The sequence below is a fragment of the Streptomyces sp. Pv4-95 genome (genome assembly GCF_045782725.1).
Classification (GTDB): domain Bacteria; phylum Actinomycetota; class Actinomycetes; order Streptomycetales; family Streptomycetaceae; genus Streptomyces.
Map to the genome: position 1 here is coordinate 6,241,444 of NZ_CP127172.1, position 115,343 is coordinate 6,356,786.

The window sequence follows — 115,343 nt, forward strand, 5'->3', positions numbered from 1 at the left end:
AAGAAGGTCACCACGCCGATGACGACGCGGACGGTGACGTGCCAGCGGGACAGCGGGAGACGTTCGAACCGGGCGGCGATGTCGGCGCGGGTGACGTCGGCGTCGCGCTCCGGGGAGGCGTCGAGGCTCATCCGGGATTCCTCCAGACCCGCGCGGACGGCGGGTGAGGGACAAGGGGGGAGAGGGGGCGAGGGGCGAGGGGGCGAGAGAGGGCCGGGCGGGGCGCGGGCAGTGCGGGGATCTCACTCGGTGGCGCACCGTCCGTAAGCGCAAAGTTTCTAAGGGCTTAAGTTCTACCGACCTGGGGGGTGTGTGCGTCAAGGGTTTGACCAACCGAACTTTTTCCCGGCTCGGGTCTTGTCAGGAAATAGTTAAGTGCTTAGATTTCTAGCGCTGAAGCAAAGCGGCGGGTCCCGACCCTCGGTCGAGAGCCCCCGTGCCAGCCACCCCACCTCGCCCAAGTCGCCCTCAGGAGGCCGCGGATGACCGTCGAAGAGCCGACGGAGCACCTGGTGCCCGCACCGGAGCGCACCCCGGACGAAGTCCTGATCGCGGGGGAGTGGCGGCCCGGCGGCGGCGCACCCGTCGACACCGTCGACCCCGCCACCGGACGCACCCTCGCCGTGCTGCGCGGCGCCGACGCGGCCGATGTCGACGAGGCCGCCCGCCGCGCCGCGCGGGCCGCCGCCGACCCCGCCTGGCGACGCCTGCCGGCCCACCGCCGGGCCCGGCTGCTGCACCGCATCGCCGATCTCGTCGAGGCGGCGGCCGCGCGCCTGGCGGATCTCCAGACCGCCGACACCGGAAAGTGCCGAGGTGAGACGCTCGCCCTGGTCCACAGCGCGGCGGCCACCTTCCGCTACACCGCCGCCGCCCTGGAGACCGCGGAGGACGCCCTCACGCCCGCCCGCGGCGACTACGTCACCCTGAGCCTGCACGAGCCGATCGGTGTCATCGGCGCCATTACCCCCTGGAACTCACCGATCGCCAGTGACGCCCAGAAGCTCGCGCCCGCGCTCGCCGCCGGCAACGCCGTACTCCTCAAGCCCGCGGAATGGACCCCGCTGGTGGCCCTCGCGCTCGGCCGGATCGTGCGACAGGCGCTGGTCGAGGCGCGGCTGCCCACCGGGCTGCTGTCCGTCCTGCCCGGGCCCGGCGCGGTCACCGGCGACGCGATCGTGCGGCATCCCGCCGTCGGCAAGATCACCTTCACCGGCGGCACCCGCACCGGACGCGCCATCGCGCACACCGCGGCCGACAAGCTCATGCCGGTCTCCCTGGAACTCGGCGGCAAGTCCCCGACCGTCGTCCTGGAGGACGCCGACCTCGAACAGGCCCTGGCGGGAGTGATGTTCGGCATCTTCTCCTCCAGCGGGCAGAGCTGCATCGCCGGCTCCCGGCTGTTCGTCGCCCGCTCCCGCTACGACGCCTTCCTCGGCGAACTCGTCGCCCGCACACAGGAGTTGCGCGTCGGCCCCGGGACCGACCCGGCCGCCCAGGTCGCCCCCCTCGTCCACCACCGTCACCGCGACGGCGTCGCCGCCTACGTCGACCGGGCCCGCGCCGACGGCGCCCGCGTGCTCTGCGGCGGCGCACCGCCCGAGGGCGAGCGCTACCGCGACGGCGCCTACTATCTGCCCACCGTCCTGGACGGCCTGCCGCATTCCGCCCCTGCCTGCCAGGAGGAGATCTTCGGCCCGGTCCTGGTCGCGCTGCCCTTCGACGACGAGGACGACCTCGTCGCCCAGGCCAACGACACCGTCTACGGCCTGGCCTGCGGACTGTGGACCCGCAACGCAGCCACCGCCTGGCGGCTCGCCCGCCGTATCGACGCCGGAACGGTCTGGGTCAACACCTACAAGCAGTTCAGCAGCTCCACCCCCTTCGGCGGCATGAAGGACAGCGGCCTCGGCCGCGAGAAGGGCTGCGACGGCCTCCGCGCCTACCAGCGCCAGAAGAGCCTCTATTGGGGCACCGCCTCCGACCCGTTGCCGTGGGCCCTGGGCTGACCCGGCCGGCCCGTACCACCACCCACCCGAAGGAGACCGGAACCGATGCCGCACGAGCCCCTCGCCAGGCTCCGCGCGCTGCGCGCCGTCGAACTGCTCACCCCCGCCCTCACCGAGGCCACCGACTTCTACCGCGAGGTCTGGGGCCTGGAGGTCGTCGCCACCGAACCCGGCACGGCCGGCTGGCTGCGCGGCACCGGCGCCGAGCACCACGTCCTCGGCCTCACCCGCGCCGAGCGCACCGGCCTCGGCAAGATCAGCTTCGCCGTCGCCACCCCCGCCGAGATCGACGAGGCCGCCCGCCGCCTGCTCGCCCGCGGCATCACCCCGCTGCACGGCCCCGGCCCGCTCGACCAGATCGGCGGCGGCTACGGGCTGCGCTTCACCGACCCCGAGGGCCGGCTGCTGGAGCTCAGCGCGCAGGTGGAAGCCGTCGCCCCACGCGGGCGGGACGCGGCGGTGCCCGTCGGCGTCACCCACACCGTCCTCAACACCACCGACATCGACGCCGCCGTCGCCTTCTACACCGACGTCCTCGGCCTGCGCGTCTCCGACTGGTCCGAGCACCAGATGGCCTTCCTGCGCTGCAACGCCGACCACCACTGCATCGCCTTCAACCAGGCCGGATGGACCTCGCTCAACCACGTCGCGTACGAGATGACCTCCGTCGACCACTTCATGCGCGGACTGGGCCGGCTGCGCCACCACGGCGTCGTCCCGCAGTGGGGCCCGGGGCGGCACGGCCCCGGGGACAACACCTTCGCCTACTTCACCGACCCCTCCGGGCTGGTCTGCGAATACACCTCCGAGGTCGCCCAGATCGTCGAGGACGCCTGGATCGCCCGGGTCTGGCGGCGCACCCCCGAACTCTCCGACCTCTGGGGCACCGCGGGACCGCCGTCCGCCGAGATCCGCCGGCACATGGCGGGCACCCCCGACCCCGGACCGCTCACCACCGCCCCCGAGGTGACCGCATGACCGCCCCCTCCTCTCCCGCCGCCCCTGCCCCCGCCCGGCCGGCCGGGCCGCTGTCCGCCGCCCCGGCCCGTGCCGTCCGCCGCGTCGGACTCGTCGGCTGGGGCGCCATCGGCCGGGTCGTCGGCCACTCCCTCGCCGAAGGCGACCTGCCGGGCGCGGAGTTGACCCGCATCGTCGACAACCGGCCGCTGGGTGACGTGCCCGCGCCGCAGTGCGGTGTCGAGGACGCCCTGGACTCCTGCGACCTCATCGTCGAGGCGGCCGGCCAGGCCGTCATCCGCGAATGGGGCACCCGGGTCCTCGCCTCGGGCGCCGACCTGCTGATCACCTCCACCGGCGCGCTCACCGACCCCGACCTCACCCGCCGCCTTCTGGACGCAGGGCCCGGCCGGGTCTACTTCACCGGCGGCGCCGTCGGCGGCCTCGACCTCCTGCAGGCCGTCCGCGCCCTCGGCCCCCTCGACGAGGTGCGCCTGACCACCACCAAGCTCCCCGGAACTCTCGAACAGCCCTGGATGGACGCGGAGTTGCTGCGTCGCATGCGCACCGCGACCGGGCCCGTCGAGGTCATGCGGGGCACCGCGCGCGAGGTGCCGGCGAAGTTCCCCCGCTCGACGAACGTCGCCGCGTCCGTGGCGCTCGCCGTCGGCGACCCGGACCGGGTGGCGGTCAGCGTCGTCGCCGATCCGGCGGCCACCCTCACCCGGCATGTCATCGAGGCCCGCGGCGCCATGGGCGACTACCGCTTCGACGTACGCCACCGCCCCGACCCGGGCAACCCCGCCACCAGCCAGGTCGTGCCCCATGCCGTGCTGCGCAGCCTGGCCGCGCTCACCGGACGTACGGGGCAGATCCTGTGAGCGCCGGGCACCCAACCCGCGCGGGATCCGGAGCCGTGACCGAGCCCGGGGGCACGGAAGCACCCGCGGCCGCCACGGCCCACCCGGCCGACCCCGGCCTCGAGGGGCTGCACGTCGAGCAGGCCGGCGACCACGGCCCCCTGCTGCTCTGCCTGCACGGCATCGGCTCCTCGTCCGCCGCCTTCGCCCCCCAACTCGACGCCCTGTCCGCCCATATGAGGGTCATGGCCTGGGACGCACCCGGCTACGGCCGCTCCGCTGACCCGGCGCGACCCCCCGGCCTGGACGGCTACGCGGACACCGCCGCCGCCCTCATCCGGCGCCACGGCGGACCCGCCCACGTCCTCGGCGTCTCCTGGGGCGGCGTCATCGCCCTGCGCCTCGCCGCCCGCCATCCCGACCTCGTCGCCGGCCTCATCGTCGCCGACAGCAGCGCGGGCTCCGGCACCGACCCGGACAAGGCCGCCGCGATGCGCCGGCGCGCCGCCGACCTCGCGAGCCGGGGCCCCGACGCCTTCGCCCGCGCCCGCGCCCCCCGGCTCGTGTCCGACCGGGCACCACAGGACCTCGTCCACCGGGTCACCGCGACCATGGCCGACGCCGTACGGCTGCCCGGCTACGCCTGGGCCGCGGAGTCGATGGCCGCCACCGACCTGCGCCCGCAACTGCCCACCGTCACCGCGCCGACGCTGGTGCTCTGCGGCGACCGGGACCACGTCACCGGCGTCGAGGCGAGCCAGCTGATCGCCGGCGCCCTGCCCACCGCCGTGTTCGTCATCGTGGCCGGCGCCGGCCACCTCGCCAACCAGGAGCGGCCCGCGGCCTTCAACGCCTGGGTCCACTCCCACCTGCGGATCACCGCCCGCATCCCCGAATAGCCCCCGTATCCCCGCACGACCCGTACACCCGTCAAGGAGACGACCATGCCCCTCACCACCACCGAGTACGACAACGGCGGCGACCTCGCCCGCTACACCGACTCCCTCATCGCCACCAAGGACTCCCGCGAGCCCGACTGGAACACCCTCGCCTTCCAGGCCAAGGCCGGCGACCAGTACCGCAGGGCCCAGATCCGCTACGTCGGCTCCGGCGCCACCGGCAACCACGAGGGCGACAACCACATCCTGCCCTCCGGCGGCTTCACGTTCTCCAACATGCTGCTGCCGCCCGGCGCCGAGGGCCCCGAGCACACCCACCACGACGTCGAGGAAGCCTTCTTCGTCCTGGAGGGCGAGGTCCGGGTCGGCATCCACCGCGGCGAGGGCGAAGCGGAGTACCGCACGCTCGGCTACCGCGACATGATCGTGGTGCCGGCCGGCGTCGCCCGCAGCCTCAAGAACGAGGGCGACACCGACGCCCTGTTCTGCGTCGTCATCGGCACCCGCAAGCCGCAGGTCCCCACCTACCCCGAGCACTCGCCGATGCACGGCGTCACCCGCGACTGATGGCCGCCGCACCGTCCCGCACCGTCGTCGTCACCGGCGCCGGCCGCGGACTGGGACTGGCCACCGCCCGCCGGGTCGCGGCCGACGGACACCGAGTGGTGATCGCCGAACTCGACCCGGAGCGCGGCCGGAGCGCCGCCGAAGGGCTGCGCGCCGAGGGCCTCGACGCGCACGCCGTCCCCGTCGACGTCGCCGACCCCGCGTCCGTCGACCGGCTCGCCCGGGAGGTCGCCGCACTCGGCCCGCTGCACGGCCTGGTCAACAACGCGGGGCTGGCCGACGCGGTCGGCGGGAAGCCCTTCCACGAGATCGACGTCGACGAGTGGGACCGCATCATGGCGGTCAACGCCCGCGGCCCCTGGCTCGTCTCGCGCGCCCTGCTGCCCCAGCTCACCGCCACCGGCAGCGGACGCATTGTGCACCTCGCATCGGACGCCGCCCTGTACGGCTCCCCGCGCCTCGCGCACTACATCGCCTCCAAGGGAGCGGTCATCGCCCTCACCCGGGCGATGGCCCGGGAGACCGGCGACCTGGGCGTCACCGTCAACGCGGTCGCCCCCGGCCTCACCGAGAGCGAGTCGACGGTCCGCATCCCCGCCGACCGGCACGACCTCTACCGCCTCAACCGCGCCATCAGCCGCCCCCAGACCCCGGACGACCTGGTCGGCGTCATCGCCTTCCTGCTCGGCCCGGAGTCCGGCTACCTCACCGGCCAACTCATCGCCGTCAACGGCGGATTCACCATGCACTGACCCGCCGCTCACCACCCACCACCGCACCACCGTCCGGAGGACACCCCATGGACCTCGGCCTGGCCGAACGCACCGTACTCGTCACCGGCGGCAGCTCGGGCGTCGGCCTGGCCACGGTCCGCGCCCTGCTCGCGGAGGGCGCCCGCGTCGCCACCTGCGCCCGCAACCCCGAGATCCTCGCCGCGGCCGCCGCGGAACTCGGCGCCAAGAGCGGCCAACTGCTCACCGGCTCCTGCGACGTCCGCGACGCCGACGCCACCGCCGCCTTCGTCCGACGCGCCGCCGACCACTTCGGCGGCCTGGACGGCCTCGTCAACAACGCCGGGCAGTCCCGGATGAAGCCGTTCGCCGAGACCACCGCGGAGGACTGGCGCGACGAACTGGAGCTGAAGTTCGCCGGTGTGCTCCACCCGCTGCACGCCGCGCTGCCCGCGCTCCGCGCCTCCTCGGCCCCCGCCGTCGTCAACATCAACGCGGTCCTCGCCAAACAGCCCGAACCGCGCCTGATCACCACCAGCGCCGCCCGCGCCGGCATCCTCAACCTCTCCAAGTCCCTCTCCCGCGAACTCGCCGCCGACGGCATCCGCGTCAACTCCGTCTGCCTCGGCCTGATCGACACCGGCCAGTGGACCCGCCGGCACGCCGCCTCCGGCACCACCGAGCCCTACGACCGGTGGCAGGCCCGCCTCGCCGCCGACCGCGGCGTCGCCCTGGGCCGGCTGGGCCGCGCCGACGAGGTCGCCTACGCCGTGCTGACCCTGCTGGCCCCCCGCGCCTCGTACATCACCGGCACCACGATCGACGTCTGCGGCGGCGTCGGCCGTTCCGTCGCCTGACCCCGCCCTCCGCCCTCCCACCTCCTTCAGGAGCCCGCTTCCATGCCCCAGCCCAACGGCGGCGATCTGCTCGTCGCCCTCCTGCGCGACCTCGGCGTCGACACCGTCTTCGGCGTCGTCAGCGTGCACAACCTGCCGCTCGTCGAAGCCGTCGACCGCGACCTGCGGTTCGTGCCCGTACGCCACGAGGCCACCGCCGTGAACGCCGCGGACGGCCACGGCCGGGCCCGCGACGGCCTCGGCTGCGCGCTGACCAGCACGGGCACCGGCGCCGGCAACGCCGCCGGTTCGCTGATCGAATCCCTCAGCACCGGCAGCCGCGTGCTGCACATCACCGGACAGATCGACAGCGCACACCTGGGCGCCGGCCGCGGCTTCATCCACGAGACCCGCGACCAGCTCGGCATGCTGCGGGCGGTCAGCTCCCACGCCGCCACCGTCCCCGACGCGGCGAGCGCCGGCGCCGTCCTGCGGGCGGCCGCCGCCCACGCCCTGGGGCCGGCCGGCGGGCCCGCCAGCGTCGAATGGCCCATCGACCTCCAGTACGCGGCCCAGGACCCGGCCGAACTGCCCGCGGCACCCGCGCCCGCGGCGCCGCCGCTGCCCGCACCGGCCGCCCTGGACGAGGCCGCGCGGCTGCTCGCCGCCGCCCGCCGCCCGCTGCTGTGGGCCGGCGGCGGCGCCACCACGGCAGGACCCGAACTCACCGCACTGCTCGCGGAGTTGAACGCGGGTCTGGTCACCAGCAACTCCGGCCGCGGCGCCGTCCCCGAGGACCACGACCGGTGCGTCGGCAACTTCGCCACCACACCCGCGGGCCGCGAACTCCTCGCGGAGGCCGATCTGTTGCTCAGCATCGGCACCCACTTCCGTTCCAACGAGACCGCCGACTGGAGCCTGCGGCTGCCCGCCGCGCACCTCCAGATCGACCACGACCCGGCCGCCCTCGGCCGCAGCTACCCCGCCGCACTCACCCTGCACGGCGACGCCGCCGCCACCCTCACCGCGCTGCGGCAGCGCCTCGCCGACGCACCGCCCACGGGCGGGCGGGCCGCCGACGGCGCCTGGACCGCCCGCGTCCGCGACGTCCGCGAGGCGGTCCGCGCCGCCCTGCGCGACCAGATCGGCCCGCAGGCCGCGATCTGCGACGCGATCCGCGCCGCGCTGCCCCGCACCGCCGTCATCGCCCGCGATGTCACGGTCCCCGCCAGCAGCTGGGGCAACCGCCTCCTGGAGATCTACCACCCGCACACCAACGTCTTCCCGCGCGGCGGCGGCATCGGCCAGGGCCTGGGCATGGGCATCGGCGCCGCCCTCGCCCACCCCGACACCCCCACCCTCGTCATGGCGGGCGACGGCGGCCTCGCCGTCCACCTCGGCGAACTCCTCACCCTCGCCCAGGAACGCCCCCGGCTGACCCTCGTTGTCTTCAACGACGGCGGCTACGGCGTCCTGCGCAACATGCAGGACCGCTACTTCGACCGCCGCTCCGGAGTCGACCTGGCCACCCCCGACTTCGTCGCCCTCGCCCACGCCACCGGCCTGCCCTACGCCCGGATCGCCGCCCCGGACGACGCCGCCCCGGTCCTCGCCGCCGCCACCGCGAGCGAAGGACCGACGCTCGTCGAGGTCGACCTCACCGCCCTCGGCCCGATGAAGACCCCCTTCACCCCGCCCGTCGCACTGCCCGCCGCCCGGTAAGGAGGACGACCGTGCCCGAACCCGCCCTCGACCTGCTCGTCCACCGCATGACCTGGGAAGCCGACGACGTCCTGGCCATCGAGCTCATCCACCCCGACGGCACGCCGCTGCCCGACTGGGAGCCCGGCGCCCACATCGACGTCCAAGCCGGCGGACACCTCCGCCAGTACTCCCTGTGCGGAGACCCCCGGGACACCGGCCGCTACCGCATCGCCGTCCTGCACACCACCACCTCACGCGGCGGCTCCGCCCATATCCACACCACCCTGCGCCCCGGCGCCACCCTGCGGATCCAGGGCCCCCGCAACCACTTCGCCCTCGAACCCGCCGCCCGCTACCTCTTCCTCGCCGGCGGCATCGGCGTCACCCCGCTCCTCGCCATGGCCCGCGCCGCCCACCGCGCCGGCGTCCCCTGGCGGATGATCCACGGCGGCCGCCGCCGCACCAGCCTCGCCTTCACCGCCGAACTGACCGCGCTGGCCGACACCGTGACCGGCGGCGACTACCGGCTCCACCCCCAGGACGAACACGGCCACATCGACCTCGACGCCGCCCTCGACGCCCTCCCCGACGACACCCTCGTCTACTGCTGCGGCCCCGAACCGCTGCTGACCGCCGTCGAGGAACGCTGCGCCGCCCTCGGCCTCGCGCACCGGCTGCGCACCGAACGGTTCGCCGCGCCCCGGCCCCTCCAGGCACCCGACGCCGGTGACGACCGGGCCTTCGACGTCGAATGCCGCCGCACCGGCCGCACCGTACGCGTCGAGGAGGGCACCAGCATCCTCGACGCCGTCGAAGCCGCCGGCGTCCCCGTGCAGAGCTCCTGCCGCGACGGGATCTGCGGCACCTGCGAGACCCGCGTCCTGGACGGCACCCCCGACCACCGCGACTTCCTGCTCAGCGACACCGAACGCGCCGCGAACACCTCCCTGATGATCTGCGTCTCCCGCAGCGCCGGCGACCGCCTCGTCCTCGACCTGTGACCCGCGCGCACCCCGCCCACCCGCCAGGAGCCCCCATGACCCCGTACCTGGAAATCCACCAGTCCCGCCACCGCGAGCCCACCGCCTACGAGTTCAAGCTCGCCCACACCCTCGAAGAGATCTTCACCCATGTCGGCCACGAGCTCGCCGACGTCATCGAGGGCCTCAACGCCCGCCAGGTGCACGCCCCCGACGGCAAACCCTGGACCGAGCAGTCCTTCCGCGACGAGATGCACCGACTGGGAGCGTGACCCCATGACGACGAACCCCACCACCGGCCCCGGCGCGGCCACCACCTCAAGCGTCGCCGACCGCATCTACGCCACCGGACTGCGCAACCAGTGGCACCCCGTCGTCCCGTCCCACTTCGTCGCCCCCGGCGGCATGCGCCGGGTCACCGCACTCGGCGAACACTGGCTGCTCTTCCGCCGCGCCGACGGCACCCTGCACATGCTCGCCGACCGCTGCCCGCACCGCGGCGCCCGGCTCTCCCTCGGCCGGCACCTCGGCGACCGGATCTCCTGCTGGTACCACGGCGTGGAGGTCGACGGCACCGGCACCGTCACCTCCGTACCGGGCCTGCCCGGCTGCACCCTCGAAGGCAAACAGCTCGTCCCCAGCCCCCCGGTACGCGAGACCGGCGGCGCGATCCTCGCCTACTTCGGCGACGCGCAGCACCCCGAGCCCTGCGAACTGACCCTGCCCGAACCCCTCACCGACCCCGGCACCGACGCCTTCCTGTGCTACGCCGAGTGGAACGTGCCCTGGCGCTACGGCATGGAGAACCTCCTCGACCCCATGCACGGCCAGTTCCTGCACCACGAGTCGCACACCATGGGCGACGGCGACACCACCGCGAAGTTCCGTATCCGCGAGACCGGGCGCGGCTACTTCTTCGAGAAGACCGACCAGCGCGGCGTCAACTTCGACTGGGTCGAACTGTGCCGCACCGGCGTCGACTGGGTCGACCTGTCCATCCCGTACCCGCCGTCCGCGGGCCCCGGCGGCCCGTTCGGCATCGTGGGCATGGTCTGCCCCATCGACGCCGACCGCAGCGGCGTCTTCTTCTGGCGCTACCGCCGCGTCACCGGCTGGCAGCGCGACACCTGGCGCTTCCTCTACCGCACCCTCATCGAGGAACGCCACTGGCACGTCCTCGAACAGGACCGCACCATGCTCGAAGCCCTCCCGCACGACGCCGACCAGGCCGAGAACCTCTACCAGCACGACCTCGGCGTGGTCCGGCTGCGCCGCCTCTACCGCGCCGAGGCCGAACGCCAGGCCGCCGCACTCGCCACCTGATCCCCACCCCGCCGGCCGGCCCGCCCCCGCGCACCGGCCGGCCCGCGCCACCGGCTCAGCCGCCGTCCGGCTCCTCCCGGTCCGCCTCGGTGATCGACCGCTCCAGCTTCGACAGCAGCCGCGCCAACTGGCGGCACTCGGCGGGGGAGAGGCCGGCCAGCATCCGCCGCTCGTTCTCCAGATGCTCCGCGAACAACGCGTCGATCTTCGCCAGCCCCTCCTCCGTCAGCCGCGACCGCACCACCCGGCGGTCCTGCTCATCGCGCTCCCGCACGATCAGCCCGTCCTTCTCCAACCGGTCGATGCGCAGCGTCACCCCCGCCGACGAGATCAGCCCCGAATCCGCCAACTGCCCCGCCGTACGCCGGAACGGCCTGCCCGCCCGGCGCAGCGCCGTCAGCACGTCGAAGCCCGCCACCGACAGGCCGTGCGACTCCACCGCAGCGGTCAGCCGCGCGCTGTAGCGCAGATATGTACGGTGCAGCCGCGCCAGCACCTCCAGCGGCGAGGTGTCCAGCTCCGGCCGCTCCCGCCGCCAGTCCTCGATGATCGACGCCACCGCGTCCGACCGTGCCGTCGTCTTCCTCGTCATGTCCCACGCCCTCCCCGGGCTCCGCCACCGGGCCGCGAGCTCGTACCCGTTCACCACGAAACTTTAGTGCTGAGAAGCCAGGTACCTAACATTCCCCGGCCGCGCGGCACCCTCCGCCTCCCGGGCCGGGCCCCCTCCCCAAGCCACCGGCCGTACGGCAGCATGACCCCATGCCCGCACTGCAGCGCGACGAGGCGCAGACCCGAGCCCGACTCATCGACGTCCACCGCTACGAGGTCGCACTCGACCTCACCCAGGGCGAGGACCACTTCGGCTCCCGAACGGTCATCCACTTCACCGCGCGCGACGCCGGCGACACCTTCGTCGACATCCAGCCCGCCGAGCTGCACACCGCCACCCTCGACGGCCACCCCCTCGACCCCGCCGCCCTCGCCGGCAACCGCCTCCCGCTGACCGGCCTCACCCCCGGCGCCCACGAGCTGCGGCTGACCGCCACCATGCGCTACTCCCGCACCGGCGAAGGCATGCACCGCTTCACCGACCCGGCCGACGGCGAGTCCTACGTCTACACCCAGCTGTTCATGGAAGACGTCAAGCGCGTCTTCGCCGCCTTCGACCAGCCCGACCTCAAGGCCGTCTTCGCCCTCACCGTCACCGCACCCCCCGAGTGGCACGTCCTCGGCAACGGCATCGCCACCCAGGGCGACCCCGGCCACTGGACCCTCGCCCCCACCCCCCTCATCAGCACCTACCTCGTCGCCGTCGCCGCCGGCCCCTGGCACTCCGTACGCACCGAACACGCCGGACTGCCCTTCGGCATCCACTGCCGCAGCTCCCTGGCCCCCTACCTCGACGCCGACGCCGACGAGATCCTCGACCTCACCCGCCGCTGCTACGACCGCTTCCACCAGATCTTCGACGAGCCCTACCCCTTCGACTCCTACGACCAGGCGTTCGTCCCCGAGTTCAACGCCGGCGCCATGGAGAACCCCGGACTCGTCACCTTCCGCGACGAATTCATCTTCCGCTCCGCCGTCACCGACACCGAACGCCAGAGCCGCGGCGTGACCATCGCCCACGAAATGGCCCACATGTGGTTCGGCGACCTCGTCACCCTGCAGTGGTGGGACGACATCTGGCTCAACGAGTCCTTCGCCGAGTACATGGGCTACCAGGTCCTGTCCGAGGCCACTCGCCACACCGACACCTGGACGGACTTCGCCGTCGCCCGCAAGGGCTGGGGCTACGACGCCGACCAGCGCCCCTCCACCCACCCCGTCGCCCCCGCCCCCCAGGACGTCCCCGACACCGCCTCCGCCCTGCTGAACTTCGACGGCATCTCCTACGCCAAGGGCGCCTCCGCACTGCGCCAACTCGTCGCGTGGATGGGCGAGAAGGATTTCCTCGCCGGCATCAACGACCACTTCGCCCGGCACCGCTTCGCCAACGCCGCACTCTCCGACTTCCTCGACTCCCTCGCCCGCGCCACCGACCGCGACGTCCACGGTTGGGCCGAGCGCTGGCTGCGCACCACCGGTGCCGACACCCTCACCCCCGCCGTCTCCGTCGACGGCGACCGCTGGCGGCTGGACGTCCACCACACCGGCAGCCGCCCGCACCGGCTCGCCGTCGGCGTCTACGACCGCGACCTCGCCGGCGCCGGCCGCCTGACCCTGCGCGACCGCCACGAACTGGACATCTCCGAGGACGAAGGACACATCGCGCGGACCTTCCCCACGCCCGTCCCCGACCTCCTCGTCCTCAATGACGGCGACCTGACCTACGCCAAGGTCCGCTTCGACCCCCGCTCCTGGCAGACCGCCGCACAGTCCCTCTCCCAACTGCCCGACGCCCTCACCCGAGCCGTCGTGTGGAACGCCGCCCGCGACATGGTCCGCGACGGCGACCTCGCCCCCGCCGCCTACCTCCAGGCCGCCCGCGACCACCTCCCCTACGAAACCGACCTGGCCATCGTCAGAGGCGTCCTCGTCTTCGCCCGCGCCGAACTCGCCGACCACTTCCTCCCCGCCGACGAACGGCCCCAGGCCCTCGCGACCCTCACCGCCCTCGGCCGCGACATCCTGCGCCGCACCGAAGGCCCCGCACACGGCCCGCACGCGGGCCTGCGCCTGACCGCCGTCCGCGCCCTCATCGACAGCGCCACCACCCACGCCGCCATCCAGGAGTGGCTCGACGACGGCAGCGTCCCCGGCGGCCCCGCCCTCGACCCCGAACTGCGCTGGCGCATCCTCGGCAGGCTCGCCGTCCTCGGCGCCACCACCCCCGACGCCATCGACGCCGAACTCGCCCGCGACCCCAGCGCCACCGGCCGTGAGGGCGCGGCCCACTGCCGCGCCGCCCTGCCCGACCCGGCCGCCAAACAGGCCGCCTGGCAGGCGCTGTTCACCACCGACGAAGACGCCGCCCTGTCCAACTACCTCTTCACCGCCACCGCCACCGGCTTCTGGGCACCCGAACAGCACGACCTGCTCCGCCCCTACGTCGCCCGCTACTTCACCGACGCCCCCGCCCTCGCCCGCCACCGCGGCCCGGCCCTCGCCGCGGCCGCCGGCCGATACGCCTTCCCCGCCACCTTCGTCGAGGACGACACCCTCCACCTCGGCGAGACCTGCCTCGCCCAGAGCGACCCCACCCCGGCCCTGCGCCGCAAACTCATCGACCAACTCGACGACCTGCGCCGCGCGTTGAAGGTACGGGCCGTCGCCGCACACGACCTGCCCGGCGCCGGCTGACCACCACGGCGAGGCAGCACGGACGAGCGGAACACCGGGTGCCGCCGGGGCAGCGGCCGGCGGCACCCGAACACGTGCGGCAGTTCTGTACCACGTATGGGTGGTACCACCACGACCGGTGGATACGCACCGTGCCGGGAAAGTAACTTAGGGCGGCCTAAGGTCCGAGCGACCGCCACCCGAACTCCCCATACAGAAGAGCACTTTGATGCCCGTGCCCCCTGCCGGCACCGCCCTCGCAGGCGGCACCAACGGCCCCCGCGCGCTGCGCCCCCTCCTCGACACCGTCCTCGAAGCCCTCACCACCGGCGCCGAGGACCGCGCCGGGCCACTGCCCGCCGGCGGCCCCGACACCGTCGCCCGAGTCGTACGCGACGCCTGCAGCCCCGTGCTCCCCGACCACGGCACCGGGCCCCACGAGGCGCTCCGCACCCTCGTCCACACCCTCGCCGCAGGCGCCGCCGACCCCGCCGACCCGCACTGCGCCGCCCACCTGCACTGCCCGCCACTCGCCCTGGCAACCGCCGCAGACCTCGCAGCCAGCGCCCTCAACCCGTCCATGGACTCCTGGGACCAGGCACCCGCCGCCTCCGAACTGGAGGCCCTCACCTGCCGCGAACTCGCCACCCAGGTCTACCCGCAGGCCACGGACCCCGACGCCCTCGTCACCACCGGCGGAACCGAGTCCAACCAACTCGCCGTCCTCCTGGCCCGCGAGGCCACCCGCCACGGGACACCCGCACAACGAGCCGACCCCGCCGCCCCCCTCCAGATCGTCTGCGGCGCCAACGCCCACCACAGCATCCACCGCGCCGCCTGGCTCATGGGACTGCCCCAGCCGATCACCGTCCCCACCCCCGACGGCATCCTCACACCCGACGCCGTCCACACCACCCTCGCCCACCTCCCCGACCCCACCGGCCCCCTCCTGCTGACCGCCACCGCCGGCACCACCGACGCCGGCATCATCGACCCCCTGCCGGCCCTCGCCGACCTCGCCGACCACTACGGCGCCCGCTTCCACGTCGACGCCGCCTACGGCGGGCCACTGCTCTTCAGCGACACCCACCAAGCCGCCCTCACCGGCCTCGCCCGCGCCCACACCGTCACCCTCGACCTGCACAAACTCGGCTGGCAACCGGTCGCTGCCGGCCTCCTGGCCGTCCCCGACCCCACCACCCTCGCGCCCCTCGCCCACAGCGCCGCCTACCTCAACGCCGACGACGACACCGAAGCCGGCCTGCCCGACCTCCTCGGCCGCTCGCTGCGCACCACCCGCCGTCCCGACATCCTGAAGATCGCCGTCACCCTCAAGGCCCTGGGGCGCCACGGCCTCGGCGAACTCGTCGACCGCACCCTCGACGCCGCCCGCACCCTCGCCGATCTCATCGAGGCCCACCCCCGCTACGAACTCCACTCCCGCCCCACCCTCAGCACCGTCCTCTTCCGCCCCACCGGAGCCGACGACGCCGCCCTCGCCACCATCCGCCGCACCCTCCTCGCCGACGGGCACGCCGTCCTCGGCCGCGCCGCCACCAGCGACGGCCTCCGGCTCAAGGTCACACTCCTCAACCCCCACACCCAGCCCGGAGACCTCACCACCCTCCTCAACCTCGTGGAAGGCCACATCCCCCGATGACCACCACCCCTCCCGCACACCCCGACACCGACCACGCCACCGGCCCCGAGACCCCCCTCGACCTCGCAGGCATCGGCATCGGCCCCTTCAACCTCTCCCTCGCCGCCCTCGCCCAGCCCCTCACCCACCTGCGCACCGCCTTCTACGACCAGCGCCCCGACTTCCACTGGCACCCCGGCCTCCTCATCGACGGCGCCACCCTCCAAGTCCCCTTCCTCGCCGACCTCGTCACCCTCGCCGACCCGGCCAGCCCCTGGTCCTTCCTCAACTACCTCAAGACCCGTGAACGCCTCTTCCCCTTCTACTTCGCCGAGCGCTTCCACATCCAGCGCGCCGAATACGACGCCTACTGCCGCTGGGTCAGCCAACACCTGACCGGCCTCCACTTCGGCCACCAGATCGACGCCGTCCGCTGGAACCCCGAACACGAACTCTTCGAAGTCGACTTCACTCAGCTCGACACCGAAGGCGAAGCCGAAGCCCTCGGCCGCACCTACGCCCGCAACCTCGTCCTCGGCATCGGCACCGCCCCGCACATCCCCGAACCCCTCCGCCCCCTCGCCGACGCCCCCACCGTCCCCGTCCTGCACTCCGCCGACTACCTCGACCACCGCGAACGCCTGCTCGCCGCCGACCACATCACCGTCATCGGCGCGGGCCAGTCCGGCGCCGAAATCTTCCTCGACCTGCTCCGCGCCCGCCCCGCCGGCCGCGAACAACTCCACTGGCTCGCCCGCACCCCCGCCTTCGCGCCCATGGAATACAGCAAACTCGGACTGGAGCAGTTCACCCCCGACTACACCCGCTACTTCCACGCCCTCCCCGAGAGCGTCCGCGATGCACTCGTCCCCGGCCAATGGCAGCTCTACAAGGGCATCGACCACGACACCCTCGCCGCCCTCCACGACGAGCTCTACCGCCGCACCCTGCACGGCGGCTGGCCCGACGCCACCCTCACACCGGGCGTCGCGGTACGCACCGCCGGACGCGTCGGCACCACCAAGATCGAACTCCACCTCGACCACACCCAGCAAGGCACCCGCTCCCGCCTCACCACCGACGCCGTCGTCCTCGCCACCGGCTACCGCGAACGCCGACTCGACACCCTCCTCGCCGCCCTCGACCCCTACCTCCGCCGTGACAACGCCGGACGCCCCCGCATCGACGCCCACCACCGCCTCACCCTCGACCCCGCCGTCACCGGCTCGGTCTACGTCCAGAACGCCGAACGCCACACCCACGGCGTCGGCGCCCCCGACCTCGGCCTCGCCGCCTGGCGCAGCGCCACCATCCTCAACACCCTCACCGACACCCCGGCCTACGCCCTCCCCAGCCGCACCGCCTTCACCACCTTCGGCCTCCCGCAGCCCTCGGCAGGCCCCACCGGCTCCGTACCCCGCCAGGGCTCCACACTGGTACCCCGCCACTGACCACAACGGGAGCGGGCCGCCACAACCCCGGCGACCCGCCCCACGCCACACCCCTCACCAACCGGTCAGAACACCGGCACCCCGTCCCGCGTCAACCGCCACTCCTCCGACGCGAAACGCGCAGGATCGATCTCCCCGCTCTCCTGCACCCACCCGATGATCAAATTCCGGATCTCGTCGGACGTCGACCACACCTGCTCCGCCGACGCCACATGCGGGAAATTGCCACCGCCACCGGCCCGGTAATTGTTCACCGCCAGCACGAACCGCGCCGCATCGTCCACCGGCGCACCCTCGAACGTCAGCTTCCCGATCCGCTGCCCCACCGGCTTGGCGACATCGATCTCGTACGCCACCCCGCTGACCGCGTCATAGTTGTAATCCGGCGTACCGTCCGCATTCGTCAACTTCGCCGGATCCACCGGACCACCCGCCGCCGTCCGCACGTAATACCGCGCCGAGAACTCCAAATACGCCCGCAGCTGCGCACCCGTCAACACCCGCGCCTCCAGAGTGTTGTCGAACGGATACAGCGCCGCCATCGCCCGGATCGTCACCTCCCCGGCCGGCACCTTCGCCGTCCGCGAGAAACACGACGCCTGCGACAACACCGGCAAAGCCGCGTGCGCGGAACCGGCGAGCGCCTTCCGCACCACTTCCGCCTGCACGAACGCGATGAAATCCAAAATCGCGGTGTCCCTCACCGGCGCCTCCGCCGCCGTCATCTCCGCCTTCGACCGCCCGATCACCTGGTTGACATACGCCACCACCTTCTTCTGCTCCGCCCGCAGCAGAGTGGTGATCCGGGAATCCTCCACGGCCGCATTCGCATTCAGCACCTTCGACGCCACGGACTCCACCTGCCACCGCCCCCGACGCCACTCCACCTCCACATCGAACACCGTCAACCGCTGCCCCCACTTCAGCGGCTCGGACAGCACCACCTCCCGGCCCGTCTCCTTGTTCACCACCCGACGCTCCGGAATCTCCACATGCGCGTGCCCCACCAAAATCGCGTCGATCCCCGGCACCTCCTCGGCAACCAGCACCGCCGCATTCTCCACATACGGCAGCTGATCCCCGTACGACGACGTCCCACTCGTCCCCGAATGCGCCGACACGATCACCACATCCGCGCCCATCGACCGCAGCTTCGGCACCCACTCCGCCGCCTGCTCCACCAGCCCCGGAAACGCCAGCTTCCCCTGCACATGCGCCTTGTCCCAGATCGCGATCCCCGGATTCGTCAACCCCAGCACCGCCACCCGCACATCACGCCCGCACGGCGTCCGCAACCGCTTGATCACATACGGCGGGAACGCCGGACGCAGCGTCTTGGCATCCACCGCGTTCGCGCCCAGCAGCGGAAAATCGCAACTCTCCTCGAACTTCCGCAGCACCGGAATTCCATAATTGAACTCATGATTTCCCAGCGCCGCCGCGTCATAGCCGATGGCGTTCATCGCCCGCGCCATCGGATGCACCGGCGCATCCGGCCCCGTGATCGGCTCGACCTTCGCGTAGTAATACGCCAGTTGCGTGCCCTGAATGGTGTCGCCGGCGTCGATCAGCAGCGTGTTGTGCCGGCCCTTCTCCCGCCGCACGCTCTCCACCAGCGTCGACACCTTCGCCAGACCGATGTCGTTGTGCGCCGCGTCATCGAACTCCGCGTCCGTGACGTAGTCCCAGTTGAAGACATTGCCGTGCAGGTCCGTCGTGCCCATGACGCTGAACGCGTGCCGACGACGCCCCCGCCCCGCACCTCGCCCGCCGGACTCCGCCGCCTCCGCCACCGGCGCACCGGCCCCCGCGAACGCCACCCCGGCCCCCGCCACCACAGAACGACCCACGAACTTCCTACGGTCGAGCGACATGCCAACTCCTCCTGGACGAACGGCGCCACGCACGTGGCAACGCGCGTAGATTCTGGCGCAGCCGCCCCCCGTGCAACACCCCTCGCGGGTTGCGATCCCATGACCGACTCACACTCCCGCACCCGGTATGCCACCCTTCAGCCCGCACACCCCATACACCCGCACACCCGTCCGACACCGGCCACCGACACACCCCAGGAGCCCCCCATGACCGACCCCACCGAGCACCCCACCGCCCACCTCACCGACAACGCCGCCGACCCCCACACCCCCCTGCCCTACGGCACCCCCGACACCCCGCGCCTCGCCGTCCGCGGCGAAGCCCGCCTCGAATTCGACCCCGAGATCGCCCGCATCGGCGTCACCGTCAGCGCCCGCGGCACCGACCGCAAAGCCGCCCTCACCGACCTCACCCGCCGCAACGAACAAGCCCTCACCCTCATCAAGAGCTACGGACAGGCCATCGAAAAGCTCGAAACCGGCACCTTCAGCCTCACCCCGCAACTCACCGACAAAGGCCGCCACGAACGCATCCGCGCCTACCACGGCCGCGTCAACCTCACCGCCACCCTCAACGACTTCACCGCCCTCGGCGAACTCACCACCCGCCTCGGCGACCTCGAACTCACCCGCGTCGACGGCCCCTGGTGGGCCCTGCGCCCCGACTCACCCGCCCACCGCGCCGCCCGCACCCACGCCGTCCGCGAAGCCGTCCAGCGCGCCCGCGAATACGCCGAAGCACTCGGCGCCGGCCTCGACGCCCTCGTCGAGCTCGCCGACCTCGGAGCCGAGAACGCCGCCCCCGCCGCGGCCCCCACCATGCGCGGCTTCGCCGGCTACGGAGGCCCCCCGTCCGACCCCGGAGCCGCCCCCGCCCTCGACCTCGAACCCCAGCGCCAAACCGTCTACGCCAACGTCAACGCCCGCTTCACGATGACCCGTCCCGCACTCTGAGACCCGGCCGCGCGAAGGCGGAAATCCGCTCATCGGAGCGCCTTCGCGCCCATTCCAATACTTGTCAACAGCCCTTCACCGAGCGGACGTTGAGCAGTCACTTCCCCACACTCCCCTACCGATGGGTAAGTCATAGGGTCGAAACATGCGCCGAGCAAAAATCGTCTGCACCCTGGGACCCGCCACCGACACGTACGAGCAGATCAAGGCACTCGTCGACGCCGGAATGGACGTGGCCCGCTTCAACCTCAGTCACGGCACCTACGCCGATCACGAGGCGCGATACGACCGGGTCCGCAAGGCATCCGAGGAAACCGGCCGCAGCGTCGGCGTCCTCGCCGACCTTCAAGGCCCGAAGATCCGCCTGGGCCGATTCCGGGAAGGGCCGGTACTTCTCGAACGCGACGACGAGTTCACCATCACCGTCGAACCCTCCGTCGAAGGCGACCGCCACCTCTGCGGCACCACCTACGACGGCCTCGCCTCCGACGTCACCACCGGTGAACGCATCCTCGTCGACGACGGCAAGGTCACCCTCGAAGTCACCGGCGTCGACGGACCACGCGTCCGCACCAAGGTCATCGAGGGCGGCATGGTCTCCGACCACAAGGGCCTCAACCTCCCCGGCGTCGCCGTCTCCGTCCCCGCCCTCTCCGAGAAGGACCGCGACGACCTCCGCTGGGCCCTGCGCACCGGCGCCGACGTCATCGCCCTCTCCTTCGTCCGCAGCGGCCGCGACATCGAGGACGTCCACCGCATCATGCGCGAGGAGGACCGCTTCCTCCCCGTCATCGCCAAGGTCGAAAAGCCCCAGGCCGTCGACAACATCGACGACATCGTCGCCGCCTTCGACGGCATCATGGTCGCCCGCGGCGACCTCGGCGTCGAAATGCCCCTGGAAACCGTCCCGATCGTCCAGAAGCGCGCCATCAAGCTGGCCAAACGCAACGCCAAGCCGGTCATCGTCGCCACCCAGATGCTCGACTCGATGATCGACAACTCCCGCCCCACCCGCGCCGAGGCCTCCGACGTCGCCAACGCCGTCATCGACGGCACCGACGCCGTGATGCTCTCCGGCGAGACCAGCGTCGGCAAATACCCCACCGAGACCGTGCGCACCATGAGTCGCATCGTCGAGGCCGCCGAGGAAGACATCCTCGCCAAGGGACTTCCGCCGCTCACCGAGCGCAGCAAGCCCCGCACCCAGGGCGGCGCCGTCGCCCGCGCGGCCGCCGAAATGGGCGACTTCCTCGGCGCCAAGTTCCTCGTCGCCTTCACCCAGTCCGGCGACACCGTCCGCCGCCTCTCGCGCTACCGCTCGCCCATCCCGCTCCTCGCCTTCACCCCCGACCCCGCCACCCGCTCCCAGCTCAACCTCACCTGGGGCGTCGAGACCTTCCTCGGCCCCACCGTCGACTCCACCGACGAGATGGTCGCCCAGGTCGACGAACAGCTCCTCAAGATCGGCCGCTGCCAGAAGGGCGACGTCGTCATCATCACGGCCGGCTCCCCGCCCGGCGTCCCCGGTTCCTCCAACCTCGTCCGCGTCCACCACATCGGCGAGGACGACCACCCGAAGTAGACCCAGCCCCACCGCGATCCCGCTGGGCCGAGGTCCTGACTGCCGTCCCCGTCAGTACTTCGGCCCGATGTGCCGGTCCATGAGGGCCACCGAAGCCTTCCGGGCCACGGAGATATTGAACGGATCGCTGCCGCGTCGGGTGACCCTCCACTCGACCCCGACCTTCGTCAGGGTGTCGGAGAACAGCTGACGGATGTCGTCGGACTTGTTGGTGAAGAAGTACCGCGGATACTCATAGCGCTTGCGCTCGCCGCCGACCGTGCGCGTCGTCCAGTTGGTGATCCGGCAGCCGTCGGAATGGACGAGCCCGCGGAGGAACTCCCAGGGATGGTCGTCGACGATCCGCTGCTGCCAGGCTTCGAGGACGATCGGCCGCTCATGCTTCCTGCCAGGGCCGTGCTGGGGGAACAGGCACCATAAGTGCTTGGAGTAGAGCTTCACGTTGTGGCAGCCCGTCCTGCTCACCCGGCACACGGAGTTGTCCGGGAAGACCGCCCGCATGGCCGCCTCGCAGGCATCCATCACGCCCGGCCAGGCGTTGTCACACGCGATCATGAGGCTCGGCACGCGGTGTGCCGAGTACTGAATGATGTGGCCGTCGCCCAGGTAGAGGGCCAACAGGTAGGAGTAGGCCGCCGCGTCGAGATCACGGCCGTGGCACCGGGGGCACTTCCGGTCGTTGGTGCCCGGGCACTCGCCGCGTCGGCTGCGATCCATATGCAGCCAATAGCCGACAGTGCCAGAGGGGACATTCAGGGCGCGGGCCACATCGGAGTTCTTGGCTCCGGCGCGGAGCCGAGCGAGTGCATCGTGTCGCACATCTGTGCCATGAGAGATCATGTCATCACTATGCGTGACGAATGGCGTGCGTGAGAACGCGAAGCGTGAGAATCACGAGAACGTGAAGTTCCGCATTTGAGGAGTGCCGGGTGCGGGACTCGAACCCGCAAGCCCTTTCGGGCAGATGTGTTTGAGACATCCGTGTATGCCATTCCACCAACCCGGCCGGTGGCTTCAGACACCATACCGTGTGCGCCCTGCCGACTGCCTCTAGGTAGGCTGCAAGGGCACCACCTGCCTGTAACGAGGAGTCCCGTGAGCGCCGCCGAGCCCGAGCCGCCCGTCGCCGATGACGATCAGTCGCACGTCCCGCCGCTGACCACGCGCGTCGTGATCGCCGAGGACGAGGCGCTCATCCGCCTCGACCTCAAAGAGATGCTGGAGGAAGAGGGCTACACCGTCGTCGGCGAGGCCGGGGACGGCCAGCACGCCGTCGAGCTGGCCCGCGAGCACCGCCCCGACCTGGTGATCCTGGACGTGAAGATGCCGATCCTTGACGGCATCTCCGCCGCCGAGGTGATCGCCGAGGAGAGCATCGCGCCGGTGCTGATGCTGACCGCGTTCTCGCAGCGTGAGCTGGTGGAGCGGGCGCGGGACGCGGGTGCGATGGCGTATCTCGTGAAGCCGTTCTCCAAGAGCGACGTGGTGCCGGCGATCGAGATGGCCGTCAGCCGGTTCACCGAGCTGCGGACGCTGGAGAAGGAGGTCGCCGACCTCACCCAGCGGCTGGAGACCCGCAAGCTGGTCGACCGGGCGAAGAGCATTCTGCAGACGCAGTACGGGCTGACCGAGCCGGCCGCGTTCCGCTGGATCCAGAAGACGTCGATGGACCGCAGGCTGTCGATGCAGCAGGTCGCCGAGGCGGTCATCGAGGACGCCGAGGAGAAGAAGCAGCAGTCGGACCAGTAGCGTCCCGCGCCGACGTGAGCGGCCCCGTACCGGTGATCATCGGTACGGGGCCGTCGGCGTTCTCGGGGCCGGGTCAGTCCTCGCCGAGGTAGGCCTTGCGGACGGATTCGTCGTGCAGGAGTTCCGGGCCGCTGCCGGAGAGGACGATGCGGCCGATCTCCATGACGTGTCCTTGATCGGCGAGGGAGAGCGCGGCCTGGGCGTTCTGTTCGACGAGCAGGATGGTGGTGCCCTGGGAGCGCAGCTCCCGGATGGTCTCCATGATCTTCTGCATCATGATCGGGGAGAGTCCCATGGAGGGCTCGTCGAGCATCAGCAGTTTGGGTCGGGACATCAGGGCCCGGCCCATGGCGAGCATTTGCTGTTCGCCGCCGGAGAGGGTGCCGGAGGCTTGTTTGCTGCGTTCGCCGAGGATGGGGAAGAGGTCGTAGACCCGTTGGATGTCCTTTTCTATGCCTGCGGTGTCCTTGCGGAGGAACGCTCCGAGCTTGAGGTTCTCGCCGATGGTCAGGCGCGGGAAGAGGCGCCGGCCTTCGGGGGAGTGGGCCAGGCCGCGTTCGACGATCTTGTGGGCCGGTACCCCGTTGAGGGGTTCGCCGTCGAATGTGATCTTGCCGGCGAGGGGCTTGAGCAGGCCGGAAAGGGTGCGCAGGGTGGTGGTTTTGCCTGCGCCGTTGGTGCCGATGAGGGTGACGGCCTGGCCGGCTTCGACGGAGAACGAGATGCCTTTGACGGCTTCGATCTTGCCGTAGGCGACCCGGAGATCCTCGACTTCGAGCAGTGCGGTCATGAGGTCTCTCCGGTCTCTCCTTCGGCCGGCTGGTCCGCCGGGGGTGTGGGTGCGGTGGTTCCCTTCGCCGGTCGGTCGGGGGGGCTCGCCGCGCCGGTGGGGTCGGTTGCCGGGTCTGTTGCGGCGGGGGGCGGCGGGTTCGCGGTGTCCGTCGTGTCCTTGGCGGTGCTCACGGTGGTGGTCGGGTTGGCCGTGGAGTGGGCCGTGTCGTCGACCGGGGTGCCGAGGTAGGCGGCGACGACGCGTTCGTCGGCCTGGACGACCTCGGCGGTGCCTTCGATGAGCTTCTGTCCTTGGACGAGGACGGCGACGCGGTCGCAGAGGTTGAAGATGAAGCGCATGTCGTGCTCGATGACGAGGACGGCGGTGCCTCTGTCGCGGATGGCCAGGACGAGGTCCTGGGTGGCGCGGGTCTCCTGCGGGTTCATGCCGGCGGTCGGTTCGTCCAGGAGGAGGAGGCCGGGTTCGCTGGCGAGTGCGCGGGCGATTTCCAGCTTGCGCTGTTCGCCGTAGGGGAGGTTGCGCGCGAGGTGGTCGCGTTTGTGGGCGAGGCCGGTGAATTCGAGGAGTTCCATGGCGCGTTCTTCCGAGGTGCGTTCGGCTTTTTTGAAGCCGGGGCCTCGGAGGAGGGCGGACCAGAGGCCCTCTTTGGTGCGGGTGTGGCGGCCGACGAGGGTGTTTTCCAGGACGGTCATGTTGGCGAAGAGCCGGATGTTCTGGAAGGTACGGGCGACGCCGGCCTGGGTGACGAGGTGGGGTTTGCGTGAGAGGCGGGTGCCTCGGTAGCTGACGGTGCCTTCGGTGGGCACGTACAGGCCGGTGAGGCAATTGAAGAAGGTGGTTTTGCCGGCGCCGTTGGGGCCGATGAGGCCGACGATTTCTCCGGCTCCGACGGTGAGGTCGACGCCGCGTACGGCGGTGAGTCCGCCGAAGCGCATGGTGACGCCGGAGGCTTCGAGGACGGTGCCGGTGTCGGCGCGGGGTGCGGTCCTGGTGGGTGTGGTCATGGTGTCGTCACGCCTTTGCCTTGGTGACGCCGATGGTCGCGTCTCCGTCGGGGAGGCGCTGATCGGGCACGTCGAGCTGGCCGGTCTCGTGGAATTCGAGCTGCTTCCTGCGATCGGGGATGAGTCCCTCGGGCCGGTAGCGCATCAGCAGCACCAGGGCGATGCCGAAGAGGAGCAGTTGGTAGTCCTGGAGGAAGTCGAGTTTGGCCGGGATGAGGAAGAGCAGTGCCGCGCCGACGAGGGGGCCGCTGAGGGTGCCCATGCCGCCGAGGATGACGGCGGCGAGGAGGAAGGCGGAGTTCGGGGGCTGGGGGCCGGCGAACTGGAACTGCTCGGGGGTGGCGGTGGTGACGACGTGGGCGTGGACGGTGCCGGCGAGTCCGGCGAGCGCGGCGCCGAGGGCGAAGGCGAGGAGCCGTAGCCGGAAGCTGTTGATGCCCATGGCGATGGCGGCGGTCTCGTCCTCGCGGATGGCGATCCAGGCGCGTCCGATGCGGGAGGCGGCGGCGCGGCGGAAGACGAGGACGACGAAGGCCGTCACGAGGATCATCAGCAGGTAGTAGTTGCCGTAGGTGGCGACGGGGAAGCCGAGGATGTCGTGGGATTCGCCGAAGTTGAAGCCGAAGATCTCCAGGTTGGGGATGTTCGGGATGCCCATGGCGCCGTTGGTGACGTCGGGTCCTGTGGTGCCGTTGAGGTTGAGCATGGCGATGCGGAAGATCTCACCGAAGCCGAGGGTGACGATGGCGAGGTAGTCGCCGCGCAGTCGCAGTGTGGGGGCGCCGATGAGGACGCCGAAGAGGAGGGAGGCCGCGGCGCCGGTGAGGAGGGCTGCCCAGAAGGGGAAGTGGAGTCCGAGGGCGGACTCGGGGGAGCCGGAGACGAGGGCGGCCGCGTAGGCGCCGACGCCGAGGAAGGCGACGTAGCCGAGGTCGAGGAGGCCGGCGAGGCCGACGACGACGTTGAGGCCCAGGGCGACGGTGGCGAAGATCAGGATGTTGGCCCCGATGATCGTGTACTGGTCGGTGTCCTGGGTGAAGGGGAAGCAGGCGGCGGCGATGAAGCCCGCGCCGAGTGCGGGGCCGCGGTGTTTGAGGGTGAGTGCGGTGAGGCGCGCGATGACTCCCGCCCGGTTGAGGGCGGGGACGGCCAGCACCATGAAGAGCAGGTAGCCGACGAAGGGGGCGCCGTCGTCGGTGTCGATGCCGTAGGTGAAGGCGACCAGTCCGGCCGCGAACGCTCCGGCGATGATCAGGATCTCGGCCCAGGCGGGGAGTTCGCGGGTGGCGCGCTTGACGGTGGTGGCGGCGAGGGTGCCGGTGAAGCGCTGCCAGGTGCCCGCGGGTGGCTGGTCGGGGGCGCGGTCGGCGGGCAGGCCGAGGGCGCCGAGGAGGGTGGCCAGGGCGGTGACGGCCGCGACGAAGCCGCCGGGTTCGAGGTTGACCAGGCCGCCGAGTTCGACGGCGATGGCGATGAGGGTGAACCAGGTGGCCGCGAAGGTGCCGAGTGCGGCGAGGAGGACGGAGGCGTTGCGGCCTGCGGGGGTGAGCCACTGCAGGCCGCGGAGGCCGAGTCCGGAGGCGGTGAGGAGGAGGGTGAGGATGCCGCCGGCGAGTGTGACGATCTGGAGGCCGGCGGGGGATCCGTAGTAGGTGAGTTCGCCGGGGAAGTCGTTGCTCCAGGTCCAGGCGAGGCCGGTGCTTGCGGCGGTGGCGAGGGCGCCGGCGGCGGTGGTGATGCGGGCGGTGCGCTCGGGGAGGGGGAGCACGCCGGGGTGGGTGCCGGGTGTGGTCTTGGTGATGTCTGTGGTCATCGCTATCACGCCCGATCCGCGACGCGTTCGCCCAGTAGGCCCTGTGGCCTCAGGAGGAGTACGAGGATGAGGAGGACGAAGGCCCAGACGTCCTTCCAGGCTCCGCCGCCGAATTGCTGCATGCCGGGTATTTCTTCGATGTAGGCGGTGGCGAGGGCTTCGGCGACACCGAGGACGACGCCGCCGAGCATGGCGCCGTAGATGTTGCCGATGCCGCCGAGGACGGCGGCGGTGAAGGCCTTGAGGCCCATGATGAAGCCCATGCGGAATTGCACCTCGCCGGTGCGCAGGCCGTAGGCGACGGCGGCGACGCCGGCGAATGCGGCGCCGATGGCGAAGGCGAGGACGATGATGCGGTCGGTGTTGATCCCCATCAGTTTGGCCGTGTCGGGGTCCTGGGCGGTGGCCTGCATGGCGCGGCCGCTGCGGGTCTTGGCGACGAAAAAGCCGAGGGCGACCATGCAGGCGGGGGCGGCGAGGAGGACGAAGATGTCGCCGCGCTGCACGGTGGCGCCGAGGATCTCGAAGGAGTCGCCCTTGAACTGGGGGAAGACACGCGCCTGTTTGCCGTCGGGGTACCACTTCCAGATGGCCTGCTGGAGGGCGATGGAGAGGCCGATGGCGGTGATGAGGGGGGCGAGTCGGGGTGCGCCGCGGAGGGGTCGGTAGGCGAAACGTTCCGCTGCGACGCCGACGAGGACGGATACCGCGATGCCGCCGATGAGCATGACCGGCAGGGCGAGGATGAGCGAGGTGTGGGCGGGGAGGGCGAGGTAGACGCTCAGTGCTCCGAAGCCGCCGACCATGAATATCTCGCCGTGGGCGAAGTTGATGAGCTGGACAATTCCGTAGACCATCGTGTAGCCGATCGCGATGAGTCCGTACATCGCGCCGAGGATGAGTCCGTTGGCCAGCTGTTGCGGCAGTTCGTTCACCGCAGGGCCTCCGTTGTGTGGGAGTGACGAGGTGCCGGGGGGTTCCGGTGTGCCGCGGGCCGCGCCAGGGTCGTTCGTGGCGTCCTGGCGCGGCCCGGGGTCGATCGGGTGTGTCGCTTCGGTCGGTCAGCTCTTGTCGATCTTCTTGAACTCCGCGCTGAAGCGGGAGACCCAGGCGCCCTTGTCGACCTGGTAGGCGGTGATCATGGTGTTGGTGGTGTCGCCGTACTTGTCGAAGGCGATGGGGCCGGTGACACCGTCGAAGGTGACCTTGTTCATGGCCTCGGTGACCTTCTTGCGGGCGTCCTCGGGGAGCTTGCCGTCGTTGTCCTCGACGACCTTCTTGACGGCCTGGATGACGGACCAGGTGGCGTCGTAGGTGGAGCCGCCGTAGGCCTCGTAGGCCTCCTTGAAGCCGGCTGCCTTGTAGTCGGCGATGAACTTCTTGGCGGAGGGGAGCTCCTCGACGGGCTTGCCGACGGAGGAGGCGTAGTCGCCCTGGGCCTTCTTGTTGAGCTTGATGTAGTCGCCGCTGTACATGCCGTCGCCGCCCATCAGCGGGACGGTCACGCCGCCGTCCTTGAGCTGCTGGCTGAGCGGGCCGGAGGCGGGGTACTCGCCGCCGTAGAAGACCAGGTCGGGCTTGGCGGACTTGACCTTGGAGACCACGGCCTTGAAGTCGCGGTCGTCGGGGCTGACGTGCTCGGTGCCCACGATCTTGCCGCCGAGCTTGGCGAACTGGTCCTTGAAGGAGGAGGCCAGGCCGACGCCGTAGGTCTTCTGGTCGTCGATGATGTAGGCCTTCTTGGCCTTCATCTTCTCCCACGCGTACTGGCCGTCGAAGGCGCCCTGCACCTCGTCGGTGGTCGCGGTGCGGAAGTAGGTGGGGAACTGGCGGACGCGCTTGTCCTGCTTCCAGTCCTTGCCCTGGGTGAGGTCGGGTGTGGTGTTCGCCGGGGAGATCAGCGTGAGGTCGTTCTGCTTGGAGACCTGCTGCATGGACTGGGCGACACCGGAGTTGAGCGGGCCGACGACGCCGAGGACGTCCTTGTCGCCGGCGAGCTTGGTGGCGTTCTGCTGGCCGACGTTGGGCAGGGCCTTGTCGTCGAGGGCTTCGAGCTTGAACGTGACGCCGTCGACTTCGCCGGCTTTGTTGGCGTTGTCGACGGCGAGCTGGGCGGAGTTGCGGATGCCCAGGCCGAGGGCGGAGAGCTCCCCGGTGGTGGGGGCGTCGAGGCCGATGACGACGGTCGTCTTGGAGCCGTCGCCGCTCTTGTTGTCGTCGCCTCGGGAGCCGCACGCGGAGAGCGTGAGGGCGCCTGCGGTGACCGCGGTGGTGAGGATGAGCAAGGAACGGTGACGCACGATCAGTCCTTTCCCTGGCGCGGCCATTGCTGTCGCATGGCCGTTCGCGCGCCGGGCTGTACGGGGCCACACGTGGTCCGTGCTCGCAGCGCGCCCGGCGGCGCGGTGACTGGCGGTGACTCTAGAGGGGTGCTCGGCGCCCTGGCAGTGGCGCTGACCAGGATGTGACGCTCTTGTTATGACATGCGATGAGCGTTTTGCCTCTATGGTCCTTACAGCCGGTGGGCGGACATCGTGCGGAGGACGAACTCGCACTTCCCTGGGGTGGCGCGCCGCGCTGTGACGGAATGGCGTCCGGATACCGGACGTGATGGGCGTGGTGGGGCCGGTGCCGGTGGGGGGCCCGGGATGCGCGCGCGGTGCGGCATCGCACGCCGGCTACGCAGGGTGAGGGAAATGCGTGCGGCCCCGCTCCCGGTGCCGGGATGCGGGGCCGTTCGGACGGCGTCGAGGCGCCGCCGGGGCGTCAGGTGCGGTACACGTCGGCGTCGACGTCGCGCAGCATGCAGGTGAGGCGGGCGGTGCAGACCCGCTTGTCCTGTTCGTCGCTGATCACGATTTCGTAGGTCGCGGTGGAGCGGCCGCGGTGGACGGGCGTGGCGACGCCGGTGACCAGGCCGGAGCGGACGCCGCGGTGGTGGGTGCAGTTGAGGTCGACGCCCACGGCGAGCTTGTGGGGGCCGCCGTGCAGCATCGAGCCGACCGAGCCGAGGGTCTCGGCGAGCACGGCGGAGGCCCCGCCGTGCAGCAGTCCGTAGGGCTGGGTGTTGCCCTCGACGGGCATCGTGCCGACGACGCGGTCGGGGGCGGCCTCGGTGACCCGCACGCTCATCCGTTCGCCGAGGTGCCCGGCGGAGAAGAGGGAGGGCAGGTCGAGGCCGAGGCCGGCCCACTGGTCGAGGATCTCCTGCGGAAACTTGGTCGTGCTCTGCTCGCCCACTGCTGCTCCGTTCGCTCACGCGTGATCGTCTTGGATCCGTGCCTGTTCCTATCAGGCCACCGGGCAGGGCCCGGCGCGCGGGTGGCCGTTTCCCGCGGCACGTGGCCCTGGGCGGTCAGTTCCCCTGGGGAGTCTCCATGCGGATCACCACGGACTTCGAGGCGGGGGTGTTGCTGGTGTCGGCGGTGTGGTCGAGGGGGATCAGGACGTTGGTCTCCGGGTAGTAGGCGGCCGCGCAGCCGCGGGCCGTGGGGTAGTGCACGACGCGGAACCCGGGGGCGCGCCGCTCGCTGCCGTCGGTCCACTCGCTGACGAGGTCGGTGTAGGCGCCGTCGGCGAGATCCAGCGCGCGGGCGTCCTCGGGGTGGACGAGCACCACGCGGCGGCCGTTCTTGATGCCGCGGTAACGGTCGCTGAGGCCGTAGATGGTGGTGTTGTACTGGTCGTGCGAGCGCAGGGTCTGCAGCAGCAGGCGTCCCTCGGGGACCGTCGGGTACTCCACGGGGGCCGCGGTGAAGTTGGCCTTACCGGTGGCGGTGGGGAAGGTGCGGCTGTCCCGGGGGGCGTGGGGGAGGGCGAAGCCCTCGGGGCGGGCGACCCTGTTGTTGAAGTCCTCGAAGCCGGGTATGACGTGCGCGATGCGGTCCCGGATCGCGGCGTAGTCCCGCTCGAAGTCCTCCCACGGCGTACGGCTCGCCTCGCCCAGGACGCGGCGGGCCAGCCGGGCGACGATGGCCGGTTCCGACAGCAGGTGCGGGCTGGCGGGCTCCAGCCGGCCGCGGGAGGCGTGCACCATGCCCATGGAGTCCTCGACGGTCACGAACTGCTCGGCGCTGCCGCCGTCCGGGGCGGTCTGCAGGTCGCGTTCGGTGCGTCCGAGGGTCGGCAGGATCAGGGCGCGCGCGCCGGTGACGACGTGCGAGCGGTTGAGTTTGGTGGAGACGTGCACGGTCAGGCGGGCGCGGCGGACGGCGGCTTCGGTGACGTCGGTGTCCGGGGTGGCGGAGACGAAGTTGCCGCCCATCGCGAAGAAGACCTTGGCCCGGCCGTCGCGCAGCGCGCGGATCGCGCGGACGACGTCGTAGCCGTGCTCACGGGGCGGCGCGAAGCCGAATTCCTTCTCCAGCGCGTCGAGGAAGGCCGGGGCGGGCCGCTCGAAGATGCCCATGGTGCGGTCGCCCTGGACGTTGCTGTGGCCGCGTACGGGGCAGACGCCGGCACCGGGGCGGCCGATGTTGCCGCGCAGCAGAAGGAAGTTCACGACTTCCTGGATGGTGGGCACGGAGTGCTTGTGCTGGGTCAGGCCCATCGCCCAGCACACGATCGTGCGGCGGGAGCCGAGGACCATGCGCAGGGCGCTCTCGATCTCCTCGCGGCTCAGGCCGGTGGCGCGGAGCGTCGCGTCCCAGTCGTCGTCGGCCCGTGCGGTGCGCGCGAACTCCTCGAAGCCGTGGGTGTGTTCGCGGATGAACTCCTCGTCGACCGCGCCGGGGTCGCGCTCCGCCGCTTCCAGGACGAGGCGGTTGAGCGCCCGGAAGAGCGCCTGGTCGCCGCCGAGGCGCACCTGGAGGAAGAGGTCGGTCAGGGGGGTGCCGCCGCCGGCGATGCCGCGCGGGGTCTGCGGGTTCTTGAAGCGCTCCAGGCCCGCCTCGGGCAGCGGATTGATCGAAATGATCTTTGTGCCGCCCGCTTTGGCCTTCTCCAGGGCGGTGAGCATCCGGGGGTGGTTCGTGCCCGGGTTCTGGCCGGCCACGATGATCAGGTCGGCCTGGTAGAGGTCCTCCAGCAGGACGCTTCCCTTGCCGATGCCGATGGTCTCGGTGAGCGCGGATCCCGACGACTCGTGGCACATGTTCGAGCAGTCGGGGAGGTTGTTGGTGCCGAATTCGCGGGCGAAGAGCTGGTAGAGGAAGGCGGCTTCGTTGCTGGTGCGCCCGGAGGTGTAGAAGACGGCCTCGTCGGGGGAGTCGAGGGCGGTCAGTTCGTCCCCGATGATGTCGAAGGCGCGCTCCCAGGGGACGGGTATGTAGTGCTCCGCCCCCTCCTCCAGATACATGGGCTGGGTGAGGCGGCCCTGCTGGCCGAGCCAGTAGCCGCTGCGTCCGGCGAGGTCGGCCACCGGGTGGGCGGCGAAGAAGTCCGGTGTGACGCGGCGGAGGGTGGCCTCCTCCGCGACGGCCTTGGCGCCGTTCTCGCAGAATTCGGCGGTGTGCCGCTTCTCGGGCTCGGGCCAGGCGCAGCCGGGGCAGTCGAAGCCGTCCTTCTGGTTGACCCGGAGCAGGGTGAGAGCGGTGCGGCGCACGCCCATCTGCTGCTGGGCGATGCGCAGGGCGTGGGTGATGGCGGGCAGTCCGACGGCGGAGTGCTGCGGTTCGCCGACCTCGGGCGCGTCCTGGACGGGGTCCGATGCGGGCGGCTTGCCTGCCATGGCGCTCTCCCTTGAGCCGTGCTGTGCCGTCTCCACCGGCACGCGGCGGATCGTTGCCGTACGCATCAGATCTTGTCATGCGTGGGGCGGGGTCGAGTAGGGAGCGGCGAGGGGTGGTCCGCGCGGGTCGGCACCGGCTGCGGACGCGGGCCGGCACCGGCTGCGGACGGTGACCGGGCGGGTACGCGCGTGGTGGTGGAGCGGCGGGGAGGGCGGATGCAGGCGCCGCCGTGGCGACCGCGGCGGGGATTGTCAGTGGGGCGTGGCAGGATCGGGGGCGTGGCAGCAAAGGCAGCGAAGAAGAGCGAAGCGACCGGCACCGAAGCGGCGGGGGGCGGCCGTCCGCGGCTGCTCCTGATGGACGGGCATTCCATGGCGTACCGGGCGTTCTTCGCCCTGCCCGTGGAGAACTTCACGACCGCCACGGGGCAACCGACCAACGCGATCTACGGCTTCGCGTCGATGCTCGCGAACACCCTGCGCGACGAGGCGCCCACGCATTTCGCGGTGGCGTTCGACGTCTCCCGCAAGACCTGGCGCTCCGAGGAGTTCGCGGACTACAAGGCGAACCGCTCCAAGACGCCCGACGAGTTCAAGGGCCAGGTCGAGCTGATCGGCGAGCTGCTCGACGCGATGCGGGTCAAGCGCTTCGCGGTCGAGGGCTACGAGGCCGACGACGTCATCGCCACCCTCACCGAGCAGGCCACCGCGCAGGGCTTCAAGGTCTCGATCGTCACCGGCGACCGCGACGCCTTCCAGCTGGTCTCCGAGGACGTCACGGTCCTCTATCCCACCAAGGGCGTCTCGGAGCTGACCCGTTTCACCCCGGAGAAGGTCGAGGAGAAGTACGGCCTCACTCCTTCCCAGTACCCGGACTTCGCGGCGCTGCGCGGCGACCCGTCCGACAACCTCCCCGGTATCCCGGGCGTCGGCGAGAAGACCGCGACGAAGTGGATCAACCAGTTCGGTTCGTTCGCGGAGCTGGTGGAGCGCGTCGAGGAGGTCAAGGGCAAGGCGGGGCAGAATCTCCGCGATCACCTGGAGGCCGTGAAGCTCAACCGCCGGCTGACCGAGATGGTGCGCGACGTCACCCTGACCTGCGGTCCCGACGCGTTGGTCCGCGAGGCCTATGACCGCGAGGCCCTCTCGGTGTTCCTCAACGGCCTGGAGATCCGCAACCAGGGCCTGCGCGACCGGCTGCACGCCGTCGACCCGGGCGCGGAACAGGCCGCCGAGGAGGCCGCGCCGGCCGCCGGCGCGGAGATCGACGGCACCGTGATCGCCACCGGCGAGCTCGCCCCGTGGCTGGCCGAGCACGGCGGGGGACCGCTGGGTGTGGCGACGGTCGACGTCTGGACGCTGGGCAGTGGCAGCGTCGCCGAGGTGGCGCTGGCCACCGGCGACGGCCCCGCCGCCTGGTTCGACCCCGCCCAGCTGGACGAGGCCGACGAGCGGGCCTTCGCCGCCTGGAGCGCCGACCCGGCCCGGCCCAAGGTGATGCACAACGCCAAGGGCCTGATGCGGGTCTTCGGCGAGCACGGCTGGAGCATCGACGGCGTCTCCATGGACACGGCGCTGGCCGCCTACCTGGTCAAGCCCGGCCGCCGCTCCTTCGCCCTGGACGCCCTCTCCATCGAGTACCTGGGCCGCGAGGTGGCCGCCCCCGCGGCGAGCAACGGACAGCTGGCCTTCGGTGCGGATGAGCAGGCCGAGGCGGAGGCCCTGATGGGCCAGGCGCGGACGGTCCTCGACCTGGGCGAGGCGTTCGAGACCAAGCTCGCGGAGGTCGGCGCGGGCGGCCTGCTGCGCGATGTGGAGCTGCCGACCAGCGTGCTGCTGGCCCGGATGGAGCGGTCCGGTATCGCCGCCGACCGGGGCTGGCTGGAGCGCATCGAGCAGCAGTTCGCGGCCGCGGTGCAGCAGGCCGTGCAGGAGGCGCACGCCGCCGCGGGCCACGAGTTCAACCTCGGTTCGCCCAAGCAGCTCCAGGAGGTCCTCTTCGGGGAGCTGGGCCTGCCCAAGACCAAGAAGACCAAGACCGGTTACACCACCGACGCCGACGCTCTCGCGTGGCTCGCGGCACAGACCGAGAACGAACTCCCCGTGATCATGCTCCGCCACCGTGAGCAGGCCAAGCTGCGCACGACCGTCGAGGGCCTGATCAAGACCATCGGTGCCGACGGCCGGATCCACACCACCTTCAACCAGACGGTGGCGGCCACCGGCCGGCTGTCCTCGACCGACCCGAACCTGCAGAACATCCCGGTGCGGACGGACGAGGGCCGGGCGATCCGCCGCGGGTTCGTCGTCGGCGAGGGCTTCGAGACCCTGCTGACCGCCGACTACAGCCAGATCGAGCTGCGCGTGATGGCCCACCTCTCCGAGGACGAGGGCCTGATCGAGGCGTTCACCACCGGCGAGGACCTGCACACCACCGTCGCCTCCCATGTCTTCTCGGTCGCCGCGAACGAGGTCGACCCGGAGATGCGCCGCAAGATCAAGGCGATGAGCTACGGCCTGGCCTACGGCCTGTCGGCGTTCGGCCTCTCCCAGCAGCTGGGCATCCAGCCCGATGAGGCCCGCAAGCTGATGGACAACTTCTTCGAGCGCTTCGGCGGGGTGCGCGACTACCTCCAGCGCGTCGTGGAGGAGGCTCGCGCCACGGGCTACACCGAGACGATCCTCGGCCGCCGCCGCTACCTCCCGGACCTCAACAGCGACAACCGCCAGCGTCGCGAAATGGCCGAGCGGATGGCGCTGAACGCCCCGATTCAGGGCACCGCCGCCGACATCGTCAAGATCGCGATGCTGAAGGTCGACGCGGCCCTGCGCGCGGCCGAGCTGAAGTCCCGGATGCTCCTCCAGGTGCACGACGAAATCGTCGTCGAGGTCGCCGGGGGCGAGCGCAAGCAGGTCGAGGAGCTGCTCCGCCGCGAGATGGCCGCCGCCGTCGAACTGCGGGCGCCCCTCGACGTCTCGGTCGGCTCCGGCCAGGACTGGGAGTCGGCGGCCCACTGACCGCGTGCGGCGGCTCACCGGCCGCCGCACCGGCCGTGGTCCGGGGCGGACGCCGCTCCGGACCACGGCCGGCGGAGAACGTGCAGCGCGCGGAGCGCAGGGGGGGCGGCGCGCAACGTCCGCGGCGGTGCGGCTCCGGAGGGCCGCCGCGCGGGCGGCGGCGCCCCCGTCACCGCCCGGCCACGGCGTCCGTAGCCGGAGCCGACTCCCTCGCCGCCCCGGTCCCGCTCTCCGCCGCCATGTCACTCTCCGCCCCGGCCTCCCTCTCCGGCGTCTCCGTCCGCCCCGGTGCGGGCCCGGTGGCCGGGCGCGCTCGGCGGTGCAGCAGACGCACGGCCACCGCGTAGACCGGCAGCCCCAGCGCAAGCCCCGCGCCCGCGCCGAAGAGCACGGTGGGGATGTAGTCGAACCAGGTCGCCGCGCTGCCGTAGACCGCGTGTGCACGTACGGTGCGGTGCACGGCGCTCCCGAGGAGACAAAGGGCGAGCAGGGCCGTCAGCAGCAGTTTCTGACGGAGCGTGAGCAAGGGCACGGCCTCGGGCGGAGTCCACCCCGCCGCCCGGGCGGCACCCCCTCCGGCCCCTGGCGCCGCCACCGAACTCCCGCCCGCGGTCGCAGATCCTGTACGCCCCGCTGGTCCCGCTTCTCCCGTACGCAGCGCCGACCACAGGAACCATCCGATCGCCACCATCGCGAGCGCGGACGTGCCGTACTGCAGATACGTGTAGACCGGCAGGCCGTTCACCGTTGCCTCAAGGCCCGGCACCAGCCGGGTGCCCCAGCGGCCAGGGTGGGTGAAGGCGTCCCAGAGAATATGCGTCACGGAACCGAGAATCGCCGAGAGGCAGAACCACGCGGCCAGGAGGGCGAGTTCACGGGTGCCGCGCGGGTGCCAGGCCCGCCCGCGGGCCAACGCGTACGCCCGGCCCTGCCACGGCCGGGGCAACAGTGCCAGCAGGGGCTCGCGTAGCAGCAGCCAGCCGCCGACCAGTGCCGCGGCGATCGGGACGTCCACGGTCAGCACGCCGATCGGGGAGTGCGTGAAGGTGCCGAACAGCATGGCACCGGGAACCAGGGTGTCGGCGAAGTAGGTCATGTCCGGTGCGAAGGAGCCGGCGACGAGGGCCGAGGCGACCAGCGGGCCGCGTGCCGCCCCCGTCCTGTGGAGGGCCGGGAGCACCGCAGCGGCATGGCTGAGCGTGAACGGCATTTTCCTCTCCTTGATCGATTCAGAGCATTATGTCGGTCGATGAGAGTGGTAGATGACTGGCCCGAGTTGTCGTAGTGTCGCCTGAGTTGGAGCGCTGGGGAGTGCGATACCGCGTGACGCACGCGGTGGGCAACGCGGAGGGGATGGCACGCATGGCAGCCACGTTCGGGCGACGACTCCGAAGGGGAGCGGCCTCGACGGCCGTGGCGGCGTTGGCGCTGGCCGCCCTGACCGCTTCCCAGGCCCCCGGTGCCGCGGACAGCACGGCCGGCAACGAACGGGACAAGGCGCCGCCTGCCGACACCCCCATCGACGGCGGCTCGACGTACTACACCGACCTGCCGCCCCTCAACAGTCCCGTGACGCCCGGTGGTTCGAAGGGCAGGGGCAACGGCCCCGTCGTCACTGGGCCCGCCGCGGCCGGGATTCCCGCCACCGTCCTGGCCGCGTACAAGAAGGCCGCCTCGCAGATCGAGGCGTCCGACCCGGGGTGCCGGCTGCCCTGGCAACTGCTGGCGGCCATCGGCAAGGTGGAGTCCGGTCAGGCACGCGGTGGGGCGGTCGATGCCGAGGGCACCACCCTCAAGCCGATTCTCGGCCCGCAGCTCAACGGCAACGGCTTCGCCCGGATCACCGACACCGACAACGGACGGTACGACGGCGACCTCACCCACGACCGCGCCGTCGGACCGATGCAGTTCATCCCCTCCACATGGTCCAAGGGCGGCCCCGGCGGCACCGGTTGGGGTGCCGACGGCAACGGTGACGGCAAGAAGGACCCCAACAACATCTTCGACGCGTCCCTCGCCGCCGGCCGCTACCTCTGCGCCGGCGGCCGCGATCTGACGGTGCAGGGCGACCTGGACCGGGCGATCCTGGGCTACAACAATTCCGAGGACTACCTGCGGACGGTGCTGTCCTGGTACGCGTACTACCGCAAGGGCACGCACGAGGTGCCGGACGGCAAGGGCGTGCTGCCCGCGCAGCGCGACGGCTCGGGGAGCGGAGCCGGCCGCGGCGACGGCGCGTCGCACCCGGGCAAGGGCGGTTCGACGGCCGCCGACAAGCCCGGCAGCGGCAAGCCGACCGGCCCCGGTGGCCAGGGCGACTCCCACGGCTCACCTGACGGCAACGGCACACCCACCCCCACTCCGACGCCCACTCCCACGCCGCCGTCCACCCCCCGCCCCACGCCGCCGGCCGAGCCCGCGCCGCTGACGGCCCTCGAACGGGTCGGCGACAAGGACCTGTCGGCCACCGCGGGCACCGAGTTCGACGCGTCGCCCCAGGTGCGGGCCGAGGACGCGAAGGGCAAGCCGGTGGCGAACGCCCCCGTCCGCTTCACCATCGTCGGCCGCACGGACGCCCGCTTCCCGGACGACGCGACCGGCGTGACCGTCACCACCGGCAAGGACGGTCTGGCCGCCGCTCCCACCCTGCGCGCGGGTGCCGCGGCAGGAAGCTTCACGATCCGCGCGACGGCGGTCGGCCGCGGCGTGCCGGCCGTCGACTTCGGCATGCGCGTCAAGGCCGAACCGGCGCCGCGCGCCGACGCCCTGGCCCGCACCTCCGACAAGGAGCTGACGGCGACGGCCGGCGGCGCCTTCGGGGACGACGCCGTCGAGGTCAAGGCGACGTACCAGGGCAAGATCGCGGCGGGTGTCCCGGTCACCGCGACCATGGTCACCGACGACCCCGACAAGCCCGTAGAGAACGACAAGGGGCCCTACTTCAAGGACCCCGAGGCCACCGGCGAGGACGCGGACAAGCCGGTGCGCACCCTCACCACCCTCACCACGGATGCCAGGGGCCTGCTGAAGCTCCCGAAGATCTACGCCGATGACCGGTCCGGGACGTTCCTGCTGCGGCTGACCACTGCCGACGGCGCCGTACTGACCGTGGAGCTCCACGTCACGGCACCGACCGGCGGGTAACCACCCGCCTGTACTGCCCCGTTGGGCCCTCGGCCCGGCACGCCGGCCACGCCGTCCACCGCCGCTCCGCCCATGACCGGGCAGGGCGGCGGTGCGACGTGTTCTCATCTGCGCCGCCCGTTGCTACGGTGCCCCGACCTGACGCTGCATCAGCTCATCGGGAGGCGGCCATGCGTGCCCTGACAGCAGCCGCGGTCGGACTGGCCGCTGCCCTCGCCCTCGTCCTCACCATCACGTCGATCGGCGCGCCCAGTGGCCAGACCTCACCCAAGCCGCTGCTGACCACCGTCCCCAGCCACCCCTGAGGGAGGGACGCCACGCCATGCGCCGCCTCGTGCCCACCCGGAACACACCCCCTGGACCGCCGGCCGCCGCCGGTCGCCGCCGAGAAGCCAAGGGCATGCGGCGGAAGGCCGGCCTGGTGCTGCTCGCCTTCGCCGTCTTCTTCACGGCCCTGGCGCCCCTGATGCGGTGGTACGCCTTCCCCCGGCTCGCCAAGATCCCGCCCAGCCAGTATCAGGACATGGTCCTGGAGGCGAAGCCCGCCACACTGATCAACTACGGCACGATGAAGGCCGAGCGGGTACCGAAGGTCACCATCGTGCAGACCCTCAAGGGCAACGTCGCCGAGTCCGAGCGCATCGAGAAGACCGCGGGCCGCGACGTCGTCGTCTGGGACACGCTCTCCTATGTGGCCGGACCCGACGGCGCCATGGTCTCCGAGATCCCCGAGCGCTACATCTTCGACGCGCACTCCCAGGAACCCGTACACGCCACCGGCGAGATGGTCGACGGCGACCGGGTCCGCCGGGAAGGCATCGAGTACAAGTGGCCCTTCCTCACCGAGAAGCGCGACTACACCTACTTCGACGCCCAGACACGCACCTCCGCGCCCATCCACTACAAGGGAACACGCACCTTCCGCGGCCTGGAGGTCTACTACTTCGAGCAGACCATTCCCTGGACCGAGGTCGCCCTCCCCAAGAAGATGCCGGTCAAGGGCATCACCCCGGAATCCGTCGAGAAGATGGGCACCACGCGCTGGTACACCACCAAGCGGATGTTCTGGGTGGACCCCGTCACCGGTGCGCCCGTCAACGGCGAGGAAATACACAAAGAGGAACTGCGCGGGGGCGACCTGCTGCCCGGCGGCGGCAAAGTCACCGCGTTCGCCGGCCACGTGAAGATGCGCGAGGACTACGTCGACTCCACCGTCGCCCTCGTGACCTCCCAGCGCACCCTCGTCCTGCTGCTCACCAGCTACCTCCCCTGGGGCTTCCTGGTCCTCGGCGCGGCGCTGCTCGCCCTGAGCCTGCACCTCGAAGCACGCGGCCGCCGCCCGGGCCGGGGCTCCGGCAGCGACGACCGGACCGTGGACACCGGACCGGACCCGAACCCCACGCCACGGCCGACGCCCGCGAGGTGACCGCACAGGGGCGCCACGCCAGGAGCCCGCCCCGCGGAGCCGTCACGGGATTGTCGGTGGCGGCCCGTAACGTGAACACATGACGTTAGCGAACTGCCCGGTCACCGACGAAGTGGTGGACCAGCTCCTGGAGTTGAGCCACTTCGCCGCCGACGCCGACACACCCGACGACGAAGCCTTCGACGCCTTCCTCAGCAGCCGCGGATGGCGCTACTCCGCGTTCGACGACTCCTACGAAACCGCCGCAGGCCAGGTCGTCTGGTCCGGCCACTACGAAGGCACCCCGGGCCCGTCCGGCCAGACGGCCTGGGCCACCTTCAGCGTCTACGACCCCGAGTACGACGGCGTGCCCGACGCCGACCACCTCGCCGCGGTCTGGGGCCGCGCCCGCGGCTGGACCCTCCACACCGACCGGGGCCGCGGCCAACTCGACGCCGACTGGCAGGCCGCGGCAGCCCTCCTCACCGCACGCTTCGGCCGCCCCTGCGCCGTGTCCGGCTGCTCCGATCCGGCCGGCTGCAGCCCCCGTTCGGAGCGCCACTACGCCCTCTGGCGCGGCGCCGACCGCCTGCTCTGCCTCGCCCAGGACCCCGACCCGTTCTGCTACGCCCACTTCCTGCGCAATGTGCTCGTGGTCGTTCCGGCCGCCACGAACAGCCCCGTGCCGGGCCCGGACACACTCACCGACTGGTACGCGCACAAGCTGCTGGGAGAAGGAGAAGGAGAAGGAGGACGCGAAGGTGAGGGAGCAGGTGTGGGTGACGGGGCGGGAAAGGCAACGCTGAAGGGAGCCTGAGGTCGCCTCCCGCACCGAGGTACGCCCCGGCCCGCCCACCACGGGTAGGCCGCGCGCTCAGCGCCGCTTGAGCCGCGCCGTCGTGTGCCGTGTCGGCTCGGCCGTCGAAGGGTCCTCCGGCCAGGGATGCTTGGGATAGCGCCCGCGCAACTCCGCCCGCACGGACCGGTATCCGCCGCTCCAGAAGGACGCCAGATCGGCGGTGACGGCCACCGGACGGCCCGCGGGGGAGAGCAGGTGCACCAGCACCGCCACCCTGCCGTCCGCCACCCTCGGCGACTCCTGCCGGCCGAACAGCTCCTGGAGCTTGACGGCCAGCACCGGCTGCTCGCTGCCGTAGTCCACCCGCACCCGCGAACCACTCGGCACCTCGATACGTTCCGGCGCGAGCTCGTCGAACCGTGCCGCGTCCCCCGTCGACCACGGCAGCAGCCGGGCCAGCGCCTGGCCCGCGTCGACCCGCTCCAGATCGGCACGCCGTCGCGCCCGCCCCAGTTCCACCCCCAGCCACTCCTCGACGTGCTCCAGCAGCGCCGCGTCCGACACATCGGGCCACGGCGCACCCAACTCCCGATGCAGGAACGCCATCCGCTGCCGCAACGACGCCGCGCCCGCCGACCAGCGCAGCAGACCGGGCCCTTCCTGCCGCAGGCCCGCCACCACCGCTTCCCGCAGCAAGGCGGGATCGGGCGCGGTCAGCGGCCGGGAGACCAGCTCGATGGCCCCCAGCCGGGTCATCCTCCTGGCCACCACGTCCCCGCCCGACCAGCGGACCTCCTCACCCGAGGAGTACAGCGCCCGCGCCGCGGCACAGGCCGTCTCCTCGTCGATCACCGCCGCCAGCCGCACCCGCGCCGACGCCGCTGCGACCGGCCGGTCCGCCACCGCCACCGCCAGCCACTCCGCGTCCCGCAGACTCGACCCGTCGCCGGCCCGCGCCCCCGGCCCCGCACCGGCCAGCTCGGCGCCCGTCCCGGACGCCATCAGATAGCTGCCCACGCCCCGCGCCCGCGCCACCCGCTCGGGGAACGCCAGCGCCGCGACAAGCCCTGCCACCGCGTCGTCACCCCGGTCCGCGCCACCGCCGCTTCCCCGGCCGACCCCTTCCGAGCCGACGGCCTGGCCGTTCCGTGCCCGACCGGCCGCACTCCCGGCCACCGACGCGGACGCCGCCCCGCTGCCGCCCGCTTCGCCCCCGGCGCCCCCGCCGCGCCCCGAGCCGGTCCCGCCGACCGCCGACGCCAGCCGCCGCGCCTCCTGCCGCCACCGCGCGGCATAGCCGTCGCCGCCCCGCCGGGCCGTGCGCCAGGCGGCCGCCAGATCGTCCCCGTACGCCCGCGGCGGTTCCTCGCTCAGCAGCGCCACCACCTCCGCGGCCCGCCGTACGCCGACCTCCTGCGCGCCGTCCAACAGCGCACGCGCCAGCCGCGGATGCAGGCCGAGCCGCGCCATCCGCCCGCCACGCTCCGTGGCACGGCCGTCGGCATCCACCGCGCCGATCGCCGAAAGCACCTCCCGGGCGGCGGCCAGCGCACCGGCCGGCGGCGCGTCCAGGAGGGCGAGCCCGGCGGCCTCGGGGTCGCCCCAGCAGGCCGCCTGCAACGCGAAAGCCGTCAGATCCGCGACCTTGATCTCCGGGTCGGGGAAGCGCGGCAGCCGCCCGTCCTCTCCCTCCGACCAGCAGCGGTAGACCACCCCGGGAGCCTCACGCCCGGCCCGTCCGGCCCGCTGCCGGGCAGCCGCCTGCGACGCACGAACCGTCGTGAGCGCGCTGAGACCGCGCGCGTGATCCGTCCGCGGAACCCGTGCCAGCCCGCTGTCCACGACCACGCGTACGCCCGGAACGGTCAGGCTGGACTCCGCCACCGATGTCGCCAGCACCACCCGCCGGACGCCGTCCCCGCCGCTCAGCACCGCGTCCTGCACCTCGGCCGGCGCCCGCCCGTGCACCTGCAGCACGTCGGCGTCCACCCCTGCCAACTGCCCGGCGACCCGCCCGATCTCCCCGACACCGGGGAGGAAACACAGCACATCCCCCGACTGCTCCCGCAGCGCCCGCCGCACGACCCCCGCGACATGCGTCAGCAGCGCCGGGTCGACCCGCATCCCGTGCGCCGGACGCACCGGCCGATCGGTGGGCGCCCACACCGCTGTCACGGGGTGCGACACACCTGCCGCCTCGACCACCGGTGCGGCCCCCGCGTCACCGCCCAGCAGCCGCGCCCACCCCTCCGCGTCCGTCGTCGCCGACGCCGCCACCAGCCGCAGCTCCGGGCGCAGCGTCTCGCGGACATCCAGCAGGAACGCGGCGGACGTATCGGCGTCGAGATGCCGCTCGTGGCACTCGTCGAGCATCACCACGTCGATCCCGGCCAGCTCCGGATCGCGCTGCAACCGCTGGAGCAGCACACCGGTCGTCACCACTTCCACCGCGGTACGCGGCCCCGCACGGCGCTCCCCGCGCACCGTGAAGCCGACCCGCTCACCGACCTTCTCGCCCAGCAGCCAGGCCATCCGGCGAGCCGCCGCGCGGGCCGCGATCCGCCGGGGCTCGGCGACGAGTACCCGGCGCGCCGGACCCTCGCCGGTCAGTCCCGCCAGCTCCAGGGGCACCAAGGTCGTCTTGCCGGTGCCGGGCGGCGCGCAGAGCACCGCGGTGCCGGGGCCGTCGAGAGCTTCGCGCAGCGCGGGCAGTGCGGTACGCACCGGGAGCTGGGCAAGGGCGTCGCCGGCCGCGCCACCGGCCGGAGGTGGGGGGAGGATCATGACCCCAGTCTGCCGCCCCAGTGGTGCCCGCCGTCCACGTGATCCGCCCGGAGCCGCGACGCCCGTCACCGGGCGGGCCGGCCCAGGGGAGCGGACCTATGAACCGGTGGGCGTCCGGGAGTCGGCCACGCACACGAAGATCGCCGTCCCCGGGATGAGGTGCCCGCGCAGCGGCGACCAGCCGCCCCACTCCTGGGTGTTCCAGTCCGGCCATTCCGGTTCGACGAGGTCCTCCAGCCGGAACCCGGCGGTGACCACGTCCCTGACCCGGTCGCCGAGCGTGCGGTGGTGTTCCACATAGACCGCCCGGCCGGTGTCGTCCTGCTCGACGTACGGCACCCGGTCGAAGTAGGAGGCGGCCACCGACAGGCCCTCGGGACCCGGCTCGTCGGGAAAGGCCCAGCGGATGGGGTGGGTGACGGAGAAGACGAACCGGCCACCGGGCCGCAGCACCCGGCGCACCTCCCGCAGCACCCGCACCGGATCGGCGACGAACGGGATCGCGCCATACGCGGAACAGGCCAGGTCGAAGGAGCCGTCCCGGAACGGCAGCGCCCCGGCATCCGCCTCGACCAGCTCGACGTCCCCTTCTTCAGGAGTACCGTCGGCGATCCGCAGCGCGTGCTGGAGCTGTCGGTGCGAGAGGTCGAGCGCGACGGGGCGGGCACCCTGGGCCGCCAGCCAGCGGGAGCACTGTGCCGCCCCGGCCCCGATCTCCAGGACCCGCTGCCCCTTCAGCTCCGCCGCCGGCCCCAGCAGGCCGGCCTCCGCCTCGTCCAGTCCCTCGGGTCCCCAGACGAAGCGGTCGTCCCCGAGGAACCCCCCGTGCTCGCTCTGGTACTCGTCGGCGTTGCGGTCCCACCAGCCGCGGTTGGCCCGGCTGCTCTCGGTGTCGGAGGCGTGACGTCGGGTCGCCTCCGGCTCGTGCTCTTGGTTCATCGCGCCCGTCGTCGTAGTCTTCGCTCTGCTTGTAGCAGCAGGGACTGTGAGGCCGTACGACCTCGCGGAACATCGCGTGTGCCGGTTATGGGGCGATTGTCCCGGGTGTGCGCCTTCGCGCATTGACCGTGTCCGGCTGCCCCCGTATGCTACAAGTTGCGCTGCGGGCTTGCGCGCCTCAGACGGAGCAGGCCGCGCTCGTATCTGTATGTATGTCCCCTCGGTTTTCGAGGCGTTTCGGGTTGCTCCGGTTATTCGCGGGGCTCCGGAGGGTGCGCCTCTGACGCTGTCCGGTCCCGTGCAGAGGCGATAACGGCTCTCGGCGTAGCAGTACCTACGACTTCAATGTCCGCACCGGAGCCTTTACCCACATGACGAGCAGCACCGAGACCACCGCCACCACCCCGCAGGTTGCGGTCAACGACATCGGTAACGAGGAAGCCTTCCTCGCCGCGATCGACGAGACGATCAAGTACTTCAACGACGGCGACATCGTCGACGGCGTCATCGTGAAGGTCGACCGGGACGAGGTCCTGCTCGACATCGGTTACAAGACCGAAGGCGTCATCCCCAGCCGCGAGCTTTCGATCAAGCACGACGTCGACCCCAATGAGGTCGTCGCCGTCGGTGACGAGATCGAGGCCCTGGTTCTCCAGAAGGAGGACAAGGAAGGCCGCCTCATCCTGTCCAAGAAGCGCGCTCAGTACGAGCGTGCCTGGGGCACGATCGAGAAGATCAAGGAAGAGGACGGGATCGTCACCGGTACCGTCATCGAGGTCGTCAAGGGTGGTCTCATCCTCGACATCGGCCTCCGTGGCTTCCTCCCGGCCTCCCTGGTCGAGATGCGCCGCGTCCGCGACCTCCAGCCCTACGTGGGCAAGGAGCTCGAGGCCAAGATCATCGAGCTGGACAAGAACCGCAACAACGTGGTCCTGTCCCGCCGTGCCTGGCTGGAGCAGACCCAGAGCGAGGTCCGCCAGACCTTCCTCACCACCCTCCAGAAGGGTCAGGTGCGCTCCGGCGTCGTCTCCTCCATCGTCAACTTCGGTGCCTTCGTGGACCTGGGTGGCGTGGACGGCCTGGTGCACGTCTCCGAGCTGTCCTGGAAGCACATCGACCACCCCTCCGAGGTCGTCGAGGTCGGCCAGGAGGTCACGGTCGAGGTCCTGGACGTCGACATGGACCGCGAGCGCGTGTCCCTGTCGCTCAAGGCGACCCAGGAAGACCCGTGGCAGCAGTTCGCCCGGACCCACCAGATCGGTCAGGTCGTCCCGGGTAAGGTCACCAAGCTCGTTCCGTTCGGTGCGTTCGTGCGCGTCGACGAGGGCATCGAGGGCCTGGTCCACATCTCCGAGCTGGCCGAGCGCCACGTCGAGATCCCGGAGCAGGTCGTCCAGGTCAACGACGAGATCTTCGTCAAGGTCATCGACATCGACCTCGAGCGCCGTCGCATCAGCCTCTCGCTGAAGCAGGCCAACGAGTCCTTCGGTGCCGACCCGTCGGCGGTCGAGTTCGACCCGACCCTGTACGGCATGGCCGCGTCCTACGACGACCAGGGCAACTACATCTACCCCGAGGGCTTCGACCCCGAGACCAACGACTGGCTCGAGGGCTACGAGACCCAGCGCGAGGCGTGGGAGAACCAGTACGCCGAGGCGCAGCAGCGCTTCGAGCAGCACCAGGCTCAGGTCATCAAGTCCCGCGAGGCCGACGAGCAGGCCGCGGCCGAGGGTGCTGCGGCACCGGCGGCCCCGGGCGCCGGCAGCACCGGTGGTGGCGGCAACGCCTCCGGCGGCGGCTCCTACTCCTCGGAGTCGGCGGACAACTCCGGCGCCCTGGCGTCGGACGAGGCCCTGGCCGCGCTCCGCGAGAAGCTGGCCGGCGGCCAGAGCTGAACGCTCACCGCTAGGCACTAGCCGATAGCGAAAGGCCCGTTCCCCTCCGGGGGAGCGGGCCTTTTGCGCGTCCACCACCTCTGCGTACCTCGTTCCCGCCCCTTCGCCGCCCGTCCGGTCAGCCCACCGGGACGCCGGGGTTGGCCACGCCGCGGCCGCCGGTGACGCTGTTGTCGCCCGCGATCGTGACCGGGCAGTCGGACGCGTCGTAGTTGGTGACGTTGAACCCGTAGCGCCCCGGACCGGAGGCGCCGCTCAGGTCGGATGTGTTGCCGCGGAAGACCGTCCCGCAGCCCCAGCCCGCCTGCTGGCTGTGGGTCTCGTACCCGTTGTTGGTCGTGTGGCGGCCCTTGTTGTTCTCGACAAGGACACCGTTGCCCTTCACGTCGACCCATGAGTCGTCGTAATTGGCCCCGGTCAACCCGCTGCCGTCGAAGGTGTTGCCGCTGATCTTCGCGCCCGTCGTGCCTTCTTTGATGTCGACGTTCTCGCCGCCCACGCCCGGCCCGATGGTGTTGCCGAGGATCTGGATGTTGTCGCTCTTGTCGCCGGTGCCGCCGGCGCTGCCCACATAGACGCCTTCGCCCATGCCGCTGCCGTCCTTGCCGGTGTCGCGGATCGTGGAGTTCTTGATGACGCCGTTCTTGCTGGACTTGCGGAAGTGCACGCCCTCCATGTCCAGGTCGTGGACGGAGACGGAGTCAAGGACCACCCCGTCCGTGGCGTCCACCATGATTCCCTTCTGGCCGCCGGTGACGGTGATGCCCTTGACCGTCCAGTAGGAGGCGCCGTTCAGGTGCAGTCCGTAGCCGCCGCCGGCGGTGAGGACGGCCTTCGAGGAGCCGGAGAGGGTGATGCGGGAGCCGGAGCTGCCGGCGGTGGAGGTCTTGAAGTTGCCGCTGTAGGTGCCGTCGGCAAGCTCGATGGTGTCGCCGCTCCGGGCGGCCGCGAGGGCGTCCTTGAGCTGGGCCGCTGTGGACACCTGGATCACCCTGGCGGGGCGCGGGGCGGTCGCGCCGACCGCCGTGGAGGCGACGCCGAGGGCGCTGCCCGCTGCCAGCATCGCGATGCCCGAGACCGCCAGGAGCGGGCTGGTCCGGACATGACGTCGCGTGCGAGTCCGTAAGGGACGCAGAGGCCAACTGCTCATCCAGCTCCAGGCAGGCATGCGCATGCAACTCCTTCTCCATATATGAACGTTGGGTGTGATGGTGAATGGCTTGAGCGCTCGTGAAGCTAAGGGGTGGCGGTTGCGCCGTCAAGATGTCGAGCGGGCGCTGAAGTTGAGCTGGCAGGTGGTCGATCGCTGCGGCCTATCCGTTCGTCATTCTGTAACTCCCCTATGAGTCAGGGGTGTTCGAGTCAGGGGTGTTCATGGGCGTGAATCCCGAGGGGGTGGGCGCGAGGGGGGGTGGGTTCCTCCTGGGTTCCTCCTCCAGCTTCCTGTGCGGGGAGCGTGGGCCCACGCCTTGGTCGGGCTGCTGGGTTGGCATGCGCGCGGCACCGGGTGGCGGGATTCCATCCGCCGGTCGGGGCACACGATGCCCATGCGGGGGAGGTGAGTGGGGCGGGGGCGAGGCGGACGGGCGGCAGAGGTCGAGGTGGCGGTCGAGGTGGAGGCGAGTGGAATAGCGCCGGGGCTTCAAAGGGCCTGTTCGGGAATGCGACACCGCTGTCGGACGTTGTCGCCCACGGACATGAGGAGGAGCGGTCACTGTGTTGGATCCCCAGAGGTTGTACGAATGGGAGCCGAGCGGGCTCGCGGCGGTCGAGGCGATCGCGGCGAGGGACTCCGCAGGATTGGTGCTGCTGTACCACTTCGACGGGTACATCGACGCCGGCGAGACCGGCGACCAGATCGTGGAGCGGCTGCTCGACGGGCTGCCCCACCGCGTCGTCGCCCGCTTCGACCACGACCGCCTGATCGACTACCGGGCCCGCCGCCCGCTGCTCACCTTCGAGAACAACCGTTGGACCGCCTACGAGACGCCCAGCATCGAGCTGCGCCTGGTCGAGGACGCGACGGGCGCTCCCTTCCTGTTGCTCTCCGGCCCCGAGCCGGATGTGGAGTGGGAACGCTTCTCGGCCGCCGTGCGGCAGATGGTGGAGCGCCTGGGCGTACGACTTGCGGTGAACTTCCACGGCATCCCCATGGGCGTTCCGCACACCCGCCCCGTGGGCATCACCCCGCACGGCAACCGCACCGACCTGATGCCGGGGCACGCCACCTTCTTCAACGAGGCACAGGTCCCCGGTAGCGCGGAGGCGCTGATCGAGTTCCGGCTTGCCGAGGCGGGGCACGACGTTCTCGGTGTGGCGGCCCATGTACCCCACTACATCGCCAGGTCCGCCTACCCGGATGCCGCGCTCACCGTCCTGGAGGCCGTGACGGCCGCGACTGGTCTGGTGCTGCCGAGCGCCGCCCACTCGCTGCGCACCGAAGCTCTTCGCACCCAGGAGGAGATCGAACGGCAGATCTCGGAGGGCGACGAGGAGCTGGTCGCGCTGGTGAGCGGACTGGAGCATCAGTACGACGCGGTGGCCGGAGCCGAGAGTCGCGGAAACCTGGTCGCCGAGCCGGTCGAGTTGCCTTCGGCGGACGAGATCGGCAGGGAATTCGAGCGCTTCCTGGCCGACCGGGAGAGCGACGGCGGAACCGGCGCCTGACCAGGGGGCGCGGCGGGTGCCGGAGGGCGGGCGCGGGCGGAGGCCGCCCTCGCCCGGGCGTCGCTCGAACTGCCGTGTGTGAACCGTCGTATCTGAACTGCGGTATCTGAACTGCCGTATCGGAACCGCGGTCCCTTCGGGCTGCCGATTCCAGGAGCGTATAGCGTGGGCCCATGGTGAAGGTGGGGCTGACCGGCGGAATCGGCGCGGGAAAGAGCGAGGTCTCGCGATTGCTGGCGTCGTACGGCGCGGTGATCGTGGACGCGGACAGGATCGCCCGGGAGGTCGTCGAGCCGGGCACGCCCGGACTGGCGGCGGTGGCGGAGGAGTTCGGCGACGGTGTCCTCACCCCGGAGGGCACCTTGGACCGGCCGAAACTGGGCGGGATCGTCTTCGCCGATCCGGAGAAGCTGAAGGCCCTCAACGCGATCGTGCATCCGCTGGTGGGCTCCCGGTCGGCGGAACTCGAGGCGGCAGCGGGGTCGGAGGCCGTGGTGGTTCACGACGTTCCGCTGCTGACGGAGAACGGCTTGGCGCCGCTCTACGACCTGGTAGTCGTGGTCGACGCCGCACCGGAGACCCAGCTGGACCGGCTGGTCCGGCTGCGCGGCATGTCGGAGGACGAGGCCAAGTCCCGCATGGCGGCTCAGGCGACCCGCGAGCAGCGACTGGCCGTCGCGGATCATGTCATCGACAACGATGGACCCCTGGAAGCCCTGGAGCCGCAGGTCCGCGCGGTGTGGGAGCGCCTGCAGAGCGCTTGAGGCCGGGCTGTAGCCTCGCCGCCATGAGTGCTTCCGATGCCACGCAGACGACCGCTGCCGAGACCGCTACTGATCTTGGCACCCACGCCCAGGACGACGGAGCCCGCCCCGGTGCAGGGGCCGGCACCGCCGCCTCCTCCGTCTCGCCCGAGGCCGCTCCCGCGTCGTTCGTCGTCAACATTCCCGGCTTCGCGGACGCCGATCTGGAGCCGGAACCGCTGGACCCCGAACAGATCGTCCGCGGGGAGCCGCTGGTGACGGGCAAGGTGCTGTGGGAGTCGCCGGACGGCCGTCAGATCCGGGGCATCTGGCAGATAACGCCGGGTGTCGTGACGGACACGGAGGCCAACGAGCTCTTCGTCGTCGTCAGCGGACGCGCCACCATCGAGGTCGAGGGCGGGTCTGTGCTGAACGTGGGACCAGGTGACGCCTGCGTCCTGCGCGAGGGCGACCGTACGCAGTGGACCGTGCACGAGACGTTGCGCAAGGCGTATCACATCAGCCTCTAGCCGGGCCCCGATGCCGAGTGCGTCTGCGAGGGGAAGGCGGGGGTGGCGGGGCACTGGGGGCGTGGCCTGGCGGAGGCCCGCTGGTGACGGCCGCCGGCGACGATCGATGAAGTCGGCGCCCACGACGGTCAAGCCGGCGCGGACGCGGTGAATGGGGGAGCGGGGGGGGAGAGCAGCGGGAGACGGCGAACGGGGAATGTGGCGGGGGACGGGCTTGTTCTTGCGCACGTAGCTCTGGGGCCGGCAGGTCATGCCTGCCCTGAGCGCCATCGGAGAGGAGGCGGCCGTGCCCGAGCACAGCCCTGAGACCCATGTCATCGACTTCCGCGCCGCGGAGCAGCTGTTGGCGGCCCGCGACCCTCGCGGAGCGATTCGGCTGCTGGATTCGGTCATTGCCGCACACCCCGAGAACACCGCCGCTCGCCTGCTGCGTGCACGTGCCTTCTTTCTCGCCGCACAACTGCGGCCCGCAGAGCTCGAATTCCAGATCGTGCTGGAGCGCGAGCCGGACAACGCGTTCGCGCACTTCGCGTTGGGCCGGACCTTGGAGCGTGCCAACAGGTCGGAGGAGTCGTTGCGGCACTTCCGCCTGGCAGCGGCCCTGGAACCGCGCCCCGAGTTCATCGAAGCGGCCCGCTTCGCCCACGACGGCGCCAACGGCTATGGCGACGACAACGGGCATGGCGGCGACGACGGGCAAGCCCGCGACGACAACGGTCACAACGGACCGGGCCAAGGCCCCAGGTAGGGCCAGGGGCAACAGGCCGTTGCGCGCGGCCTACTTGGGTAGAGGCGCGGCTGTTCGCTCAGGCGGCCAGGCGGCCACGCGGCCAGTGCGCGGCATTGAGGGGCTCCTTCGGTCTGGGCTGTGATCTGGGTCGGTAGGCCCATTTGTTGAGTCGGTCGGGGAACGACTCAAGGGGCAGGCGCTAGGTGCCCGTACCAGTGCCGAATGTTGGGCTGGTGTGCGGCGCCTCCCGAAGGCAACCTCCGGCAGTGGCGCGCGAGCGACGGGGGCTTCCCTGAGCCCGGGGCCTCGGGGCCCCGGGGCCGGTCCTCCGGTCCACGCCGTTGCCACGCCAGGCGAGTACGAGGGCCTGCTGCCTGCCGCCTCGATCCTTACGGCCTGCGGTTCCCTCCCCTGCCGCGGGTGTTCCGTCTGCCGAAGACGCCGTTCGTGCCTCGGTCCGCCTCGTAGGGGGGTATCTCCCGGCCCGGCTGGAAGTGCGGGCCCTGGCGGATGTGCCGTATCACCATGACCAGATCCGTCGCGGCCACCGCCGCCAGTGCGGCACACGCCGCTGCCCATTCCGGCCGCTCGGCCGCGGCGAATGCCACTGCCCCCGCGAGGGCCCACAGCAGGCCCCACAACGCCAGTCCGCAGCGTATTCTCAGCGGGCTGCGTGCCTGTACCGGCTCATTTCCTGTACGCATCGGCACCCATCTCCCTATTCCAGGATCCTGCACATCGACGGCTCCGTCACCACTCCCCGTGACGAATTTCGGTAGCCGTTCATGCGGCCCCTTCCCGCGCTCCCGCTGCTGTCCGGGCGGGGTGCGGATGCGCCGGTGTGGACACCGTGGAGGCTTGGTGGTGGGCCTCTGAGCTGCTGTCTCTCGGCTCTCGGCCACTGCTCAGCCCTGGCGGGCTCTGGCTTGTGGGGCGTGGGTCACCCGCGGGGTGCGAGTGGATCCATGAGACGCCGCCGAGGTCGAGCCGTGCGCGGGCCCGTGTCACCGCGACGTACGCCAGGCGCGCCTCGTCGGCGTCGATGGGCCCCGGTACCGGGGCGCCGTCTTCGTCGGTCTCGGCCAGATCGTCAGGGGCGGTGAAGTCATCCGCGATACGCACGGTCGACCACTCCCGGCCCTTCGCGCGATGAGCTGTGGATACGGTGACCTCGGCTGATGCCTCGGGTGTGAGGCGGTCCAGCGCGTGCAGCACGGCCTGTGTGCCGTGCTCGTCGACGAGTTCCACCAGTGGCAGCAGATCCCGCCCGGCGGGGTCGAACTCCGCGTACTCCCGTAACTCTCCCCAGGACTCGAAGAGCATCAGCTCCGGGTGCGCCGTACGTCGTCCCGCTTCGAGGTCGTGAGCGGCACCGGCCAGTGCTCCCAGCGCCTCGCCGCCACCCGCCAGCGCAACCCGGCGGCCCGCCGCCAGCTGCCGTATCACCTCCGCCATCGCCCCGACATTGGAGCGGCAAAGGATCGCTGCCGGATCGCGGAGCCGGCTCACCTCGGTCTTGAGCCAGGGGGAGCCCGTGAGCCGGATCGGTGCGTCGACGATGGCGAGCCAGCGGTTAGCCTCCTCCGCCAACGCCGGGCCGAAGCGGAAGGAGCGGGAGAGGGCGAGCCGGGTGCCGTCGAATCCCGTCATGACATCCCGCGCTCCACGCCAGCCGTAGATCGCTTGCGCGGAGTCTCCTACCAGTACCAGCTGCGCGTGGGCCCGCTGGGCGGTGAAGACCTGATCGACGACGGGGTTGGTGTCCTGCGCTTCGTCCAGGAGGAGGAAGTCCCCGGGAATCACGGGCTCTTGCAGGGCCCACATCTTGAGGTAGTGATCGTGCTCGAAGCGGACGACGCCGTGCTCAGGATGCTGGAGATCGGCCCAAGCCCTGCGGGCGAAGGGCAGGACGAGGTCGGCGAGTTGGTCGTGCAAGGGCTTCTGTTCGGCTCCCCGGAGAGGCGGCACGTGGTGGGGAGCGATTTCCTTGTCCGCCGACTGGCAGAACCGGGTGACCGTGCGCAGGGCGCTGTAGGAGAGCGCCTTGTTGGTGACCCTCCGCGCCCCGAGGCGGACGGACAGGCCGTCGTCGATGCCCAGAGCCGCGCCTGTCCGCCACCCCGCAAGCCGTGGGGAGTTCATTCGGCCCCGATATCGCCTCCCGACGGCGGTGTAGGCGAGGGCATGGGCCGTTCCGCAGGACACCCCGGCGGGAAACGTACGGCCGGCATGGCGCGCGATGGCTCGGTTGAAGGCGATGTAGCGACCGGTCCGGCCTCGGCGCCGCGCCGCGTGAGCGAGCATCGCGAGGGTCGTTGTCTTGCCCGTGCCGGCGCCCGCCTGAATGACGAGGTGCGAGCCGGCATCGAAGGCGTCGGTGGCGGCGGCCTGTTCCTGGGTCGGCATACGCATGGTGACTCCTCACGGTGAAACGGTTACTGAGAGTCGCTTCGTCACTCACTGTAGCCGTTTCCGTGATGGGGGTGAAGTGCGTTTTGCGGGCTGTGGACAACTCGTCCGCAGCGGCTCCGGGGAACGCTTTTGGTGCAGGTCAGAGGCATTGTGGCGAGGAGGCTCGACGCGTCGGCAGGTGGCGTTGTCAGTGCTGTCTGATTCCATCGGTCTCAACGCACGATGCGGCGACGGACCGTAACCGGTCGAAGACCTGACAGGGGGAGTGGATCGTATGGGTTTCGCTTCGGCAGGGGGCATCTGCCGGCACGACGGCGACGGCGGCCTTAACAACGCGCCGCATTCCTGCACTCGCCCACTCGTCACTCGTCCACTGGTCACTTATCCACTCGCGACCCACACGCTTGTCACGACGATGGGCCGGCGGACCGGTGCCGCCGCGGCGGCAGGAGAGGGAGGTCGGCGCGGCAACGGATCGATGCGCTGGTCGACGGTTCGCCGTCGGGCCGTGCTGTCTGGGCGGGCACGATCGTCCGGCGTGCTGCAGGAGGGCGCGACGCGGGAGGGGCAGTGCGCACGACCGTAGACTCGCAGGTTGGGGCAGTAGACGTGGGCCAAGACGTGGGCCAGTCGCGACGAGCCCGGCAGGTGCCGCTAGCGGTGCGACGGACCCGGGACCCCGAAGATCAAGCACGAGAGGGCGGTATGGCAAGGCAGTGGGAGGCGGCAGCGGAAGCGTCCCGGTCGGCGGGTGCCTCGCTGACGGCCGCGCACGCAGCCCCAGCCGCCCGTGCCGGAGCAGGCGAAGCTCTGGTCGGATGCGCCGCGGTCTTCCTGCCCGCCGCATCACCGCGGGCCGGGCAGGTCGCGTTCTGGCAGCCGGACGGCGGCCCGCTTCCGACGGGTGGGACGGGCCGAGAACACGGCCCGGCACAGGCCGCGGATACAGCGCCGGAGCCGGCCGCTGAACCGGCGCGGCTGACCGTCGCCCGGCGTCATGGAAACGGCGCCCGCGCCCGCACCGTCCCCGCCGTGCTCCTCCCGGTGGCCGAGGCCGTCCCGCTGCTAATCCGCGCCCGGCGCGACCCGGCCGCTCATCCGGCCGCCGCCTGCTGGGGCGCGGCCGCACTGCACGCCCTGCACCTGGCGGGCCGGGGCAGACTGCTTCCGGGGCTGACCATCGAGGACGGCGATGCGTGGCGGGCCGGGCCGTTGGACCCCGACGACATAGCGCACCTCCGGACCATTGCTGCCGCCATGCCTGCCGAGGCCCATGCCGTTCCGCTCCCCGGCAGCCGTCCGCTGCAGTTGCCGGACCCGGTAGGGCTGGTGCGGCTCTTCGTGGACGCGGTGGTCGACACCCTGCCGCGTACCCCTGCCGCCGGCTTCGTGGCCGGTGCCCCGTACGCGGTGAACGCTCCGCAGCGCCTGCCCGCTGCCCGTGAGTGGGCCGCGGAGGTGGCGGCCGGCGTCGATGCCGGGGTGCGGCTCTCCCTGCGACTGGATCTGGCACCGCACAAGCTCTTCGACACCGAGCATGACGCGGACGGCGACGGCCGGAACGGTGGCGAAGGAGCCGCCGATCCGGGTGATGCGGACAGCGCTGCGCACCAAGGGCCCGACCGCGGCTCGGTCGAAGCGCGGGGCGCGGCAGCCGCCGTTCTTCAGGTGCACAGCCTTACCGACCCGACCCTGGTGGCCGATGCCCGCAGTCTGTGGGAGGGCGAGGGCCCCGACCACTTCGGCCCGCGCTCCCGCGTCGACACGCTTCTCGCGCTGCGCCGCGCGGTCAGGGTCTGGTCCCCGCTCGGTCGCCTCCTGGAGCGGCCGATCCCCGACGTACTGCCCCTCAGCGAGAACGAGTTGTACGAGCTGCTGGGGGAGGCCGCACCACGGCTCGCCGCCGCCGGAGTGGCCGTCCACTGGCCCAAGGAGCTGGCCCGCGGGCTCACCGCCGCGGCCGTGCTGCGCCCGGCGCCCGGTTCCGCCGCCGACGGCTTCGGGTTCTTCGACACCAACGAACTGCTGCAATTCCGCTGGCAGGTGGCGATGGACGGCGCGCCGCTGACCGAGGCGGAAATGGACGCCCTGGCCGAAGCGCACCGCCCCGTCGTACGGCTGCGCGACCAGTGGGTCCTGGTCGACCCGGCGCTGGTACGCAAAGCCCGCAAGCGGGAACTGGGCTATCTCGACCCCGTCGACGCCCTCGCGGCGACCCTCAACGGCACCACGGACGTCGACGGCGAAGAGGTCGAAGTGGTGCCGCTGGGAGCCCTCGCCGCGCTGCGCTCCCGACTCACCACCGAAGCGCGCCCCCTGCCCCAGCCGGCCGGGCTCCGGGCGACCCTCCGCGACTACCAACTGCGCGGTATGGCCTGGCTCGACACGATGATCTCGATCGGCCTGGGGGGCTGCCTCGCCGACGACATGGGCCTCGGCAAGACCATCACCGTCATCGCGCTGCACCGCCACCGGCGGCCCGCCGCGCCCGTCCTCGTCGTCTGTCCCGCGTCCCTCCTGGGCAATTGGCAGCGCGAGATCGAACGCTTCGCCCCCGGCACCCCCGTACACCGCTTCCACGGCGCAGGCCGCAGCCTCGACGACGTCCGGGGCGGCTTCGTGCTGACGACATACGGAACCATGCGCAGCAGCGCGCCCCAACTCGCGGCCCATACCTGGGCGTGGGTCGTCGCCGACGAGGCGCAGCACGTGAAGAACCCGCGCTCGTCCACTGCCCGGGCGCTGCGCGACATCAAGGCGCCGGCCCGGATCGCCCTGACCGGGACCCCCGTGGAGAACAACCTCTCCGAGCTGTGGGCACTGCTCGACTGGACGACCCCGGGGCTCCTCGGATCCCTCAAGACCTTCCGCGCGCTGCATGCGCGGGAGGTCGAGGGCGGTGGTGACCCGGAGGCGACCGAACGACTGGCCAAGCTGGTACGCCCGTTCATCCTGCGCCGCAAGAAGTCCGACCCCGGGATCGCGCCGGAACTCCCGCCGAAGACCGAGACGGACCACCCGGTGGCCCTCGGTCGGGAGCAGGCCGCGCTGTATCAAGCGGTGGTCCGCGAGACCCTCGCCAGGATCGAGGCCGCCCAGGGCATCGCACGCCGCGGCCTGGTGATGAAGCTGCTCACCGCCCTCAAGCAGATCTGCAACCACCCCGCGCAGTACCTCAAGGAGGCCGCCCCGGGCCTGGCCGCCCGCTCCGGGAAGCTGGAACTCCTCGACGAGCTGCTCGACACCATCCTCGCCGAGGGCGGCGCCACCTTGATCTTCACCCAGTACGTCGGGATGGCACGGCTCCTCGAACGACACCTCACCGCCCGAGGCGTCGCACATCAACTCCTGCACGGCGGCACTCCCGTCGCCGAGCGGGAGAGGATGGTCGACCGGTTCCAGTCGGGAGAGGCCCCGGTCTTCCTGTTGTCGCTCAAGGCGGCAGGGACGGGCCTCAATCTCACCCGCGCAGGACACGTGATCCACTACGACCGCTGGTGGAATCCGGCCGTGGAGGAGCAAGCCACCGACCGCGCCTACCGCATCGGCCAGACCCAGCCCGTCCAGGTGCACCGGCTGATCGCCGAGGGCACGGTCGAGGACAACATCGCCCAGCTCCTGACCGCCAAGAGGGCACTTGCCGACGCGGTGCTCTCCGGCGGTGAGACCGCGCTCACCGAACTGTCCGATGCCGAGCTGGCCGACCTCGTCTCCCTGAGGAGGACCGCATGAGCCCCCGCTCCGCCTCCGGCGGCCACCGGCCCTACGGCGATCGCCCGCGTGGCGTGCCCGAAGGCCGTCCCGGCGCGTCTGACGCCGCGGCGGGCCCCGGACTTCGCGGGCGGCCCGCCACCTCGGGCCGCGCGGCCGCGGCGGACCGGCTGGCGCGCGCGGACCGCTCGCGTACGTTCCCGCCGCTGCCCGACCGCACGGGCGCCCGCGGGCTGTTCGCCGAATCCTGGTGGGGGAGCGCCTGGTTGGACGCGCTGGAGACGACCGCGCTCGACAGCGCCCGGCTCGCGCGGGGCCGGACGTACGCCCGGGACGGCCATGTCGACACCATCAACGTCACGCCCGGCCGCATCGTCGCCACGGTACGCGGCAGCAGACCGCGCCCCTACAGCGCCGACATCCGCCTCCGGACGCTCTCCGACGAGGAGTGGGACGTCCTTCTCGACGCCGTCGTCGCGGAACCCGCTCAGCTCACCGCCCTGCTGGCCAAGAAACTGCCCAGTGAGCTGGCCCAGGGGGAGGTGCGGCTCCTCCCGGGGCCGGGCGATCTCGTTCCCCGCTGCACGTGTCCCGACAACGGGCGCCCCTGCAAACACGCTGCCGCACTCTGCTTCCAGGTGGCCCGCCTGCTGGATGCGGATCCGTTCGTCCTCCTGCTGATGCGGGGCCGTGGCGAGCGTGAACTCCTCGACGAACTCTCCCGCCGCAACGCCACCCACACCGCCCGCGAGACCCGTGCACACACCCTCGCGCGCACAACGCCGCCCGCGAGTGATCGGCGAGGTATGGGAGCGGCCCCGGAAGGATCCGCTGCCGGGCCCGTCGCTGTTGCCGGTCCCGACGCCGTTGTCGGTCCGGGCGAAAACGCCGGGGGCCCCACCGGGGACGGGCCCACGCCGGCGGGCACGACCGGCGGTGTCCTCGCGCGGGAGGCCCTGGCCGGCCGTCCGCGACCAAAGCTCCCACCGCCCATGCCCGCGCCGCCGCGGCCGGGACAACCGCTCGCCCTCCCGGATGGCGACGGACTGCCCTTCGACCCCGCCGCGATCGAATTCCTGGCCGCCGACGCCGCGGCCCGTGCTCACGCCTGCGTCGTCGCCGCCGGCGCGCCTACCGCCCCGGGAGCGCCGCCCTCCCCGTGCACCCCCTATTCGGTGCTGCCCGCCTGGGAGGACGCCATTCGACTGGCGGCCACCGCTCATCCCACCGCCGGCCTGACCTCCGCGACCCGGGCGCTCTACCGCGACCTGGCGTCGGCGACCGGCCGGAGCGCCTCGGACGTGGCCCGTGCCGTCGCGGCATGGCGGCAGGGCGGACCCGAAGGACTCGCCCTCCTCGAAGCCCCCTGGGAGCCGCCCGCAGGCGACTTCGACCGGGCCCGCAGCGCTCTCCTGGCCGCGGACCTGCCCTCGCTGCGGCCGCGCCACAACCACCTCACCGACCCCGACCGCGGCATCCAGCTCCGGTTCGGCCACGACAACCGCTGGTATCCGTACGAATCCGAGCCCGGTACCGAGGACTGGTGGCCCACGGGGCCGGCGGACCCCGACCCCGTGGGCGCCCTCAGCGCCCTGCTCGCGCGATGACTAACCTCAGGGCCGTGGAAGGTCTCGACACACTCACCCGGTCCCTCGCCCAGCGCACCCCGGAGCAGCTGGCCGCGCTCCTCGGCCGCCACGCCGAGCCGCTCGCCCGCCGGCCCGCCCCCACCGAACTCCGTGGTCTGGCAGCCGCGTTGTGGTCGTACGAAACCCTCCACCACCTCGTCCTCCACCTCGACCACCCGCGCCTCCAGGTGCTCGCCACCACGGCGCGCCTCAGCCAGGAACGCGCCGGGCGCGATGCTCCCGCTCCCGCCGCGCCCGCCCCGGGTGCCGACTACCAGTCCTTGATGGCCCACCGGCTTTCCTTCCCTCAACTGGCCACCGCGCCCGTAACGCCCGAGGAGGTCTACGCCGCGCTCGGCGCAACCGCGCCCGGCCCTGTGCGCACCGCCGCCGAGACCGCGCTGCGGGCGATGTACGACGACGGACTGGCCGCCGCCACCGAGGACGGCGCCGTCGTCGTCCCGCCTCGGACCCCCCAGCTGCTCGCCGCCCACGACCTCGGTTCTTTTGCCGCGCAGGCACCGCAGCCCGCCCTCGTACACCTCGACGAGGCCACCGCCCACCGTGGGAGCGTGGCTGTCACCGCCACCGCGCTGGAGGACGAATCCCGGTCCGCCGCCGCGACGCTCGCCGCCACCGTCGAGCGTCTCCTCGCCTCGCTGGCGACGCAGCCCGCCGCGCTGCGGAAGTCCGGGGGCCTGGCCATCCGGGAGATCAAGCGCCTGGCAAAGGCCGCCGGCGCTGGCGAACCTCACACCCGGCTCCTCCTCGATCTCGTCCTCGCCGCCGACCTGATCGCCCTGACTCGCACCCCCGCAGGCATCACCGCGCTCCCCACCAGCGCCTACGACGACTGGCTCACCCGACCGCCGGGGGAGCGCCTGGCCCCTGTCCTGGCCGCCTGGGCCGCCTTGTGGGCCGTTCCCACCCACACTCCCTTCGGCGAGACCCCGACCGCACTCGTACGCGGACAGGACCGATACGCCCCCGCTCTGCGGCACGCCCTGCTGGCCGCGCTGGCCGAGGTTCCCCCAGGGGCCGGAGCGCCGCCCCCTACGCCCGTGGAACGCGAACAGCACGACGGGGAAGGGCGAGGCCAGTTGAGTGCCCTCCTGCGCGTGGCGTCATGGCACCGGCCCCTGGCGCTCATCGATCAGCCGATGGCCGAGGACCGCGCCGCCCACACACTGGACGAAGCGGCCTTCCTGGGACTGGCCGCGCACGGCACCCTCACACCCTTGGGCCGGGCGCTTCTGGCCGACCCACGGGCTTTGGACGAGCCGCTCCGCGACCTGCTTCCGCCGCTGCTCGACCGGGCGCACTTTCAGGCCGACCTGACCGCCGTCGTCCCCGGCCGCCCCGCCGCCGGTCTCGCCGCGCTGCTCGCCTCCTCGGCCGACCGCGAGTCCGAGGGCCACGCCGTGACTTGGCGCTTCACACCCGCCTCGGTACGCGGCGCGTTGGACACCGGCCGCACCGCCGCCGCGCTGCTCGACGACCTGACGGCCGCGTCGGCGACCGGCGCCCTGCCGCAGCCGCTCAGCTACCTCATCCAGGACACCGCTCGCGCCCACGGCCGGATGCGGGTCCTGCCCGCTGCCTGCTGCATCCGCTCCGACGACGAAGCGCTGGTGCGTGAACTCGCCGCCCACCGTGCCCTACAGGGCCTGGGGCTCCGGGCCGTAGCACCGACCGTCCTGGTCAGTGGCCGTCCGCCGGCCACCACGCTGGAGGCGCTCCGCGAGGCGGGTTACGCGCCCACCCTGGAATCCGACACGGGCATCACCGCCGTCGAGCGACTCCCCGAGCACCGCGCCACGGCGACAACTTCCGCGCCCGACCCGGGCGCCCCACTTGCCCTTGCCCATCGTCTCCTGGGGCGTTCACCGGAACTCCGGGAGACCGCGTCACCCAATGGGCACTGATCGCTTGCCGAATCAGCTGCGCGACGGAACCCCCTCGCCCCGGACGCCGGGGCGAGGGGAACGAGCTGTCGCGAGCCCCCTACCCCCGTAAGGGGGCTCGCGGTCTTGAGGAGTGACCTGCCGGGTGTTGGTCGCCGGCAGGTGCACCGAACTTGTGGGGCGGGGACCGCCGACCGGGCTCGGCCCGGGACGAGTTCCGCCGGCGTCAGTCGTCGGACGGTCTCCGTCTGCCGGTCCCCCCGGTGCGCCGAAGCGAGGTCGGCCCTGGGCCGAGGGGACGTCGGGGAAAGCGCCACAGTGCCTGTGCGGCGTCGCGGCGGGAGGGGCCGGCGGGTGGCCGCTGGGCGGTCGACGCGGGGGTGCGTGCGACGCCGGCTGAGGCCGCGGGCAGGGACGAGACCGCAGGAGCGGCACCGGGCGCCTCGCTCGGCTGTCCGGCGACCGCCCTGGCATCGGTCGAAGCCGAGGCCGGTTGCCCCGGAGCCGAGGAGGGCCTCGACGGGGGAGCCGTAGGTGAGGACGTCAAGGCTGATCCGAGGGGCGTTCGCGTCGCCGGTCCCGACGCCGCGCTACTCGAAGCAGGGCGCGGGCGCCTCGTACTCCTGAGCAGACCGAGTGCCGGAGCCGCGCGCGGCACGGGAGCGGGCGCGACAGGAGTCAATACATCGACATAGCCGCGGCAGACGGGGGAGTTGCCGGTGGCGGTGCCCAGGACGCCGTCCACGGCACCGCGAACGAACCGGGCGGCCGCGGCACCGTGCGGGACCGGGCTGTAGGAAGACCGGGGCTCCCGGCCGGTGGCCGCAGCCCACGGTGCCTCGACGAGGCGGCCCACCCCCTGCTGCACATGGCGGGCGAGCGCCGGATCGTCCATGCCTTGTCGGCGCAGAGCCGTGCGCAGGGCTGCGGCCCCATGCGCGGCCAGGGACAGGTTCTGCCCACAGTCGGGGTGGAAGGACGCCACTGCGCTGCCGACGGCGATGAACCCCGAGGGCCAGGAGGCGAGTTGGTCGAAGCGACGCCGGCGGTGGGTGGTGTCACGCGAGAGCCGTACCTCGCTCAGCGGCTCGGCGTCGGCGATGAGGTCACCGATGACGGAGTGCGGGATGCGGCGGGCGAACGGCACGAAGCGGTCGGCGTGTCCGGACGGCTGCTCCTCCCCGGAGCCCGTGAGCGTCACCAGCCAGCGCCCCTCCTCGATGGGCACGAGCGTCGCGGTCCGGGAGGGTATCCGGCGCCCCGAGGAAGGGTTCCCCGGGAGCGGCCGTGTGCTCAGTGAACGTGCGCTGGTCGGCGGGCAGTTCTCAGCGCCGACCGGTGCGCGGAAGAGACGGGTGGCCGAGCGCACCCCGGACTCCACGACCTCCTCGGCCACCGGGGGCAGCCCCAGCGCGGTGAGGCGGTCCGGGGTCGTGGAACTCCGTCCGGTGGCGTCGATCACGAGGTCGGCGTCCAGACGGAACATCTCGCCGGTGAGAGTGTTCCGCACGCGCACCCCGGTGACATGCTCCGAGGTGCCCGTGAGATCTTCGGCCTCGGTTCCGTCGAGGACCATCACCCCCGGGAGAGCCATCACTTGTTGGCGTGCCGCCCGGTCGAGCAGGTCGCGCGAGCAGGCGATCAGCTGCTGCGGCTGCGGCCGGAGACGTAACCAGCCCGGCGACGGCTGCCCGGCGAGCCCGGACGGCATCGGGAGGCGGCGGGCTCCCTGGGCGAGCCATTGCCCGGCCGCGCCGGGCAGCAGCGACTCGACGGCCCGGGCGCCCTCCGTCGTCAGCAGATGGGCGGGCCTGGCCTGCGGAAGGTCCGTCGGGAGAGCGGGAGTACGCGGCAGCCGCTCGCGCTCGACGACGATGACATCGGCGTGGTCGGACAGCGCCGCCGCGGCGAGCATGCCCGTGAAGCCGCCGCCGAGCACCACCGCGAGGTGCGGGTGCGTGAACTGGAGCCCGGTGCTGCTCGTGCTGCTCGACGCGTTCATGGGCAGTGCCTTTCTCTGCGAGGACGAGCGGTTCCCGGTCGGGCACGGGCTACGTCCAGATACGGCGGTGCCGTGTTCCTGCGGACCTTTCGGCGCGCGGCGGCGACGGCGTCGGTGGCTGCCGTGAGCGAAGTGGTGACCATCGCGGGCAGTGCCGCGGTCGCGGCTCGCAGACGGCGCAGCAGCACCGGCGTGAGTGGCTGCGGCCGTTGAAGATCCCGGCAGGCCGGCGCGAACGCCGGCCTGCCGTCCCCCGTTTGCCCCCTCATGATTCCCCCTCAGGCGGCCCGCCCCGCTTCGCGTACGGCCACGTCCTTTGCCGCCTGCCCGTCTCGGCGGGTGGGAGGGGCGAGCGCAGATGCCTCGCGGAACGTGCTCCGCTCCCGTCCCGGGAACGCGGCCGGCGCATCTGGTTGACGGCGGACACAATTCCGGATCGTAGGCTGCAGCGATCACTTCCGGAACCCGGAATCGGGAGAGGGACGCGTGAGAGCCACCCGGGCGATACTCGCGGGTAGATCCGATGCAAGACGTTGCAATGGGTGGAAAGCACCCACCGCCTTTCTCGCGAGACGAGAAAGCCGACGAGTATTTCTCGTGACGTGCACAGCACGCGCACACCAAGCACCACATGGTTGGCGCGAATTGATCGGGTCTCCACGGGTCGATGGGCGCCGTGCCTACCCTGTGCGGGCACAGCACACGTGAACCAGAGGGAGAGTCGTGCGCGCGATTGTGATGCGGGAATTCGGCGGCCCGGAGGTGCTGCGGCTCGAGGACACGCCCGAGCCCGAGCCCCGCGCCGGCCACTCGCTGGTGAAGGTGTCCCTTGCGGGCATCAACTACGCGGATGTGCACGTCCGGGGGGACACCTACCTCGCGCCGGTCGAGCTGCCGTACGTACCCGGCAACGAAGTGGTGGGAACGGTCGACGGCGGACGCCGTGTCGTCGGGCTGACCCGCGGGGGCGGATACGCGGAGCGTGCCCTGCTGCACCGCCGGGTCACCTGGGATGTGCCGGACGGCATCAGCGACGAGCAGGCCGTGGCCCTGGCGTTGCAGGGCAACAGTGCCTGGCATCTGCTGTTCACCTCCCTGCGTCTCACCAAGGGCGAGACCGTGGTGGTGCCGGCCGCGGCCGGCGGCGTCGGCTCGCTGGCGGTCCAACTGGCCGCGCGTGCGGGCGCGAAGGTCATCGGCCTCGCCGGCTCCGCCGAGAAGCGCAAGCTCGCCGAGGAGCTGGGGGCCCACGCCGTCGTCGACTCCAGCGCGGAGGACCTGACGGAGCGCATCCTGGAGGCGGCCGGCGGCCCGGTCCAGGCGGCTCTGGAGATGACCGGCGGGGCCACCTTCGCAAGGACGCTCGCAGCCGTCGCGCCGCGCGGCCGCCTCGCGGTCTACGGGTTCGCGGGGGGTGAGCTGGCGAATGTGCCGACACGGGACCTGATGGAGCGGTCGCTCACCGTCTCGGGCTTCTGGCTGCCCCAGCTCTACGGGGACCGCGCCGCCCTTCCGACGTCCATGCGGGCGCTGTTCGACGCCGTCGCGGACGGTTCCCTCAAGCCGCTGACCGGTGCCGCCTACGCCCTCGGCGAGGCGGCCCGGGCGCACCACGATCTGGCCGCACGTACCCCGACCGGCAAACTCGCCCTCGACGTCGCCCGCTGACACCGGGCGCCGGACGGGGACCACCGCCCCGGCAGCGGATGCCGGGGCCGCCCGCCACGGGCCGCAAAGCAGTCCGCGGGCGACGGGTGGGTCGGCTCGCACCGGAAATGCCGTGCGCCTTCGGGCGCGGATCACTGCCAGGGGAGAGAGCACACGATGGGCAACAGCACCGCGGCGTCCAAAGCCGCCGTACCGACCTCCGTTTCGGGCGCACCGGAACCGGCTCCGGGCGCCCCGGGCCGTTCCGGGCAGGCGCGCAAGGGCAGCGGGCCGGGCACCGGCTCCCGGACGTCGGGATCCAGCCATGCCGAACGGGTCTTCCTCGTCCAGACGGCCTTCGCCGAACTGGGCGGGTCCGCCCACGGGCCCGGTGAGATCGCCGAGTGCACCGGCCTGGACGACTCCGTCGTCTACCGCATCCTGCAATCCGGCATCTACCAGCGCATCTTCGAGCGGGTGGACCGCGGCCTCTACCGGCTGCGGACCTCGGCCGCCCAGCTCGCCTTCACCGCCCTCGACCACCGGCTCGACGGTGCCACCTCGCAGACGGCCCTGCGCGAACTGCGCGTTGCCACCGACGGCGGACTGGCGTTCCTCTACATGGTCGCCCCGTTCTCCGGCGCGCAACGGCAGTGTGTGGACATGGCCGTGGGCGACTCCGACCTCGCGGAACTCGGCATGACGCCGCGCGACGTGCTGTCCGTGACGCGTTCCCTGCGCACCGGCGCCTCCGGGCGGACGATCCTCGCCTACCTGCCGGAGGTGCTCCAGCAGCGGGTGCTGTCCGAGCCGGTCCCCGACCAGGCCGGACCGGGCGTCTACCGGGACAACGACGCGCTGAGGGCGTCCCTGGCCGAGGTCCGCGACACGGGCTACGCGCTGGGTTACGAGGAGTGCATGGCCGGCTGGAACTCCTGCGCGGCGCCCATCATGTGGGACGGCGCCATCATGGGAGCCGTACTGCTCCTCAAGCTCAAGTCGGTGATGCCGGTGGCCCCGGTGGACGTCATCGAGGCGACCAAGGAGGCGGCGGCGGAACTCAGCCGCTACGGCGCCGCCCGGCCGACCGCGGACCAGGCCTGACCGGTGGTGAGCGGCCGTCGGCCGGTTCATGGGACCGGCTCCTGCCGGCCGCCCGAAGGGGATCTGGAGGTCTCGCGAGCCGATCCGGCCGCTGCGGGGAAACTGCCCGCACCGGTCGACGAGTTGCAGCTCGACCAGGAAGAGGCCGCGGCGCGGGACGCGCACAGCGCCGTCAGCGGCGGGGTGCAGCACCCATCATGGCTCCGGTTGGCGTGGTCTCCGGCCTCCGCTCCGGTGCGCCGCCGGACCGGTCGTTGCCCGGCAGGCCCGGCGCGCCCCGCGCCGCGTGGCCGGGCACAATGGTCGGGTGCGGCTCGAAGCGATCACCTGGGAACGGCTGACCGACGCGCTCGCCGAGCGCATCGTCACCATGCCGTCGAAGGACGGGAGCCCGTGGCTGAGAGTCGCGGTCGACGGGGCTCCTGCCGCGTCTCCCGGTGACCTCGCCGGTCGCCTCGCGGAGGCCCTGCGCCTCAGGGGGCGGGCCGTGCACAAGGCCGGCGCGTTCGGTTTTCTGCGTCCCGCCTCGCTGCGCCTGGAACACGGCCGCGAGGATCCGGACGCCTTCCACGACGAGTGGTTCGACCGGCAGGCACTCTGGCGCGAGGTCTTCCAGCCGCTGGACCCGGATGGCACCGGGCGGGTGCTGCCGGATCTGTGGGACCCGGTGGCGGACCGGGCGACACGCAGCGCGTACCTGGAACTGCCGCCCGGCGGTGTGCTGTTGCTCCACGGCCCCCTCCTGCTGGGTCACTGGTTCCCCTTCGATCTCTCCGTCCACCTGAAGCTGTCACCCGCCGCATTGGCCCGGCGCACTCCGGGCGACGAGCAGTGGACGCTGCCCGCTTTCGCGCGCTACGACGAGGAGACGAGGCCGGAGGAGGCCGCGGATGTCGTCGTCCGGGCCGACGACCCTCGCCGTCCCGCCTGGAGCGGACCGGGCTGATCGCTCCCCGGCTGCGCCCGGCGCTCCCGGACGGCCGTTCCATTGCCCCGGACGAGCTGCCGGATCTCGCTCCCACCGCCACTTCGTGGAACTCGTGGTCCCCGGCGCCCTGTTGTGACAGTTCCTGAAACGTCGTGTTCCCGGACATGGCGATCCCTTCCCCCGTGCGGTCCCAACGGCCGCCCCCCACTGCTGAAAACCGTACGGCCGACCACTGACAACCGACCGATGGCCGCTGGTCAGAACGCCGGTGAGGGCCGCTAGCGTGGGCCTCGTGACCACTTCATTCAACGCATCCGACGAGCCGGCGGCGCTGCCCGGCAGCCACGGTCCCACCGCGACGGTCGAAGCCCGGCCACGCGCCGTGGGCGCCATAGAGACGTCCTACGCACCCGACCCGGACGGCGACCCGGACCCCGGCGAGATCGTGTGGACCTGGGTGCCCTACGAGGAGAACGACGGCCGGGGCAAGGACCGGCCGGTGCTGGTCGTCGCCCGGGAGCGGGGCGGCACACTGCTGGCCGTGCAGCTCTCCAGCAAGCGGCACGACAACGACCGGGAATGGGTGCCCCTGGGTGCGGGGCCGTGGGACCGCGCCGGACGAGACTCGTGGGTCGACGTGGACCGGGTGCTGCGGGTGCACCCGGCCGGGATGCGGCGCGAGGCGTGCGCACTGGACCGGGGCCGCTTCAATCTGGTGGTCAACCGGCTGCGCGAGCTGTACGGCTGGCACTGAGGGGCCCTACGGGCAGGCACGGCACAGCGCGCCGGTCGGCAGCCGCCGGCAGAGGGCCTTCGCATCGGGGCCGCACCGGCATCGGAGGCGGCTCAGGCGTCAGCCAAGGCCAGGAGCTTGGTGACGGTGTTCCAGTTGCGCGAGGTGGCCGTCACTCCGAGCCGGGCGCGGTTCACCTTCTCGGCGAGCTTCGAGCGGCCGATGCCGCCGGGACACCAGAGGAACAGTTCGCGCCCGACCAGCTCGAACCGGTCGGGCGCGAACGCGTCGAGGTCGAGGGCGTCCAGCGCGGAGGTGTCGGCGGGCGCCGCCGACAGAAACGTCACATGCAGGCTCTTCGGCTCCGGGACGGCCTGCGGAAACGGATTCGCGGCGACGGCCGCGGCCAGCTCCTCGCGGGTGCGCACCATGACCGTCACCGACAGGCCCAGCTCGGCGGCGATCGCTTCATGGAGCGTGCGGGCGGTCGCCTCCGGCGGTGTACCCGGATCGGCGAAGACGATATTGCCGGTCTGCAGCAGGACGGAGACGTCCTCGAAGCCCAGCGATTCGGCCAGCTGGAGCTGCCGTGCCTTGGGGAAGGAGTTGTGGCCTCCGACGTTGATGCCGCGGAGCAGAGCGATCTGACGGGACATGGCGCTGCCGTTCGTAGGAGCCGGGGACCGGCGGTCGACGGGAGGAGTGGTCAGAACAGGGGAGCGGGGAGCACCCCTTCGAGGGCGAGCAGCAGGCGCTTGGTCTCCAGGCCACCGCCGAAGCCCCCGATGCCGCCGTCGCTCGCCACGACGCGGTGGCAGGGCACGATGACCGGGAGCGGATTGGACCCCATCGCCGCGCCGACCGCGCGGGCGGCGCCCGGCTCCCCGACGCGGTCGGCGAGGTCCTGATAGCCGACGACGCTGCCGTAGGGCACGCCCTCGGCCAGGGCGTGCAGCACCCGGGCGTTGAAGCCGCCGGACAGGTCCCAGTCGAGGGGCACCGTGAAGGCCCGTAGGTCCCCGGCGAAGTAGGCGGTGAACTCGGTGGTCGCCGTCGCCAGGTGAGGTATCTCCGCACGCGGCGGCCCTTCGAAGCGCTGCTCCAGCCGGGTCAGCGCGCGGCCGACCGTCCGCTCGTCGGCATGGAAGAGGACCTGGACCAGCCCCTTCCTGGTCGCGGCGAGCAGCAGGGGGCCGATCGGGCTCTCCAGCAGGGTCCAGCCCCAGTCGCGCGGGGCCGCGCCCGCCGCGTCCCGGCCGGTGTCCGGCGGCGTCGACCGGGCGGCTTCCTGGTCGTCCTGCTCTGCGTTCGTCACGTGTTCAGCGTAGGACCCACCACTGACAATGCGGCGGAGAGCGAGGCGGAGGCGTCCCCCCGCCCCGCTCCGCCGGCCGGGCGTCAGTCGGAGGCGCCCGCCAGCGCGTCCCGCACCACATCGGGCTTGTTGGTGATGATCCCGTCGACGCCCATTTCGGCGACCTTGACGGCCCGCGCACCGTCGTCGACGGTCCAGGTGTGGACCTCCAGGGCCCGGCCGTGGGGGCCCTTCAGGCCGTGCACGGCGGATACGTAGTCACGGGTGACCGCGGTGTGGTTGGGATTGATCTGGTCGCAGTACTCGGCGTATTTCGGCAGGTCGGCGACGGTGGGGTTGCCGAGGAAGCCGGTTTTGACGTCCGAGCGGAAGAAGTGCACGGTCTTGATGGCGTCCGCGTTGAAGCTCTGGATGACCAGGCGGCGCTTGACGTGCGACTTGCTCAGCCAGCCCTCGCGGCGCAGCTCGGCGAGGGTCTGGAGTTCGATGCCCGGGTACAGCTCCGGCGACTTCAGTTCCATCAGCAGCTTCTGCCCGTTGTGCTCGACCTCGTCCATGTAGGACTCCAGCGTGGGCACGCGCTCGCCCTCGAACTTCTGCCCGAACCAGCTGCCCGCATCCAGCTTCTCGATCTCGTTGAGCGTGAAGTCGGAGACGTTCCAGGGCGCGCGGTCGGGGAACACCTGCTCGACGTTGGTCGTCCGGGCGAGCGAGTTGTCGTGCAGGATCACCAGCTCGCCGTCCTTGGTGCGCTGGACGTCGTTCTCGACCCAGTCGATGCCGAGCCGGTGGGCCGCGTCGATCGAGGCCAGGGTGTTCTCCGGCGCGTAGGCCGAGGCACCCCGGTGGGCGAAGACGACCGTTCTGTGGCCGTCGGTCGCGGCGTGGGCGGCGGAGGGGGAGAGGATGAGCGCGGACAGACCCATGAGCGCACCGGTGAAGCCGGTGGCAACGGGGCGGATACGCATGCGGACTCCTCGTGACGTCGTGGAAGTGAGCAGACGTGCGGTGACGTGAACGGGTGGGATGAGCAGAGGCTGGCAGCCGGGCCGTAGCGGGAGGTAGGCGTGGGATGGCCAGATAATGAACGAGAAGCAGCAGGTTTTATGTGTTTGAGCGCCGAGGCCGCAGGATGCCCGGAGAGGGCGGTGCAACGGTCGTACGCCCCGACGTCGTCCAACTTGCCGGAGCCACGGCGTCCGCGCATCTCGGCCTATGGTTCGTCACCGCTCGTGCTTCTGACTGGTTTTGGTCTTGCGATCCGGTGGGTGTCCTGTATATAGCGCCGAGAGCGACGCGCCCGGGTCGGATCTGCCGGAGAGCGCCGTACCAGGGACGTCAGGGCGGGTGGCGACGCCACGCCGGAGCCGTGGGACGGTGCGAGGAGGGGCAGGATATCGCCGACGGGATCCGGCTGTGCGACGGCCGGGCCGGCAGCCGACCCGGGCGTGCGGGGTGAAATCGCTGGTCAGGGCAATTGCCGCGTCGATTGTCAGTGCTGGGTCGTACGGTGGATTCCATGCGGCCCGTATCAAAGATCGAACGCACGGTGGCACCCTTCGAGGTTGTCAGCCCTTATCAGCCCAACGGTGACCAGCCCACGGCCATCGCCGACCTCGAGCGGCGCATCCGCGGGGGTGAGAAGGACGTCGTCCTGCTGGGTGCCACCGGCACCGGTAAGTCGGCGACCACCGCGTGGATGATCGAGAAGCTGCAGCGCCCGACGCTCGTCATGGCGCCCAACAAGACCCTCGCGGCCCAGCTCGCCAACGAATTCCGAGAGCTGCTGCCGAACAACGCCGTCGAGTACTTCGTCTCCTATTACGACTACTACCAGCCCGAGGCGTACGTCCCGCAGTCCGATACGTACATCGAGAAGGACTCCTCCATCAACGAGGAGGTCGAACGGCTGCGCCACTCCGCGACGAACTCGCTGCTCACCCGGCGGGACGTCGTCGTGGTCGCGTCGGTGTCCTGCATCTACGGCCTCGGCACGCCGCAGGAGTACGTCGACCGGATGGTGCCGCTGAAGGTCGGCGACGAGATCGACCGCGACCAGCTGCTGCGCCGTTTCGTCGACATCCAGTACACCCGCAACGACGTGGCCTTCACCCGTGGCACCTTCCGGGTGCGCGGCGACACCATCGAGATCTTCCCGGTCTACGAAGAGCTGGCCGTGCGGATCGAGATGTTCGGCGACGAGGTCGAGGCGCTCTCCACCCTCCACCCCCTGACCGGCGAGGTCATCAGCGAGGACCGGGAGCTGTACATCTTCCCGGCCAGCCACTACATCGCGGGTCCCGAGCGCATGGAGCGGGCCATTGCGGGAATCGAGGCCGAGCTGGCGGACAGCCTGGCCACGATGGAGAAGCAGGGCAAGCACCTGGAGGCCCAGCGCCTGCGGATGCGCACCACGTACGACATCGAGATGATGCGTCAGATCGGGTCCTGCTCCGGCATCGAGAACTACTCGATGCACATGGACGGCCGTGAGCCCGGCTCCGCGCCCAACACCCTCATCGACTACTTCCCGGACGACTTCCTGCTGGTCATCGACGAGTCCCATGTCACCGTCCCGCAGATCGGCGCCATGTACGAGGGCGACGCCTCACGCAAGCGCACCCTTGTCGAGCACGGTTTCCGCCTGCCGTCGGCCATGGACAACCGGCCGCTGAAGTGGGAGGAGTTCCTGGAGCGCATCGGCCAGACCGTCTATCTGTCCGCGACGCCCGGCAAGTACGAGCTCGCACGCGGCGACGGCTATGTGGAGCAGATCATCCGCCCGACCGGTCTGGTCGACCCCGAGGTGGTGGTCAAGCCCACCGACGGGCAGATCGACGACCTGGTGCACGAGATCCGTACGCGGACGGACAAGAACGAACGGATCCTCGTCACCACCCTCACCAAGAAGATGGCAGAGGACCTCACCGACTACTTCCTGGAACTCGGCATCCAGGTCCGCTATCTGCACAGCGACGTCGACACCCTGCGGCGCGTGGAGCTGCTACGCGAGCTGCGCTCCGGTGAGTACGACGTCCTGGTCGGCATCAACCTTCTGCGTGAGGGACTCGACCTTCCCGAGGTCTCCCTGGTGGCGATTCTGGATGCCGACAAGGAGGGCTTCCTGCGGTCCGGGTCCGCGCTGATCCAGACGATCGGCCGTGCCGCGCGAAACGTCTCCGGTCAGGTCCACATGTACGCCGACAAGATCACGCCGGCGATGGAGAAGGCCATCGACGAGACCAACCGCCGCCGGGAGAAGCAGCTCGCGTACAACAAGGAGCACGGCATCGACCCGCAGCCGCTCCGCAAGAAGATCGGCGACATCGTCGCGACGATCGCCCGCGAGGAGATCGACACCCGCGAACTGCTGGGCTCGGGCTACCGCAAGCAGGCCGACGCCAAGGACGCCAAGGCACCGGCGCCGGTCCCGGAGCTCGGCGGGAAGGCCAAGGGCGGCAAGGGCAAGGCGGCCCCGACGGACCGTCCCGCCGCCGAACTCGCCGGAATCATCGAGGAGATGACGGAGCGGATGCGGGCGGCGGCGGCGGAGCTGCAGTTCGAGGTTGCCGCCCGGTTGCGCGACGAGGTGGGTGAACTGAAGAAGGAGCTGCGGCAGATGCGGGAGGCGGGGGTGAAGTAGCGGGCGGCGCCGGGGGCCCGCCGGAGCGGGGGCGGGTGCTGCGGGGCCTGCGCACGTCGACAGAGAGGCATCGCTGCAGCTCTGCGAGACACGGGCCCCGCCGCCCCGGGACCCTGCTGTGTCGCAGAAGTGCCACAAAAGGCGGGCCTGGCGGCTTGCGGGGCGGCCGTTCTGCGTAGGCTCGATGCGGCCGCCGGAACGGCGGCCCAGCACAGAGAGGGGACGGCGCGTGTCGGTCAATTTGTCCAAGGGACAGGGCGTCAGCCTGCAGAAGTCCGACGGAGGGACCCTCACCGCGGTGCGGATGGGGCTGGGATGGCGCTCGGCGCCGCGCCGCGGGCTGTTCGGGCGGCGCACCAAGGAGATCGACCTCGACGCCTCGGCGGTGCTGTTCGCCGGCAAGGAGCCCATCGACGTCGTCTTCTTCCGCCACCTCGTCAGCGACGACGGCTCGGTCCGCCACACCGGTGACAACCTCGTCGGCGGCGCGGGTCAGGGCGGCGACGACGAGGCCATCCTGGTCGACCTGGCCCGGGTCCCGGTGCACATCGACCAGATCGTGTTCACCGTCAACTCCTTCACCGGACAGAGCTTCACCGAGGTGGAGGACGCCTTCTGCCGACTGGTCGACGAGGCCAACGGGCAGGAGCTGGCCCGGTACACCCTCACGGGCGGGGGCAACTACACCGCGCAGGTCATGTCGAAGGTGCACCGCGTGGGCGACGGCTGGAAGATGACCGCGATCGGTGAGCCCTCCAACGGCCGCACCTTCCAGGACGTGGTGCCGGCGATCGTGCCGTATCTGTAGCAGTCGCCGCCGTCATGGCGGGGAGCGGCAGCGCGCACCGGGCCGCGCCGCCGCCACGCCCCGGGCCGTCGGCGCCCGTGGCCGGCCCGGGACGTACGACAACCAGGGGGAACATCGATGACGGCCGAGCTGGTCCGGGGGCAGAACCATCCGCTGGACCGCACCCGTGTGGAGATCCGTGTGGTGGCGGGCCGGCCCGTGGTGGCCGGGGTGACGCTCGGCGACGAGCAGGGCAGGCTGTCGGGCGCCGACGCCGTGGCCCACCCGGGGGCGCCGCGGCTCACCGGCGTCGAGGTCCCCCGCCAGGCCGCCACCGAGCACCGCCTCGCGGTGGATCTCGACGCGCTGTCCGAGGCCGTGCACCGCGTGAGTGTGCTGCTGGCCCTGCCGGGGAGCGGCGGTGTGAGCGGGTTCGGGGCGACTGCCGCGCCCTGTGTCACGGTCACCGGCCTGGACGGAAGCGGGATCGCCGGCTACACCCTCACCGGTCTGGGTGCCAAGTCCGCCGTCGTCGCCGTCGAGCTGTATCGCAGGCAGGGCGCCTGGAAGGTGCGCGCCGTGGGGCAGGGCTACGCCGACGGGCTCACCGCGATGCTGCGTGATCAGGGGCTGCCGCAGGCCGCCGAGTTGGCCGCGGAGATCGAGGCGGCGGTCAGCCTCGGCCATGCGCGGGCGGTCCCCGCGCCCGCCGCCGCGAGCCGGCCGGAACAGCCCGGGACTCCGTCGGGCAATGTCGAGCACTCGAATCCGGCAGCCGCTCCGGGCCCGGACACCGCCGCGCCATCCGCTCCTTCGGACAGCGCGCAGTCCTCCGTCCCGGGCGGCTCGCAGCACTCGGCCGTCCCGTCCGGGCCGGCAGCGGCCACCCCGCACCCGGCCGTCCCGGTGCCGTCCACGGCCCCGGGGGAGGGCGGCCAGGACGGCGGCCCCATCGACTACCGGCACCCGAAGCGCCGCACCACCCAGCCACCAGCTGCCGCGCCCGCACCGGCTGCCGCCCCCGGATCCGGGCCGTCCGCCGACGGCCCGCCCCTGCCGGTGGCCGGTGACGCCGCCGGCTGGAGCATGGAGGAGCGGCTCTACAACCAGGTCTGGGGCATGTTCGAGGACCTGGCCCGGTCGGTCTCCGCCTATCGCAGCGCGTCCGACTTCGCCGAGTCGCGCCTGGAACAGGAGCTGGACAAGGCCCTCGCCGACCCGCGCAGCCGCCTGGGGACGGCCGCCGACACCGCCCGCGCCACCGCCCGCGACCGGCACGCCTCCCTGGTCGCCCAGGCGCGCGCCGCCCTGGACCGCGACCTCGCCCAGCTCATGGCCGAATCGGACGTCGTGGAGCCCGCGCTGCCACCCGCCTTCGCCCGTTGGGACAGCCCCGTCTGGCAGGGCTACCACGTGCCGTTGGAGTCCCCCATGGCGCTGCGCCTGGGCGATCTGCATCTCCCGGAGGTGCTGGACCTGCGCATCCCCATGTTCGTGCGCCTCCCGCTGGAGCGCGGCCTGTGGATCGACAGCGGGCACGGTGCCTACGCCCGCGACAGCGAGGAACCCGAGCGGGAGTACGGGCGCCGGGAGCTGGGCAGCGCGCTCACGGACGGCCTGCTGGACGAGGCGGAGCTGCGCCGGCGCGCGATGGAGACGGCGGTGGCCATCGCGGCCCGGCTGCTCGCCATTCACCCCGCGGGCGATTTCGTGGTCCAGGTCATCGATCCCGGCGGCGGTGCGGCGTCCGCGCTCGCGCCGCTGCGGGAGTCCGGCGCCCTGCGCGAGGCGCCGGCGGCCGGGGCCAAGGGTGTGGCCGCGGTCCTGGAGGCGCTGACGCGGCGGGTGGACCTCGTGCAGATGGCCGTGCGCAACCGGGCGGCGGACGCGTTGCCGCCCGATGTGGACACCGCCGAGCACCTGCTGATCGTGCACGACTTCCCGCACGGTTTCGATGACCGGGCCCTCACCCAACTCCGTTATCTGGCCGACGAGGGACCCGCGGTCGGGGTGCATCTCATGATGGTCGCCGACCGGTCCCAGGCGCAGGAGTACGGCCCGGTCCTGGACCCGCTGTGGCGGTCCCTGCTGAGGATCACCCCCGTGCCCGACGCGCATCTCGCCGACCCCTGGGTCGGCCATGCCTGGACGTACGAACCGCCGCTCCCGCCGAAGGGGAGCCAGGTGCTCCGTCAGGTGCTGGGACGGCTGGGAGAGGCGCGGCGCGGCGACCGGCGGTGATGCCGTCCACGGCTGCCACAGCATGCCGACAAAGGCCCCTGAACAGCAACTTTGCCCATTTCTTTACTAACCCTTGGGCTTCCTTTACTCTTTAGGGGCGGAGGGGAGTATTCCCACTGCGACGTACCCGTCATCACGGATTGCGAGTGTGACGAGATCCCGGGGCGTCGGCCCGTCTCAAGAACCGCGAGCAGTCGCGGTACCGGGTGGAAGAGACCTCCGGCAGCGACGACGCTGTAAGTGCCGTACGACTCTGCCGGAGGAGCAGTGGACGTTTCCCTGACCATGTGGACATTGACCATCCTTGGTCTCTGCGCCCTCATCGCCGCCGATTTCTTCATCGGCGGCCGTAAACCGCACGAGGTCTCCCTCAAGGAGGCCGGCATCTGGACCGGTGTCTGGGTCGCGCTCGCCGCGCTGTTCGGCCTCGGCCTGCTGGTGTTCGGCGGCGGTGCTCCCGCCGGTGAGTTCTTCGCCGGCTTCATCACCGAGAAGTCCCTGAGCGTCGACAACCTCTTCGTCTTCGTTCTGATCATGGCCAAGTTCGCCGTCCCGGCGATCTATCAGCAGCGGGTGCTGATGGTCGGCGTGCTGATAGCGCTGGTGCTCCGGGCCGGCTTCATCGGCGCCGGCGCCGCGATCATCGCCAACTTCTCCTGGGTCTTCTACCTCTTCGGCGCGTTCCTCATCTGGACGGCGTGGAAGCTGATCAAGGAGGCGCGGGCCGAGGAGCAGGACGAGGAGTTCGAGGAGAACCGCGTCCTGAAGATGGTCGAGAAGCGCGTGCCGTCGACCGACACCTACCACGGCACCAAGCTGTTCATCGTGGAGAACGGCAAGCGGCTGATGACGCCGATGCTGATCGTCATGCTGGCGATCGGCACCACCGACGTCCTCTTCGCGCTGGACTCCATTCCGGCGATCTTCGGCCTCACCCAGGACCCGTACATCGTCTTCACCGCCAACGCCTTCGCGCTGATGGGCCTGCGGCAGCTGTACTTCCTGATCGGCGGGCTGCTGAAGAAGCTGGTCCACCTCTCGTACGGCCTGTCGATCATCCTCGGCTTCATCGGTGTGAAGCTCGTGCTGCACGCCCTGCACGAATCGGGCGTGGCCGTCCCGGAGATCAGCATCCCGGTCTCGCTGGGTGTCATCTGCGCCGTCCTCGTCGTCACCACGATCACCAGCCTGCGCGCTTCGAAGAAGCAGGCGGTGGCCGAGGCGGAGACCAAGAGCAGCGTCGACGCCTGAAATCCGCACCGCTGAAAGCGGCCGGTACGGCTCCCGTCGGAGCTGTACCGGCCGCTTTCGCGCTCGCTGCCGGTCAGTAGGTGACCGTGATCCGCCGCGTCCGCCCGTCGACACGGATCGTGCCGCCGTAAGGAACCACCAGCTGCGGATCGGTGTGCCCGAGATCGACGTCGAAGACCGCCACCATCTCCGGTGCGTACGCGGCCAGCGCCCGCAGCACCGCCGCGCGCTGCTCCCGCACATACGAGGCTTTGGCATCGGGAGAGTGCGGCAGGGCGAACGACCACGCCTTCGGGCGTCCCATCAGCAGCGCGCCGAACCGCCCGAGGAGACCGCGCTCGCCCATGCTGCGCAGCACGTAGTACACATCGTCGGCGCGCGGCAGCTCCTCGGAGGTCTCCAGGAAGAGCACCCCGCCGTCGTCGAAATCGGCGACGGCCCCGATCTCCCGGTCCGTCATCAGCATCCAGGACAGCACCTCGAGGCAGCCGCCCCAGCCGGCGCCCTCGACCACCCGTTCCGGCCCGTGCCAACTCCAGCCGTCGCCGGGCCACATGGCGGGCTCGGCGGTGAAGGTGTCCGGGTCGGCCCAGTCGCCGCCCTCGTCCGTGTACTGCGTGGCGGGCCGCAGTTCGTACGGGCCCGGGGTGAACAACGCGGCACGCAGCGACTCGGCGGTGAGCGGGTGCAGCGCCCCGGGGCGGCCCAGTTCGCACATCACCGAGGCGCCGTGGAAACCGACGACCCCGGTGCTCCGCAGATACGCCAGCAGGTTGGTGCCGTCGCTGTAGCCGAAGAACGGCTTGGGGTCGGCGCGGAACACGGCGCGGTCCAGGTACGGCAGGACCGTGATCTGGTCATCACCGCCGATGGTGGTGAAGACGGCCCTGATCTCCGGGTCCGCGAACGCCGCGTGGAGGTCGTCGGCCCGCTCCTGCGGCGAGGCGCCCTTGCGGAGCGTGGACGGGTAGGTGACCGGTTGCAGCCCGAACTCCTTCTCCAGCCGGGCGAGACCGAGTTCGTACGGCAGCGGCAGCCGGGCCGCGAGGTCGGACGACGGGGACAGTACGGCGACCCGGTCGCCGGGACGGGGCTTCGGCGGGTACACGGGAGAGGGGCGCGGCAACATGGCGTGAGACTAAGGCGGGGAGGCCGGGTCCGCAGCTCGATTACGCGCCCAGGAAGCAGGAGCGGACGCTGAGCCCGCACGCGTCCGGGCCCGCACGGTCTTGCCGTGTGCGGGCCCGGACGCGCTCGCTCCTGCGTGCGCTTGTTGTCGTGAGGCGCTACCAGCCGCGCTCGCGCCACTCCGGCAGGTGCGGACGCTCGGCGCCGAGTGTGGTGTCGTTGCCGTGGCCCGGGTAGACCCAGGTCTCGTCCGGCAGTTGGTCGAAGAGCTTGGTCTGCACGTCGTCGAGGAGGCCGGCGAACTGCTCGGCGTCGCCCCAGGTGTTGCCGACGCCTCCGGGGAACAGGCAGTCTCCGGTGAACACGTGCGGAGCGCCGTGCGGGTCGTCGTAGACCAGCGCGATACTGCCCGGCGTGTGGCCCGTCAGGTGGCGGGCGGTCAGCTGCACCCGGCCGACGGTGAGGGTGTCGCCGTCGGCGACCAACACGTCGGTGGGGACGGGGATGCCCTCCGCGTCGTACCGTCCCGCGTACGTCCGCGCACCCGTCGCCTCGACCACCTCCCGCAGGGCGCCCCAGTGGTCACCGTGCTGGTGCGTGGTGACCACGGAGGCGATGCCGCTGTCGCCGATCAGCGAGAGAAGGGTGTGCGTATCGGCGGCCGCGTCGATCAGCAGCTGCTCGTCGGTCGCCCGGCACCTCAGCACGTAGGCGTTGTTGTTCATCGGACCGACCGCGACCTTCGAGATCATCAGGTCGGTCAGCTCGTGCACGTCGGCCGGTCCGCCGACCTTCACTGCTCCGCTGTAGCCCATGGGGCCACTCTAAAGCGGCGGGACGGCGGGCAGCGCGGAGCCCTGGGCGTCGAGTTCGGTGCCGTCGGACCGCCCCGTGAGCCAGCCGACCAGGGCCGCGGGCGAGCCCGTCACCACCACGGACGGGGCCCGGCCGCCCGTCGTGGTGCCGCCGCCCCCGGTGTGCCACGTGCGGCCGTCATCCGTCCGCAGTTCCAGGGCGGGCAGCTTCGGATGCCGGACGAACTTCACCGTGGCCAGGAAGTCCAGCTCACTGCCGAGGAAGGCGGGCGGCAGCTCGGCGACGGAGTAGCCGACCCCGAGGTCGACGTGGTGCAGTTCGACCTCCGCCAGCCGCCGCAGCGGCAGCCGGTCGGCCCGCTCGACGACGCCGTTGCGCATCTCGACCTCGTAGGCCCGGCGCTCGGCCGGCAGCGCGTCCACCGCCGCGTCGAACCGCGCGGCACTCTCCCGCAGGTCCTCCAGGTGTGCCGCCAGTGAGCGGTCCGCGTCCCGGGCGATGTCGCCGTCGCGGGCCTCGGCGCTGGTGTACATCGGCGCCGGGACTCCCGTACGCGCCCAGGTCAGCAGGTTGACCAGCGCGTCCGCGTTGCGCGCGAGGTGGGCCAGGACATGACCGCGGGACCAGTCGGGGAGCAGGGACGGTTCACCGATCGCCTCGTCGTCGAGCTTGCCCAGCGAGACGAGCAGGCGGTCGGTGGCCTCGCGGACAGCGGCCGCGTCGTGCGGGAAGTCTGGCGGAGTGAGGGTCATGGCCCGACGCTAGCGCCGCGACGGCGAGTTCGGGAGTCGGCCGACACGGATCCATGGCGTACGCGGGTGGTGCGCGAGGGGCGGGCGAGTCCCCGCGACCGGCTCTCGCGCCACGCGCACGCGGCGTGCGGCCGCCGCCGGGATCGCCGGGACGTATGTCGGATCGCCGGGGGCAGCCCACCCGGGTGCGCTTGCGGAGCCGCCGGAGCTGTGTGTGAGGTACGCGACCCTCACGGCCGTCCCGGCCTCGATACCGATCATGGCGGCGTCCCGGGGTCGAGGGCGGCGCGGCCGTGGCGCGGCAGCCGAAGGGTGACCTGGTGGGCGCCGAGGCCGTTGAACAGGCCGCGGCGCCGCCGCGCAGCTTTCCCGGCCGGAGCGGGCGCCGCTCTGCACCGGCGCGGGGGCCGGGGCCGCAGCCCGCGGCGTACGGGCGGCGGCGCGGGCGGGAAGGAAACGGCGCCGCCACACGTTTGGGTGAAGGGTGCTATCGAGCACCGTAAATCGAATGCGCGTGCTATAGGCTCGTGTAGGCATCACTAAGACAGTGCCGCGGCGGTCCCCATACCCTGGGGCGTGGGCTCCGCTCCGCTCCGCCGCCTCTGCTCACCCACCGAGCGGCGGACGCAGGGCCGCGGCTCCCCGCCCCTCTCCAGAAAGGTGCGACCGGCGTGGCCGACCGTCTCATCGTCCGTGGCGCTCGCGAGCACAACCTCCGCAACGTCTCGCTCGACCTCCCCCGCGACTCCCTCATCGTCTTCACGGGGCTCTCCGGGTCGGGCAAGTCCTCGCTCGCGTTCGACACGATCTTCGCCGAGGGGCAGCGGCGCTACGTCGAGTCGCTCTCCTCGTACGCCCGGCAGTTCCTCGGGCAGATGGACAAGCCCGATGTGGACTTCATCGAGGGCCTGTCCCCCGCGGTCTCGATCGACCAGAAGTCGACCTCGCGCAACCCGCGCTCGACGGTCGGCACGATCACCGAGGTCTACGACTACCTCCGCCTGCTCTTCGCCCGCATCGGCAAGCCGCACTGCCCCGAGTGCGGACGGCCGATCGCCCGGCAGTCGCCGCAGGCCATCGTCGACAAGGTCCTGAAGCTTCCCGAGGGCAGCCGCTTCCAGGTGCTCTCCCCCCTGGTGCGCGAGCGCAAGGGCGAGTTCGTCGATCTCTTCTCCGACCTCCAGACCAAGGGCTACAGCCGGGCGCGCGTCGACGGGGAGACGATCCAGCTCTCCGAACCGCCGAAGCTGAAGAAGCAGGAGAAGCACACCATCGAGGTGGTCGTCGACCGCCTCACGGTCAAGGAGTCCGCCAAGCGCCGGCTGACCGACTCCGTGGAGACCGCTCTGGGCCTCTCCGGCGGCATGGTCATCCTCGACTTCGTCGACCTCGACGCGGACGACCCGCAGCGCGAGCGGATGTATTCCGAGCACCTCTACTGCGCCTACGACGACCTGTCCTTCGAGGAGCTGGAGCCGCGGTCCTTCTCCTTCAACTCGCCCTTCGGCGCCTGCCCGGACTGCACCGGCATCGGCACGCGCATGGAGGTCGACCCCGACCTGATCGTTCCCGACGAGGACAGGTCCCTCGACGACGGAGCGATCCACCCCTGGTCCCACGGCCACACCAAGGAGTACTTCGGCCGGCTGGTCGACGCCCTCGCGGACGCCCTCGGCTTCCGTACGGACATTCCGTGGGCCGGGCTGCCGCAGCGCGCCAAGAAGGCCCTGCTGCAGGGCCACCGCACCCAGATCGAGGTGCGCTACCGCAACCGCTACGGCCGCGAGAGGGCCTACACCACCCCCTTCGAGGGTGCCGTGCCCTTCGTCAAGCGCCGGCACAGCGAGGCGGAGAGCGACAGCAGCCGGGAGCGCTTCGAGGGCTACATGCGCGAGGTGCCCTGCCCGACCTGTGAGGGGACGCGGCTCAAGCCGATCGTGCTCGCCGTGTCGGTCCAGGAGAAGTCGATCGCCGATGTCGCGGCCATGTCGATCAGCGACTGCGCCGACTTCCTGCGGGACATGAAGCTCAACGCCCGCGAGAAGAAGATCGCCGAGCGGGTCCTCAAGGAGGTCAACGAGCGGCTGAAGTTCCTGGTCGACGTCGGCCTGGACTACCTCAGCCTGAACCGCGCCGCGGGCACCCTGTCCGGCGGCGAGGCCCAGCGCATCCGCCTCGCCACCCAGATCGGCTCCGGCCTCGTGGGCGTGCTCTACGTCTTGGACGAGCCGTCGATCGGCCTGCACCAGCGCGACAACCACCGCCTCATCGAGACCCTGGTCCGTCTGCGCGACATGGGCAACACCCTGATCGTCGTCGAGCACGACGAGGACACCATCAAGGTCGCCGACTGGGTCGTGGACATCGGCCCGGGGGCGGGGGAGCACGGCGGCAAGGTCGTGCACAGCGGCCCCATGAAGGAGCTGCTGACCAACAAGGACTCGATCACCGGGCAGTATCTGGCCGGCAAGCGGTCCATCGCGATGCCCGACATCCGCCGGCCCGCCGACCCGGCCCGGCAGCTGACGGTGCACGGCGCGAAGGAGAACAACCTCCAGGACATCGACGTCTCGTTCCCGCTGGGTGTGCTGACCGCCGTCACCGGAGTCTCCGGCTCCGGCAAGTCGACGCTGGTCAACGACATCCTCTACACCCACCTGGCGCGCGAGCTGAACGGCGCCAAGTCGGTGCCGGGCAGGCACACCCGGGTGGCGGGCGACGACCTCGTGGACAAGGTCGTGCACGTCGACCAGTCGCCGATCGGCCGGACCCCGCGCTCCAACCCTGCCACCTACACCGGTGTCTTCGATCATGTCCGCAAGCTGTTCGCGGAGACGATGGAGGCCAAGGTCCGTGGTTACCTCCCCGGCCGCTTCTCCTTCAACGTCAAGGGCGGCCGCTGCGAGAACTGCTCCGGCGACGGCACCATCAAGATCGAGATGAACTTCCTGCCGGATGTGTACGTGCCGTGCGAGGTGTGCCACGGCGCGCGCTACAACCGCGAGACGCTGGAGGTGCACTACAAGGGCAAGTCCATCGCCGAGGTGCTGGACATGCCCATCGAGGAGGCGCTGGACTTCTTCGAGGCGGTGCCGACCATCTCCCGGCATCTGAAGACGCTGCACGAGGTCGGCCTGGGATACGTCCGCCTCGGCCAGTCGGCACCGACCCTCTCCGGCGGTGAGGCGCAGCGCGTGAAGCTGGCGAGCGAGCTCCAGAAGCGTTCGACCGGCCGCACGGTCTACGTCCTGGACGAGCCGACCACCGGTCTGCACTTCGAGGACATCAGCAAGCTGATCTCGGTGCTGTCCGGACTGGTCGACAAGGGCAACTCGGTGATCGTCATCGAGCACAACCTCGACGTGATCAAGACGGCGGACTGGGTCGTCGACATGGGCCCCGAGGGCGGCAACGGCGGTGGACTGGTCGTCGCCGAGGGCACGCCCGAGGAGATCGCCGCGATTCCCGCCAGCCACACCGGCAAGTTCCTGCGGGACATCCTCGGCGACCGCGTCAGCGACGCCTCGCCGGCCTCGAAGCCGGCGAAGAAGGCCGTGGCGAAGCGCCAGCCGGCCAAGAAGGCCGTGTCGGCCGCGGCGAAGAAGTCCCCGGCGAAGGTCACCGCACGGACGGCTGCGGCCGAGAAGGCCGCACCGGCCGCCGCGAAGAAGGCGACCCGGGCCCGCCGGACCTCCTGACGCCGTGGACGCGTGACCCACCGGGCCGCCACCGCTCCTCGTTCACGAGGCGGTGGCGGCCCGTCGTCGTCCAGGGGCCGCTCCCTGTCCCGGTTCCTGCCTAACCCGCGAGTTCCGCCGCGTACGGGGGCTCGGCGCCGGCGCGGGAGCAGGTGACGGCGGCTGCCCGGGCGGCGAAGCCGAGGATGTCCCGCCAGTCCCCGGCGCCGAGCGCGGCGACGGCGGTGCGGGAGAGGGCGTCGTGCGCGTCGAGCCGGTGCAGCAGCGCGGCGTTGACGGTGTCGCCCGCGCCGATGGTGTCGACGACCTCGACCCGATCCCCGGGCACGTTCACGTCGAGGCCCCCTTGGGTGAGGACGGTCAGGCCGTCGCCGCCACGCGTGATGACGATCGCCGTGGGCCCCGAGCCCAGCCAGCCCTTCGCCGCCGCGGCGACCGCCTCCCACGCTCCGTCCGCACCGCTGCCCGAGGCACCGGGGGAGTCCGACGGCGAGCCCGTCTCCACCTCCGCCAGCCAGCGCGCGTCCTCCTCCGACATCTTCAGCAGAGCGACGTGGGGGAGCCAGGAGGCGAAGCGCGCGCGGTAGGCGGCGGGGTCTGCGATCAGCCCGGCACGGATGTTGGGGTCGAGTGCGGTGAAGACGCCGCGTTCCGCCTCGCGGCGCAGCAGGGCCTCGTAAGCGCTCGCGCCCGGTTCCAGAACGAGTGAACAGGTGCCCAGGGACAGGGCGCGGACCTCTTCCGGCAGCGCGGACGGCAGGGTGAAGAGGCGGTCGGCGGTGCCGTCGACGTAGAAGCCGTAGCCGGCCGAGCCGTCCGGGCTGATGTCCGCCAGGGCCAGAGTGGTCGGCTCGGTGCCCCGCTCCACCAGGGAGGTGTCGACGCCACCGCTGCGCAGCCCCTCCACCAGCGCCTCGCCGAAGGCGTCGGTCGAGATCCGCGAGCAGAAGGCGGTGGGCGAACCCAGCCGCCCCAGGGCGATCGCGGTGTTGTACGGGCCGCCGCCGCGGCGCGGCGACAGAGCGGGCAACTGGCCCTCCCCGGACGCTTCCCGGGGACTGGGGACGAGGTCGATCAGTGCCTCACCGGCGACGACGATCACGGGTGCGGTTCCTTTCCTGTGGGGCTCGGCCGGCGGCCGTGCGGGCCGGGCCGGTGGTCGCGGCCGGTGCTGCGGCCGGGTGGGAGGCGCCCGCCGCACCCGGCGCGGGGGAGGGGCAGCCGCACGACGAACGGTGAACCAGGGTGCACGGGAGGCGGATGGTGCGCGGAGGCCGGTCCGGTGCCTCCAGGCGCTCCAGCAGCAGTCGGACCGCGGTGGCTCCGATCTCCTTGCTGGGCTGGGCGATCGCGGTCAGCCGCGGCGTGAACAGATCGGCCCAGGAGAAGTCGTCGAAGCAGGCCAGTGCGATGTCGCGGGGGACCTGGAGGCCCTGTTCGCCCAGTGCGCGCAGCGCGCCGATGGTCATGGCGTTGTTCGCGGTGATGATCGCGGTGGGTGGCTCCGGTGCGGCGAGCAGTTGCCGGGTCGCGTCCTGCGCCCCCTCCGCCTCGGAGTTGCCGCCGGCGAGCAGTTCGGGGGCGAACGGCAGGCCGCGGGCGCGCAGCCCCTCGCGATACCCCTGGACGCGCTCGGTGGTGGTGCTCAGCCCGGGGAGCCCCGCCACCATGCCGATCCGGGTGTGCCCCAGACCGGCCAGATGCTCGACCAGCTCGCGTACCGGGCCGGTGCTCTCCGCGCAGACCTGGTCCCGGCCGTCGTCGACCAGGCGGTCCAGGAAGACGGTGGGCACCTCGCGCCGGGTCAGATACCCGACCATCTCGGCGGGCTCCGCGGACGGCGCGACGATCACCCCGTCCACCCGCCGCTCGTGCAGCAGTTGGACGACCTTGCGCTCGTGCACCGGGTCGTCGTGCGGATCGGCGATCAGCAGGCTGTAGCCGGCTTCCAGGGCTCCGGCCTCCACCCCCTGGAGGATCTCGGTGAAGTACGGGTTGCTGATCGCGGAGACGGCCAGGCCGATCGAGCGGGTGCGCGAGGTGACGAGGGAGCGGGCGAGGGTGTTGTGGGTGTAGCCGAGCTCGTCGATGGCGCCGAGCACCGCGGCGCGGGTGCCGGCGCGTACCGGCCGGGTCTCGTTGAGCACATGCGAGACCGTGGCGACGGAGACGCCCGCGAGCCGCGCCACATCGACCATCGTTGCCATGCGGTACGTCCTTCCCGGTCCGGTCCTTCCCCGGCACCGACCGTGCGGCCCCTCGTGGTGCCGGCACCATCACAACATACGCGTAAACGTTTGCGTAAGCGTTTGCGCCCAGAAGATTGTCCGGAGGGGAACAGGGCGCAGGACCACCTTCGCGGGGCGGGCCGCGCCGGCGGCACGCACGCCGGCGCACGCACCCGCGCGATGCCCTGGGACGCCTGAACGCTGCCGGCCACGGCGGATCGGGGGCCGCAGCCCGTAGGAAGGCCGTGCAACCCACGAGGGCATTCGGGCCGCTGGAAGCGGAATGACCCGTATCGGTATCGTCGGGGGCCGACACCTTCGGACCCCTGGAGCAGCCATGCGCCGTCCCCCCGCCCGTCGAACCGTACTGCGGGGAGCGGCCCTCGCCGGCGCCGCCGGTTTCGGGGTGGCGGCCTGCTCGGGCGGATCGGAGGAGGAGGCCCCGGCCGTGCCCACCGCACCGGTCGATCTGGGTGCCGCCACCGACGTTCCGGTCGGCGGAGCCAAGCTCTACCGCGAGGACCGGCTGGTGGTATCGCAGCCCGCCAAGGGCGACTTCAAGTGCTTCAGCGCCAAGTGCACCCACGCGGGCTGCATCCTCGCCGACGTCGACAGGACCGAAGGCAACTGCGTCTGCCACGGAAGCCGCTTCGACGTCACCACCGGCAAGGTCATCGAGGGCCCGGCGACCCGGCCGCTGCCCGAGGTCCCCGTGAAGGCCGAGGGCGGGAAGCTGATCGCGGGCTGAGGCCGCGCGGGACGGGCGAGCCGGACGCCGGTGGATCGCCCCGGCCCGTCGGTCCTGTCGACCCCGTTCACCAGGGCCCGTCAGCCCCAGTCCCAGCCGATCCCCAGTATCCCGGGCCGCACGCCCTGTTCCACGAGATGGACCGCGCGGTGCCGGCCGTTGAGCGTCAGTTCCTGCCTGCCGGTGCGCGGCGCGCCGGCCGACGCCTGGGCGAAGCGGCGGCAGCGTACCGGCAGGGCCGCCTCGTCGAAGTGCACCTGCAGGACGTACTGGCCGCCGGCGAAGCTGAACCCGCGGATGTACTCGGCGCTCGGGCCGCCACTGCCGTCCTCGAAGACATAGCCGAGGACGTGGGTGTCGCCGGCCCGCAGCCGCGCGTCGAAGAGCAGCTCGGCGACCACCACACCGGTGTCGGCGTCCCCGCGCACCCGGCCCAGCCGGCAGTTCTCCACGGCGCGCACCGTGACCCGGGACGGATCGCAGCCGGCGTCCCCGCGGTGGATGGCGATGTAGCGGTCCACTCCGTCCCGGTGGGCGCGGACCACCTGCAGTGATTCGCGTTCGCTCAGCTCGCGTGCCGGCCCGATCCGTACCCGCTCGTGATGCCCCACGGTGTGCAGTCCACCGTCCGCGGGCGTTTCCAGCTCGGTGAACAGCTGCCGCAGCGCGTCGGCGGGCGCCACCAGCGAGCGGTACGAGCGGCCGACCGGGCGTTCGGCCTCCGGGCGGGGCCCGCCCTCGGGCTCCAGCAGCCGGTGCAGGGACTGCGCGGGCAGGCCGAGCACCTCCTCCAGGGCGCGGACCGCGCGCAGCGACTCGGGGCGCTGCGGGCGCCGGGCGCCTTGCTGCCAGTAGCTCAGGCTCGTCACCCCGACCTTGATGCCGCGCTGTGCGAGCTTGTGCTGGACGCGGGTCAGGGCGAGGCCGCGCACCGTGAGCGCACTGCGCAAGGCGAGGTGGAACGGCCCGGTGCGCAGAAGCTGTTCCAGCTCGGCCGACTCGGGGGTCTTCTGTGCCATTGCCTCAATCCTCCGGCGCGCGGGTGAACGTTCACAACCGGGACGCACTCCGCGCGCCTGTCCTGCCTGGTCACTGCAGGACGCGCGCCGCCGGCCGTTCACATCCGGGCCCGTCCGTCCACACCCCCATGTCACCCCGCATTGAAGCGTGTTGACCTCCCCGCGACAACACCCGATGCTCCTCAGCAGCATCCGGATGCGCTCCTCTCACCCCCTTCACCCCCCTCACGGGAGGAACGCCATGACCCGTGCACCCCTCGCACGCCGTTCGCGCCGCAGATGGCTGTCGGCCGCGGCGCTCACCGTCGCGGCACTGACCACGCTCCCCGGCGCCACCGCCTCGGCAGCCGCGCCCCCGGCGCACGCCGACACGACGGCCGGTGCGGCAGCCCCCGCCACGTCGCTCGCCGCCAACCGCCTCGACATCTCCATGCAGGCCCAGGAGCAGAGCAACTGGTGCTGGGCCGGCTCCGGCAACACCATCGCGGCCTGGTACGGCAAGAACTACAGCCAGAACCAGTTCTGCAACGCGGCGTTCAATCGCCAGCAGGGCACCTCCTGCCCCAACAACCAGGCCACCCTCGGCAACGTGCAGAACGCCTTCGACTGGATGGGCATCAACTCCGGCTCGTACGTCACCGGATATCTGCGCTACAGCACGGTGCAGAGCGAGATCAACGCCAACCGGCCCATCGAGACCCGCATCCAGTGGTCCTCCGGCGGCGGCCACATGCATGTGATCTACGGCTTCGACACGGACCGCAACTGGGTCTACTGGGGCGATCCCTGGGGCTCCAACAGCAGGTACAACTGGGGCGATTTCGACTACTACGTGAACGGCAGCTCCTTCTCCTGGACGCACTCCCTCTACCGGATAGGAGCCTGAGCCGTGAGGAAGCACACCGCCGTACGCGCCGCCGCCACCGGAACGCTCGCCACCGTCCTGATCGGCCTCGCCCCGCACGTCGCGCTGGCCGCCGACAGCCCCGCGCCGCCGAAGGCCCCCGCCCGTACCAGCCTCACCGCCGCGCACGAGGCGGCCGCCGCGCCCGCCACCCTGGCCACCCTCGCCCGGTTCTTCGCCCGTGACGAGGCCCGCGGCGGCGCCGGCGCAACCGCTCCCCGGACAGCGACCGCCCCGCGCATCGAGGGCGCGGCGGTCCCCGTGTACGTCCTGTCGCCCGACTTCGTCCGCGGCAAGGCCGATGCCCCCGTCGCCCGGCTGGAGTTCCTCGCCAGCAAGGCCGTGGCGGCGGACGGCGAGAAGGCCTCGGTGTGGACCGTGCGCCGGGACGGGGGCTGGCAGGTCGTCAACATCGCCAGCGGCGACGACGAGACCCGCTACACCCGCGCCGGGGCCGCGAAGGGCGGCGCCGGCACGGTCTTCCACGAGCCGCAGATCGATGCCTGGTACGTGCAGCGCGGCGACCGCGTGGAGCCGCTTGACGCGCAGGCGCGGCAGGCCGTGGGAGCCCACGGCACCAGCGTGGCGGCCTACCGGAAGCGAGTGGCGGAGGCGTACGGCGACAAGCTGCCCGGCTCCGCCTACGACAAGCGGGGTGAGGCCGGCGGCTACGGTCCGCCGTCCGAAGGCACCGCGGGCGCCGCCAAGGAGAGCGCCCGCAAGCAGCAGGCCGAGGCCGCCGCCGTGCCGGCGAGCGACGACATACCGGTGACCGCCGCCTCGACCGTGGCCGGGGTCGCGGCCCTGCTCGCGCTCGGTCTCTCCGGCGCCGCGGCGCTGCGCAGGAGGCGCGCGCGGTGAGTATCCGCCCGGCCCGCGCCCGCCGCTGATCCGCCACCTCCCCACAGGCGGTCGGCGCGGCCGGGCACCGTATGAACGCGCAGGGGCCCCGGTCCGCCCACGACGGCGGACCGCGGTCCCTGCGGTCCATTTCCGCGAGCGGCCGCGGGCCCGCCCCGCGACCGGCGCACGGCGACGGCGGAGCGGCAGCGCACCGCCCGCCGGCCGCGCCCGGGGACCGACTCGGCGTGGCCGGCCGGCCACCACCCGGGAGGCCGCGCGGCCCGTGAATGTCGGTGGCGGTCAGTAGGGTGGTGGTCATGGCAGACCCCAGTAGCTACCGACCCAAGCCGGGACAGATCCCCGACTCGCCGGGGGTCTATAAGTTCCGCGACGACCATGGCCGCGTCATCTACGTCGGCAAGGCCAAGAGCCTGCGCCAGCGCCTGGCCAACTACTTCCAGGACCTGGCCGGGCTCCACCCGCGCACCCGCACGATGGTCACCACCGCCGCCTCCGTCGAATGGACCGTGGTCTCCACCGAGGTCGAGGCGCTCCAGCTGGAATACAGCTGGATCAAGGAGTTCGACCCCCGCTTCAACGTCAAGTACCGCGACGACAAGAGCTATCCGTATCTCGCGGTGACGCTCAACGAGGAATTCCCCCGCGTCCAGGTCATGCGCGGCGCCAAGAAGAAGGGCGTCCGCTACTTCGGTCCGTACGCCCACGCCTGGGCCATCCGCGAGACCGTCGACCTGATGCTGCGCGTCTTCCCCGTGCGCACCTGCTCCGCCGGGGTCTTCAAGCGCTCCGCCCAGATCGGCCGCCCCTGCCTGCTCGGCTACATCGGCAAGTGCTCCGCCCCGTGCGTGGCGCGCATCTCGGCCCAGGAGCACCGCGAACTCGCCGAGGAGTTCTGCGACTTCATGGCCGGCCGCACCGGTGCGTACATCCGCCGCCTGGAGCGGAAGATGCAGGACGCCGCCGAGGAGATGGAGTACGAGAACGCCGCCCGGCTGCGCGACGACATAGTGGCGCTCAGGCGGGCGATGGAGAAGAGCGCCGTGGTGCTCGCCGACGCCACCGACGCCGATCTCATCGCCCTCGCCGAGGACGAACTCGAAGCCGCCGTGCAGATCTTCCACGTCCGCGGCGGCCGGGTGCGCGGTCAGCGGGGCTGGGTCACCGACAAGGTGGAGGCGGTCGCCACCGCCGACCTCGTCGAACACGCCCTCCAGCAGCTCTACGGCGAGGAGCAGGGGGACGCCGTCCCCAAGGAGGTGCTGGTCCCCGCGCTTCCCGAGCCGGTCGAGCCGATCCAGCAGTGGCTCTCCGAGCGCCGCGGCGCGCAGGTCTCGCTGCGCATCCCCCAGCGCGGCGACAAGAAGGACCTGATGGCCACGGTCCAGCGCAACGCCCAGCAGGCCCTCGCGCTGCACAAGACCAAGCGGGCCTCCGATCTGACCACCCGCTCCCGCGCGCTGGAAGAGATCTCCGAGGCCCTCGGCCTGGATTCGGTGCCGCTGCGCATCGAGTGCTTCGACATCTCGCATCTCCAGGGCGACGACGTCGTCGCCTCCATGGTGGTCTTCGAGGACGGCCTCGCCCGCAAGAGCGAATACCGCCGCTTCCAGATCAAGGGCTTCGAGGGCCAGGACGATGTCCGGTCCATGCACGAGGTCATCGGCCGGCGCTTCAAGCGCTATCTGCAGGAGAAGCAGAAGTCCGGCGAATGGACCGAGGAGCCGGCCGCGGACGCCCACGCGGAGGACGAAGGGGTGACGGTCGGCGGCGGCACGCCCGCCCGCAACGGTGCGGCGGTGGCCGGCGAAACGCCCCCTGGCGCCACCGAGGTCCACACCGACCGGGCCACCGCGGGCGAAGGCTCCGTAGGAGGCTCCGCCGGCTCCGCAGTGGTGAACGCGGCGGAACTGGAGCCCGACCCCATGGGCGGCCGCGCCACCGACGAGGACGGGCGCCCCAAGCGGTTCGCCTATCCGCCCCAGCTCGTCGTCGTCGACGGCGGCGCCCCGCAGGTCGCGGCGGCCCGCCGGGCCCTGGACGAACTCGGCATCGACGACGTCGCCGTCTGCGGCCTCGCCAAGCGCCTCGAAGAGGTCTGGCTGCCCGAGGACGACGACCCGGTGGTGCTGCCGCGCAGCAGCGAGGGCCTCTACCTCCTCCAGCGCGTCCGTGACGAAGCCCACCGCTTCGCCATCAGCTACCAGCGCAGCAAGCGCGGCAAGCGGCTCAAGGCCTCACCGCTCGACGCCGTCGCCGGGCTCGGTGACAGCCGCCGTCAGGCACTGCTGAAGCACTTCGGCTCGGTGAAGAAACTGCGGGCCGCCACGATCGACGAGATCTGCCAGGTCCCCGGGGTCGGCCGCAAGACCGCGGAGACGGTCGCCGCGGCGCTGGCCGGGGCGACACCGGCCGCGCCCGCGGTGAACACCGCCACAGGAGAGATCATTGAGGATGACGGGGCCGCACCGGCCGCGTTGTCCCGGAACGGGGGCAGGAACGATGAGCACACCGCGTGAAACGCAGGAAACCGAGAGAGACGGTGCACAGGTGAGTACGGGCACGATGCGCGAGTCCGACCAGGGTGAGAGCGCCGCGATCCCCGAGCTGGTGATCATCTCCGGCATGTCGGGGGCCGGCCGCAGCACCGCGGCGAAGTGCCTGGAGGACCTCGGCTGGTTCGTCGTCGACAACATCCCGCCCGAGCTGATCCCGCCCATGGTCGAGCTGGGGGCCCGCTCCCAGGGCAACGTCGCGCGGATCGCCGTCGTCGTCGATGTCCGAGGCCGTCGCTTCTTCGACAACCTCAAGGAATCCCTGGCCACCCTCGACGGCCAGAACGTCCGGCGCCGCGTGGTGTTCCTGGAGTCCTCCGACGAGGCACTGGTGCGCCGCTTCGAGTCGGTGCGCCGCCCGCACCCCCTCCAGGGTGACGGCCGCATCGTCGACGGCATCGTCGCCGAGCGCGATCTGCTGCGCGAGCTGCGCGGCGACTCCGACCTGGTCATCGACACCTCCAGCCTCAACGTCCACGAACTGCGCGCCAAGATGGACGCCCAGTTCGCCGGCGAAGAGGTCCCCGAGCTGCGCGCCACGGTCATGTCCTTCGGCTTCAAGTACGGCCTGCCGGTCGACGCCGACATGGTCATCGACTGCCGGTTCATCCCCAACCCGCACTGGGTCCCCGAGCTGCGGCCGTTCACCGGCCTCAACGAAGAGGTCTCCAACTACGTCTTCAGCCAGCCCGGCTCCAAGGAGTTCCTCGACGGCTACGCCGAGCTGCTGCGCCTGGTCGCCGAGGGCTACCGCCGCGAGGGCAAGCGCTATGTGACCATCGCCGTGGGCTGTACGGGCGGCAAGCACCGCAGCGTCGCGATGTCCGAGAAGCTCGGGCGCCGGCTCGTCTCCGAAGGGGTCGAAACCGTCATCGTCCACCGGGACATGGGGCGCGAGTGACCGGCCGTGCGCTGCGGCTGCACCGGGTCCGCAGGCTGGTCCCCAGTGGCCGCATGACCAAGGGCGCCACACCCAAGGTGGTGGCGCTCGGCGGCGGCATGGGCCTGTCCGCCTCGCTCACGGCGCTGCGCCGCATCACCGGCGACCTGACCGCCGTGGTCACCGTCGCCGACGACGGCGGCTCCAGCGGACGGCTCCGCGACGAGCTGGGCGTGCTGCCACCCGGCGACCTGCGCAAGGCCCTGGCCGCCCTGTGCGGGGACGACGACTGGGGCCAGACCTGGTCGCGGGTGATCCAGCACCGCTTCAAGAGCGAGGGCGAACTCCACGACCACGCCGTCGGCAACCTCCTGATCGTCGCCCTGTGGGAGCAGCTCGGCGACCACGTCCAGGCGCTGGACCTGGTCGGCAAGCTGCTCGGCGCGCACGGCCGGGTGCTGCCCATGTCTGCGGTGCCGCTTGAACTCCAGGCCGAGGTCAAGGGCCATCACCGGGATCGCCCGGACGAGATCAGCACGGTCCGCGGCCAGGCCACCGTCGCGCTCACCCACGGTGAGGTGCGGTCGGTTCATGTGGTGCCCGAGGACCCGCCGGCCGTGCCCGAGGCGGTCGCCGCGGTGCGCGACGCGGACTGGGTGGTGCTCGGTCCCGGCTCGTGGTTCTCGTCCGTGATCCCCCATCTGCTGGTGCCGGAATTGCGCGAGGCACTGGAGGAGACGAAGGCCCGAAAGGTCCTTTCGCTCAACCTTGCGCCCCAACCGGGCGAAACCGATGGCTTCTCACCGCAGCGTCATTTGGAGGTTTTGGCCCGACACGCCCCTAAACTCGCCTTCGACGTGGTGCTGGCCGACAAGGCCGCCGTGCCCGACATCGAAGGTCTGACGGTTGCCGCCAAGCAGCTCGTCGGCAGCGAGGTCGAGCTGGCGGCGGTCGCCGCACAAGGAGACGACGCCCGGTCGACGGCCGGGGGAGCCCCCGACCGGCACGACCCGGAGCTGCTGGCAGCCGCGTACGACCGTATTTTTCGGATGCATGGAAGGATCGGCCCATGGCGATGACGGCTGCGGTGAAGGATGAAATCTCCCGGCTCCCCGTCACCCGGACCTGCTGCCGGAAGTCGGAGGTCTCGTCGATCCTGCGGTTCGCGGGTGGTCTGCACCTGGTCAGCGGACGCATTGTGATCGAGGCGGAGCTGGACACGGGCATCGCGGCCCGGCGGCTCCGCAAGGACATCCTGGAGATCTTCGGACACTCCTCCGACCTGGTGGTGATGGCCCCCGGCGGCCTGCGGCGCGGCAGCCGCTACGTCGTCCGCGTGGTGGCCGGCGGCGATCAGCTCGCCCGGCAGACGGGACTGGTGGACGGCCGCGGCCGTCCCATCCGCGGCCTGCCGCCACAGGTGGTCTCGGGAGCGACCTGCGACGCCGAGGCGGCCTGGCGCGGCGCCTTCCTGGCGCACGGCTCGCTCACCGAGCCCGGCCGCTCCTCCTCCCTGGAGGTCACCTGCCCCGGCCCCGAGGCGGCGCTCGCGCTGGTCGGCGCGGCCCGCAGGCTCGGTATCGGCGCCAAGGCACGCGAGGTGCGCGGTGTGGACCGCGTCGTCGTCCGCGACGGCGACGCCATCGGCGCGCTGCTGACCCGCCTCGGCGCCCATGAGTCGGTGCTCGCGTGGGAGGAGCGGCGGATGCGCCGCGAGGTCCGCGCCACCGCCAACCGCCTCGCCAACTTCGACGACGCCAACCTCCGCCGCTCGGCACGCGCCGCGGTCGCCGCCGGCGCCCGGGTCCAGCGCGCCCTGGAGATCCTCGGCGAGGAGGTCCCCGAGCACCTCGCGGCGGCCGGCCGGCTGCGCATGGAGCACAAGCAGGCGTCCCTGGAGGAGCTGGGCGCCCTCGCCGACCCGCCGCTGACCAAGGACGCGGTCGCCGGCCGGATCCGCCGGCTGCTGGCGATGGCCGACAAGCGTGCGCAGGATCTCGGCATCCCCGGAACCGAGTCCAACCTCTCCGAGGAGCTGGCCGAGGGCATGGTCGGCTGACCGCCCGCAGGCGCGTCCGCAGTCCCGCTCGCCCCCGGTTTCCCAGGAGATTCCGGGGGTGCGGGGGGTGTTGGCCGGGAGCGGTTCATGAGGGAGCGCGAGCCGTCCCTGTCAATGTCACGTACGTCTCGTATTGGGGGTAGGGTCGGAGGCGGTCGGGGACATCCCATACAGCTCGCCGGTATCTGAGCCGGCGTACCAACGAGGAGATCGGTTCGTGACGATCCGCGTAGGCATCAACGGATTCGGCCGCATTGGTCGTAACTACTTCCGCGCGCTCCTGGAGCAGGGTGCGGACATCGAGATCGTCGGTGTCAACGACCTGACCGACAACGCCACCCTGGTCCACCTGCTCAAGTACGACACCATCCTGGGTCGCCTCAAGCAGGACGTCAGCCACACCGACGACACCATCACGGTCGGCAACCAGACCTTCAAGACGATGGCCGAGCGCGACCCGGCGAACCTCCCCTGGGGTGAGCTCGGCGCCGACATCGTCATCGAGTCGACCGGCATCTTCACGAAGAAGGCCGACGCCGCCAAGCACATCGCGGCCGGCGCCAAGAAGGTCCTGATCTCCGCGCCCGCCAAGGACGAGGACATCACGATCGTGATGGGCGTCAACCAGGACAAGTACGACGCCGCCAAGCACAACGTCATCTCCAACGCCTCCTGCACCACCAACTGTGTGGCGCCGATGGCCAAGGTTCTCCTGGAGAACTTCGGCATCGTCAAGGGCCTGATGACGACGGTGCACGCGTACACCAACGACCAGCGCATCCTGGACTTCCCGCACAGCGACCTGCGCCGTGCCCGCGCCGCCGCCGAGAACATCATCCCGACCACCACCGGTGCCGCCAAGGCCACCGCTCTGGTGATCCCGGAGCTCGCCGGCAAGCTCGACGGCATCGCCATGCGCGTGCCGGTCCCCACCGGTTCGGTCACCGACCTGGTCATCGAGCTGGAGCGCGAGGTCACCAAGGACGAGGTCAACGCCGCCTTCCAGAAGGCGTCCGAGGGCCAGCTCCAGGGCGTCCTGGAGTACACCGAGGACCCGATCGTCTCCTCGGACATCGTGAACTGGCCGGCGTCCTGCACCTTCGACTCCTCCCTGACCATGGTCCAGGGCAAGAGCGTCAAGATCGTCGGTTGGTACGACAACGAGTGGGGCTACTCCAACCGCCTGGTGGACCTGACCACCTTCGTCGGCGGCCAGCTCTGATCTCGACCAGCAGGCGCTGAGAGGTGCCCTCTTGCTTCACCGGGCACCCCAAGGCATTGAGATGTGAGGACGGGGCTCGTATGACGCGATGAAGCGTCGTACGGGCCCCGACCCATGACTGACTGAAGCTACGGAGTCACTCCTCATGAAGACGATCGACGATCTCACCGCAGAAGGGGTCGCGGGCAAGCGGGTCTTCGTCCGCGCCGACCTCAATGTGCCGCTGGACGGCACGACCATCACCGACGACGGCCGTATCCGCGCCGTCCAGCCGACGATCGCCAAGCTCGCGCAGTACGGCGCCAAGGTCATCGTCGCCTCCCACCTGGGCCGCCCCAAGGGTGCCCCGGACCCGGCCTTCTCCCTCGCCCCCGCGGCTGCCCGGCTGGGCGAGTTGCTCGGCAGGGACGTGGCCTTCGCCACCGACACGGTCGGCGAGTCCGCGAAGTCCGTCGTCGACGGCCTCTCCGACGGCCAGGTCGCGGTGCTGGAGAACCTCCGCTTCAACCCGGGTGAGACCAGCAAGGACGACGCCGAGCGTGGCGCGTTCGCCGACCAGCTCGCGGCCCTCGCCGACCTGTACGTCGGTGACGGTTTCGGCGCCGTGCACCGCAAGCACGCCTCGGTCTACGACCTCCCGGCCCGCCTTCCGCACGCCGCCGGCGATCTGATCGCCGCCGAGGTCAACGTGCTGAAGAAGCTCACCGAGGACGTCAAGCGCCCCTACGTCGTCGTTCTCGGCGGCGCCAAGGTCTCCGACAAGCTCGCCGTGATCGACCAGCTGCTCGGCAAGGCCGACCGGCTGCTGATCGGCGGTGGCATGGCGTACACCTTCCTCAAGGCCAAGGGCTACGAGGTGGGCATCTCGCTGCTGCAGGAGGACCAGGTCCCGGCCGTGACCGAGTACCTGGAGCGGGCGGAGAAGAACGGCGTCGAGCTGGTTCTTCCCGTCGACGTCCTGGCCGCGGCGGAGTTCCCCGACCTGAAGACCAAGGCACCCGCCGAGTACGTTGTCGTCGACGCTGACAAGATTCCCTCCGACAAGGAGGGCCTGGACATCGGCCCGAAGACCCGTGAACTCTTCGCCTCGAAGATCGCGGACGCCGAGACGGTGTTCTGGAACGGCCCGGTCGGCGTCGCCGAGCACCCCGACTACGCGGGCGGCACCACGGCGGTCGCGCAGGCACTGCTCGACAGCCCCGCCTTCACCGTCGTCGGTGGTGGGGACTCGGCCGCGGCTGTCCGCGCCCTGGGCTTCGACGAGAACGCTTTTGGCCACATTTCGACCGGCGGTGGCGCCAGCCTCGAATACCTCGAAGGCAAGACGCTCCCCGGCCTCGCTGCTCTGGAGGACTGAAGAACGTGACTGCTCTGAACGAGGGCCGTACCCCGCTGATGGCGGGCAACTGGAAGATGAACCTCAATCACCTCGAGGCCATCGCACACGTCCAGAAGCTCGCCTTCGCCCTCGCCGACAAGGACTTCGACGCCGTAGAGGTCGCGGTCCTGCCGCCCTTCACCGACCTGCGGTCGGTGCAGACGCTGGTGGACGGCGACAAGCTGAAGATCAAGTACGGTGCCCAGGACCTCTCGGCGCACGACTCCGGTGCCTACACCGGTGAGATCTCCGGCAGCATGCTCGCCAAGCTCAAGTGCAGCTATGTGACCATCGGGCACAGCGAGCGCCGCCAGTACCACGGCGAGAACGAAGAGATCTGCAACGCCAAGGTCAAGGCCGCCTACAAGCACGGCCTCACGCCGATCCTGTGCGTCGGTGAGGGCCTGGACGTCCGCAAGGCCGGCAACCAGGTCGCACACACCCTGGCCCAGGTCGACGGCGCGCTGACGGACATCCCCGCCGAGCAGGCCGAGTCCATCGTGATCGCCTACGAGCCGGTGTGGGCCATCGGCACCGGCGAGGTCGCCACGCCCGAGGACGCGCAGGAGGTCTGCGGTGCGATCCGCGGCCGCCTCGCCGAGCTCTACAGCCAGGACCTGGCCGACAAGGTCCGCATCCAGTACGGCGGCTCGGTCAAGTCCGGCAACGTCGCGGCGATCATGGCGCAGCCCGACGTCGACGGCGCGCTGATCGGCGGCGCGGCGCTGGACGCGGACGAATTCGTCAAGATCGTCCGCTTCCGCGACCAGTAGCAGCTATGACGACGGGCCCGGCCCGTCGTACCCTGTCGGGGCCGGGTCCGGCGTCCAGCACGCCGCCCCGGCCCCGCACCATTTTGATCTCGTGTGGTGGGTCTCCGTCGCCGGAAGGCGTCGGAACAACTGTTCCGTCCGTCAGTCCTAGAGAGTTGGTCCAGCCGTGGTCATCGGGTTCTCGGTCGCCCTCATCGTCTTCAGCCTGCTGCTGATGATGCTGGTGCTCATGCACAAGGGGAAGGGCGGCGGCCTGTCCGACATGTTCGGTGGCGGTATGCAGTCCTCGGTCGGTGGCTCCTCGGTCGCCGAGCGCAACCTCGACCGCATCACCATCGTGATCGGTCTGCTGTGGTTTGCGTGCATTGTCGTTCTCGGTGTCCTGATGAAGCTCGGAAACTGACATACCGTCGGAGACGCGGCCTATCATGAGGGCGGCGTCCTCGGACGGGTAACTCCTGTCACTGGACGCGCGTTGGGCCTTACGTAAACTGGGGGGCCCGCAGCGCAGCTGCTGTTAGAGCCCGCAGTGAAGCTGTTGTGAGAGGCTTCGCAGCACCATTACGCAGGGAGTTACGACCGTGGCAAGTGGCAACGCGATCCGAGGAAGTCGGGTCGGGGCGGGGCCGATGGGGGAGGCCGAGCGCGGTGAATCCGCGCCGCGCACCCGCATCTCCTTCTGGTGCTCCAACGGGCACGAGACACAGCCCAGCTTCGCCGGTGACGCGCAGGTTCCTGACACCTGGGACTGCCCGCGCTGTGGTTTCCCGGCAGGCAAGGACCGGGAGAGCCCTCCGGACCCGCCGCGCACCGAGCCGTACAAGACCCACCTCGCCTACGTCCGGGAGCGTCGCAGCGACGCCGACGGAGAGGCGATTCTGGCCGAGGCGCTCGCCAAGCTCCGCGGCGAGATCTGACGGACAGCAGACGCGCGGACCGGCCCGGCCGGAGGGGACAGACGACCCTCCGGCCGGGCCGGTCGCGCGTGCGGCACCCTTCGAGCGTGGGGCCCGCGTCCCGCCCGCCGCCGGCTGTCGGCCGCACCCGGCGCGGCATCTGAGGTAGCGGATGGGGAAGCTGCCCGAGGTCCGCTGTCAGTGGTCGTCGTTACCGTTTGTGTATCGGTGGAAACGGTACGGAGGCGGGCATGGCGAGCACGGGGGCGGGCGGCGCGGCGGGTGCGGTCACGCTCGCCTGGCGCGGCGGATTCGGCCGGCTGTGGACCGCGGCGGCCGTCTCCCGCTTCGGGGACGCGCTGCGCGGTGCGGCCCTGCCGCTGCTCGCCTACTCCCTGACCGACTCACCGGTGCTGATCTCCCTCGTCACCGCCTGCGGTCTGCTGCCCTGGCTGTGCTTCGGACTGCTGGGCGGCGCGGTCGCCGACCGGGTGGACCAGCGGCGGGCCATGTGGGTCGTCGATGTGCTGCGCGGCCTCCTGATGGCCTGCTTCGCTCTGGCCGTGGCGCTCGGGGCGGCGGGCATCGCGCTGCTGTCGGCCCTCGCCTTCGCCCTCACCACCCTCCAGACGCTCTTCGACAACGCCGCCACGGCCCTGCTGCCCGCCGTGGTGCCCCAGGAGGCGCTGGGCGTCGCCAACGCCCGGCTGATGACCGGCCAGGAGGTGCTGGGCCGGTTCGTCGGCGGGCCGGTCGCGCCGCTGCTCATCGCGCTGGGCGCCGCCGTGCCCTTCGCGGCCGACGCCGTCACCTACCTCGTCGCGGCGGCCCTGGTCGCCTCGCTGCGCGGGACAGCGCCCTCGCGGCCGGCTGCGGCCCCTGCCGCGTCCACTCTCCGGCGTGAAATCGCCGACGGCATCCGGGTGTTGTGGCGCGACCGGGTCCTGCGGTCGTTCTGCGTGGCGGTGGCGTTGGGCAACGTCGGCATCGGCGCGCTGATCGCCACCCTCGTGGTGGTGGTCAAGGGTTGGCTGGGCGCGGGGGAATTCGGCTATGCCGCGGTGACGACCGGGTACGGCGTCGGGATGGTGCTGGGCGGGCTGCTGGCGGCGCGGGTCACCGCCGCGCTCGGCGGCCAGGTCCGCACGCTGCTCCTGGCCGGCCTGCTGCAGACCGCCGTGCTGGTGGCCTTCGGCACGCTGCGCTCCCTGTGGGCCGCGGCGGCGTTCCTGGGTCTGTTCGGCTTCGCGAGCATGGTGTGGAACGTCCTGGAGACGACGGTGCTCCAGCAGCGCAGCCCCGCCGCGATGCCGGGCGGATCAGTGCCGCGTTCCGTACGGTCTCCATCGCCGGGACGCCGCTGGGGGCACTGCTCGGCGGCGCGGCCGCCACGGCGTGGGGCGCCAACATCCCGGCGCTGCTTGCCGCCGCGCTGCTGGGCCTCGGCGTCGTCACCCTGATACCCGTGCTTCAGTCGGCCGACAGCGGACAGACACCTCATACCGCGCCCTGATCAATTAGGTTGGAGCACGGCGGGGCCGGTACGAGATGAGAAGGCTGATGTCGGAGATGAACGCAGAACGCCGCAGCAGGCTCGACCAGCTGCCGGAGTGGACGGCGCTGAACAAGCACCGGGAGCAGCTGGGGGAGGTACACCTTCGCGAGCTGTTCGACCGGGACCCGGCCCGCGCCGAGCGGTACACCCTCCAGGTCGGCGATCTGCACCTGGACTACTCCAAGCACCTGGTCACCGATGACACCCTGCGGCTGCTCCAGGAGCTGGCCGCGGCGACCGACGTGGCCGGACTGCGGGACGCGATGTTCCGCGGCGAGAAGATCAACATCACCGAGCGGCGCGCCGTGCTGCACACCGCGCTGCGCGCCCCCGGCTCGGCGGTCATCACCACCGGCGGCGAGAACGTCGTCCCCGCCGTGCACGCCGCCCTGATGAAGATGAGCGTCTTCTGCGACCGGATCCACTCCGGCGACTGGAAGGGCCACACCGGCAAGCCCATCAAGAACGTCGTCAACATCGGCATCGGCGGCTCCGACCTTGGCCCGGCGATGGCGTTCGAGGCACTGCGCGCCTACAGCCACCGCGAGCTGCAATTCCGGTTCGTCTCCAACGTCGACGGCGCCGACCTGCACGAGGCGCTGCGCGACCTGGACCCGGCCGAGACGCTGTTCATCATCGCCTCGAAGACCTTCACCACCATCGAGACGATCACCAACGCGACCTCCGCGCGTGACTGGCTGCTGTCCACTCTGCGCGCCGGCGACGACGCCGTGGCCAAGCACTTCGTGGCGCTGTCGACCAACGCCGAGAAGGTCGCGGAGTTCGGCATCGACACCACCAACATGTTCGAGTTCTGGGACTGGGTCGGCGGCCGCTACTCCTTCGACTCCGCGATCGGCCTGTCGCTGATGCTCGGGATCGGCCCGGAGCACTTCCGCGAGATGCTGGCCGGTTTCCACCTCGTCGACGAGCACTTCCGCTCCGCCCCGCCGGAGGAGAACGCTCCGCTGCTGCTCGGCCTGCTCGGCATCTGGTACGGCAACTTCTGGGACGCCCAGTCGCACGCGGTCCTGCCGTACAGCCACTACCTCTCCAAGTTCACCGCGTACCTCCAGCAGTTGGACATGGAGTCCAACGGCAAGTCCGTGGACCGTGAGGGCAACCCCGTCAACTGGCAGACCGGGCCCGTCGTGTGGGGCACGCCCGGTACGAACGGCCAGCACGCCTACTACCAGCTGCTCCACCAGGGCACGAAGATGATCCCGGTGGACTTCATCGGCTTCGCCGAGCCGGTCGCGGATCTGCGTCCGGGCCTGGTCGCCCAGCACGACCTGCTGATGGCGAACCTCTTCGCGCAGGGCCAGGCGCTGGCCTTCGGCAAGACGCCCGACGAGGTGCGCGCCGAGGGCGTGGCGGAGGAGCTGGTGCCGCACAAGACCTTCCGCGGCAACCACCCCAGCACGACCATCCTGGCCAAGGAACTCAGCCCGTCCGTCCTCGGCCAGCTGATCGCCCTCTACGAGCACAAGGTCTTCGTCCAGGGCGCGGTCTGGAACATCGACTCCTTCGACCAGTGGGGCGTGGAGCTGGGCAAGGTCCTCGCCAAGCGGGTGGAGCCGGCCCTGACGGACGGCGCCACGGTGCCCGGTCTGGACGTCTCCACCGCCCGCTTGGTCGGCAAGTACCGCGAGCTGCGCGGTCGTTGAGCCGAGCGCCTCGGCGCTTTCGACAGACGCAAGCGGCCCCGCCCTCCCGGAGGAGGACGGGGCCGCAGGCGTTCTTGGACCTATGCCGAGGCGGGCGGGTAGAGGTTGCGCGGCAGTTGGGCCGCCGCCGCCTCGTCCAGCAGCCACAACGTCCGGCTGCGGCCCCGGGCACCGGCTGCCGGAGCCTGGACCTCGCCCGCGCCGGAGAGTGCGATCGCCGCGGCACCGGCCTTGTCCTCGCCGGCCGCAAGCAGCCAGACCTCGCGCGCCGCACGGATCGCCGGCAGGGTCAGCGAGATGCGGGTGGGCGGCGGCTTGGGGGCGCCGTGCACCCCCACCACCGTCCGCTCGCTCTCGCGCACGGCCGGCAGCTCGGGGAAGAGCGAGGCGACATGCGTGTCCGGGCCGACGCCCAGCAGCAGGACGTCGAAGGACGGCACCGGGCCGTGGTCCTCGGGCCGTGCGGCGGCGGCCAGTTCGGCCGCGTACGCCTCGGCCGAGGCGTCGGCGTCATTGCCGTACGCTCCGCCCGAGGGCGGCATCGGATGAACCCGGGCCGGGTCCAGTGGAACGCTGTCCAGCAGCGCCTCGCGGGCCTGGGTGGCGTTGCGCTCGGGGTCGCCGTCCGGCAGGAACCGCTCGTCGCCCCACCACAGGTCCAGGCGGGACCAGTCCACCGCGTCCCGGGCGGGCGCCTCGGCCAGGGCCGCGAGCAGCCCGTTGCCGTTGCGTCCGCCGGTCAGCACCACCGAGGCGAAGCCCCGGGCGGACTGCGCGTCGACGATCTTGGTGATCAGCCGGGCCGCGGCGGCCTTCGCCATCAGTTCCTTGTCGCGGTGGACGACGACCTGCGGAGCACTCACTTGCCGGCCGCCTTCTTGGCGGGTGCCTTCTTCGCCGCGGGCTTGGCCGGGGCCGCTGCCGCCGACGTCTCCTCGGCGGGCGCCGCCTGCGCGCCGGACGGCTCCCCGAGCCGTGCCACGCCGAACTTCAGCGCGGCGGCGTAGGTGTCGTCCGGGTCGAGCCGGCGCAGTTCCTCGGCGAGCAGCTCCGAGGTGTCCCGCCGCTTGAGGGCCACCGCACGGTCGGGCTGGCCCTGCATGCAGAGCGTGGCCAGCGAGCCGTCCGGCCGGTCCAGCACGATGGGACCGCAGCTGCTCTCCATCCGCACGGCCGTCAGGCCGGGGCCCGCCGACGCGGTGCGCTTGACGGGGACGTCCAGCCTGCTGGCGAGCCACATGGCGAGCAGCTCGCAGCTGGGGTTGAACTCCTCGCCCTCGACCTCGGCCGAGGTGACCGTGCACGGGGCCTGGTCGAGCGCCGCGGCGAGCATCGAACGCCACGGGGTGATGCGGGTCCAGGCCAGGTCGGTGTCGCCGGGGGTGTAGGTGTCGGCGCGACCGGCCAGCTCCGCCACGGGATTCTCGGCGGCGTAGGCATCGGTGACACGGCGCTGGGCCAGCGCACCGAGCGGGTCCTTCGCGGGGTTCTTCGGGGAGTTCACCGCCCACCAGACGACGACCGGCGCGTCCGGCAGCAGCAGCGGCAGCACCACGGACTGGGCGTGGTCGATGGCCTCGCCGTACAGCCGCAGCACGACCGTCTCGCCGGTGCCCGCGTCCGTGCCCACCCGGACCTCGGCGTCCAGGCGGGCCTTGGAGCGGTTGCGCGGCGACCGGCTGACCCGCTTGATGACGACGAGCGTGCGCGAGGGGTGCTCGCGCGAGGCCTCGTTGGCCGCCTTCAGGGCGTCGTAGGCGTTCTCCTCGTCGGTGACGATGACGAGGGTCAGCACCATGCCGATGGCAGGGGTGCCGACGGCGCGACGGCCCTGGACCAAAGCCTTGTTGATCTTGCTGGCCGTGGTTTCCGTCAGATCGATCTTCATGGGCGACGCCAGCTCCGTCCGTCTCGTGCGAGCATTTCGTCCGCCTCGACGGGGCCCCAGGTGCCCGCCGGGTACTGCGCGGGCTTGCTCTTGCGCTCCCAGTACTCCTCGATCGGGTCGAGGATGCGCCAGGACAGCTCGACCTCCTCCAGCCGCGGGAAGAGGTTGGCGTCACCGAGCAGGACGTCGAGGATCAGCCGCTCGTACGCCTCGGGGCTGGACTCCGTGAAGGACTCGCCGTACGCGAAGTCCATCGAGACGTCCCGCACCTCCATCGAGGTTCCCGGCACCTTGGAGCCGAACCTGACGGTCACGCCTTCGTCCGGCTGCACACGGATGACCAGGGCGTTCTGCCCCAGCTCCTCCGTCGCGGTGTGGTCGAAGGGGGAGTGCGGGGCGCGCTGGAAGACCACCGCGATCTCGGTCACGCGGCGGCCGAGGCGCTTGCCGGTGCGGAGATAGAAGGGGACGCCCGCCCAGCGGCGGTTGTCCACCTGCAGCTTGATGGCGGCGTAGGTGTCGGTCTTGGACTTGGGGTCGATGCCCTCTTCCTCCAGATAACCGACGGCCTGCTCACCGCCCTGCCAGCCGGCCGTGTACTGCGCGCGCACGGTCTCCTTGCCGAGGTCGGCGGGGATACGGACGGCGCCGAGCACCTTGGTCTTCTCGGCGACCAGCGCGTCCGCCTCGAAGGAGGCGGGCTCCTCCATCGCGGTCAGCGCGAGCAGCTGGAGCAGGTGGTTCTGGATGACGTCACGTGCCGCGCCGATGCCGTCGTAGTAGCCGGCCCGGCCGCCGATGCCGATGTCCTCGGCCATCGTGATCTGCACGTGGTCGACATAGCTGCGGTTCCAGAGCGGCTCGAACATCGTGTTGGCGAACCGCAGTGCCATGATGTTCTGGACCGTCTCCTTGCCCAGGTAGTGGTCGATCCGGAAGACCTCTTCCGGCGGGAAGACCTCGTGGACGACCTGGTTGAGCTCCTGAGCGCTCTTGAGGTCGTGGCCGAAGGGCTTCTCGATGACCGCGCGGCGCCAGGAGCCCTCCTTCTGGTCGGCCAGCCCGTGCTTCTTCAGCTGCTGGACGACCTTGGGGAAGAACTTCGGCGGCACCGAGAGGTAGAAGGCGAAGTTGCCGCCGGTGCCCTGCGCCTTGTCGAGCTCGTTGATGGTGTTCTTGAGGGTTTCGAAGGCGTCGTCGTCGTCGAAGTTGCCCTGGACGAAGCGGCAGCCCTGGACCAGCTGCTGCCAGACCTCCTCGCGGAAGGGCGTCCGGGAGTGCTGCTTGACGGCCTCGTACACCTCCTTGGCGAAGTCCTCGTGCTCCCACTCGCGGCGGGCGAACCCGATGAGCGAGAAACCCGGCGGGAGCAGACCGCGGTTGGCCAGGTCATAGACGGCGGGCATCAGCTTTTTACGGGACAAATCGCCCGTGACGCCAAAGATGACAAGGCCGGACGGCCCCGCGATACGCGGGAGCCGCCGGTCCTGTGCGTCACGCAGCGGATTGCTGCTGGTCAATTCCTCAGGCCTCCGAAGGGGAAAGGCGCTTGAGCTCCGCCTCAGTGGACTTGAGCAGGTCGTTCCAGGACGTCTCGAACTTCTCGACGCCCTCGTCCTCCAGGAGCTGTACGACCTCGTCGTACGAGATCCCCAGCCCGGCGATCGCGTCGAGATCGGCCTGGGCCGACTCGTACGTGCCGCGCACCGTGTCGCCGGTGATCCGGCCGTGGTCGGCGGTGGCCTCCAGGGTGGCCTCCGGCATGGTGTTGACCGTGCCCGGGGCGACCAGCTCGTCGACGTACAGGGTGTCCTTGTAGGCCGGGTCCTTGACGCCGGTCGAGGCCCACAGCGGACGCTGCTTGTTGGCGAGTGCCTTGTCCAGCGCGGCCCAGCGGTCCGAGGAGAAGACCTCCTCGTACGCCTGGTAGGCCAGGCGGGCGTTGGCCAGCGCGGCCTTGCCCTTGAGCGCCTTGGCCTCGTCCGTGCCGATCTTCTCCAGGCGCTTGTCGATCTCGCTGTCCACGCGGGAGACGAAGAACGAGGCGACGGAGTGGATCTTGGAGAGGTCCAGGCCGGCGGCCTTGGCCTTCTCCAGACCCGCGAGGTAGGCGTCCATGACCTCGCGGTAGCGCTCCAGCGAGAAGATCAGCGTGACATTGACGCTGATGCCCTTGCCGATGACCTCGGTGATCGCCGGCAGGCCGGCCTTGGTCGCCGGGATCTTGATGAGGGTGTTGGGACGGTCCACCAGCCACGCGAGCTGCTTGGCCTCCGCGACCGTCGGCAGGGTGTGGTGCGCCAGGCGCGGGTCGACCTCGATCGACACCCGGCCGTCCTGGCCGCCGGTGGCGTCGAAGACCGGGCGCAGGATGTCGGCGGCGTCGCGGACGTCCGCCGTCGTGATCATGCGGATGGCTTCCTCGACGGTGACCTTGCGGGCGGCGAGGTCGGCGACCTGCTGGTCGTAGCCGTGACCGTCCGAGATCGCCTTCTGGAAGATCGAGGGGTTGGTGGTCACACCGACGACGTGCTGCTGGTCGATCAGCTCGGCGAGGTTGCCGGACGTGATGCGCTGGCGCGACAGGTCGTCCAGCCAGATCGCGACGCCTTCGTCGGAGAGGCGCTTGAGTGCGTCTGTCATGGGTTCTGCATCTCCTACTTGTCGTATATGGGCGTCAGCGCGCGGCGGCTTCGATCGATTCCCGGGCGGCGGCGGCCACCGCGTCGGCGGTGAAGCCGAACTCGCGGAAGAGGACCTTCGCGTCGGCGGAGGCACCGAAGTGCTCCAGGGACACGATGCGCCCGGCGTCACCGACGAAGCGGTGCCAGGTCAGACCGATGCCGGCTTCGACGGCGACACGGGCCTTGACGGACGGGGGAAGCACGCTGTCGCGGTACGCCTGGTCCTGCTCCTCGAACCACTCCACCGACGGCATCGAGACCACGCGGGTCGGGATACCGGCGGCCTGGAGCTGCTCACGGGCGTCGACGGCGAGCTGGACCTCCGAGCCGGTGCCGATGAGCACGACCTGCGGCTCACCGCCGTCCGCCTCGAAGAGCACGTAACCGCCCTTGGCGACGCCTTCGTTGGCCTCGTAGGTCGGCACGCCCTGGCGGGTCAGCGCGAGGCCGTGCGGGGCCCCGACGCCGAACTCCTTGGTGTAGCGCTTGAGGATCTCGCGCCATGCGATGACGGTCTCGTTGGCGTCGGCCGGGCGCACGACGTTCAGGCCCGGGATGGCGCGCAGCGAGGCGAGGTGCTCGACCGGCTGGTGCGTCGGACCGTCCTCACCCAGACCGATGGAGTCGTGCGTCCACACGTACGTCACCGGCAGGTGCATCAGGGCCGACAGCCGGACGGCGTTGCGCATGTAGTCGGAGAACACCAGGAAGGTGCCGCCGTAGATGCGGGTGTTGCCGTGCAGCGCGATGCCGTTCATCTCCGCGGCCATGGAGTGCTCGCGGATGCCGAAGTGGATCGTGCGGCCGTACGGGTCGGCGCCCGGAAGCGCGTTGCCCTCGGGCAGGAACGACGACGTCTTGTCGATCGTGGTGTTGTTCGAACCGGCGAGGTCGGCGGAGCCGCCCCACAGCTCGGGGATGACCGTGCCGAGCGCCTGCAGCACCTTGCCCGACGCGGCGCGGGTGGCGACGGCCTTGCCCGGCTCGAACGACGGGAGGTGGTCCTGCCAGCCCGCGGGCAGCTCGCCCGCGGCGATGCGGTCGAACTCGGCGGCGCGCTCGGGGTTGGCGGTGCGCCAGGCGGCGAACGCCTTGCCCCACTCGGCCTTGGCGTCGCGGCCGCGGTCGAGGGCGGAGCGGGTGTGCGCGAGCACCTCGTCGGAGACCTCGAAGGACTTCTCCGGGTCGAAGCCCAGCACGCGCTTGGTGGCGGCGACCTCGTCGTCGCCCAGCGCGGAGCCGTGTGCGGCCTCGGTGTTCTGGGCGTTCGGGGCCGGCCAGGCGATGATCGAGCGCATCGCGATGAAGGACGGGCGCTCGGTCTCGGCCTTGGCCGCCTCGATCGCCTCGTACAGGGCGGCCGGGTCGAGGTCGCCGTTCTCCTTGGGCTCCACGCGCTGGACGTGCCAGCCGTAGGCCTCGTACCGCTTCTCGGTGTCCTCGGAGACCGCGGTCTCGGTGTCGCCCTCGATCGAGATGTGGTTGTCGTCCCACAGCAGGATCAGGTTGCCGAGCTTCTGGTGCCCGGCCAGGGAGGACGCCTCGGCGGAGATGCCCTCCTGGAGGCAGCCGTCACCGGCGATCGCGTAGATGTGGTGGTCGAACGGCGAGCTGCCGGCGGCCGCGTCGGGGTCGAACAGGCCGCGCTCGTAGCGGGCGGCCATCGCCATGCCCACCGCGTTGGCGACACCCTGGCCGAGCGGGCCCGTGGTGGTCTCCACGCCGGTGGTGTGGCCGTACTCCGGGTGGCCGGGGGTCTTGGAGCCCCAGGTGCGGAAGGCCTTGAGGTCGTCCAGCTCCAGGCCGAAACCGGCGAGGTAGAGCTGGATGTAGAGGGTCAAGGACGAGTGGCCCGCGGACAGTACGAAACGGTCGCGGCCGGTCCAGTCGGCGTCCGCCGGGTCGTGCCGCATCACCTTCTGGAAGAGGGTGTACGCGGCAGGAGCGAGGCTCATGGCCGTACCGGGGTGGCCGTTACCGACCTTCTGCACGGAATCCATGGCCAGAACGCGGGCGGTATCGACGGCACGCTGGTCCAGATCGGTCCACTCGAGACCTGTGGTGGTCGGCTTGGTGCTCACCCTGGGTCAGGGCTCCTCTCCACATGTCGAATGCCGGGAACGGAATGCCCCCGGACGAAGTCGAGCCTACCTTCGTGGGAGGCGCATTTTTCCGCCGGAACCCCAGGCTCTGTCGGCTGCAACACATGAGTTTTCGGGCCGGCGAACGAGCGCCCGGATGAGCAGGTGAACGCCCAGGCGACACGGGCTCTCGGCCGTACGGCAAGACTGCCGCCGGATGCCCCCTTTCGCCTCTTGAACCTTCGGGTTCCCGGCAGTCGGGTGTGAATGCTGCGGCCCGCGAAGGAAGCGGCCGGAAGCCCGCGCGCGATTCCTCCGGCGCGGTCGGGGGTCAACACGACCCCACCCCCCGCGAAGGCCGCGGTATCCCCTACGTCTAGAGTGGCGTGGTACGCGCAAGTGCTCACCGGACTGTTACCCGTCCGGATGTCTTGCTGGCCTTATCTCCGCGGCACTCGAGCCGCAGTAGTTACTTCCAGGGGTGTGCGTGACGGCCGTCGAATCCCGTCCTGCGGGGGCGCTCTCTCGGAGCCCTGGGAGTCCAGGTCCAGGCAACCGCCCAATCGGTGCCCGGGTCAAGGCTTTCATCGCCCTGACCAAGCCGCGTGTCATCGAATTGCTGCTGATGACGACGGTGCCGGTGATGTTCCTGGCCGCCGAGGGCGTGCCGGACCTGTGGCTGGTGCTGGCGACCTGTATCGGCGGCTATCTCTCCGCCGGCGGCGCGGGCGCCTTCAACATGTACATCGACCGCGACATCGACGCGCTGATGGACCGCACCGCCCAGCGGCCGCTGGTCACCGGCATGGTCTCGCCGCGTGAGTGCCTGGTCTTCGCGACCACCCTCGCGGTGGGCTCCACCGCCTGGTTCTGGTTCCTCGTCAATCCGCTGTCGGCGATGCTGTCCCTCGGGGCGCTGCTTTTCTACGTCGTCGTTTACACGATGATCCTGAAGCGGCGTACCGCGCAGAACATCGTCTGGGGCGGTATCGCGGGCTGCATGCCGGTCTTCATCGGCTGGTCCTCGGTGACGAATTCGGTCTCCTGGGCCGCGGTGATCCTTTTCCTCGTCATCTTCTTCTGGACGCCGCCGCACTACTGGCCGCTGTCGATGAAGGTCAAGGACGACTACGAGCGGGTCGGGGTGCCGATGCTGCCGGTCATCGCCGGCAACAAGGCCGTCGCCCGCCAGATCGTCGCCTACAGCTGGGTGATGGTCGCGGTCTCGCTGCTCCTGCAGCCCCTGGGTTACACCGGCTGGTTCTACACCGCGGTCGCCCTCGCCTGCGGCGCCTTCTGGCTCAAGGAGGCGCACGGCCTGCAGTCCCGCGCCAAGGCGGGCGTCACCGGCGCCAAGCTCAAGGAGATGCGACTGTTCCACTGGTCCATCACCTATGTCTCCCTGCTGTTCGTCGCCGTTGCCGTGGACCCCTTCCTCCGCTGATTACCGGCGGGTAGCATCTTGTCCATGGCAGACAACCAGCAGGCGGACGAGCAGGTGACGACGGCGGCCGACGAGACGGCCGGCGCGAAGCCCGACAAGCGGGCCGAGCGGCGTACGGCCAAGCTCGCCAAGGAGATCCACGCCTTCGCCGCGTCGCACGGCGGCAGCGCCGAGGGCCAGCTCGCGCACATCGGCCGCGGCCGCACCCGTATCGCCCTCGTCGGCGCCAACGGCGAGTGGGGCACCCTCGTCGCGGAGACCTACGACTCCGCCAAGGGCGCGGCCGAGAAGGCCGGCGTCACACTCCATGACGATTTCGACGGCGACATCGCGGCCAAGGTCCGCACCGGTCCCTACGAATGGTCCCGGATGGCAGGCATCCAGGTGGGCGGCCCGGCCAACTCCTGAAGGACCTGCCGGGCCGGCGCCCGCGCCCCGCGGCGGCCGCCCGGCGCCTGCGAGCCCGATACCTGACGACCTCCTCGTCCGTTGAACCCACGGGCGCGGCGCTTCCGCGCCGCCCGGCGGCTCTCGGCGAGGAGGAGCGGATGGACGGCTCTCCACCGCTCATCGATCAGTACAGCCACGGCGCGGTGCACGGCGAACTCGGCCTCGGCTCCTTCGAGGCCCACCTCGGCGCCGCGGCTGGCGCGCACGGTCCGGCCCCCGCTGGCACGACCTACTTCGACAGCTGGACCGGCATCGCCGTACGCCGCTGGTGCCCCCCGCTGCTCGGCCTGGAGCCGCACTGCCCGCCGGCCCGCTATCTGGCCCGCAGACGTGAGATCGGCGCCTACCGCGCCGGCCGCCTCCTCCTGCGCGGCGCCGGCATCGGCACCTTCCTGGTGGAGGCCGGCACCCCCAGCGATCTGACCTCCGCCGCGGAACTGGCCGGGGCCGCCGCGGCCCGCGCCCACGAGGTCGTCCGGCTCGAACCCCTCGCCGAGCAGGTCGCCGACACCTCGGGCAGCGTCGACTCCTTCATCGGCTATCTCGCGGAGGCGCTGTACGCGTCCGCCCAGCACGCCACCGCCTTCGCCTCCGGCGCCACGCACTGCGACGGACGCGCGCCGGGGGCCCGTGCGGTGCGGAGCGCGGCGGACCGCTGGCTGCGCAGCCGCCGCCCCGGTGAGCCGCTCGACGAGCCGGAGCTGGTGCGGCATCTGCTGTGGAGCGCGGTGGCGACGGGGCTGCCGGTGCAGCTGCACTGCGCCGATCCCCAACCCCTGGCGGGCTTTCTGGGGGCCACGACCGGGCTCGGGGCGGACCTGGTGCTCATGCCCGCGGCGCCGCACCACCGGCGGGCGGCGCAGCTCGCGGCGGTGCACACCCATGTGTACGCCGATGCCGGACCGCACCCGGAGGAGACGCTCGGTCAGGCGCCGTTCGGCAAGCTGCTGTTCTCCTCGGGTGCGCACGGCCTGCCCGAGCTCTATGTGACCGGCGCGCGCATCTTCCTGCGCGCCATGGCACGCGTCGTACGGGAGTGGTCCGACGAGGGGCTGTGCGATGCCTCGGACGGCCGGCGGATCATCGAGATGATCGGCTCAGGGACCGCCCGCCGCGTCTACCGGCTGGCGGCGGAGGTGCCGGTGGCCGGCTGAGGCTCCAGGGCCTCGTGGGCGCCCGCGGGCGCCGGGACCAGCGGCACAGGACCGCGCTCGCGCAGGGCGAGGACGACCCGCAGCACCGCGATCCAGACCAGGGCCGAGCCCAGCATGTGCAGCCCGATGACGATCTCCGGCAGCCCCATGAAGTACTGGATGTAGCCGACGACGCCCTGGAAGAGGAGGCAGCCGAACAGCTCCAGCACCGCACGGCGCGGAGCGGCCGGCGCCTTCACGGCGCGCAGCGTGAACCACAGGGCGACGGTCAGGCCGACGACGATGTAGACGAAGTCGACGTGGAGCTGGGTGATCTCCTGCCAGTTCAGCGGGATGCGGTGCACCTTCTTGGCGTCGCCCGCGTGCGGCCCGGCGCCGGTGACGACGGTGCCGAGGAGGGTGAGCACGCCGGTCGCCCCCAGCAGGAGCCAGGCCAGCTGGCGCACCGGGCGGACGACGACGCCGCGCGGCTCCTCGTCGCCTTCGCCGGCCCGCTGCCAGGCCACCACGGAGACCGTGAGGAGGCCGGTGGTGAGCAGGAAGTGCGAGCTGACGATGTAGGGGTTCAGTCCGGTCAGGACGGTGATCCCGCCGACGACGGCGTTGCCCATCACGATCCAGAACTGTGCCCAGCCGAGCCGGGTCAGCGAGCGGCGCCGGGGCGAGCGGGCGCGGGCGGCGATGATGAACAGGCCGACGAACGCGCACAGCACGTAGGTCAGCATGCGGTTGCCGAACTCGATCAGGCCGTTGATGCCCATCTCGGCGGTCGGCGTGAGGCTGTCCGGGGTGCACCGCGGCCAGGTGGAGCAGCCCAGACCGGACTGCGTCAGCCGTACCGCGCCGCCGGTGATCACGATGATCACGGCCATCACGACGGTGGCGAGCGCGGCCCGCCGTACGAAGCGCGCGGAGGGCTGCCAGCGGCGGGCGATCAGCTCGAGGGGATTCAGCGTGTTCGGCACGGGAGCCATCGTAGGCGGCCCCTTGTGCAAACTTTCACGAGGGGTCCGTATCGCTACGGAACCACCCGAGCCGCCCGCCGGACGGCGCAGGCGGTCACTCCCAGCGGAAGAAGCGGGCCGCCGCGCCCAGGCCGAGCGCCGCCCACACCGCAAGGATCCCGAGGTTCTGCCAGGGGATGCCGGCGCCGTGCTGGAGCACGTCGCGCAGCCCGTCGGACAGCGCAGTGATCGGCAGCAGTCCGAGCACTGATCGGGCCGCCTCCGGGAACTTCTCCAGAGGGACGATGACTCCGCCGCCCACCAGCAGCAACAGAAAGACCAGGTTGGCCGCCGCGAGGGTCGCCTCCGCCTTGAGGGTGCCGGCCATCAGCAGGCCGAGACCGGAGAACGCGGCGGTGCCCAGGAGAAGCAGCAGAAGGACGGAGGCCACGCCGCCGGAGGAGCCGGCGTGCGGCGACCAGCCCAGCGCGAAGGCCACCGCGGTCAGCAGCGCGATCTGCAGGATCTCGGTGACCAGCACCGCGCAGGTCTTGGCGGTCATCAGTCCCCAGCGCGGCAGCGGGGAGACGGCGAGGCGCTTGAGCACCCCGTAGCGCCGCTCGAATCCGGTCGCGATCGCCTGGCCGGTGAAGGCGGTGGACATCACCGCGAGCGCCAGGACACCGGGCGCGAGGAAGTCCACGGAGCTGCCCGCGCCGCTCGCCGTGCCGGTGGGCACGGCGATGATGTCGACGGCCGAGAACAGCACCAGCAGCAGCGTCGGGATGACGACGGTCAGCAGCAGCTGCTCGCCGTTGCGGAGCAGCATCCTGGTCTCCAGGGCCGCCTGCGCGCGGATCATCCGGGGCAGCGGAGCCGCCGCGGGCCGCGGGGTGAACGTGCCGGTCGTGGTCATCAGCGCAGCTCCTTGCCGGTGAGCTCCAGGAAGACGTCCTCCAGGGTGTGCCGTTCGACGGCTATCGCGTCGGGCATCACGCCGTTCTGCGCGCACCAGGAGGCGACGGTGGCCAGCAGCTGCGGATCGACCTTCCCCTGGACACGGTAGGTGCCCGAGGTCAGCTCGGTGGCCGCGCTGTCCGCGGGCAGCGCCTTGAGCAGCGAGGCGATGTCGAGGCCGGGCCGTCCGGTGAAGCGCAGGGTGTTCTCCGCGCCGCCCCGGCACAGCTCGTCCGGGGCGCCCTGGGCGATGACCCGGCCGCCGTCGATGATCGCGACGTCGTCGGCGAGCTGCTCGGCCTCGTCCATGAAGTGGGTGGTCAGCACCGTGCTGACGCCGTCCTGCCGCAGTTCCCGGACCAGGTCCCAGGTGGCGTGCCTGGCCTGCGGGTCGAGCCCCGCGGTCGGCTCGTCGAGGAAGACCAGCTCGGGCCGGCCGACGACGGCCATCGCAAGCGCCAGCCGCTGCTGCTGGCCGCCGGACAGCCGCCGGTAGGCCGTGCGGCCGCAGCTGCCCAGGCCCAGTCGGTCGATGAGGAGGTCCACATCGATCGGGTGGGCGTGCAGGGTGGCGGTGTGCCGCAGCATCTCCTCGGCTCTTGCGCCGGGGTAGACGCCGCCGGACTGGAGCATCACACCGATCCGCGGGCGCAGCGCCGCGGCGTCCGCGACCGGGTCGAGGCCCAGGACACGGACCTGCCCGGCGTCGGGGCGGCGGTAGCCCTCGCAGGTCTCGACCGTGGTGGTCTTCCCGGCGCCGTTCGGGCCCAGTACGGCGGTGACGGCGCCGCGCGCGACGGTCAGGTCGAGCCCGTCCACGGCGGTCTTGGTCCCGTATCGCTTGACCAGGCCGACGACCTCGACGGCAGGCTCGGTTCGCATGCCGGGAAGTCTACGAAGGGCGGCGGGCGGCGAGTCCATGGGGGCTCGGATCCGTCGCAGGGGGTGAGACCGGGCGTCCATCGTCCTGGGGCTCGCTCGGTGGCGCCGGGGGAGCCGTGCGTAGCCGTATGGCGGTGCGCGGCGCATCTGATTCCGCGCGAGCGCTCGGGGGAGGGCGGCCGGGCGCCGGAATCCCCGTGTTCGCGGGCCCGGCGCCGCGAAGGGGGCTCCGCTGCGGACCGTGTGGAACTGAATTTCGAAGCGCGGGTCCCGAGGTGTCGAACCGTCGAGGAGGCGGCACCCATGCGCAGGTCGGAGGGGTGCGCGACGCTCCGGGACCCCCTTGGATTAGGTCACCCTAAGTGATCGAGGCCACCAGTCCGTGATCCGGACGAGGGTTGTATCGCTTCGAGGAATTACGCAACAATGACGTTGTGAAATACGCGAGCGAGGATCAGGAAGGGCCCGTGGTCGAGACGACCACCGGGCCGGCCGCCTCCGCGCCCGAGCAGACCGTGCAGACCGCACGGGCCGGCCATGCCGCCCCGTCGCCGCACGACGAGCAGCAGGGCACCCGCAACCGGGTGGCCCGCTCCATTCTCGACCACGGTCCGTCCACCGCGGCCGAGCTCGCCCTCCGCCTGGAGCTGACCCAGGCGGCCGTCCGCCGTCATCTCGACGCGCTGGCCGCGGAGGGCGTCGTGGAGCCCCGCGAGCAGCGGGTCTACGGAGCGCGCACGCGTGGTCGGCCGGCCAAGGCCTTCGCACTCACCGACTGCGGTCGGGACGCCTTCGACCAGTCCTACGACCAGCTCGCCTCCGACGCGCTGCGCTGGATCGCGCAGACCGCCGGCGGCGGCGAGATGGGCGAGGCCGCGGTCGCCGCCTTCGCGCGCGCCCGGCTCGCCGAGCAGGCCGAGAGCTACCGCCAGGCGGTGGAGACCGCCGAGCCCGAGGCCCGCACCAGGGCCCTGGCCGAGGCATTGACCGCGGACGGGTACGCTGCTACGGCGCGCAGCGCGCCCAATTCCCAGCTCGGTGAACAGCTCTGCCAGCACCACTGCCCGGTCGCCCACGTCGCC

Annotated in this window: 91 protein-coding genes, 1 tRNA gene and 1 pseudogene (2 of these 93 only partly in view); 57 read left to right on the top strand and 36 right to left on the bottom strand. The window is 71.4% G+C overall.

Features of this window, described 5'->3' with window-relative positions; genetic code table 11:
* Positions 1–131 carry the 5' portion of an MFS transporter gene (locus tag QOM21_RS27305; RefSeq protein WP_407553654.1) on the bottom strand. The gene continues 1,330 nt to the left of window position 1, outside the view, so the window shows 131 of its 1,461 coding nt (coding positions 1–131); its start codon is at positions 129–131; the stop codon falls past the left edge of the window.
* 351 nt (positions 132–482) lie between these two features.
* Between QOM21_RS27305 and QOM21_RS27310 the strand changes: the two genes are divergently transcribed.
* From QOM21_RS27310 to QOM21_RS27360, 11 genes are all read left to right on the top strand, one after another.
* Positions 483–2,009 (top strand): aldehyde dehydrogenase family protein, encoded by a 1,527-nt coding sequence (locus QOM21_RS27310; protein ID WP_407553655.1) that lies wholly within the window; start codon positions 483–485, stop codon positions 2,007–2,009.
* Between the two features lie 45 nt (positions 2,010–2,054).
* The gene (locus QOM21_RS27315; RefSeq protein ID WP_407553656.1) at positions 2,055–2,987 is read left to right on the top strand and encodes a VOC family protein; all 933 of its coding nucleotides are present in this window, start codon (positions 2,055–2,057) and stop codon (positions 2,985–2,987) included.
* Complete coding sequence (locus tag QOM21_RS27320; RefSeq protein ID WP_407553657.1) at positions 2,984–3,847, top strand: aspartate dehydrogenase domain-containing protein; 864 nt, start codon at positions 2,984–2,986, stop codon at positions 3,845–3,847. The genes QOM21_RS27315 and QOM21_RS27320 overlap by 4 nt, the downstream gene beginning before the upstream one ends.
* 107 nt (positions 3,848–3,954) lie before the next feature.
* On the top strand, positions 3,955–4,725 hold the full coding sequence (locus tag QOM21_RS27325) for an alpha/beta fold hydrolase (protein WP_407555850.1): 771 nt from the start codon (positions 3,955–3,957) through the stop codon (positions 4,723–4,725).
* A gap of 45 nt (positions 4,726–4,770) precedes the next feature.
* Positions 4,771–5,292 (top strand): cupin domain-containing protein, encoded by a 522-nt coding sequence (locus QOM21_RS27330; RefSeq protein WP_407553658.1) that lies wholly within the window; start codon positions 4,771–4,773, stop codon positions 5,290–5,292.
* Entirely contained in the window at positions 5,292–6,044 is a 753-nt protein-coding gene (locus QOM21_RS27335) for a 3-oxoacyl-ACP reductase family protein (RefSeq protein WP_407553659.1), read from the top strand. Before QOM21_RS27330 ends, QOM21_RS27335 begins: the two co-directional genes overlap by 1 nt.
* A gap of 47 nt (positions 6,045–6,091) precedes the next feature.
* Positions 6,092–6,880 (top strand): SDR family oxidoreductase, encoded by a 789-nt coding sequence (locus QOM21_RS27340; RefSeq protein ID WP_407553660.1) that lies wholly within the window; start codon positions 6,092–6,094, stop codon positions 6,878–6,880.
* A 42-nt stretch (positions 6,881–6,922) separates the two neighbouring features.
* Positions 6,923–8,581, top strand: a complete 1,659-nt coding sequence (locus QOM21_RS27345) for a thiamine pyrophosphate-binding protein (protein WP_407553661.1) — start codon at positions 6,923–6,925, stop codon at positions 8,579–8,581.
* A 47-nt stretch (positions 8,582–8,628) separates the two neighbouring features.
* Positions 8,629–9,564 carry a PDR/VanB family oxidoreductase gene (locus QOM21_RS27350; protein WP_407555852.1) on the top strand — a complete coding sequence of 312 codons (936 nt, stop codon included), beginning with the start codon at positions 8,629–8,631 and terminating at the stop codon, positions 9,562–9,564.
* A gap of 35 nt (positions 9,565–9,599) precedes the next feature.
* Positions 9,600–9,815 (top strand): recombinase-like helix-turn-helix domain-containing protein, encoded by a 216-nt coding sequence (locus QOM21_RS27355; protein WP_407553662.1) that lies wholly within the window; start codon positions 9,600–9,602, stop codon positions 9,813–9,815.
* A 4-nt stretch (positions 9,816–9,819) separates the two neighbouring features.
* Positions 9,820–10,866 (top strand): Rieske 2Fe-2S domain-containing protein, encoded by a 1,047-nt coding sequence (locus QOM21_RS27360; protein WP_407553663.1) that lies wholly within the window; start codon positions 9,820–9,822, stop codon positions 10,864–10,866.
* A gap of 55 nt (positions 10,867–10,921) precedes the next feature.
* On the opposite strand, the gene QOM21_RS27365 is transcribed toward QOM21_RS27360, so the two are convergent.
* Complete coding sequence (locus QOM21_RS27365) at positions 10,922–11,458, bottom strand: MarR family winged helix-turn-helix transcriptional regulator (RefSeq protein WP_407553664.1); 537 nt, start codon at positions 11,456–11,458, stop codon at positions 10,922–10,924.
* Positions 11,459–11,628: 170 nt separating this feature from the next.
* On the opposite strand from QOM21_RS27365, the gene pepN reads away from it, so the two are divergent.
* The 3 genes from pepN (at position 11,629) to QOM21_RS27380 (ending at position 17,241) form a co-directional block, all read left to right on the top strand.
* Positions 11,629–14,172 carry an aminopeptidase N gene (gene pepN, locus QOM21_RS27370; RefSeq protein WP_407553665.1) on the top strand — a complete coding sequence of 848 codons (2,544 nt, stop codon included), beginning with the start codon at positions 11,629–11,631 and terminating at the stop codon, positions 14,170–14,172.
* 208 nt (positions 14,173–14,380) lie between these two features.
* A complete protein-coding gene (locus QOM21_RS27375) occupies positions 14,381–15,811 on the top strand; it encodes a pyridoxal phosphate-dependent decarboxylase family protein (protein ID WP_407553666.1) in 1,431 nt (476 codons plus the stop codon).
* Positions 15,808–17,241 (top strand): lysine N(6)-hydroxylase/L-ornithine N(5)-oxygenase family protein, encoded by a 1,434-nt coding sequence (locus QOM21_RS27380; RefSeq protein ID WP_407553667.1) that lies wholly within the window; start codon positions 15,808–15,810, stop codon positions 17,239–17,241. The genes QOM21_RS27375 and QOM21_RS27380 overlap by 4 nt, the downstream gene beginning before the upstream one ends.
* A gap of 65 nt (positions 17,242–17,306) precedes the next feature.
* On the opposite strand, the gene QOM21_RS27385 is transcribed toward QOM21_RS27380, so the two are convergent.
* The gene (locus tag QOM21_RS27385) at positions 17,307–19,115 is read right to left on the bottom strand and encodes a bifunctional metallophosphatase/5'-nucleotidase (RefSeq protein ID WP_407553668.1); all 1,809 of its coding nucleotides are present in this window, start codon (positions 19,113–19,115) and stop codon (positions 17,307–17,309) included.
* Between the two features lie 207 nt (positions 19,116–19,322).
* Between QOM21_RS27385 and QOM21_RS27390 the strand changes: the two genes are divergently transcribed.
* Both QOM21_RS27390 and pyk read left to right on the top strand, forming a co-directional pair.
* On the top strand, positions 19,323–20,069 hold the full coding sequence (locus QOM21_RS27390; RefSeq protein ID WP_407553669.1) for an SIMPL domain-containing protein: 747 nt from the start codon (positions 19,323–19,325) through the stop codon (positions 20,067–20,069).
* 145 nt (positions 20,070–20,214) lie between these two features.
* Complete coding sequence (pyk, locus tag QOM21_RS27395) at positions 20,215–21,651, top strand: pyruvate kinase (protein WP_407553670.1); 1,437 nt, start codon at positions 20,215–20,217, stop codon at positions 21,649–21,651.
* A gap of 51 nt (positions 21,652–21,702) precedes the next feature.
* Here pyk and QOM21_RS27400 read toward each other — a convergent pair whose 3' ends face one another.
* Together QOM21_RS27400 and QOM21_RS27405 are read right to left on the bottom strand one after the other, a co-directional pair.
* A complete protein-coding gene (locus QOM21_RS27400) occupies positions 21,703–22,491 on the bottom strand; it encodes a helix-turn-helix domain-containing protein (RefSeq protein WP_407553671.1) in 789 nt (262 codons plus the stop codon).
* A gap of 83 nt (positions 22,492–22,574) precedes the next feature.
* Positions 22,575–22,657 (bottom strand) — tRNA-Leu (locus QOM21_RS27405).
* An 89-nt stretch (positions 22,658–22,746) separates the two neighbouring features.
* Here QOM21_RS27405 and QOM21_RS27410 point away from each other — a divergent pair.
* The gene (locus tag QOM21_RS27410) at positions 22,747–23,400 is read left to right on the top strand and encodes an ANTAR domain-containing response regulator (RefSeq protein ID WP_407553672.1); all 654 of its coding nucleotides are present in this window, start codon (positions 22,747–22,749) and stop codon (positions 23,398–23,400) included.
* A gap of 73 nt (positions 23,401–23,473) precedes the next feature.
* On the opposite strand, the gene QOM21_RS27415 is transcribed toward QOM21_RS27410, so the two are convergent.
* The 7 genes from QOM21_RS27415 to QOM21_RS27445 form a co-directional block, all read right to left on the bottom strand.
* Positions 23,474–24,190 (bottom strand): ABC transporter ATP-binding protein, encoded by a 717-nt coding sequence (locus QOM21_RS27415; RefSeq protein ID WP_393896007.1) that lies wholly within the window; start codon positions 24,188–24,190, stop codon positions 23,474–23,476.
* Entirely contained in the window at positions 24,187–25,197 is a 1,011-nt protein-coding gene (locus QOM21_RS27420; protein WP_407553673.1) for an ABC transporter ATP-binding protein, read from the bottom strand. The genes QOM21_RS27415 and QOM21_RS27420 overlap by 4 nt, the downstream gene beginning before the upstream one ends.
* Positions 25,198–25,204: 7 nt before the next feature.
* Positions 25,205–27,010, bottom strand: a complete 1,806-nt coding sequence (locus QOM21_RS27425; RefSeq protein ID WP_407553674.1) for a branched-chain amino acid ABC transporter permease — start codon at positions 27,008–27,010, stop codon at positions 25,205–25,207.
* Between the two features lie 5 nt (positions 27,011–27,015).
* Positions 27,016–27,945 (bottom strand): branched-chain amino acid ABC transporter permease, encoded by a 930-nt coding sequence (locus QOM21_RS27430; protein ID WP_407553675.1) that lies wholly within the window; start codon positions 27,943–27,945, stop codon positions 27,016–27,018.
* Between the two features lie 126 nt (positions 27,946–28,071).
* A complete protein-coding gene (locus tag QOM21_RS27435) occupies positions 28,072–29,295 on the bottom strand; it encodes a branched-chain amino acid ABC transporter substrate-binding protein (RefSeq protein WP_407555853.1) in 1,224 nt (407 codons plus the stop codon).
* Positions 29,296–29,776: 481 nt separating this feature from the next.
* Entirely contained in the window at positions 29,777–30,250 is a 474-nt protein-coding gene (locus tag QOM21_RS27440) for a PaaI family thioesterase (RefSeq protein WP_407553676.1), read from the bottom strand.
* A gap of 115 nt (positions 30,251–30,365) precedes the next feature.
* Positions 30,366–32,678, bottom strand: coding sequence for an FdhF/YdeP family oxidoreductase (locus tag QOM21_RS27445; protein ID WP_407553677.1), 2,313 nt, complete (start codon positions 32,676–32,678; stop codon positions 30,366–30,368).
* Positions 32,679–32,957: 279 nt separating this feature from the next.
* Here QOM21_RS27445 and polA point away from each other — a divergent pair, with 279 nt between their 5' ends.
* The gene (gene polA, locus QOM21_RS27450; protein ID WP_407553678.1) at positions 32,958–35,696 is read left to right on the top strand and encodes a DNA polymerase I; all 2,739 of its coding nucleotides are present in this window, start codon (positions 32,958–32,960) and stop codon (positions 35,694–35,696) included.
* Between the two features lie 169 nt (positions 35,697–35,865).
* Here polA and QOM21_RS27455 read toward each other — a convergent pair whose 3' ends face one another.
* A complete protein-coding gene (locus tag QOM21_RS27455; RefSeq protein ID WP_407553679.1) occupies positions 35,866–36,906 on the bottom strand; it encodes a DUF4184 family protein in 1,041 nt (346 codons plus the stop codon).
* A 152-nt stretch (positions 36,907–37,058) separates the two neighbouring features.
* Between QOM21_RS27455 and QOM21_RS27460 the strand changes: the two genes are divergently transcribed.
* From QOM21_RS27460 to QOM21_RS27475, 4 genes are all read left to right on the top strand, one after another.
* On the top strand, positions 37,059–38,840 hold the full coding sequence (locus QOM21_RS27460) for a lytic transglycosylase (protein WP_407553680.1): 1,782 nt from the start codon (positions 37,059–37,061) through the stop codon (positions 38,838–38,840).
* 170 nt (positions 38,841–39,010) lie between these two features.
* Entirely contained in the window at positions 39,011–39,145 is a 135-nt protein-coding gene (locus tag QOM21_RS27465; RefSeq protein WP_407553681.1) for an SPW_0924 family protein, read from the top strand.
* Between the two features lie 95 nt (positions 39,146–39,240).
* The gene (locus tag QOM21_RS27470) at positions 39,241–40,266 is read left to right on the top strand and encodes a DUF3068 domain-containing protein (protein WP_407553682.1); all 1,026 of its coding nucleotides are present in this window, start codon (positions 39,241–39,243) and stop codon (positions 40,264–40,266) included.
* 79 nt (positions 40,267–40,345) lie between these two features.
* Positions 40,346–41,062: a hypothetical protein gene (locus QOM21_RS27475; RefSeq protein ID WP_407553683.1), complete on the top strand. Its 717-nt coding sequence runs from the start codon at positions 40,346–40,348 to the stop codon at positions 41,060–41,062.
* A gap of 57 nt (positions 41,063–41,119) precedes the next feature.
* On the opposite strand, the gene QOM21_RS27480 is transcribed toward QOM21_RS27475, so the two are convergent.
* Both QOM21_RS27480 and QOM21_RS27485 read right to left on the bottom strand, forming a co-directional pair.
* On the bottom strand, positions 41,120–43,828 hold the full coding sequence (locus tag QOM21_RS27480; protein ID WP_407553684.1) for an ATP-dependent RNA helicase: 2,709 nt from the start codon (positions 43,826–43,828) through the stop codon (positions 41,120–41,122).
* Between the two features lie 96 nt (positions 43,829–43,924).
* A complete protein-coding gene (locus QOM21_RS27485) occupies positions 43,925–44,767 on the bottom strand; it encodes a class I SAM-dependent methyltransferase (protein ID WP_407553685.1) in 843 nt (280 codons plus the stop codon).
* A gap of 371 nt (positions 44,768–45,138) precedes the next feature.
* Between QOM21_RS27485 and rpsA the strand changes: the two genes are divergently transcribed.
* The gene (gene rpsA, locus QOM21_RS27490) at positions 45,139–46,662 is read left to right on the top strand and encodes a 30S ribosomal protein S1 (RefSeq protein ID WP_393895994.1); all 1,524 of its coding nucleotides are present in this window, start codon (positions 45,139–45,141) and stop codon (positions 46,660–46,662) included.
* Between the two features lie 118 nt (positions 46,663–46,780).
* Here rpsA and QOM21_RS27495 read toward each other — a convergent pair whose 3' ends face one another.
* Positions 46,781–47,725: a right-handed parallel beta-helix repeat-containing protein gene (locus QOM21_RS27495; protein ID WP_407555855.1), complete on the bottom strand. Its 945-nt coding sequence runs from the start codon at positions 47,723–47,725 to the stop codon at positions 46,781–46,783.
* Between the two features lie 653 nt (positions 47,726–48,378).
* Between QOM21_RS27495 and QOM21_RS27500 the strand changes: the two genes are divergently transcribed.
* The 4 genes from QOM21_RS27500 to QOM21_RS27515 all read left to right on the top strand — a co-directional run bounded on the left by QOM21_RS27500 (position 48,379) and on the right by QOM21_RS27515 (position 51,350).
* Complete coding sequence (locus tag QOM21_RS27500) at positions 48,379–49,329, top strand: PAC2 family protein (protein WP_407553686.1); 951 nt, start codon at positions 48,379–48,381, stop codon at positions 49,327–49,329.
* Between the two features lie 173 nt (positions 49,330–49,502).
* Entirely contained in the window at positions 49,503–50,093 is a 591-nt protein-coding gene (gene coaE / locus QOM21_RS27505; RefSeq protein ID WP_407553687.1) for a dephospho-CoA kinase, read from the top strand.
* Positions 50,094–50,272: 179 nt separating this feature from the next.
* On the top strand, positions 50,273–50,602 hold the full coding sequence (locus QOM21_RS27510; protein WP_407555857.1) for a cupin domain-containing protein: 330 nt from the start codon (positions 50,273–50,275) through the stop codon (positions 50,600–50,602).
* A 286-nt stretch (positions 50,603–50,888) separates the two neighbouring features.
* Positions 50,889–51,350: a tetratricopeptide repeat protein gene (locus QOM21_RS27515; protein WP_407553688.1), complete on the top strand. Its 462-nt coding sequence runs from the start codon at positions 50,889–50,891 to the stop codon at positions 51,348–51,350.
* A 371-nt stretch (positions 51,351–51,721) separates the two neighbouring features.
* Here the strand turns inward: QOM21_RS27515 and QOM21_RS27520 are convergent, their stop codons facing one another.
* A complete protein-coding gene (locus QOM21_RS27520; protein WP_407553689.1) occupies positions 51,722–52,036 on the bottom strand; it encodes a DUF6343 family protein in 315 nt (104 codons plus the stop codon).
* 79 nt (positions 52,037–52,115) lie between these two features.
* On the bottom strand, positions 52,116–53,744 hold the full coding sequence (locus QOM21_RS27525) for a UvrD-helicase domain-containing protein (RefSeq protein WP_407553690.1): 1,629 nt from the start codon (positions 53,742–53,744) through the stop codon (positions 52,116–52,118).
* Between the two features lie 705 nt (positions 53,745–54,449).
* On the opposite strand from QOM21_RS27525, the gene QOM21_RS27530 reads away from it, so the two are divergent.
* Genes QOM21_RS27530 through QOM21_RS27540 form a run of 3 tightly spaced genes read left to right on the top strand, consistent with a single transcriptional unit; the run spans position 54,450 to position 61,008 of the window.
* Positions 54,450–57,476, top strand: coding sequence for a DEAD/DEAH box helicase (locus QOM21_RS27530; protein ID WP_407553691.1), 3,027 nt, complete (start codon positions 54,450–54,452; stop codon positions 57,474–57,476).
* The gene (locus QOM21_RS27535; RefSeq protein WP_407553692.1) at positions 57,473–59,062 is read left to right on the top strand and encodes an SWIM zinc finger family protein; all 1,590 of its coding nucleotides are present in this window, start codon (positions 57,473–57,475) and stop codon (positions 59,060–59,062) included. Before QOM21_RS27530 ends, QOM21_RS27535 begins: the two co-directional genes overlap by 4 nt.
* A complete protein-coding gene (locus QOM21_RS27540) occupies positions 59,059–61,008 on the top strand; it encodes a helicase-associated domain-containing protein (RefSeq protein ID WP_407553693.1) in 1,950 nt (649 codons plus the stop codon). The genes QOM21_RS27535 and QOM21_RS27540 overlap by 4 nt, the downstream gene beginning before the upstream one ends.
* Positions 61,009–61,213: 205 nt before the next feature.
* On the opposite strand, the gene QOM21_RS27545 is transcribed toward QOM21_RS27540, so the two are convergent.
* The gene (locus QOM21_RS27545; RefSeq protein WP_407553694.1) at positions 61,214–62,989 is read right to left on the bottom strand and encodes an FAD-dependent monooxygenase; all 1,776 of its coding nucleotides are present in this window, start codon (positions 62,987–62,989) and stop codon (positions 61,214–61,216) included.
* A 723-nt stretch (positions 62,990–63,712) separates the two neighbouring features.
* Between QOM21_RS27545 and QOM21_RS27550 the strand changes: the two genes are divergently transcribed.
* The 4 genes from QOM21_RS27550 to QOM21_RS27565 all read left to right on the top strand — a co-directional run bounded on the left by QOM21_RS27550 (position 63,713) and on the right by QOM21_RS27565 (position 67,422).
* Positions 63,713–64,657 (top strand): zinc-binding alcohol dehydrogenase family protein, encoded by a 945-nt coding sequence (locus tag QOM21_RS27550; RefSeq protein ID WP_407553695.1) that lies wholly within the window; start codon positions 63,713–63,715, stop codon positions 64,655–64,657.
* A gap of 156 nt (positions 64,658–64,813) precedes the next feature.
* Positions 64,814–65,740, top strand: a complete 927-nt coding sequence (locus QOM21_RS27555; RefSeq protein ID WP_407553696.1) for an IclR family transcriptional regulator C-terminal domain-containing protein — start codon at positions 64,814–64,816, stop codon at positions 65,738–65,740.
* Between the two features lie 307 nt (positions 65,741–66,047).
* Complete coding sequence (locus tag QOM21_RS27560; RefSeq protein ID WP_407553697.1) at positions 66,048–66,686, top strand: uridine kinase; 639 nt, start codon at positions 66,048–66,050, stop codon at positions 66,684–66,686.
* A gap of 274 nt (positions 66,687–66,960) precedes the next feature.
* Positions 66,961–67,422 (top strand): type II toxin-antitoxin system PemK/MazF family toxin, encoded by a 462-nt coding sequence (locus QOM21_RS27565; RefSeq protein WP_407553698.1) that lies wholly within the window; start codon positions 66,961–66,963, stop codon positions 67,420–67,422.
* Positions 67,423–67,514: 92 nt separating this feature from the next.
* Here QOM21_RS27565 and QOM21_RS27570 read toward each other — a convergent pair whose 3' ends face one another.
* From QOM21_RS27570 to QOM21_RS27580, 3 genes are all read right to left on the bottom strand, one after another.
* Positions 67,515–68,057: a DUF1697 domain-containing protein gene (locus QOM21_RS27570; RefSeq protein WP_407553699.1), complete on the bottom strand. Its 543-nt coding sequence runs from the start codon at positions 68,055–68,057 to the stop codon at positions 67,515–67,517.
* A gap of 50 nt (positions 68,058–68,107) precedes the next feature.
* Complete coding sequence (locus QOM21_RS27575) at positions 68,108–68,716, bottom strand: methylated-DNA--[protein]-cysteine S-methyltransferase (RefSeq protein WP_407553700.1); 609 nt, start codon at positions 68,714–68,716, stop codon at positions 68,108–68,110.
* An 83-nt stretch (positions 68,717–68,799) separates the two neighbouring features.
* Positions 68,800–69,684 carry a glycerophosphodiester phosphodiesterase gene (locus tag QOM21_RS27580; RefSeq protein ID WP_407553701.1) on the bottom strand — a complete coding sequence of 295 codons (885 nt, stop codon included), beginning with the start codon at positions 69,682–69,684 and terminating at the stop codon, positions 68,800–68,802.
* Between the two features lie 551 nt (positions 69,685–70,235).
* Here QOM21_RS27580 and uvrB point away from each other — a divergent pair.
* From uvrB to QOM21_RS27600, 4 genes are all read left to right on the top strand, one after another.
* The gene (uvrB, locus tag QOM21_RS27585; RefSeq protein ID WP_407553702.1) at positions 70,236–72,359 is read left to right on the top strand and encodes an excinuclease ABC subunit UvrB; all 2,124 of its coding nucleotides are present in this window, start codon (positions 70,236–70,238) and stop codon (positions 72,357–72,359) included.
* 229 nt (positions 72,360–72,588) lie between these two features.
* Positions 72,589–73,167 (top strand): TerD family protein, encoded by a 579-nt coding sequence (locus tag QOM21_RS27590; RefSeq protein ID WP_407553703.1) that lies wholly within the window; start codon positions 72,589–72,591, stop codon positions 73,165–73,167.
* Between the two features lie 117 nt (positions 73,168–73,284).
* Positions 73,285–75,387 (top strand): TerD family protein, encoded by a 2,103-nt coding sequence (locus QOM21_RS27595; RefSeq protein ID WP_407553704.1) that lies wholly within the window; start codon positions 73,285–73,287, stop codon positions 75,385–75,387.
* Between the two features lie 267 nt (positions 75,388–75,654).
* Positions 75,655–76,638, top strand: coding sequence for a TerC family protein (locus tag QOM21_RS27600; protein WP_407553705.1), 984 nt, complete (start codon positions 75,655–75,657; stop codon positions 76,636–76,638).
* Between the two features lie 73 nt (positions 76,639–76,711).
* Here the strand turns inward: QOM21_RS27600 and QOM21_RS27605 are convergent, their stop codons facing one another.
* The 3 genes from QOM21_RS27605 to QOM21_RS27615 all read right to left on the bottom strand — a co-directional run bounded on the left by QOM21_RS27605 (position 76,712) and on the right by QOM21_RS27615 (position 79,334).
* Complete coding sequence (locus QOM21_RS27605) at positions 76,712–77,767, bottom strand: S66 peptidase family protein (RefSeq protein ID WP_407553706.1); 1,056 nt, start codon at positions 77,765–77,767, stop codon at positions 76,712–76,714.
* Between the two features lie 157 nt (positions 77,768–77,924).
* Entirely contained in the window at positions 77,925–78,581 is a 657-nt protein-coding gene (locus tag QOM21_RS27610) for an MBL fold metallo-hydrolase (protein ID WP_407553707.1), read from the bottom strand.
* 9 nt (positions 78,582–78,590) lie between these two features.
* Complete coding sequence (locus tag QOM21_RS27615) at positions 78,591–79,334, bottom strand: maleylpyruvate isomerase family mycothiol-dependent enzyme (RefSeq protein ID WP_407553708.1); 744 nt, start codon at positions 79,332–79,334, stop codon at positions 78,591–78,593.
* 671 nt (positions 79,335–80,005) lie between these two features.
* On the opposite strand from QOM21_RS27615, the gene uvrA reads away from it, so the two are divergent.
* Positions 80,006–83,032, top strand: coding sequence for an excinuclease ABC subunit UvrA (gene uvrA / locus QOM21_RS27620; RefSeq protein ID WP_407553709.1), 3,027 nt, complete (start codon positions 80,006–80,008; stop codon positions 83,030–83,032).
* Positions 83,033–83,132: 100 nt separating this feature from the next.
* Here the strand turns inward: uvrA and QOM21_RS27625 are convergent, their stop codons facing one another.
* Both QOM21_RS27625 and QOM21_RS27630 read right to left on the bottom strand, forming a co-directional pair.
* On the bottom strand, positions 83,133–84,134 hold the full coding sequence (locus QOM21_RS27625; protein ID WP_407553710.1) for a carbohydrate kinase family protein: 1,002 nt from the start codon (positions 84,132–84,134) through the stop codon (positions 83,133–83,135).
* Positions 84,115–85,239: a LacI family DNA-binding transcriptional regulator gene (locus QOM21_RS27630; protein WP_407553711.1), complete on the bottom strand. Its 1,125-nt coding sequence runs from the start codon at positions 85,237–85,239 to the stop codon at positions 84,115–84,117. The genes QOM21_RS27625 and QOM21_RS27630 overlap by 20 nt, the downstream gene beginning before the upstream one ends.
* Before the next feature lie 358 nt (positions 85,240–85,597).
* On the opposite strand from QOM21_RS27630, the gene QOM21_RS27635 reads away from it, so the two are divergent.
* Positions 85,598–86,008, top strand: a complete 411-nt coding sequence (locus QOM21_RS27635; RefSeq protein WP_407553712.1) for a Rieske (2Fe-2S) protein — start codon at positions 85,598–85,600, stop codon at positions 86,006–86,008.
* A gap of 80 nt (positions 86,009–86,088) precedes the next feature.
* Here QOM21_RS27635 and QOM21_RS27640 read toward each other — a convergent pair whose 3' ends face one another.
* Complete coding sequence (locus QOM21_RS27640) at positions 86,089–87,027, bottom strand: hypothetical protein (RefSeq protein ID WP_407553713.1); 939 nt, start codon at positions 87,025–87,027, stop codon at positions 86,089–86,091.
* Between the two features lie 241 nt (positions 87,028–87,268).
* Here QOM21_RS27640 and QOM21_RS27645 point away from each other — a divergent pair, with 241 nt between their 5' ends.
* The 13 genes and pseudogenes from QOM21_RS27645 (at position 87,269) to pgi (ending at position 101,777) form a co-directional block, all read left to right on the top strand.
* The gene (locus tag QOM21_RS27645; protein ID WP_407553714.1) at positions 87,269–87,913 is read left to right on the top strand and encodes a papain-like cysteine protease family protein; all 645 of its coding nucleotides are present in this window, start codon (positions 87,269–87,271) and stop codon (positions 87,911–87,913) included.
* Between the two features lie 3 nt (positions 87,914–87,916).
* Positions 87,917–88,792 (top strand): hypothetical protein, encoded by an 876-nt coding sequence (locus tag QOM21_RS27650; RefSeq protein ID WP_407553715.1) that lies wholly within the window; start codon positions 87,917–87,919, stop codon positions 88,790–88,792.
* Positions 88,793–89,091: 299 nt separating this feature from the next.
* Positions 89,092–91,311, top strand: a complete 2,220-nt coding sequence (uvrC, locus tag QOM21_RS27655; RefSeq protein WP_407553716.1) for an excinuclease ABC subunit UvrC — start codon at positions 89,092–89,094, stop codon at positions 91,309–91,311.
* Positions 91,247–92,248 carry an RNase adapter RapZ gene (gene rapZ / locus QOM21_RS27660; RefSeq protein WP_407553717.1) on the top strand — a complete coding sequence of 334 codons (1,002 nt, stop codon included), beginning with the start codon at positions 91,247–91,249 and terminating at the stop codon, positions 92,246–92,248. The genes uvrC and rapZ overlap by 65 nt, the downstream gene beginning before the upstream one ends.
* Positions 92,245–93,306 (top strand): uridine diphosphate-N-acetylglucosamine-binding protein YvcK, encoded by a 1,062-nt coding sequence (gene yvcK / locus QOM21_RS27665; RefSeq protein WP_393895961.1) that lies wholly within the window; start codon positions 92,245–92,247, stop codon positions 93,304–93,306. Before rapZ ends, yvcK begins: the two co-directional genes overlap by 4 nt.
* A complete protein-coding gene (whiA, locus tag QOM21_RS27670) occupies positions 93,297–94,286 on the top strand; it encodes a DNA-binding protein WhiA (protein ID WP_362916587.1) in 990 nt (329 codons plus the stop codon). Before yvcK ends, whiA begins: the two co-directional genes overlap by 10 nt.
* A 217-nt stretch (positions 94,287–94,503) precedes the next feature.
* The gene (gap, locus tag QOM21_RS27675) at positions 94,504–95,508 is read left to right on the top strand and encodes a type I glyceraldehyde-3-phosphate dehydrogenase (RefSeq protein WP_393895960.1); all 1,005 of its coding nucleotides are present in this window, start codon (positions 94,504–94,506) and stop codon (positions 95,506–95,508) included.
* 145 nt (positions 95,509–95,653) lie between these two features.
* Positions 95,654–96,865 (top strand): phosphoglycerate kinase, encoded by a 1,212-nt coding sequence (locus tag QOM21_RS27680; RefSeq protein ID WP_393895959.1) that lies wholly within the window; start codon positions 95,654–95,656, stop codon positions 96,863–96,865.
* A gap of 38 nt (positions 96,866–96,903) precedes the next feature.
* Positions 96,904–97,659 carry a triose-phosphate isomerase gene (gene tpiA, locus QOM21_RS27685; protein ID WP_407555859.1) on the top strand — a complete coding sequence of 252 codons (756 nt, stop codon included), beginning with the start codon at positions 96,904–96,906 and terminating at the stop codon, positions 97,657–97,659.
* A gap of 166 nt (positions 97,660–97,825) precedes the next feature.
* A complete protein-coding gene (gene secG / locus QOM21_RS27690) occupies positions 97,826–98,062 on the top strand; it encodes a preprotein translocase subunit SecG (RefSeq protein ID WP_407553718.1) in 237 nt (78 codons plus the stop codon).
* Between the two features lie 178 nt (positions 98,063–98,240).
* Complete coding sequence (locus QOM21_RS27695) at positions 98,241–98,576, top strand: RNA polymerase-binding protein RbpA (RefSeq protein ID WP_078518748.1); 336 nt, start codon at positions 98,241–98,243, stop codon at positions 98,574–98,576.
* Positions 98,577–98,806: 230 nt separating this feature from the next.
* Positions 98,807–100,068 (top strand): annotated as a pseudogene (locus QOM21_RS27700) (MFS transporter).
* A 47-nt stretch (positions 100,069–100,115) separates the two neighbouring features.
* Positions 100,116–101,777, top strand: coding sequence for a glucose-6-phosphate isomerase (gene pgi, locus QOM21_RS27705; RefSeq protein WP_407553719.1), 1,662 nt, complete (start codon positions 100,116–100,118; stop codon positions 101,775–101,777).
* 80 nt (positions 101,778–101,857) lie between these two features.
* Here the strand turns inward: pgi and pgl are convergent, their stop codons facing one another.
* The 5 genes from pgl to tkt are packed head-to-tail and all read right to left on the bottom strand — an operon-like array spanning position 101,858 to position 108,430.
* Positions 101,858–102,640 carry a 6-phosphogluconolactonase gene (pgl, locus tag QOM21_RS27710; protein WP_407553720.1) on the bottom strand — a complete coding sequence of 261 codons (783 nt, stop codon included), beginning with the start codon at positions 102,638–102,640 and terminating at the stop codon, positions 101,858–101,860.
* Positions 102,637–103,665 carry a glucose-6-phosphate dehydrogenase assembly protein OpcA gene (gene opcA, locus QOM21_RS27715; RefSeq protein ID WP_407553721.1) on the bottom strand — a complete coding sequence of 343 codons (1,029 nt, stop codon included), beginning with the start codon at positions 103,663–103,665 and terminating at the stop codon, positions 102,637–102,639. Before opcA ends, pgl begins: the two co-directional genes overlap by 4 nt.
* Complete coding sequence (gene zwf, locus QOM21_RS27720; protein ID WP_407553722.1) at positions 103,662–105,185, bottom strand: glucose-6-phosphate dehydrogenase; 1,524 nt, start codon at positions 105,183–105,185, stop codon at positions 103,662–103,664. Before zwf ends, opcA begins: the two co-directional genes overlap by 4 nt.
* Before the next feature lie 4 nt (positions 105,186–105,189).
* Positions 105,190–106,308, bottom strand: a complete 1,119-nt coding sequence (gene tal, locus QOM21_RS27725; protein WP_407553723.1) for a transaldolase — start codon at positions 106,306–106,308, stop codon at positions 105,190–105,192.
* Positions 106,309–106,342: 34 nt separating this feature from the next.
* On the bottom strand, positions 106,343–108,430 hold the full coding sequence (gene tkt / locus QOM21_RS27730; RefSeq protein ID WP_407553724.1) for a transketolase: 2,088 nt from the start codon (positions 108,428–108,430) through the stop codon (positions 106,343–106,345).
* A gap of 487 nt (positions 108,431–108,917) precedes the next feature.
* Between tkt and QOM21_RS27735 the strand changes: the two genes are divergently transcribed.
* From QOM21_RS27735 to QOM21_RS27745, 3 genes are all read left to right on the top strand, one after another.
* Positions 108,918–109,874: a heme o synthase gene (locus QOM21_RS27735; RefSeq protein WP_407553725.1), complete on the top strand. Its 957-nt coding sequence runs from the start codon at positions 108,918–108,920 to the stop codon at positions 109,872–109,874.
* 24 nt (positions 109,875–109,898) lie between these two features.
* On the top strand, positions 109,899–110,282 hold the full coding sequence (locus QOM21_RS27740) for a hypothetical protein (protein ID WP_407553726.1): 384 nt from the start codon (positions 109,899–109,901) through the stop codon (positions 110,280–110,282).
* Positions 110,283–110,422: 140 nt separating this feature from the next.
* Positions 110,423–111,478 carry an amidohydrolase gene (locus QOM21_RS27745; protein ID WP_407553727.1) on the top strand — a complete coding sequence of 352 codons (1,056 nt, stop codon included), beginning with the start codon at positions 110,423–110,425 and terminating at the stop codon, positions 111,476–111,478.
* On the opposite strand, the gene QOM21_RS27750 is transcribed toward QOM21_RS27745, so the two are convergent.
* From QOM21_RS27750 to QOM21_RS27760, 3 genes are all read right to left on the bottom strand, one after another.
* Entirely contained in the window at positions 111,442–112,443 is a 1,002-nt protein-coding gene (locus QOM21_RS27750) for a COX15/CtaA family protein (protein ID WP_407553728.1), read from the bottom strand. The genes QOM21_RS27745 and QOM21_RS27750 overlap by 37 nt on opposite strands.
* 94 nt (positions 112,444–112,537) lie before the next feature.
* Positions 112,538–113,338 carry an ABC transporter permease gene (locus QOM21_RS27755; RefSeq protein ID WP_407553729.1) on the bottom strand — a complete coding sequence of 267 codons (801 nt, stop codon included), beginning with the start codon at positions 113,336–113,338 and terminating at the stop codon, positions 112,538–112,540.
* Positions 113,338–114,261 carry an ABC transporter ATP-binding protein gene (locus tag QOM21_RS27760; protein WP_407553730.1) on the bottom strand — a complete coding sequence of 308 codons (924 nt, stop codon included), beginning with the start codon at positions 114,259–114,261 and terminating at the stop codon, positions 113,338–113,340. The genes QOM21_RS27755 and QOM21_RS27760 overlap by 1 nt, the downstream gene beginning before the upstream one ends.
* A gap of 434 nt (positions 114,262–114,695) precedes the next feature.
* Here QOM21_RS27760 and QOM21_RS27765 point away from each other — a divergent pair, with 434 nt between their 5' ends.
* Positions 114,696–115,343, top strand: partial view of a helix-turn-helix transcriptional regulator gene (locus tag QOM21_RS27765; RefSeq protein ID WP_407553731.1) — the 5' portion only. 213 nt of this gene lie beyond the right edge of the window; 648 of the gene's 861 nt are visible here — the first part of the coding sequence; the start codon lies at positions 114,696–114,698; the stop codon falls past the right edge of the window.

Bases quoted from the DNA above. Each gene is read 5' to 3' on its own strand.
- QOM21_RS27310 (WP_407553655.1), top strand. From the start codon at position 483: ATGACCGTCGAAGAGCCGACGGAGCACCTGGTGCCCGCACCGGAGCGC.
- QOM21_RS27315 (WP_407553656.1), top strand. From the start codon at position 2,055: ATGCCGCACGAGCCCCTCGCCAGGCTCCGCGCGCTGCGCGCCGTCGAA.
- QOM21_RS27320 (WP_407553657.1), top strand. From the start codon at position 2,984: ATGACCGCCCCCTCCTCTCCCGCCGCCCCTGCCCCCGCCCGGCCGGCC.
- QOM21_RS27330 (WP_407553658.1), top strand. From the start codon at position 4,771: ATGCCCCTCACCACCACCGAGTACGACAACGGCGGCGACCTCGCCCGC.
- QOM21_RS27335 (WP_407553659.1), top strand. From the start codon at position 5,292: ATGGCCGCCGCACCGTCCCGCACCGTCGTCGTCACCGGCGCCGGCCGC.
- QOM21_RS27340 (WP_407553660.1), top strand. From the start codon at position 6,092: ATGGACCTCGGCCTGGCCGAACGCACCGTACTCGTCACCGGCGGCAGC.
- QOM21_RS27345 (WP_407553661.1), top strand. From the start codon at position 6,923: ATGCCCCAGCCCAACGGCGGCGATCTGCTCGTCGCCCTCCTGCGCGAC.
- QOM21_RS27350 (WP_407555852.1), top strand. From the start codon at position 8,629: ATGACCTGGGAAGCCGACGACGTCCTGGCCATCGAGCTCATCCACCCC.
- QOM21_RS27355 (WP_407553662.1), top strand. From the start codon at position 9,600: ATGACCCCGTACCTGGAAATCCACCAGTCCCGCCACCGCGAGCCCACC.
- QOM21_RS27360 (WP_407553663.1), top strand. From the start codon at position 9,820: ATGACGACGAACCCCACCACCGGCCCCGGCGCGGCCACCACCTCAAGC.
- QOM21_RS27365 (WP_407553664.1), bottom strand. From the start codon at position 11,458: ATGACGAGGAAGACGACGGCACGGTCGGACGCGGTGGCGTCGATCATC.
- pepN (WP_407553665.1), top strand. From the start codon at position 11,629: ATGCCCGCACTGCAGCGCGACGAGGCGCAGACCCGAGCCCGACTCATC.
- QOM21_RS27375 (WP_407553666.1), top strand. From the start codon at position 14,381: ATGCCCGTGCCCCCTGCCGGCACCGCCCTCGCAGGCGGCACCAACGGC.
- QOM21_RS27380 (WP_407553667.1), top strand. From the start codon at position 15,808: ATGACCACCACCCCTCCCGCACACCCCGACACCGACCACGCCACCGGC.
- QOM21_RS27385 (WP_407553668.1), bottom strand. From the start codon at position 19,115: ATGTCGCTCGACCGTAGGAAGTTCGTGGGTCGTTCTGTGGTGGCGGGG.
- QOM21_RS27390 (WP_407553669.1), top strand. From the start codon at position 19,323: ATGACCGACCCCACCGAGCACCCCACCGCCCACCTCACCGACAACGCC.
- pyk (WP_407553670.1), top strand. From the start codon at position 20,215: ATGCGCCGAGCAAAAATCGTCTGCACCCTGGGACCCGCCACCGACACG.
- QOM21_RS27400 (WP_407553671.1), bottom strand. From the start codon at position 22,491: ATGATCTCTCATGGCACAGATGTGCGACACGATGCACTCGCTCGGCTC.
- QOM21_RS27415 (WP_393896007.1), bottom strand. From the start codon at position 24,190: ATGACCGCACTGCTCGAAGTCGAGGATCTCCGGGTCGCCTACGGCAAG.
- QOM21_RS27420 (WP_407553673.1), bottom strand. From the start codon at position 25,197: ATGACCACACCCACCAGGACCGCACCCCGCGCCGACACCGGCACCGTC.
- QOM21_RS27425 (WP_407553674.1), bottom strand. From the start codon at position 27,010: ATGACCACAGACATCACCAAGACCACACCCGGCACCCACCCCGGCGTG.
- QOM21_RS27445 (WP_407553677.1), bottom strand. From the start codon at position 32,678: ATGGCAGGCAAGCCGCCCGCATCGGACCCCGTCCAGGACGCGCCCGAG.
- QOM21_RS27455 (WP_407553679.1), bottom strand. From the start codon at position 36,906: ATGCCGTTCACGCTCAGCCATGCCGCTGCGGTGCTCCCGGCCCTCCAC.
- QOM21_RS27460 (WP_407553680.1), top strand. From the start codon at position 37,059: ATGGCAGCCACGTTCGGGCGACGACTCCGAAGGGGAGCGGCCTCGACG.
- QOM21_RS27465 (WP_407553681.1), top strand. From the start codon at position 39,011: ATGCGTGCCCTGACAGCAGCCGCGGTCGGACTGGCCGCTGCCCTCGCC.
- QOM21_RS27470 (WP_407553682.1), top strand. From the start codon at position 39,241: ATGCGGCGGAAGGCCGGCCTGGTGCTGCTCGCCTTCGCCGTCTTCTTC.
- QOM21_RS27475 (WP_407553683.1), top strand. From the start codon at position 40,346: ATGACGTTAGCGAACTGCCCGGTCACCGACGAAGTGGTGGACCAGCTC.
- QOM21_RS27480 (WP_407553684.1), bottom strand. From the start codon at position 43,828: ATGATCCTCCCCCCACCTCCGGCCGGTGGCGCGGCCGGCGACGCCCTT.
- QOM21_RS27485 (WP_407553685.1), bottom strand. From the start codon at position 44,767: ATGAACCAAGAGCACGAGCCGGAGGCGACCCGACGTCACGCCTCCGAC.
- rpsA (WP_393895994.1), top strand. From the start codon at position 45,139: ATGACGAGCAGCACCGAGACCACCGCCACCACCCCGCAGGTTGCGGTC.
- QOM21_RS27495 (WP_407555855.1), bottom strand. From the start codon at position 47,725: ATGCTGGCAGCGGGCAGCGCCCTCGGCGTCGCCTCCACGGCGGTCGGC.
- coaE (WP_407553687.1), top strand. From the start codon at position 49,503: ATGGTGAAGGTGGGGCTGACCGGCGGAATCGGCGCGGGAAAGAGCGAG.
- QOM21_RS27520 (WP_407553689.1), bottom strand. From the start codon at position 52,036: ATGCGTACAGGAAATGAGCCGGTACAGGCACGCAGCCCGCTGAGAATA.
- QOM21_RS27525 (WP_407553690.1), bottom strand. From the start codon at position 53,744: ATGCGTATGCCGACCCAGGAACAGGCCGCCGCCACCGACGCCTTCGAT.
- QOM21_RS27530 (WP_407553691.1), top strand. From the start codon at position 54,450: ATGGCAAGGCAGTGGGAGGCGGCAGCGGAAGCGTCCCGGTCGGCGGGT.
- QOM21_RS27535 (WP_407553692.1), top strand. From the start codon at position 57,473: ATGAGCCCCCGCTCCGCCTCCGGCGGCCACCGGCCCTACGGCGATCGC.
- QOM21_RS27540 (WP_407553693.1), top strand. From the start codon at position 59,059: ATGACTAACCTCAGGGCCGTGGAAGGTCTCGACACACTCACCCGGTCC.
- QOM21_RS27545 (WP_407553694.1), bottom strand. From the start codon at position 62,989: ATGAACGCGTCGAGCAGCACGAGCAGCACCGGGCTCCAGTTCACGCAC.
- QOM21_RS27555 (WP_407553696.1), top strand. From the start codon at position 64,814: ATGGGCAACAGCACCGCGGCGTCCAAAGCCGCCGTACCGACCTCCGTT.
- QOM21_RS27570 (WP_407553699.1), bottom strand. From the start codon at position 68,057: ATGTCCCGTCAGATCGCTCTGCTCCGCGGCATCAACGTCGGAGGCCAC.
- QOM21_RS27580 (WP_407553701.1), bottom strand. From the start codon at position 69,684: ATGCGTATCCGCCCCGTTGCCACCGGCTTCACCGGTGCGCTCATGGGT.
- uvrB (WP_407553702.1), top strand. From the start codon at position 70,236: ATGCGGCCCGTATCAAAGATCGAACGCACGGTGGCACCCTTCGAGGTT.
- QOM21_RS27595 (WP_407553704.1), top strand. From the start codon at position 73,285: ATGACGGCCGAGCTGGTCCGGGGGCAGAACCATCCGCTGGACCGCACC.
- QOM21_RS27605 (WP_407553706.1), bottom strand. From the start codon at position 77,767: ATGTTGCCGCGCCCCTCTCCCGTGTACCCGCCGAAGCCCCGTCCCGGC.
- QOM21_RS27610 (WP_407553707.1), bottom strand. From the start codon at position 78,581: ATGGGCTACAGCGGAGCAGTGAAGGTCGGCGGACCGGCCGACGTGCAC.
- QOM21_RS27615 (WP_407553708.1), bottom strand. From the start codon at position 79,334: ATGACCCTCACTCCGCCAGACTTCCCGCACGACGCGGCCGCTGTCCGC.
- QOM21_RS27630 (WP_407553711.1), bottom strand. From the start codon at position 85,239: ATGGCAACGATGGTCGATGTGGCGCGGCTCGCGGGCGTCTCCGTCGCC.
- QOM21_RS27635 (WP_407553712.1), top strand. From the start codon at position 85,598: ATGCGCCGTCCCCCCGCCCGTCGAACCGTACTGCGGGGAGCGGCCCTC.
- QOM21_RS27640 (WP_407553713.1), bottom strand. From the start codon at position 87,027: ATGGCACAGAAGACCCCCGAGTCGGCCGAGCTGGAACAGCTTCTGCGC.
- QOM21_RS27645 (WP_407553714.1), top strand. From the start codon at position 87,269: ATGACCCGTGCACCCCTCGCACGCCGTTCGCGCCGCAGATGGCTGTCG.
- uvrC (WP_407553716.1), top strand. From the start codon at position 89,092: ATGGCAGACCCCAGTAGCTACCGACCCAAGCCGGGACAGATCCCCGAC.
- rapZ (WP_407553717.1), top strand. From the start codon at position 91,247: ATGACGGGGCCGCACCGGCCGCGTTGTCCCGGAACGGGGGCAGGAACG.
- whiA (WP_362916587.1), top strand. From the start codon at position 93,297: ATGGCGATGACGGCTGCGGTGAAGGATGAAATCTCCCGGCTCCCCGTC.
- QOM21_RS27680 (WP_393895959.1), top strand. From the start codon at position 95,654: ATGAAGACGATCGACGATCTCACCGCAGAAGGGGTCGCGGGCAAGCGG.
- tpiA (WP_407555859.1), top strand. From the start codon at position 96,904: ATGGCGGGCAACTGGAAGATGAACCTCAATCACCTCGAGGCCATCGCA.
- pgi (WP_407553719.1), top strand. From the start codon at position 100,116: ATGTCGGAGATGAACGCAGAACGCCGCAGCAGGCTCGACCAGCTGCCG.
- opcA (WP_407553721.1), bottom strand. From the start codon at position 103,665: ATGAAGATCGATCTGACGGAAACCACGGCCAGCAAGATCAACAAGGCT.
- tal (WP_407553723.1), bottom strand. From the start codon at position 106,308: ATGACAGACGCACTCAAGCGCCTCTCCGACGAAGGCGTCGCGATCTGG.
- QOM21_RS27740 (WP_407553726.1), top strand. From the start codon at position 109,899: ATGGCAGACAACCAGCAGGCGGACGAGCAGGTGACGACGGCGGCCGAC.
- QOM21_RS27745 (WP_407553727.1), top strand. From the start codon at position 110,423: ATGGACGGCTCTCCACCGCTCATCGATCAGTACAGCCACGGCGCGGTG.
- QOM21_RS27755 (WP_407553729.1), bottom strand. From the start codon at position 113,338: ATGACCACGACCGGCACGTTCACCCCGCGGCCCGCGGCGGCTCCGCTG.
- QOM21_RS27760 (WP_407553730.1), bottom strand. From the start codon at position 114,261: ATGCGAACCGAGCCTGCCGTCGAGGTCGTCGGCCTGGTCAAGCGATAC.